Source organism: Zobellia sp. OII3, assembly GCF_002211465.1.
Lineage (GTDB): Bacteria > Bacteroidota > Bacteroidia > Flavobacteriales > Flavobacteriaceae > Zobellia > Zobellia galactanivorans.
The window spans coordinates 1-115343 of record NZ_MWRZ01000001.1 but is presented as its reverse complement, the minus strand read 5'-3'; the positions used below and the strand labels follow the sequence as shown (position 1 = coordinate 115343).

Annotated in this window: 81 protein-coding genes, 1 tRNA gene and 1 pseudogene (1 of these 83 running past the window's edge); 45 read left to right on the top strand and 38 right to left on the bottom strand. The window is 42.5% G+C overall.

Annotated features, from left to right (window positions below):
• The 17 genes from B4Q04_RS00400 to B4Q04_RS00315 all read left to right on the top strand — a co-directional run.
• Window positions 1-2323, top strand: the 3' portion of a protein-coding gene (locus tag B4Q04_RS00400; protein WP_236630946.1) for a SusC/RagA family TonB-linked outer membrane protein. Its footprint begins 662 nt before the window's first position; the window shows 2323 of its 2985 coding nt (coding positions 663-2985); its start codon lies off the left edge, out of view; its stop codon occupies window positions 2321-2323.
• 24 nt (window positions 2324-2347) lie between these two features.
• A complete protein-coding gene (locus B4Q04_RS00395) occupies window positions 2348-4066 on the top strand; it encodes a RagB/SusD family nutrient uptake outer membrane protein (protein WP_088695675.1) in 1719 nt (572 codons plus the stop codon).
• Between the two features lie 375 nt (window positions 4067-4441).
• The gene (locus B4Q04_RS00390; RefSeq protein WP_088695674.1) at window positions 4442-6088 is read left to right on the top strand and encodes a sulfatase; all 1647 of its coding nucleotides are present in this window, start codon (window positions 4442-4444) and stop codon (window positions 6086-6088) included.
• 1005 nt (window positions 6089-7093) lie between these two features.
• Complete coding sequence (locus tag B4Q04_RS00380) at window positions 7094-10294, top strand: DUF1553 domain-containing protein (RefSeq protein WP_088695672.1); 3201 nt, start codon at window positions 7094-7096, stop codon at window positions 10292-10294.
• 12 nt (window positions 10295-10306) lie between these two features.
• Window positions 10307-11809 carry a DUF1501 domain-containing protein gene (locus B4Q04_RS00375; protein WP_088695671.1) on the top strand — a complete coding sequence of 501 codons (1503 nt, stop codon included), beginning with the start codon at window positions 10307-10309 and terminating at the stop codon, window positions 11807-11809.
• Window positions 11810-11956: 147 nt separating this feature from the next.
• A complete protein-coding gene (locus tag B4Q04_RS00370; RefSeq protein WP_088695670.1) occupies window positions 11957-13321 on the top strand; it encodes a c-type cytochrome domain-containing protein in 1365 nt (454 codons plus the stop codon).
• Window positions 13322-13960: 639 nt separating this feature from the next.
• On the top strand, window positions 13961-18121 hold the full coding sequence (locus B4Q04_RS00365; RefSeq protein WP_161496031.1) for a hybrid sensor histidine kinase/response regulator transcription factor: 4161 nt from the start codon (window positions 13961-13963) through the stop codon (window positions 18119-18121).
• A gap of 395 nt (window positions 18122-18516) precedes the next feature.
• A complete protein-coding gene (locus B4Q04_RS00360; protein ID WP_013992399.1) occupies window positions 18517-21774 on the top strand; it encodes a SusC/RagA family TonB-linked outer membrane protein in 3258 nt (1085 codons plus the stop codon).
• 20 nt (window positions 21775-21794) lie between these two features.
• Window positions 21795-23366, top strand: a complete 1572-nt coding sequence (locus B4Q04_RS00355; protein ID WP_013992398.1) for a SusD/RagB family nutrient-binding outer membrane lipoprotein — start codon at window positions 21795-21797, stop codon at window positions 23364-23366.
• 156 nt (window positions 23367-23522) lie between these two features.
• The gene (locus tag B4Q04_RS00350) at window positions 23523-25766 is read left to right on the top strand and encodes an alpha-N-acetylglucosaminidase (protein ID WP_088695668.1); all 2244 of its coding nucleotides are present in this window, start codon (window positions 23523-23525) and stop codon (window positions 25764-25766) included.
• 5 nt (window positions 25767-25771) lie between these two features.
• Window positions 25772-28075, top strand: a complete 2304-nt coding sequence (locus B4Q04_RS00345) for a beta-N-acetylhexosaminidase (protein ID WP_088695667.1) — start codon at window positions 25772-25774, stop codon at window positions 28073-28075.
• A gap of 1 nt (window position 28076) precedes the next feature.
• Window positions 28077-29468 carry an arylsulfatase gene (locus tag B4Q04_RS00340; RefSeq protein ID WP_201723369.1) on the top strand — a complete coding sequence of 464 codons (1392 nt, stop codon included), beginning with the start codon at window positions 28077-28079 and terminating at the stop codon, window positions 29466-29468.
• Between the two features lie 39 nt (window positions 29469-29507).
• A complete protein-coding gene (locus tag B4Q04_RS00335; protein ID WP_088695665.1) occupies window positions 29508-30878 on the top strand; it encodes an MGH1-like glycoside hydrolase domain-containing protein in 1371 nt (456 codons plus the stop codon).
• A 25-nt stretch (window positions 30879-30903) separates the two neighbouring features.
• Window positions 30904-32925, top strand: coding sequence for a six-hairpin glycosidase-like protein (locus B4Q04_RS00330; RefSeq protein WP_088695664.1), 2022 nt, complete (start codon window positions 30904-30906; stop codon window positions 32923-32925).
• Window positions 32926-32940: 15 nt separating this feature from the next.
• The gene (locus tag B4Q04_RS00325) at window positions 32941-33672 is read left to right on the top strand and encodes a phytanoyl-CoA dioxygenase family protein (protein ID WP_236630945.1); all 732 of its coding nucleotides are present in this window, start codon (window positions 32941-32943) and stop codon (window positions 33670-33672) included.
• 213 nt (window positions 33673-33885) lie between these two features.
• A complete protein-coding gene (locus B4Q04_RS00320) occupies window positions 33886-35499 on the top strand; it encodes a carbohydrate-binding protein (protein ID WP_013992390.1) in 1614 nt (537 codons plus the stop codon).
• Between the two features lie 622 nt (window positions 35500-36121).
• Window positions 36122-37012, top strand: a complete 891-nt coding sequence (locus B4Q04_RS00315; RefSeq protein WP_013992388.1) for a metalloprotease — start codon at window positions 36122-36124, stop codon at window positions 37010-37012.
• Window positions 37013-37065: 53 nt separating this feature from the next.
• Here the strand turns inward: B4Q04_RS00315 and B4Q04_RS22900 are convergent, their stop codons facing one another.
• Entirely contained in the window at window positions 37066-37269 is a 204-nt protein-coding gene (locus B4Q04_RS22900; RefSeq protein WP_046287351.1) for a hypothetical protein, read from the bottom strand.
• A 129-nt stretch (window positions 37270-37398) separates the two neighbouring features.
• Entirely contained in the window at window positions 37399-38280 is an 882-nt protein-coding gene (locus B4Q04_RS00305; protein ID WP_088695662.1) for a family 16 glycosylhydrolase, read from the bottom strand.
• Window positions 38281-39300: 1020 nt separating this feature from the next.
• Here B4Q04_RS00305 and B4Q04_RS00300 point away from each other — a divergent pair.
• From B4Q04_RS00300 to B4Q04_RS00280, 6 genes are all read left to right on the top strand, one after another.
• Entirely contained in the window at window positions 39301-40896 is a 1596-nt protein-coding gene (locus B4Q04_RS00300; protein WP_088695661.1) for a carbohydrate-binding protein, read from the top strand.
• Between the two features lie 407 nt (window positions 40897-41303).
• Window positions 41304-44138: an AbfB domain-containing protein gene (locus B4Q04_RS00295; RefSeq protein WP_088695660.1), complete on the top strand. Its 2835-nt coding sequence runs from the start codon at window positions 41304-41306 to the stop codon at window positions 44136-44138.
• Between the two features lie 335 nt (window positions 44139-44473).
• Window positions 44474-44659: a hypothetical protein gene (locus tag B4Q04_RS22415; RefSeq protein WP_123772310.1), complete on the top strand. Its 186-nt coding sequence runs from the start codon at window positions 44474-44476 to the stop codon at window positions 44657-44659.
• Window positions 44660-44824: 165 nt separating this feature from the next.
• Window positions 44825-47596, top strand: coding sequence for a triple tyrosine motif-containing protein (locus B4Q04_RS00290; protein ID WP_236630944.1), 2772 nt, complete (start codon window positions 44825-44827; stop codon window positions 47594-47596).
• 318 nt (window positions 47597-47914) lie between these two features.
• Complete coding sequence (locus B4Q04_RS00285; protein ID WP_088695658.1) at window positions 47915-49792, top strand: beta-1,3-glucanase family protein; 1878 nt, start codon at window positions 47915-47917, stop codon at window positions 49790-49792.
• A 136-nt stretch (window positions 49793-49928) separates the two neighbouring features.
• A complete protein-coding gene (locus B4Q04_RS00280; protein ID WP_088695657.1) occupies window positions 49929-51377 on the top strand; it encodes a carbohydrate-binding protein in 1449 nt (482 codons plus the stop codon).
• A 224-nt stretch (window positions 51378-51601) separates the two neighbouring features.
• Here B4Q04_RS00280 and B4Q04_RS00275 read toward each other — a convergent pair.
• Window positions 51602-51674, bottom strand: a tRNA-Met gene (locus tag B4Q04_RS00275).
• Between the two features lie 187 nt (window positions 51675-51861).
• Between B4Q04_RS00275 and B4Q04_RS00270 the strand changes: the two genes are divergently transcribed.
• From B4Q04_RS00270 to B4Q04_RS00250, 5 genes are all read left to right on the top strand, one after another.
• Window positions 51862-53226, top strand: a complete 1365-nt coding sequence (locus B4Q04_RS00270; RefSeq protein WP_046287750.1) for an alanine/glycine:cation symporter family protein — start codon at window positions 51862-51864, stop codon at window positions 53224-53226.
• Entirely contained in the window at window positions 53213-54097 is an 885-nt protein-coding gene (gene era / locus B4Q04_RS00265; protein WP_013992357.1) for a GTPase Era, read from the top strand. Before B4Q04_RS00270 ends, era begins: the two co-directional genes overlap by 14 nt.
• Window positions 54098-54204: 107 nt before the next feature.
• On the top strand, window positions 54205-55740 hold the full coding sequence (locus B4Q04_RS00260; protein WP_088695656.1) for a choice-of-anchor I family protein: 1536 nt from the start codon (window positions 54205-54207) through the stop codon (window positions 55738-55740).
• Between the two features lie 145 nt (window positions 55741-55885).
• A complete protein-coding gene (der, locus tag B4Q04_RS00255) occupies window positions 55886-57190 on the top strand; it encodes a ribosome biogenesis GTPase Der (RefSeq protein WP_013992355.1) in 1305 nt (434 codons plus the stop codon).
• Window positions 57191-57344: 154 nt separating this feature from the next.
• Entirely contained in the window at window positions 57345-60119 is a 2775-nt protein-coding gene (locus B4Q04_RS00250) for an outer membrane beta-barrel protein (protein WP_088695655.1), read from the top strand.
• Here the strand turns inward: B4Q04_RS00250 and B4Q04_RS00245 are convergent.
• The 6 genes from B4Q04_RS00245 to B4Q04_RS00220 all read right to left on the bottom strand — a co-directional run bounded on the left by B4Q04_RS00245 (window position 60116) and on the right by B4Q04_RS00220 (window position 64301).
• Window positions 60116-60961 (bottom strand): hypothetical protein, encoded by an 846-nt coding sequence (locus B4Q04_RS00245; protein WP_088695654.1) that lies wholly within the window; start codon window positions 60959-60961, stop codon window positions 60116-60118. The two genes, B4Q04_RS00250 and B4Q04_RS00245, sit on opposite strands and share 4 nt — an antisense overlap.
• 118 nt (window positions 60962-61079) lie before the next feature.
• Entirely contained in the window at window positions 61080-61883 is an 804-nt protein-coding gene (locus B4Q04_RS00240) for a TPM domain-containing protein (RefSeq protein ID WP_088695653.1), read from the bottom strand.
• The gene (locus B4Q04_RS00235) at window positions 61864-62301 is read right to left on the bottom strand and encodes a TPM domain-containing protein (RefSeq protein ID WP_046287344.1); all 438 of its coding nucleotides are present in this window, start codon (window positions 62299-62301) and stop codon (window positions 61864-61866) included. The genes B4Q04_RS00240 and B4Q04_RS00235 overlap by 20 nt, the downstream gene beginning before the upstream one ends.
• A gap of 9 nt (window positions 62302-62310) precedes the next feature.
• Window positions 62311-62910, bottom strand: a complete 600-nt coding sequence (locus tag B4Q04_RS00230; protein WP_013992350.1) for a LemA family protein — start codon at window positions 62908-62910, stop codon at window positions 62311-62313.
• An 84-nt stretch (window positions 62911-62994) separates the two neighbouring features.
• Window positions 62995-63324 (bottom strand): MerR family transcriptional regulator, encoded by a 330-nt coding sequence (locus tag B4Q04_RS00225; protein ID WP_013992349.1) that lies wholly within the window; start codon window positions 63322-63324, stop codon window positions 62995-62997.
• On the bottom strand, window positions 63324-64301 hold the full coding sequence (locus B4Q04_RS00220) for a M23 family metallopeptidase (RefSeq protein WP_013992348.1): 978 nt from the start codon (window positions 64299-64301) through the stop codon (window positions 63324-63326). The genes B4Q04_RS00225 and B4Q04_RS00220 overlap by 1 nt, the downstream gene beginning before the upstream one ends.
• A 101-nt stretch (window positions 64302-64402) precedes the next feature.
• Between B4Q04_RS00220 and alaS the strand changes: the two genes are divergently transcribed.
• From alaS to B4Q04_RS00190, 6 genes are all read left to right on the top strand, one after another.
• Window positions 64403-67018: an alanine--tRNA ligase gene (gene alaS / locus B4Q04_RS00215; RefSeq protein WP_088695652.1), complete on the top strand. Its 2616-nt coding sequence runs from the start codon at window positions 64403-64405 to the stop codon at window positions 67016-67018.
• A gap of 185 nt (window positions 67019-67203) precedes the next feature.
• Window positions 67204-67932: a DUF5995 family protein gene (locus B4Q04_RS00210; RefSeq protein ID WP_262508218.1), complete on the top strand. Its 729-nt coding sequence runs from the start codon at window positions 67204-67206 to the stop codon at window positions 67930-67932.
• Between the two features lie 98 nt (window positions 67933-68030).
• On the top strand, window positions 68031-68585 hold the full coding sequence (locus B4Q04_RS00205) for a Crp/Fnr family transcriptional regulator (RefSeq protein WP_088695650.1): 555 nt from the start codon (window positions 68031-68033) through the stop codon (window positions 68583-68585).
• Between the two features lie 90 nt (window positions 68586-68675).
• Window positions 68676-69104 (top strand): DUF3995 domain-containing protein, encoded by a 429-nt coding sequence (locus B4Q04_RS00200; protein WP_088695649.1) that lies wholly within the window; start codon window positions 68676-68678, stop codon window positions 69102-69104.
• Window positions 69105-69172: 68 nt separating this feature from the next.
• A complete protein-coding gene (locus B4Q04_RS00195) occupies window positions 69173-70135 on the top strand; it encodes a GSCFA domain-containing protein (protein ID WP_088695648.1) in 963 nt (320 codons plus the stop codon).
• Between the two features lie 49 nt (window positions 70136-70184).
• The gene (locus tag B4Q04_RS00190; protein WP_088695647.1) at window positions 70185-70799 is read left to right on the top strand and encodes a DUF4230 domain-containing protein; all 615 of its coding nucleotides are present in this window, start codon (window positions 70185-70187) and stop codon (window positions 70797-70799) included.
• Between the two features lie 11 nt (window positions 70800-70810).
• On the opposite strand, the gene B4Q04_RS00185 is transcribed toward B4Q04_RS00190, so the two are convergent.
• The 4 genes from B4Q04_RS00185 to B4Q04_RS22620 form a co-directional block, all read right to left on the bottom strand.
• Window positions 70811-72067, bottom strand: a complete 1257-nt coding sequence (locus B4Q04_RS00185; RefSeq protein WP_236630943.1) for an acetylxylan esterase — start codon at window positions 72065-72067, stop codon at window positions 70811-70813.
• A gap of 40 nt (window positions 72068-72107) precedes the next feature.
• Complete coding sequence (locus B4Q04_RS00180; RefSeq protein ID WP_088695646.1) at window positions 72108-73871, bottom strand: aromatic amino acid hydroxylase; 1764 nt, start codon at window positions 73869-73871, stop codon at window positions 72108-72110.
• 120 nt (window positions 73872-73991) lie between these two features.
• Window positions 73992-74549 carry a DUF4136 domain-containing protein gene (locus tag B4Q04_RS00175; RefSeq protein ID WP_013992338.1) on the bottom strand — a complete coding sequence of 186 codons (558 nt, stop codon included), beginning with the start codon at window positions 74547-74549 and terminating at the stop codon, window positions 73992-73994.
• A gap of 78 nt (window positions 74550-74627) precedes the next feature.
• Complete coding sequence (locus B4Q04_RS22620; RefSeq protein WP_158499715.1) at window positions 74628-74786, bottom strand: DUF5522 domain-containing protein; 159 nt, start codon at window positions 74784-74786, stop codon at window positions 74628-74630.
• A 205-nt stretch (window positions 74787-74991) separates the two neighbouring features.
• Between B4Q04_RS22620 and B4Q04_RS00170 the strand changes: the two genes are divergently transcribed.
• The 4 genes from B4Q04_RS00170 (at window position 74992) to hemL (ending at window position 78434) form a co-directional block, all read left to right on the top strand.
• Window positions 74992-75321: a hypothetical protein gene (locus B4Q04_RS00170; protein ID WP_013992336.1), complete on the top strand. Its 330-nt coding sequence runs from the start codon at window positions 74992-74994 to the stop codon at window positions 75319-75321.
• Window positions 75322-75387: 66 nt separating this feature from the next.
• Entirely contained in the window at window positions 75388-76299 is a 912-nt protein-coding gene (locus tag B4Q04_RS00165; RefSeq protein ID WP_088695645.1) for a 1-aminocyclopropane-1-carboxylate deaminase/D-cysteine desulfhydrase, read from the top strand.
• 26 nt (window positions 76300-76325) lie between these two features.
• The gene (locus B4Q04_RS00160; protein ID WP_394331322.1) at window positions 76326-77153 is read left to right on the top strand and encodes a glucosaminidase domain-containing protein; all 828 of its coding nucleotides are present in this window, start codon (window positions 76326-76328) and stop codon (window positions 77151-77153) included.
• Window positions 77154-78434, top strand: a complete 1281-nt coding sequence (hemL, locus tag B4Q04_RS00155) for a glutamate-1-semialdehyde 2,1-aminomutase (RefSeq protein ID WP_088695644.1) — start codon at window positions 77154-77156, stop codon at window positions 78432-78434. It begins immediately after the preceding gene.
• A 145-nt stretch (window positions 78435-78579) separates the two neighbouring features.
• On the opposite strand, the gene B4Q04_RS00150 is transcribed toward hemL, so the two are convergent.
• The 4 genes from B4Q04_RS00150 to B4Q04_RS00140 all read right to left on the bottom strand — a co-directional run bounded on the left by B4Q04_RS00150 (window position 78580) and on the right by B4Q04_RS00140 (window position 82863).
• Window positions 78580-79074, bottom strand: a complete 495-nt coding sequence (locus B4Q04_RS00150; RefSeq protein WP_013992332.1) for a MepB family protein — start codon at window positions 79072-79074, stop codon at window positions 78580-78582.
• Window positions 79075-79211: 137 nt separating this feature from the next.
• Window positions 79212-79655, bottom strand: coding sequence for a Spy/CpxP family protein refolding chaperone (locus tag B4Q04_RS00145; protein WP_013992331.1), 444 nt, complete (start codon window positions 79653-79655; stop codon window positions 79212-79214).
• Between the two features lie 176 nt (window positions 79656-79831).
• Entirely contained in the window at window positions 79832-79987 is a 156-nt protein-coding gene (locus B4Q04_RS22615) for a hypothetical protein (protein ID WP_158499714.1), read from the bottom strand.
• 380 nt (window positions 79988-80367) lie between these two features.
• Entirely contained in the window at window positions 80368-82863 is a 2496-nt protein-coding gene (locus tag B4Q04_RS00140; RefSeq protein WP_088695643.1) for a zinc-dependent metalloprotease, read from the bottom strand.
• A 491-nt stretch (window positions 82864-83354) separates the two neighbouring features.
• Here B4Q04_RS00140 and B4Q04_RS00135 point away from each other — a divergent pair, with 491 nt between their 5' ends.
• Entirely contained in the window at window positions 83355-83762 is a 408-nt protein-coding gene (locus B4Q04_RS00135) for a hypothetical protein (protein WP_013992329.1), read from the top strand.
• A gap of 84 nt (window positions 83763-83846) precedes the next feature.
• Here B4Q04_RS00135 and B4Q04_RS00130 read toward each other — a convergent pair whose 3' ends face one another.
• From B4Q04_RS00130 to lysS, 6 genes are all read right to left on the bottom strand, one after another.
• Window positions 83847-85277, bottom strand: coding sequence for an SLC13 family permease (locus tag B4Q04_RS00130; RefSeq protein ID WP_088695642.1), 1431 nt, complete (start codon window positions 85275-85277; stop codon window positions 83847-83849).
• A gap of 50 nt (window positions 85278-85327) precedes the next feature.
• Window positions 85328-86719 carry a c-type cytochrome domain-containing protein gene (locus tag B4Q04_RS00125; protein ID WP_088695641.1) on the bottom strand — a complete coding sequence of 464 codons (1392 nt, stop codon included), beginning with the start codon at window positions 86717-86719 and terminating at the stop codon, window positions 85328-85330.
• A 9-nt stretch (window positions 86720-86728) separates the two neighbouring features.
• Window positions 86729-87601, bottom strand: coding sequence for a sugar phosphate isomerase/epimerase family protein (locus B4Q04_RS00120; RefSeq protein ID WP_013992326.1), 873 nt, complete (start codon window positions 87599-87601; stop codon window positions 86729-86731).
• A gap of 30 nt (window positions 87602-87631) precedes the next feature.
• Entirely contained in the window at window positions 87632-89143 is a 1512-nt protein-coding gene (locus tag B4Q04_RS00115; protein ID WP_013992325.1) for a DUF1501 domain-containing protein, read from the bottom strand.
• A gap of 3 nt (window positions 89144-89146) precedes the next feature.
• Window positions 89147-91885, bottom strand: a complete 2739-nt coding sequence (locus tag B4Q04_RS00110; protein WP_088695640.1) for a PSD1 and planctomycete cytochrome C domain-containing protein — start codon at window positions 91883-91885, stop codon at window positions 89147-89149.
• A gap of 406 nt (window positions 91886-92291) precedes the next feature.
• Complete coding sequence (gene lysS / locus B4Q04_RS00105; protein ID WP_088695639.1) at window positions 92292-93980, bottom strand: lysine--tRNA ligase; 1689 nt, start codon at window positions 93978-93980, stop codon at window positions 92292-92294.
• 218 nt (window positions 93981-94198) lie between these two features.
• Here lysS and B4Q04_RS00100 point away from each other — a divergent pair, with 218 nt between their 5' ends.
• Genes B4Q04_RS00100 through lipB form a run of 3 tightly spaced genes read left to right on the top strand, consistent with a single transcriptional unit; the run spans window position 94199 to window position 95850 of the window.
• Window positions 94199-94354 carry a YqaE/Pmp3 family membrane protein gene (locus B4Q04_RS00100; RefSeq protein WP_076457143.1) on the top strand — a complete coding sequence of 52 codons (156 nt, stop codon included), beginning with the start codon at window positions 94199-94201 and terminating at the stop codon, window positions 94352-94354.
• 12 nt (window positions 94355-94366) lie between these two features.
• Complete coding sequence (locus tag B4Q04_RS00095) at window positions 94367-95104, top strand: hypothetical protein (RefSeq protein WP_088695638.1); 738 nt, start codon at window positions 94367-94369, stop codon at window positions 95102-95104.
• Between the two features lie 26 nt (window positions 95105-95130).
• Complete coding sequence (gene lipB, locus B4Q04_RS00090; protein WP_013992320.1) at window positions 95131-95850, top strand: lipoyl(octanoyl) transferase LipB; 720 nt, start codon at window positions 95131-95133, stop codon at window positions 95848-95850.
• A gap of 36 nt (window positions 95851-95886) precedes the next feature.
• On the opposite strand, the gene B4Q04_RS00085 is transcribed toward lipB, so the two are convergent.
• The 10 genes and pseudogenes from B4Q04_RS00085 to B4Q04_RS00050 all read right to left on the bottom strand — a co-directional run bounded on the left by B4Q04_RS00085 (window position 95887) and on the right by B4Q04_RS00050 (window position 103633).
• Window positions 95887-96489 (bottom strand): collagen-like protein, encoded by a 603-nt coding sequence (locus tag B4Q04_RS00085; RefSeq protein WP_123772309.1) that lies wholly within the window; start codon window positions 96487-96489, stop codon window positions 95887-95889.
• A gap of 56 nt (window positions 96490-96545) precedes the next feature.
• The gene (locus B4Q04_RS22610) at window positions 96546-96722 is read right to left on the bottom strand and encodes a hypothetical protein (RefSeq protein WP_013992318.1); all 177 of its coding nucleotides are present in this window, start codon (window positions 96720-96722) and stop codon (window positions 96546-96548) included.
• Window positions 96723-96835: 113 nt separating this feature from the next.
• Window positions 96836-97483 (bottom strand): collagen-like protein, encoded by a 648-nt coding sequence (locus B4Q04_RS22605; protein ID WP_088695636.1) that lies wholly within the window; start codon window positions 97481-97483, stop codon window positions 96836-96838.
• Between the two features lie 115 nt (window positions 97484-97598).
• A complete protein-coding gene (locus B4Q04_RS00075; RefSeq protein WP_013992316.1) occupies window positions 97599-98210 on the bottom strand; it encodes a collagen-like protein in 612 nt (203 codons plus the stop codon).
• A gap of 102 nt (window positions 98211-98312) precedes the next feature.
• The gene (locus tag B4Q04_RS00070) at window positions 98313-98867 is read right to left on the bottom strand and encodes a hypothetical protein (protein WP_123772308.1); all 555 of its coding nucleotides are present in this window, start codon (window positions 98865-98867) and stop codon (window positions 98313-98315) included.
• 368 nt (window positions 98868-99235) lie between these two features.
• Window positions 99236-100258 (bottom strand): hypothetical protein, encoded by a 1023-nt coding sequence (locus B4Q04_RS00065; protein ID WP_088695634.1) that lies wholly within the window; start codon window positions 100256-100258, stop codon window positions 99236-99238.
• Between the two features lie 81 nt (window positions 100259-100339).
• Window positions 100340-101395: a YncE family protein gene (locus tag B4Q04_RS00060; RefSeq protein WP_123772307.1), complete on the bottom strand. Its 1056-nt coding sequence runs from the start codon at window positions 101393-101395 to the stop codon at window positions 100340-100342.
• 721 nt (window positions 101396-102116) lie between these two features.
• Window positions 102117-102836 carry a collagen-like protein gene (locus B4Q04_RS23040; RefSeq protein ID WP_262508217.1) on the bottom strand — a complete coding sequence of 240 codons (720 nt, stop codon included), beginning with the start codon at window positions 102834-102836 and terminating at the stop codon, window positions 102117-102119.
• A gap of 206 nt (window positions 102837-103042) precedes the next feature.
• A pseudogene (locus tag B4Q04_RS23140) lies at window positions 103043-103105 on the bottom strand (hypothetical protein); the annotation flags it as partial.
• Between the two features lie 180 nt (window positions 103106-103285).
• A complete protein-coding gene (locus B4Q04_RS00050) occupies window positions 103286-103633 on the bottom strand; it encodes a hypothetical protein (protein WP_123772306.1) in 348 nt (115 codons plus the stop codon).
• Window positions 103634-104101: 468 nt separating this feature from the next.
• On the opposite strand from B4Q04_RS00050, the gene B4Q04_RS00045 reads away from it, so the two are divergent.
• Both B4Q04_RS00045 and B4Q04_RS00040 read left to right on the top strand, forming a co-directional pair.
• A complete protein-coding gene (locus B4Q04_RS00045; RefSeq protein ID WP_013992307.1) occupies window positions 104102-104671 on the top strand; it encodes an RNA polymerase sigma factor in 570 nt (189 codons plus the stop codon).
• A gap of 2 nt (window positions 104672-104673) precedes the next feature.
• Window positions 104674-105411, top strand: coding sequence for a tetratricopeptide repeat protein (locus B4Q04_RS00040; RefSeq protein WP_088695631.1), 738 nt, complete (start codon window positions 104674-104676; stop codon window positions 105409-105411).
• 2 nt (window positions 105412-105413) lie between these two features.
• Here the strand turns inward: B4Q04_RS00040 and B4Q04_RS00035 are convergent, their stop codons facing one another.
• The 5 genes from B4Q04_RS00035 to B4Q04_RS00015 form a co-directional block, all read right to left on the bottom strand.
• A complete protein-coding gene (locus B4Q04_RS00035; RefSeq protein ID WP_123772305.1) occupies window positions 105414-108233 on the bottom strand; it encodes a CHAT domain-containing protein in 2820 nt (939 codons plus the stop codon).
• A 125-nt stretch (window positions 108234-108358) separates the two neighbouring features.
• Window positions 108359-109723: a S8 family serine peptidase gene (locus tag B4Q04_RS00030; protein WP_088695629.1), complete on the bottom strand. Its 1365-nt coding sequence runs from the start codon at window positions 109721-109723 to the stop codon at window positions 108359-108361.
• Between the two features lie 34 nt (window positions 109724-109757).
• Complete coding sequence (locus B4Q04_RS00025) at window positions 109758-110456, bottom strand: hypothetical protein (RefSeq protein ID WP_013992303.1); 699 nt, start codon at window positions 110454-110456, stop codon at window positions 109758-109760.
• 12 nt (window positions 110457-110468) lie between these two features.
• On the bottom strand, window positions 110469-111812 hold the full coding sequence (locus B4Q04_RS00020) for an OmpA family protein (protein ID WP_088695628.1): 1344 nt from the start codon (window positions 111810-111812) through the stop codon (window positions 110469-110471).
• Window positions 111813-112040: 228 nt separating this feature from the next.
• Window positions 112041-112646, bottom strand: coding sequence for a ribonuclease HII (locus tag B4Q04_RS00015; RefSeq protein WP_088696355.1), 606 nt, complete (start codon window positions 112644-112646; stop codon window positions 112041-112043).
• Between the two features lie 249 nt (window positions 112647-112895).
• Here B4Q04_RS00015 and B4Q04_RS00010 point away from each other — a divergent pair, with 249 nt between their 5' ends.
• Window positions 112896-114896 (top strand): putative porin, encoded by a 2001-nt coding sequence (locus B4Q04_RS00010; protein ID WP_088695627.1) that lies wholly within the window; start codon window positions 112896-112898, stop codon window positions 114894-114896.
• The last annotated feature ends 447 nt before the right edge of the window (window positions 114897-115343 follow it).

Genomic DNA, 115343 nt, shown 5'->3' with positions numbered 1-115343 from the left:
TATAGAATCTAAAAGAGGAGGCAAAATAAAATCTAAACCCATTTTTAGTTATTCCGGTTCTTATACAACCCAAGAGCCTTCGAACCAACTTACCCTCTTAGACAGGGACGGTTATATTGAAAAGTCAATTTTATTTGATTTTGAACAGACTTACCAAGCTCCCGATTATACGGAGTTGAAACCAGGTGTTAGTTATTTGGATGTGGTCGCTAATCCTGAACTAAGAAAAGGCTTTGAAAATGGCACCGATTATAATTGGTGGGATAACGCGACGAATTCAGGTTTTATTTCAACCCATAATTTGAGCGTTCAGGGTAATACCGGTAAAACTTCCTATATGCTCTCGGGCGGATATACCGGACAACAAGGATTCATTATTAATGATAAATTTAATAGAAAAACAGCCCGAATAAACATAGAAACAACTGTGTTCAATTGGCTCAAAATTGGAGCAAGAACCTTTGCTTCTTTTTCCGATCAATCTGGAAACTCACCAACGCTTCATACTTTAAGGACAAAGTCTCCTTTGGTTGCTCCTACAGATAATATTGGTAATTTTATTCCTAACCCAGATGGCACTAATAGTATTAATCCTTTTTTGACAGTTCAGGGGGATGATTTAGACAAAAGAAATACAATAATCGGAAATTTTTATGCCGATATTGATCTAGTCTCTATACCTGGATTAAATTATACCATAAATTTCGGAAATACTTATAATTGGAACCAACATTATCAAAGCAATGAATACCAAAATGCCGGTTCAGGTTCAGCCTATAAAAGGAATAACAGTTTTTATGATTGGACACTAGATAACATATTAACTTATAAAAAAACATTTTCCGAAAAACATGATTTAAATGTCACCTTATTGTACGGAAGAAGAGAAGTGAATTTTGAAGAGACTAATGCCCAAGGGTCTAACTTTAGTAGTCTTCGACTGGGGTATAATGATCTAAGTCAAGCAGGTATTCAAGAAATTTTTTCCAATTCTTATGAAGAAAGCTATTTATATCAAATGGGGCGCATCAACTACGATTACGATGACAAATATCTAATTACTGCCACTTTGCGTAGAGATGGTTTTTCTGGATTTTCAAAGAATAAGAAAACTGCTATTTTCCCTTCTGTCGCCTTAGGATGGAACCTTAGTAAGGAGACTTTTTTTCAAATGGAACAGGTAAATAATCTTAAGTTTCGCTTTTCATATGGTTCAAACGGTAATTTAGTCGATAAATATGCCTCGTTGGCCAAGGTAAATGTTTTTCCCGCAGTAGTTTTTGGTGATGGGGGTTCTACAAGGTTCGGACAAACAGTGGAGGGCTTAGCTAATCCAAATCTTAGTTGGGAAAGAACCGCGGGGTATAACTATGGTATTGATTTTTCATTATTTGATTTCCGGTTAAATGGCAGTATCGATTATTATACTTCACTTACTTCTGATTTAATCTTTGATGTTTCCATTCCAATAATCACGGGTTTTGATAAAATAATTACAAATGTGGGAGAAGTGAAAAATCGTGGTTTTGAACTTAATTTGGATGTCAGGCCAATTAGAACCGATAATTTGAAATGGAATGTTAATCTAAACCTTTCATCCAATGCGAACGAGATAGTCTCACTGGTGAACCTTGATTCAGATGACAATGGTCAGGAAGATGATTTAGTTGCTAACAATTTGTTCATAGGTCAGTCAATTAATTCCATTTACACCTATGAATCGGATGGAATTATTCAGTTGGGAGAAGCTGATATTCCTCAGGGTTTCATTGTAGGCACACATAGAATTGTAGACCAGAACGGAGATGGTGGAATAACCCCAGAAGATCGAGTAATTATAGGAAGGGAAGAGCCTGCCTATAGGTTTGGTATATTGAACGAAATAAAATATAAAAACATATCCCTACGATTTTTTATCAATTCTATCCAAGGAGGAAGTGACGGATATAGGGGGGTAAATAATCCCGAGACTGGAGATGGAGACAATTCAAGACGTAATAATCTCTGGAGCGGAATCGACTATTGGACGCCCTTAAATCCCGACGCCAAATACCGTAGAATTGATCAAGCGCCCGCAACTGATTTTATTCATTATGACGATAGAAGTTTTATAAGGCTTCAGGATATTACCTTAGCTTATCGCTTTAATTCAGATGTTTTGATGAAAAATGGCCTAAAAAGCTTAAAGGTGTATTTAAGTGGTAAAAATTTATGGACTTTTACCGATTGGAATGGTTGGGATCCAGAGACCGGTGATGGGTTGCAAGTCAATGCGCGTCCTGTACTCCGTGGAATCTCTTTAGGGCTTGACATTAGTTTTTAATACCAAAATTAAAACCAAAAAATCATGAAATCTAAATCTAAAACTATTCTAGTATTTATTCTATCGTCTTGTATTCTTTTTGCTATTAATGGCTGTAATGAAGATGAGATACTTGAAGAAATACCATTGGATTTTTCTTCACCTAAAACCTCCTTCGTCACATTTGACGATTTCAACGCATCCGTTTATGCATTATACGATGGAGCGCAGACTATCCTCTCTGGAGGGCAATTTCGACCATTGGATTATTTATATGGGACGGATATTGGCTATAATGGGGCAACACAGCTAAATCAAAGATTCGGAAGCTATTTGGCAAGTTTGACCCCCCAAAACACAGATATCAGTTATCATTGGGAGCAATACTATAATATAATTTCATCTTCGAATATAATATTGGCCTCTTTGGAAGCATCCGAACTTACCACCGATCAGCGGTTGTTCATTGAAGCGAACGCTAAATTGTTCAGGGGATTGGCATATCGGAACCTAGCTTATTTATATGGGGGTGTACCCATTGAATTGGAGAAGGTTACTTCCCCTAAAACAGACTATGTTCGGGCTTCTAGGAAAGAGGTATATCTTCAGGTAATAAATGACCTAGAATTTGCGGCCGCAAATCTTCCCGGAATATCCAACGTAAAAGATGGGGAGGTTTCGAATTTGGCGGCCGATCATTTACTGGCCGAAGTATATATTGCAATGGAGCGTTGGCAAGACGCCATTAACGCAACCACCAAGGTTATAGATAACTCGAATACAAAGTTAATGACGGAACGGTTCGGCTCAAGAATAGATGAGCCTGGTGACGTTTATTGGGATTTGTTTAGGCGAAACAATCAAAACAGATCTTCTGGTAATACAGAGGGTATTTGGGTTTGGCAGCAAGAAATTGATGTTCCTGGGGGCAGATTGTCATCCAGCAGCCTAAATCAGAAAAGTGCGCAGTTAGAGAGGGATGTTGCCCCCCGTCCTTGGAGCTTTCCATATACCGACCCCGAGGGAATTAATCCTTTTTTGTCTTTAGCTGTTTCGGACTATACAGGGGGAAGGGGAATTGGTAGGTTCAGGGGAACGGATTATCTTAACTATACCATTTGGAATGGAATGAATGGTAACGATATGAGAAATTCAGAATTCAACATTGTACGTGACGTAGCTTTCAACAACCCGAAATCAGTATGGTTCGGGCAAAACATATCTGACCATATTGAAGTGTTCCGTCAAGCCGCGATAGATACAATTCGATATTTTTACCCCTACCCTTCAAAAGTTACCACCCCTGGTAATCATCCTCCTGAACTAATCGTGGACCCTGTACTTAAAACTTTAAATGCAGGTGCAGCGGGAAGTACATACACCGATCAATATTTTATTAGATTGGCGGAGACCTACCTACTGCGGGCCGAAGCGCATTTAGGTGCAGGAAACGTTGCAGCGGCGACAAATGACATTAATGTTGTAAGAGAAAGAGCAAATGCTGTGCCGGTAACACCAGGTGAGGTAGATATAGACTACATATTAGATGAGCGTGCGAGGGAGTTAGGCGTAGAGGAAAAGCGCAGGTTGACCCTCCAGCGATTAGGACTATTATATGATCGGGTAAACCGCTTGAACAGCGGAAATCCCCTAAACGATAATTTTGGGTTGGACATTCAACCATACCACGAATTATGGCCTATCCCGTTCAGTGAAATCGAAAGTAACACTGGGGCGGTGCTCAAGCAAAACCCAGGTTACTGATAATACTCTAATCTAAAACTCCAAATAACTCTAAATATAGCGTTCGGAATTTTACCGCTGGAGCACTTTACTACTTGGGAAGAGTAGAGCATTACGGATTATTTTGACTGGATTAATAGAATCCTAAAATCTCATGGAATGGTACAGGCCTTGAACAAATAAGTAAGGATGCCCATCCCGAGCTACCAAGTATTAAAAAGCTTTTACCAGATGATAAAAAACAGAGATTACCAAGTACGGTCGGTACGATATTTAAGTATCTAATTTTTAGAAATTAATGAAAAAAATTGATAACAATTGAGTGCATAGGAAATAAATAGGTTCGAAATTTAACTTATTCCTCAACGAATTATTAAACTAATAACACATTAAAAAATGAAGAAAACAATCCCTATAGCAATATCCCTAACTATTTTCATTTGCACCTTTGTAAATGGGCAAACCGATACCAAAAAAAAGGATAGGCGCCCCAATATCCTGTTAGCCATAAGTGACGACCAGTCCTTTTTTCATACCAGTTTTGCTGGAAGCTCCTTTGTAAATACCCCTGGTTTTGACCGGATAGCTAGGGAAGGGATATATTTCACTCATTGCTATGCCGGCTCTCCCGGCTGTGGGCCCTCTAGAAGTGCCTTGATTACCGGCCGGCACCATTGGCAAAACGAACAATCTGGCCAACATGGCTCGCCCTGGGTGAAAAAATACGTACCGTTCATAGATGAACTGGAGGCCAACGGATATAGCATTGGAAGAACGGGAAAAGGGGTCGAGCCCTTTCGCTATGCCAAGGATAAAAAGGAATCGTTGTGGCGCAAGACCAATGCGGCGGGCATAGAGCATTCAGAAATCAGGTTTTCTGAAACCTCGGGTCTGCCTTCGACTGACGGGATCTCCGACTTGGATTATTTCGCCAATTTTGAATATTTTCTTAAAAATGTACGTAAAGACGAGCCGTTCTTTTTTTGGTACGGAGGCCACGAGCCCCATCGCAAATTCGAAAAGGGTTCTTGGAAAAGAATGGGCAAAAAACTCTCGGACGTTAAAGTACCGGAATTTTTGCCCGATACCGAAGAGATACGCGGTGACCTGTTGGACTATGCCGTGGAAATCGAATGGTTCGACCAACAATTGGTCAAGATGTTAAATTATCTAGAAAGCATTGGGGAACTGGAAAATACGATAGTCATCGTGACCTCCGACAATGGCATGGATTTCCCCAAGGCCAAGGCCAATAGTTACGAATTCGGGGCACATGTACCCTTAGCAGTACGCTATCCGGAAAAATTTGGAACGGGCAAAAAAATGAATGATTTGGTCGGATTTATCGATTTTGCACCGACCATTTTGGAGGTCACTAAAACGATTCCCAAAAAAATGCTACCTATTTCGGGAAAAAGCCTTTTGGGCATTCTGCAGTCGAAGAAAAACGGTCTAGTAGATGCTTCCCGAAAATATAGTTTCACGGGAAGAGAAAGGCATACATCAGCACGATACAAAAATTGGGGATATCCGCAGCGAGCCATTTTTTCCAAGGACTATGCCCTTATCTGGAATATGAAGCCGGATCGTTGGCCTGCAGGAGCACCCCAAAGATATGATCCTAAAGATAGCACATCTCTATTACCCTTATTTGGTCTGAACAAAAATGGTCGGTATATTAGCTATGGCGCCTTTACGGATGCCGTCGAGGGCCCCACCAAAACCTATATCATCGAGAACTATAATAACGAATCGATTGCCTCCTATTTCGCACTCGCCTTCGCAAAAAGGCCTGAATTCGAGCTGTACCATATCTCCGAAGATGCGTCATGTACGAAGAATCTATACGGCGGTCCCGAACATGAACGCGTTCAAAAACGTCTAATGGCCCGTCTAAATGAGGAACTAGAGGTATCAAAGGATCCCAGGGTTGTAGGGCCGGACAAAGAGATATTCGATTCGTACAAACGGTATATGATCATGCGCCAATTTCCAAAACCGGAAAGGAGTTCCGAAGAACTTCAAAAAGGAATTAAGAATTAAAAAAAAAAGGCTACCTCAGTTATAATGCTAGGTACATGCTCAATTGCCCATTAGAACATTGACATTAAGAATTACATATTGTTATAGTTATGGGGAAATATTTATTGGATAGGAGGATTCATAAAACAAATCAAATTATGGAGAATACTGAAAATCAATTAAACCGAAGAAAGATATTAAAAGCATTCGACCTTGGCTTCGCATCAGGGGTTTTAGGGCTATTTGGAAATGCTAATGCTATCGTGCAAATAAAAAAGTGTCCACCCTTTCCTATGAAAATGGGATGCAAGTTAAAATTACCAAAGTGCGTGCAATTTTAACGGCACCCTATTGGTTCTTCTTGAAAACAACTAGTTTTTCCGAATAGCACACTAACCTTTGGTTAGCCTAGTAATAACTTTTTTAAATATGATTTCGAAGGAATACGAGATCTCGCAAAAGAAGGATAGGGATTATAGAACGGGTAAAAATGCATAATCCGACAGGAGGATTAAATATTCAGGATTTTCATATGCTAAGGCCAATACCTTTGACGCAGATAGACCGTACGTCAAATGAATTCCCTCAAAATCCCGGTTATTAAATGAATATTGTTTTGGGTTTGTTTAGTATGGGTAGGAAGCGACGGCAAGTAAAATTCAAATTTTGTACTGTATTACAAAGAGTGTTGTAATTCAGTTAATAAATATTAAGGTGGGCAAGGATGACTTTGTAAATCATAGAAAAGACATTTTTACAATCTATAGGCAATTTATTTGTGGACGAGTATAGGCTAGGTGTTAACAATTCACTCTTGAATAAGTTATTTACATAGGAATTTGGATAACATCTCTCTCTGGTTGTAAAATAACAGACATAAACTTGAGCTTTTTAAAAACATCATTTTCTAGATTATCAACAAGTGATTATGATGCTATTTTATACAAAGAATCATCAATATTCAATTTAACTAAGCATATCGAAAAATATATATCGGACCATTTATTTTCTATAAAAAATAATAAAATGAGAGATGAACGTAAAAATTATTTAATTCAGCGCTTTTCTTGCTTTACAAGTATCGGGGCATTTTTTTCTTTTACTATAGCTTTTTTAGTGTTCGGTTGTACAGAGCATGGTTATGAAAAATACGAGGCTTCCCTACCCGAGAAAGTAGATTTCAACTACCACATAAAACCAATCTTGTCCGACCGATGCTTTGTCTGTCATGGCCCAGATAAAAATGCGATTAAGGCCAACTTGAGATTAGACATTCCTGAAGGGGCTTTGAAAAAAGTCCTAGAATCGGGAGGACACGCTTTTGTCCCGGGAAAAATCGGCAAAAGCGAAGCCTATCAAAGAATGGTTTCTGACTCCCCGGATTTAAAAATGCCTCCTCCAGAAGCGAACCTAGCTATGACTGAATATGAAATCGCTATGATCGCCAAATGGATAGACCAAGGAGCCGAATATAGGCCGCATTGGTCCTATATGGCCCTTGAAATGCCCTCCGTGCCCCAAGTGAAGAATAAAAAATGGGTACGAAACCCGATTGATAACTTTGTTCTGAAAAAACTGGAGGATAACCAACTGAATCCGAACAATGAAGCGGATAAGGAAACATTGCTCAGAAGAATCACATTAGATTTGACAGGGTTGCCGCCCTCTATAGACGATATCGATGATTTTGTTTCTGATAAAAGCGAGAAAGCTTATGAAAAGGCGGTTGATCGTTTATTGGCCTCATCACATTATGGGGAGCGTATGGCGGTCGAGTGGCTCGATATTGCGAGGTATGCCGATTCGCATGGATATTCTACAGACGGTTACAGATCTATGTGGCCGTGGAGGGATTGGGTCATTGATGCCTTTAATAATAATATGCCCTATGACCAATTTATTACCTGGCAAGTAGCCGGGGATAAGTTTCCCGATGCATCTAAAGATCAAAAGCTAGCAACGGCATTCTTAAGAAATCAAAAGTTGAACGCCGAAGGGGGCATTGTGCAAGAGGAATATTTAATGGAATATGCGGCAGACCGGACGGAAACTGTGGCGATTGCTTTTTTGGGCCTGACCATGCAGTGCGCAAAGTGTCATGATCATAAGTATGACCAGATAACACAGAAGGAATATTTTGAATTTTTTAGTTTTTTCAATAGCGTAAACGAAGGGGGTATGACCCCCAACGACGGTAATTCTGGGCCGCAAGTATTGCTTACGACCAAAGAAATAGATGGGGTGATTGACTATATAGATACGCGAATCGATAGCTTACAGGAAAGGCTTGATCCATTAAAAGAATCGCTAAGGCCTTCAGAATATAATCGTGCAAAAGTAAATCTGAAAAAAGATTTGTTAGTGGACCTTTCTTTTGAAAAGAGCAATGCTACGAGTGTATCGGATGATACTGACCCTAGAAAATTGTATGGCATAAGTGGTGATTTTAAACCAGAAAAAGGTAGGAAGGGAAAAGGGTTCAAATTCAGTGGGTTCGATGTGCTTAACATAAAAAATCCAGAGTTGGACTTTGACCGGTCAGATTCATTTTCCTTTAGTTTTTGGATTAACTCCAATCATAAGAATAATTACATGCCTTTATTGATTAACCTCGGAGGCAAGAATATTGGCTGGAGAGGATATGAGGTTACGGTTTTAGATGGTTATCCCACAATTAGGTTTGTACATAACATGCCTGCGGAAATGATTTCCGTGCGTGCAGTTGAACCTTTGGAAAAAGACGAATGGGTGCATCTTGCCTTCACTTACAATGGATCGGGAAGTGCTGATGGTATAGAGATATATAAGAACGGTGAAAAAATAAAGAATCAGGTACTCTTTGATCAGCTCACCAAGACTTTTTCTAGAAATTCAGGGGCAATAAATTTAGGCGGTAAGCAGGATTATCAAGTGGATGTTGAGGGCTCGGGGATTATGGATGACCTAAAAATCTATAAAAGAATTCTGAGCGAGATTGAAGTAAAGACCTTGTTCGAGGGGGCGAAAATAGAATTTGAGAACTTTTCACAAGAGGAGTTGAAAAACCACTATTTGCTAACGGCAAGTGATGAGCGAAAGCAGTTGGCAAAGGAAATCCGCTCCTTACGGAAGGAAAAGAACAAAATATTGGATACCGTACCCACGGTGATGGTTATGCAAGACCTTCCAAAGCCACGACCTACTTATATTCTTGATAGGGGAGCTTATGATATTCCCTTAGACGAGGTATTCCCTGGTACACCTGCTGATATTTTTCCATTTCCTGATGATTTGCAACGAGATCGTATGGGCTTGGCTAAGTGGCTGGTGGATAGAAAAAATCCGCTTACTGCAAGGGTGACGGTAAACCGCTATTGGCAATTGCTTTTTGGAATAGGTATTGTGAAAACTGTTGAAGATTTTGGAAACCAAGGCGCATTGCCCCATCATCCGGAACTTTTAGATTATCTGGCAGTAAACTTTATCGAATCAGGGTGGGATGTAAAGAAATTGATTAAAGATATAGTCATGTCCTCTACTTATCGGCAGTCATCTAGGGTTTCAGAAGAATCCCGAAAGGCGGATCCTGAAAACTCCTTGTTGGCCCGTGGTCCAAATCATAGGTTGCAAGCAGAATTTATACGAGATCTGGCTCTAAAGGGAAGTGGCTTGTTAACAGAATCTATTGGAGGAGAAAGTGTAAAACCCTATCAACCGGAGGGTTTGTGGGAAGAGATTAATGGTAATTCCAGAATACTCGATACTTATCGAGAGGATAAGGGAGACAATTTGTACCGTAGATCGCTCTACACTTTTTGGAGAAGGGCTTCCCCTCCACCCACCATGACTGTTTTTGACGCACCCTCCCGAGATTATTGTATTGTAAAAAGATCCGAGACCAATACCCCTTTGCAAGCACTTTCACTATTGAACGACCCCACGTTTGTGGAAGCTGCCCGAGTGCTTGCAGAAAGAGTGGTGCAAGATAAAAATGAAATTAGTGAGCAAATTATTCAAGCATACCGTTTGCTAACGGGTATAACGCCAGAATCAAAAGTGGTTAAGCTATTGGAGAAACATTATGGAGAGCAGAAAATTTATTTTTCTACGCGTTCGGAACAAGTAAAAAAATTATTGGCAATAGGTAATGCTCCAGACAGATCCGGTATGTTATCAGTAGAGGTGGCCGCAATGACAGTGGTATGCAATACCATTATGAGTTTTGACGAAACTATTACGAAAAGATAAAAAAACGGCATTATGAAGTTTTCAGATTTAAAAAAAATACATAACCATCCCGATGTTAACCAGAGGCTTGAGATTAACAGACGGCACTTTCTTTCCAAGGCGGGCTTAGGTATTGGGGGAATGGCATTGACTGCACTTACCAACCCCTTATCTGCATTTGGAAATGCTGGTAAGGTCAATTCTTCCGAATCAATTTCCGCAATCCCTGGGCTCACACATTTTGCACCTAAGGCGAAAAGAATAATCTTTCTCTTTCAAAGTGGCGGACCCTCCCAGCACGACCTATGGGACTACAAACCGTTGCTCGAAAAAATGAATGGGGAAGAATTGCCGGATTCGATTCGGCAAGGACAACGTATAACGGGTATGACGGCAGGTCAACAGTCGTTTCCCCTGGCGGGAGCACAGTTTAATTTCAAACAATATGGGGACAGTAGGGCTTGGGTAAGTGATCTTATGCCTCATACTTCCAAAATAGTCGATGAACTTTGCTTCATTAAAAGTATGCATACCGATGCAATAAACCATGATCCGGCAATTACCTTTTTTCAGACTGGTTCGCAGCAACCAGGTAGACCTTGTATTGGTTCGTGGATGAGTTATGGCCTTGCCAGTTCAAATAAGAACCTACCTGAATTTTGTGTCCTGCTTTCAGATGGTAGTGGCCTTCTTTCGCCTCAACCGTTGAATTCCCGCCTTTGGGGCAGTGGCTTTTTGCCTTCGTTGCACCAAGGTGTGCAATTTAGGTCGGGTAAAGATGCTGTACTCTATTTGAATAATCCTGATGGTATATCGGACCATTCCCGTAGATCATCCCTAGATTATTATAAGGAAATTCAAAATATGCGTTTTGAGACCGAACAAGATCCTGAAATACAAAGTCGAATTGCACAGTACGAAATGGCGTATCGAATGCAAACCTCGGTACCTGGGGTGATGGATGTGGACAAAGAGCCGGAACATATATATGAGATGTATGGTCCGGAATCGAAAATTCCAGGCACCTACGCGGCCAACTGTTTGCTAGCTAGGCGGTTGATAGAGAATGATGTGAATTTTGTGCAATTGTATCATCGGGGCTGGGACCAACACGGAAATTTACCGAAACAGATAAGGGGCCAATGTAAAGATACGGACCAGCCCTCAGCTGCTCTTGTGCAAGACTTGAAACAACGAGGCTTGCTGGAAGATACGCTTATAGTGTGGGGAGGTGAATTTGGTAGAACAAACTATTCACAGGGTAAGCTGACAAAGACCAATTACGGTAGGGATCACCACCCTAGGTGTTTCACCATGTGGATGGCCGGTGCAGGAGTGAAAAAGGGGTTCACTTATGGAGAGACCGATGAGTTTGGTTATAATATTATAAGCAACCCAGTGCATGTACACGATTTTCAGGCGACTCTTTTACATTTGTTAGGGTATGATCATGAACGGCTAACCTTTAAACATCAAGGGAGGCGTTTTCGCCTGACAGATGTTCACGGACATGTAGTGAAAGACATTTTGACTTAACATTTTAATTTATGGAAAATTACAAAAACAATAAAATTGCCAAGACCAATTTAAAAGGCAAGCTTGAATTTTCCAAACAGGTATCCGTCAAAAACCTATCATTTGGAATGACTGGTGCTATGGTATGATTTTTTAACTGATATTCAGATGATTGTATTGGAATTTTCTACTTTTTTTGGCCGGTTTCATCCGCTATTCGTTCATATGCCCATCGGCATTCTTTTTCTTGCCGTTGCGTTGGAGTGGTACGAAATTTTTAAGAAGAGCAAAACTAGAAGTGAGTTAATTCCAATTGCATGGTTCCTGGGTGGCTTGAGTGCAGCAGCAGCTGCCTTTTCGGGTTGGAAACTTGGTGCGACAGGGCTTTATGAAGAAAATTTGCTTTTCTCGCATAGATGGTTAGGCATTGCCCTGGTTTTTGTTGCTTTCGTAGGTTGGTGGGTTAAAAGTAAATTCGAACAATATGCCAACTGGGTACAACACGGCATCAATTTTATTTTGTTGGGCATGTTGTTCGTCGAAGGTCATAAGGGTGGAAATTTGACTCATGGCGAAACCTTTTTAACGGAACATGCCCCCGAGTCCATAAAGAACCTTTTTTTGGGGGACAACAGTACAGACTCCATCGCTCAATTTACCAATCCGGATTCCGTTAGGGTGTACGCTGATTTAATACAACCTATTTTTAAATCGAAATGTATCGCCTGCCACAACCATGTAATAAAGCGCGGTGGATTGAATATGAGTCACCCGGATTCTTTGCGACTCGGCGGGGACAGTGAAGACCTGTTGGTGGCAGGGAATAGTGAAAAAAGTGAGCTTTTTAGACGGATAAGCCTTCCGCAAAATAATATAAAATTTATGCCACCTACCAGTGATGTACTCACCTATGACGAAATTAAAATGGTGGAGTGGTGGATCGGGCAAGGCCCATCTTTTGACGGTACGGTCACATCAATGAAAATTACAGATGATATCAAGCCGGTCTTATTAAGACACTACGGACTCGATACAGACCCAAAGCCTTGGTACGAGACCGTTCAGTTGAAACCTTTGGATAGCCTTCAAGTCACGGGCCTCCAAAAAAAAGGATTTACAGTTACTACGCTCGGTGCAGAAAATCCACTATTGGACGTTAAATATTCGGGCAATGACCTTAACAAAGACCAAATTGCCGAATTAGAAAAGATAAAAGATCACATCACTTGGTTGTCTTTGGCAGGGACTAACGTACACGACGAATGGTTGACCATTGTCGGAAATTTGCCGAACCTAACCCGACTTCAATTGGAAAAAACTAGTATTTCAGATAAAGGGGTAGCTCGACTTTTAGATCTTGAGCATCTAGAGACCTTAAATCTTTACGGAACGAATGTTACCGACGCATGTCTTATCGATATCCAAAAAATAGAAAGCCTGAAACGGGTTTATCTTTGGGGCACGAAGGTAAATAATGAAATCGCAAATAATTTGGAAGAGAAGAATATGGGACTCCACATCATTATCGATTAGAAAAGAGAAAGAGCCATCGAATAAAATGGAACCTGATTTTTATGGCAATCAATAACGGGTGGTAGACGGGAATATTCTAAAAAACTCATGCTCAATATTGTAATCACCCATTTTTCGGCATGAGAATTTGTTGACTTGTAGCCTTCCTAGAATGCATGATCACCCTAGACAGTAGACTTACGATAAAAAAAATGGGCAATTGGATTGACCTCTGCCCGAAACCAGGGAGGCCTTCAAAATAGCGGTTTTAATTGATGCCTACCTCCCGTTTTTTGGCTCAACATAGGTTTTGCCCACATAGGCAGGGCGATTCTATATTCTATCCATTTGCCAGATTGTTTGCGCCCAATATTTTTTATGCTTGTTCGTAATGTTATCTTTAACACCGAAATGAATTGCAATCCCTTTTGCGATGGCCTTACTGAACATTAAATCATATCTGACTTTAATATTTGGTACATCTTCTATTTCTTATTAGTTTTTTTGTTGTGTTCGACTTAACTTTCGATTAATTATCTTGGTCAGGTATATAAGGGCTTTGGGTCTTTTGTAATGATATTGAAAAATGTAGTTGAAAAAGTCATGGTCGGATTTACACTTTCTTTTTTTTCTTTAAAAAGCTATAGAATAGGCTTGACTATGTCCGTTCTATTGTTAAGCTTTTTTGGTAATGCCCAGGGGTATGATTACGAGGTAGGCACTTTTAATGATAAGAACTTGGTAACCGATAATGTCGTGTCATCCATCTCTAAAGATAGTTTGGGCTTTGTTTGGGTCGGAAAAATGGACGGCCTATACCGATATACGGGGTATGACGCCGATGTTTATTCCGCTTCTTCAAACGATAATAGTGGTTTGAGTAATCCTTGGGTGACCGATGTCATAGCCAATGGTCATATGTTGATCATTGGTACTAAAAGGGGGGTCAATTTTCTTGATACTAAAACAGGAGTGTTTCAGTATCTATTTCCTTCCGATATCAATGCCGAACTTAGTAATGATATAACATCACTTCTCAACTTAGGTGGGGGCACTTTACTGGTAGGTACGGTCAATGGTCTTGTTCTAGTCCGGTCCAATACGGTTACCAAGGTAGAAGAGGTGTCTTTTTTTGATAGGGAAACCCCAATAGGTCAAGTAGCGATAAAAGGTATGCTAGAATCTCCACACGGGGTGTTGGTCAATACGGATCGAGGTCTTTTTATATTATCTGGGCATGGTACAAAGGCGAATCGATTGGAACTGACCTTTGATACTGAAAAATTGGACGATTTATATGCCGTGTATATTACGTCAGATCAAAATGTTCTGATTTCTTCTGATATCGGTTTTTTTTATGTCAACGTAAACATGTGTCGATTAAGCAAAGAAAAGATTGGTCTAAGGCCCATTGGAGAGCTGTATGGGAATTGGCCGACCTTTAAGGCGGCAAACGTTATTCTTGAAGACTCTAATGGGGTAATATGGTTGGGAACCGAAGGTGAGGGCCTGTTTTCATATTACAGGGAAACCGAAGGATGGCAAAATTTCAGGTATGAGATCAACCAAAAAAATGTTCTAAAAAACGACTTTATAAGGGCCCTTTTCGAAGATGAATCAGGTATGATCGTGGTCGGAAGTGATGCCGGTATAAACACTCTGGTGGCCAAAGATGGTAAATTCGACCTAATAGACAATTTAATGTGCGAGGCCGGTAAGGAAGATGTGTCTAACGTTCATTCTATTCTAAAGGACCATAAGGGCAGACTCTGGATCGGAACAAAGGGGAACGGACTTTTTATAAAAGGGGAAGAGCTTTCCGTAAATATTCACCCTAAAGAGAACAGTAGTTTCGGACATATACGCTCTATTATACAAGATAAGGAGGCCCACATTTGGGTGGGAACACAGAAGGGGGTGTTTATTGTGGAAAATGGCAATATGATGATCCAAAACATTGGCCACGATTTAAAAACCGGGCGGGCATCATTGCTTCCCGGAGAAGAAGTATACCATATTCTAGAAGATAATGTTGGCAATAAATGGATCAGCACTTCAAGTGGTCTATACATTTACACACCTAAGAACGAGCTGAAAAAAATAACCAATACCAATGTTCGCACCATTTTAGATAAAAAAGTGGTTTATTCCATGTTCTTAGACAGCAATGAAAGAATATGGATGGGCACGTTGAACGGAGCCATAGCTTTTTTAGACTTAAATGACTATGACAATCCGTATTTGTTTTCGGAATACATCGGTAAATCTCTTGATTTTCATAGGGTTACCGTCGCTCCTGATTATGAGGAATATTTTGAGAACTATGGGGTGTATTCGCTCACAGAAATTGATGACGGTACTATTCTGGCCGGAACTAATTTTGGGATATGTAAAATTGACATTGAAAAAAAGGAAATTGCGCCACTTTTTTCAATCAATAAAGCGAAGTCCCCATCTAATCTGGCCAATAGTTATGTTTATGGTCTTCTATACAATAAAGCCCAAAACCAACTGTGGGCAAGCTCAAACAACGGACTGTTCTCCTATGATTTCAATACCGTTGAAATTGAGAATTTTGGCATTAAGGACGGTCTGCAATCGCTAGAGTTTAATGGCAATGCTATTTATAAGGATAATCAGGGTAAACTTTATTTTGGAGGAGCTAACGGTCTTAATATTTGTGACCCTAGTTTAAAGTTTGAGAAGAGCAGTTTTAAACCCAATATTGTTTTGACCAAGGTTTTTATCAATGGAAAATTACTGAAGAACGGTGTAGGGGATAAAGTCTTGGACAACGAAATTGTTTACGCCCGATCACTGACCTTATCATCAAAACAAAATACGGTGGGCTTTGAGTTCGCCTCCCTACATCTACCGCACCCTTTAAGCAATTCCTTTAAATGTAAATTGGTGGGGATAGACGATAACTGGATCGAACTTAAGAACAAGCGCTCCATTAATTACGGTAATTTGCCTAAAGGGAATTATAGCTTTCAACTCATGGCAACGAACAACGACGGGGTGTGGAATGAAAGTCCGCTCACGGTAAGCCTTAAAATACTTCCCGCATGGTATAATACTTGGTACATGATGTTATTATGGCTTGTGCTCGCCATGGCTATTGTAATTTCATTCGTTCGTATTTTGGTAAAGAACCACAACAAGAACAATGCATTGAAAATAAAGGAGATAGAGCAAAAAAATCTTCAGGATCTATATGAGGCGAAGTTGGTGTTTTTTACCAATCTGTCACATGAGCTTAGAACCCCTTTGTCATTAATTGTCGACCCCATAAAAACTTTAATGTCGCATAGGGAAATTTATGGTAGAAAACCTGAACTGTTCAATGTGTTGAACAATAATGCGGATCGCTTGCGAAGATTGATTGATCAAATTATGGATTTCAGAAAGTATGAATATGGAAAACTGGAATTAAAGGTCGCCCGTGCAGATATGGTACAAACCATAAAATCTATTACGGCTTCATTTGACTTTCATTCGGCTCAAAAGCAAATAAAATTTAAGACAAGGCTGCCTTCCCAGGTGTTGCCCATGTACTATGACGAAGATAAAATAGAAAAGATAGTTTACAACGTTCTCTCCAACGCTTTTAAGGCCACACCCATAGGGGGTATGGTGAGAATCTCATTAAGAAACTTTGATTCTCGGAAAATAAAGAAAATGAGTAAATATAAGCTCATATGTGGTAACGATAAATTACAAGAATTAAAAGATCATATATATATTAAAGTAGTTGACAGCGGTACGGGTATACGTGAGAACAATCTTGAAGAAATATTCACTCGGTTTTATCAAGACAACACCATAAATTCGGGTACGGGCATCGGACTTTATATGGTAAAACAATTGACCGAACTACATTCGGGTACCATTTTAATAAAAAGTAAGCGTAATAAGGGAACCTCATTTGTAATCGTTCTGCCCAAGAATGAAGATATCTATGCTCCTACAATAGTTGATAGCCCAGAAATAATGAGTGAAGGCAAGGTGGGAGCAAATCTAAACGCGTTAATTCTGCAAAACATAGATACAAAAAAAGCAGAGAACAAAACACATAGTGTAGCGGTAGTCGAGGATAACGACGAACTTCGTATGTACCTGAAGAGTATTTTGGAGCAAGAATACATAGTATTTACGGCTACCAATGGGGTTGAAGGGCTAGAGCTGATCAAAGATGAAATACCCGATTTGGTCTTAAGCGATGTTGTTATGCCGGAAATGGACGGCCTAGAGCTTTGCAGGCGGGTAAAGAACAACTTTGATACCAGTCATATTCCGATTATATTGCTCACTGCCAAAACTTTTGATTCGCAAAAATTGAGCGGCTTAAAATCAGGAGCGGACGTATACCTAACCAAGCCATTTAATAGAGAAATAGTTCTGGCCAATATTGCCAACCTTATTAAAGGTAGGGAAAAGCTTAGGTTGATTTTTCAAAATGACAAGATATTGGAACCGTCAAAAATAACGGTTAGTTCAGTAGATGAGACCCTAATGCTGAAATTAAAGAAATACATAGAAGAGCACATACAAGACCAAAATCTTACCTTAGAGCGTATGGCAACTGAAATAGGCGTGAGTCGGGCCCAGCTTTTTAGAAAAATGAAAGCGCTGACAGGATTGACCCCCAATAACTTTATTAAATCGGTACGCTTGAAATTTGCCGTACAGCTCTTGGAAGAGAATAAGTTGCAGATTTCTGAAGTGGCACTCCTCTGCGGATTTAAAGAACCTAGTTATTTTTCCAGATGTTTTAGGGAAACTTACGGGTGCACTCCCAAAGAATATATGAAGTCCTAGTCAAGCTCGGCATTGTTTGCCGATAGGGTTTAAAATACCGTTCCGACACAAATTTGAGTGCGGATTTTGCGTTCATATGGTATATCCATCTATAGTTCAGGTGACCATCTTTCCTTTTTAAAATTGTTTTTCCCTTCCAGCTAAAAGCACCAAAGCTACAACTACACCTTAGGTGATTACTTTTTTTGTAAGGTTTTAACAGCAATTATGCCCAAATAGCTTCTAAATCATCGATTTGATACGATTTTATTAGTAATTGATACTTGTTTATCACTGCCCAAAGTCTCTTCATACTAATTTCAAACCATCTAACAAATTCTAAAAACAATTTGCATATGGCTAACACTTATTAAAGGAAGAAACAAAGACTAACAGATAACTAAATAACGCCAAGTATGAAAAACAAACAGAATAAGAAACAATTTTTGCTGGCCCTGATATTTTGCCAGCTCATTTTCGCTCAGCATATATTTGCACAAGAAGCAACCTCAACTAAAATAGAGGTTACAGGTGTGGTAACCGATGAGTTCGATATGCCCATGCCCTATGTAAACGTATATGTTAAAAATACGCGATCGGGTACTTTAACAGATTTTGACGGAAATTATAACATACGGGTCACACCGGGCCAAGTTTTGGTCTTCTCTTATGTAGGTTACAGTAATCTTGAAAAAACTGTTTCCGAAAGTACCGAGCTTTCCGTTTCATTAGTGCCCGATACCAGCGAGCTATCGGAAGTAGTGGTAACCGCACTAGGGATAAAAAAGGAAAAGAAAGCGATAGGTTATGCGGTAGACGCAATATCGGCAGATGAGATAAATTCAACAGGAGAGCCCAATGTCTTATTGAACCTATCGGCCAAAGCACCCGGAGTTCAAGTATCCGGTTCGGCCAATGGTGTAGACGGATCTCCTAGAGTATTAATTAGGGGGGTGACTTCCTTATCATCGGATAATCAACCACTATATGTTCTTGATGGTCTGCCTTTGCTTAGCAATAGATCACTTTCCGAAAGTTTATTTACATCATCCTCGGGACAATCGGATTTGGGGAACCCATTATCGGACATCAATCCCAATGATATTGAAAATATTAGTATTCTTAAAGGAGCGAGTGCTACGGCTTTATATGGGGCCAGAGGCGCAAACGGGGTTATTATGATAACCACTAAAAAAGGAAAATCCGGCCAGAAAGGTTGGGGGGTGAATCTTAGCACTTCCACCACCTTTCAATCGGCTTTGATTTTACCTGAACCTCAATTGAATTATGGTCAAGGGAATAATGGTGAGTTTTCATATGTAGATGGGAACGGTGCAGGTACCAATGAGTCTGATACAAGATTATGGGGTCCTCGATATAATGGCCAACCAATATCCCAGTGGGATCCGGAAACAGGAGGCTCAATAGTAAAACCATGGTTGCCCTACGGATCTAAAAACTTGGACAATTTTTTTGAAACCGGCCACACATATCAACAAAACATATCGCTTACCCATGTTACGGAGACATCCAACGCCCGTCTGTCCCTTGGGCATCAAGATATAAAAGGAATTACCCCTAACACCGGCTTGGAGCGTATCACAGGAAGCTTTAATTCAACTTTTAGGCTAGGGGAAAAATTAAGTCTGAATTTTGTAGCAACAGGTTCTACAATGGACAGTGATAACAGAACCAGTTATGGTTTTGGTAATGGTGGTATGTGGCAGGCGCTTTTCATTCCTACGAACATTGATATTAGGGACTTAAGGGATTATAAAGATGAATTCGGCAATAAAAAAAGCTTTTATCAAAACGGACCGAACCCTTATTGGGATCTATATGAGAACGTCAACCCTGTTACCCGAACACGCTTCAGTTTTAATGTAGGACTTGATTATGCGCTTACCGATTGGATGTCTTTACAGGCAAACGTATTTCAAGATACCAATACTACCGAATACGAGAGGATTGTAGCGAAACACTTGTTTAACACAGGTAGCTATCAAGAAGGTATTGATTTAAACAAGGAAATTAATGCAGACGTACGATTGAATATAAACCAGGATATTTATAAAGATCTGAACGTGAATTTCATGATGGGCGCCGCAAACAGAAATGAAAAGACCAACAGCAAATTTGCCAGTACCGATGGTGGGCTTTTGGTTTCAGGGGTTTATAACCTTGGTAATTCCGCTAAACCGGCCACTGTAAACAATAGAAAGACAGAGAAGGAAGTCAGCAGTGTGTTCAGCTCGGTAGAGTTTAATTTCAAAGATTACTGGTATGCTACTTTTACGGGAAGAAATGATTGGTCTTCTACGCTGCCAAAGGATAACTGGTCTTTCTTTTACCCATCGGCTTCAACGAGTTTTATTTTTACCGATGCGTTGAATATCAAGAGCAAATTATTGACCTATGGAAAACTACGGGGTAGTTGGGCCAAAGTGGGTAACGATACCCAACCTTATGCTTTAGATCGCTTTATTACGAGAAGCTCTACTGCTTTTAACGGGCAACCTGTTGCTGGGATAGATAATGTTATTCCTGCAACAACTTTGGTGCCTGAGGAATCGACTTCGTTTGAAGTTGGTGGGGAACTTTACCTGTTTGATTCAAAGGTGAAATTAGATATAGCTTACTATAAAAATGAATCTAGTAATCAATTGATCCAGGTGGAGAACGCATGGGAAAGAGGAGCTCGTTTCGCTTTTATCAATGCAGGAACAATTACCAATAAAGGAATTGAGGTAAAGCTTGATATTACGCCTTTTGAAACCAAGAATTTTCGTTGGGATATAAATATGAACTGGTCTCGAAATAGGGGAACCGTTTCGGGCTTTCCTGAAGACCTAGTAAACTTTAAGCATATTGCAGCTTGGTTCGGACCGGAAATCAGGGCGACTAATGGGGAGCCTTATGGCCACATTGTAGGCTTTGAATATTTTAGGGACACCCAAGATGCCTTGGCCAACGTTCCCAATATGGCAGATGACTTCAATAATTTTGGTTATACCGCAGAAAACAATATCTATGGAACGGGACAAATACTTACCAAAGATGGCTTTCCTATGCATAACCAATGGAGAGGAACGAGAGACTTGGGAGTTTCCGCTCCATTGGATTGGACCGCAGGTATCAGCAATAGTTTTAGGTATAAAGACTTTAATCTGAATTTTCTCTTCGATCTTAGATATGGAGGTAAAATAATATCTACCACATATCAATATATGTCGCTCAACGGTCTTAATCCGGAAAGTGCCGGGGACAACATAAACGGGGTCGCCGTAAGGGAAAGTACAGAGAATGGAGGCGGTTTTATTTTTGAAGGTATTGATGTGGAAACCGGAGAACCGAACACTACAGCTATAAGTACCCAAGATTTGTACGCCAATTTCAATTATCCGACTTCTGCACTGATGAGGGACGCTACAAATATTAAACTCAAAGAGCTTTCGATAGGATATAGATTAGATAGAAAAGTAACCAAAAAACTAGGGTTGTCCGATGTGAACATATCCTTAGTGGGTAGAAACCTTTGGTTGATAAAGAACAACCTGGATGGTATCGATACCGAAACGGCAAATATGGGTAGTTTGAACAATGGATCTGGATTTGAAACCGGATCGCTTCCCAATACCAAAAGTTTTGGAATGAATTTCTCCGTTAGTTTCTAATCGAATAAAAAGATATCAATATGAAATATTCAAATTATATAATGATCATTAGTTTTCTCATTTTCTCGCTACAGGCCTGTACCGATGATTTTGAGGAAATAAACACAAACCCTAATGCGCAAGTTGTAGGTAGCAATGAAAGTTTATTGTTAGGTGCGGAAATAAGGGCATCGCGGGAGTTATTGGATAATATCAACAGCTACAATAAGGGAACGGCAAAATGGGTGCAATATTACACGAATACCACGGCTCCTACTGACTTTGTGGCATCCAATCCACGTGAAGATTTCAATGATTTTTGGGTGTATCAAAATCTAGTAACCCAAACAATTCCGTTGATAGAAAGAATTTTGGACAATACGGAAGAAACCCCCCAACCGAATTACCAAGCGGTAGCCCTAGTGTTAAAAGGATGGATATATAGTAATATGGCAGAACTCTGGGGGCCCATTCCATTTTCCGATGCGCAATTCGGGGAAGTCTCGGAAGAAGAACAGTACAATAAACCAAAGTTTGATTCGCAAGAAGAAATTCTCAAAGCGGTTCTTGATTTGTTGGAAGAGGCCAATGGCACTTTTGATCTGTCTGGAGAGCCTAGTATAGCATTGAACGCCGAAAGTGACGCTTATGCCGGTGGAGACCTGTTAAAATGGAAAAAATTCGCCAATTCCTTACAAGTACGTATTTTAATGCGTATTTCCGATGCAGATGCCGGGTTTGCCAAGGCTAGACTTGAGTCTATTTTCGCAAACCCTAGTAAATATCCATTATTGGAAAGTAATGAGGATAATTTTGGTATGACATGGGAGGCTACTATAGGTTCTTATTCCGACCCTTTTGCCCAATATGTCGAGAACAATACCAATTCTCCTATCGCTATTACCGGTTTTGTAAATACCCTTGGGGGCTTGGAAGACCCCAGAATGAAGGTCCTTTTGAATCCGGCTCCAGGTTATACGGATAGTGATACGTACACCGGGGTTCCACCGGCTTTCGATGAAGAGAATCCAAGTGGATATACCAGGGTGGCTTTGGATTCGGTAAGTCAACTATCCGATTCGTATACCTCGGCCCAAAAGAGATTTATTATGACCTATTCAGAGTTGTTGTTTATAAGGGCGGAAGCGGAGAGCAAAGGCATTGAAACAGGGATTTCGGTCGACCAGGCATACCAAGAGGGCATTAAGGCCAATATGGAGCAGTTAGCAGTAGATCAAACGGCAATTGATGCTTATTTGGCCTCTCCAGGGGTGACCTTTGATTCGGCGAATGCATTGGAGCAGATTATTACGCAACGTTATATAGCACAGTTCGGTCAAAGTATAAATACCTTTTCAATGATCCGAAGAACGGGATTGCCGACCCTGGACTTTTTCGATATAGGGATAAACAAGGAAAAAGGTTATCCGGTACGGGTTGGTTACCCACGCGAGACCATGCAGAATTTCAACCAGACCAATTTTGAAGCGGCCATTCAAGGGGTGAATATTGTAGATAACGTGTTTGGAGATCCACTTTGGTTTGCTCGGAACGCCCCGACGGTAAAAATGGTCCCGACCATTCAAGAAGGGCCCGTTCTGTTCAGTTATTAATTTTTTGAGTTGGTTAAAAAGGCTTATTGTAAGGTGATATTCCCCCAAAGTAATCGCTTTGCCTTGATCAATAAGCCTTTTGTTTTTATATGGTCTGTAGGGACGGCCCAAAAGTGGGCCTAACACGACCTTTCGGTTTTAATCTATATTGAATTCATGAGAAAAGTAGTCAGTTTAATAGTACTGTTGTTTACTATAGCCACTTATAGCCAAGCACGGCAATCCGGTGCGGAGAAATCTGCTTATGGTATTTTGAATCGCATTTTACCTGAACGTGCTTCCTCCTTCGTTTTTAAGGAAATTACAGCTTCAAAGGATAAAGATGTTTTTGAGGTATCTAATGGACATGCAGGAAAGATCGTCATATCTGGAAATAGCGCGGTGGCGATGGCATCTGGTCTTGACTGGTATTTGAAAAATTACTGTAACGCCCACATATCGTTAAATTATAATCAACTTGACCTTCCTAAGACGCTTCCTAGACTGACCTCTAAAATCAGAAAAGAGACACCTTTCGATTATCGCTATTTATTTAACTATTGCACTTACGGCTACACCATGCCTTGGTGGAACTGGGATAGGTGGGAGGAGATGATTGATTACATGGCATTGAAAGGAGTAAATATGCCTTTGGCTATTATCGGTCAAGAAGCTGTATGGCAAGAGGTTTTGAGTGATTTTGGAATGTCTCGGCAGCAGATTGATGATTTTTTTGTAGGTCCTGCACACTTGCCCTGGGGATGGATGGGGAATATAGATGGAATGGGCGGTCCTCTACCCCAAAATTGGATAACACAGAGGAAAGAACTACAAGTAAAAATTTTGAACCGTATGCGGTCCCTTGGTATGAAGCCGGTATTACAAGCGTTTACGGGCCATGTTCCCCAAGTCTTAAAAAAACTCTACCCAGAGGCCAATATTTTTCAAATAGAAGATTGGGCAGGAGTAGAGGGCACTTATTTTCTTGATCCTACCGATGAGCTATTTCAAAAAATTGGTACGGCCTTTATTAAAAAACAGACCGAACTTTACGGAACGGATCATTTATATGATGCGGACTGTTTTATTGAGGTAGACCCGCCTTCTAAGGATCCTGCTTTTTTAAAACAGGTAAGTGAAAGTGTATACAAGTCTATGGAATTGGCAGATTCAAAAGCCACATGGGTACTTCAAGGGTGGTTTTTCTTTTTCAAAAAAGATTTTTGGACAAAGGAAAGGGGTCGGGCCTTTTTAGATGGGATACCAAAGAATAGAGCAATTGTGCTCGATCTTTATGGAGAAAAGAATCCTACTTGGGATAAAACAGATGCATTTTATGGACAGCCTTGGATATGGAACGTAATCTGTAATGAAGATCAGAAAGTGAACATGAGCGGAGATCTCGAAGAAATGCAAAGACAGTTCCAAGAGGCTTATACATCGGAAATAGGTAATAACCTTAAGGGTATAGGGGTGATTCCGGAAGGTTTGGGGTATAATCCCATTGTGCAGGATTTTATTTTTGAAAAAGCTTGGGACCCCCAAAAAGTTAACGTACAAGAATGGATTGAAGATTATGCCACGATCCGTTACGGAACAAAAAGCCCGTCCGTAAAAAAGGCTTGGCAACTTTTAGGGGAATCGGTATATGGTAGAACCCGAACAATGTGGTCCCCCCTGATTACCACCCCGCGATTAATGATTTTTGAAGAAGGTAGTAAAGAAGATATTAGACACGTAAGAAAGGATTTTAAAATAACCGAGACGGACCCCTTTGCATGGGATTTTGATGTCTATAAGCTGGCCAAGGCGGCTGGGTTGCTACTGGGGGAGGCCAATGAACTACAAGACGTTGAAACATATAATTTCGACCTTACGAACGTATACCGTGAGTTGCTGTTTAGCTTAACCCATAAATCTATAAACGATGTAAGCGTGGCCTATCAAGAAAAAGATCGGCAAGCGCTTGACCGAAGCGCTAAATCCTTGTTCAAGCTCATGGATGACCTTGAGGCCATTACAGGTACAAATGAGAATTTTTTATTGGGAAAATGGTTGGAAGATGCCAAAAGTTGGGGAAGCACACCGGAAGAGAAAGAATACTATGAATGGAATGCCAGAACAATTGTTACGATTTGGCAGCCCTACCCAGAAGGGGGGCTTCGAGATTATGCGGGTAAACAATGGAACGGTCTCTTCAGTGGGTATTATAAACCTAGATGGCAACTATTCGTTGATCACTTACGGAGGTCATTGACCGAGGGTGTCGATTTTGACCCCAAAGCCTATGATGCTGAGGTGCGGGAGATGGATTATAAATGGACTCGCTCCCATCAAATATACCCTAGTGCGCCAACCGAAAAAACCATAGATGTAGCCCGTAGGATACAAACGGAGTACGCTCATTTGTTCAAAAAATAAAAAACATGATATTGAAAAAAAACATTTGTTTAAGTCTATTTTTATTGCTCCTAGGAGCTTTATCGGGAGGTGCCCAAATATCTAAGGTTGATCACGGAAATTGGGACGTGCTGCCCAGTCCGACACAGATGGTCAAGGAAAAGGGATATTTTAAACTAAACGGCCCCACTTTGGTTGGTGTAGCCCAACCCGAATTAAAACCATTGGCAGAAATTTTGGTCGCCTATGTCAACCGCATTGCCGGAGCGGATTTAAAATTGGCCCAAGATTCAGAAAATAGTCCCAAGATATTACTGGGCATAAATGAAGACCTGAACGAAAACTCCCATACCATTAAAGTGGGTAGAAAAATTGAAATCGAAGGGCAGACCTATGAAGCGGTATCCAATGCGGTAGCGAGCTTGGTTCAATTGGTAGAGATCTCCAAAAAGGGGGGCGCAATACCACGGGTTGTTATTTCCGATAGCCCAAAATCTAATTTTAGGTCTGTAATGCTAGACCTTGCCCGATTTTGGCATCCTACGGAAACTATTAAGGAAACCATAGACTTGTTGTGGTTGTACAAGATAAAGTATTTAAGCCTTCATTTAACGGATAATAAGCGTTTTACCTTTCCATTGGAGAAATTCCCGAAAGTAAATAAAACCCATTCGGATGGCAGTCGCGAATTCTATACCAAGGAAGAGTTGAGAGATTTGGTGGAGTACGCAAAAAATAGGGGGGTTACCATCATTCCTGAAATTGAGGTTCCCGGTCACTCGGGTATTTTGTGGAGTACCTATCCTGAGGTTTTTGGCAGTGTCGATGAGCAAACGAAGGAGGCAAAGCCCTTGTATGTGGTCAATATGGCCAAAGAGTCTACCTATTCGGCCTTGAATACAATTATTAAAGAGGTCGCCGAGGTATTTTACACCAGTCCGTACATACATGTTGGCGGAGATGAGGTGTATTTGGAAAACTTGAAAAAAATACCGGAATACAAAGCGTATACCCTTGAACATAATTTACAGGAAGCGGCCAATGGCGATGCGAATGAACTCTTTTGCCACTTTATCAACCGAATGAACGGCATGGTAAAGGCTACGGGAAAAAAGACCCTAATTTGGGAGGGCTTTCACGGTACGGGATCTAAATATGTTACCGTGGACAAAGACATCACGATAATCGTTTGGAACACTACCTATAACCATCCCCAAAACCTATTGGATAATGGGTATAAAATTGTTAACTCCACCTGGGTGCCTTGGTATATGGTGGGAGCCATGAATTTTGCCCCGGAAATAAAAAAAGCATATGATTGGAGTCCGACCAAATGGTCACATTGGCAAGACGCTATTGAAGATATTGAGGTGACCGGCGATGAAGCAATTCTAGGGGGGCAAATTTCTTTTTGGGAGCAAAACCACTTTAAGGTTATTCCTGTCCTAAGAAAGAGGGTGCCCGTTTTGGCGGCCCATCTTTGGAGTGGATCTATAAATACAGGTTACGATAACTTTTTAAAGACACTTGAAAAGACGGACCAATTGTATTCCCGTCTTTTTAATCCGGTAAAAATAGAAGTAAGCGGCTTGGTGCATGAGGAAGATCAACGTTTTACCGACAAAATAACCATAGCATTTCAGTCTAAGGAGGAAGTAGAGTTCAAATGGAATTTCTCGACCTCCTGGAGCTTGCCCAATATGGGGAAGGCAAAACCATACGAGGGTCCAATTGACATTGCAAACGGGGGAATTCTTACCGTGCAGGCCTTTACTGCATCGGGAAACCCATTAGGGCATCCTCAGCAAGAGTATTATCAGAAAATAGTACCGGCTTATTCTTATAAAGTTTATGGCCCCATATCAAAAGAAGTTGGGGGAAGTGTGCCCGATTTCTCGGAATTGAAGTTGGTAAGGGAAGGTGTTACCGGCTTTATGACCAGTGATCGACTAGATAAAATAAACGGCGAACTTTTTGCCAAGGTTGCTAGGGATGGACATATCGATACAAGGTTTTACGGACTTTATAACCCATATGCGGTTGAGCTTAACGGACAAATTTATATTCCAGGAAACGAAGACTATACATTTAGGCTTACAACCGATGACGGATTTGCCAATATCTATATCGACGATAAACTTGTAGCCAAAGGAAGTGAGACCAACAAAACTCCTCAAGATTTTAATGTAGCTCTTTCCGAAGGCAAGCATACCTTGAGGATAGAATATTATTATCGAAAGATTCAGAACCAATTGAACATAAAATATAAAACCGACCCAATGCACGGTTTTCTGCCTTTTGAGAAATTAGTTACCCCTTTAAAAAATTGATTTGAAAAAAAGAACTCTTTTATACGTTGCCTTAATGGCCTTGTTTTGTTCCTGCGAAAATACGGACTCCGCATACGGGAAGGTAAAGGGCTCAAAGCCCAATATTATATTCATTCTAGCAGATGACCTAGGTTATGGGGATTTAGGGTGTTATGGGCAAGAAACCATATCGACACCACATATTGACCGTATGGCCTCGGAAGGTTTGCGATTTACCCAACACTATGCGGGGGCTACGGTATGTGCCCCGTCTAGAAATAGCCTTATGACCGGACAGCACATGGGCAATACCACCATTAAGTCCATGGAAAAACCCATAAAAGATAGCGATCTTACCGTGGCAGAAGTGCTTAAGGATGCCGGATACCGAACAGGGGTAATAGGGAAATGGGGCTTGGGAAATGTAGGTACATCAGGATACGCCAATGCCCAAGGATTCGATTATTCCTTTGGTTATTACGATCAGATTAGGGCACATAATTACTATCCGGACTATCTTATGGAAAATGGCGAAAAATTTCCTTTGGAAAATGAAGTAGTCTATGTTTCCGATAGTACCAATTATGCAGTAGGTATCGGAAATGCCGCTATAAAAAAGAAAGAATACTCTAATGATCTGTTCACGGAAAAGGCTTTGGATTTTATAAAAACTGATGCGAAGGAACCCTTTTTTCTATATCTGGCCTATACGATACCGCACGCCAATAATGAGAGCTTTTTAATTAATGAGCACGGTATGGAAGTACCGGATTATGGAATTTACGATAAAGAACCGTGGCCGTCGGAAAAAAAAGCCGGTGCGGCAATGATAACCAGATTGGATAGCTATGTAGGGCAAATATTGGATTTGCTCAAGGAAAATAATCTTGATGGGAATACGCTCGTGATTTTTACTTCGGATAACGGACCACACCAAGAAGGAGGTTGGCAAGTGGATTATTTTGACAGCAATGGACCTTTGAGGGGAATGAAAAGAGATTTATATGAAGGAGGTATTCGAGTGCCGTTTATAGCAAAATGGCCAGGGAAAATAGAGAAAGGGGAAACTGATCAAGTTGCAACTTTTTGGGATTTTTTACCTACGGTATGTGAGTTGTCAGGTCAGGATAAACCTATTTCAACCGATGGAATTTCATATTTGCCCACCCTTTTAGGCGACAATGAACAGCAAAAACAACATTCTTTTTTGTATTGGGAGTTCAAGACGAGCATTTCAAGACATGCGGTACGGTCGGGAGATTATAAATTGGTGACAATCAAGGATTCTAAAATCGATTCAACAAGTATTGAATTGTACAACCTTGCCGATGACATCTCCGAAAAAAGAAATATTGCCGATCAAAACCCCACAAGGGTAAGCGATTTGGAGGCTATTATAAATAGATTTCGATAGTAATTCGCAAATTGTCGAGGCCAAAACACCATAAATAATATGAAGATACGCTATAGAAAGAAAGGTTTGATCAAACGGAACCTAAACAACTCCCATTTGTTCTTTATATTTTTTATTGCGATTGGCATATTGCAGAACAGTTGTAAAGAAGAGTCGTCAAAGCAAATATCAGAAATGGAAACCGAGGTCGTATCTACTTTAAATCGGCAAGAACTATACGATATCTATACCGATTTAACCGAAAATTTTAAGCACTTAAGCACAAAGGTGATTCAACCGGCTGAGGGCTATCTGGAATATCCATACCTCATACCGGCCGGTTTTTACAAGCAAATGTGGGATTGGGACGGGTTTTTTATGGGGAACTATTTTGTGAGTAAAGGCAAGCCCGAATATCTAAAGTATTGGGCGCTGAACTTGATTAAGGGGATAGATGAAGAGGGGTATGTGTCCGGCTGTGCTACCATTAATGGGCCTCGCCCCATATTCGGCAAGTTTGCAATGAAACCTTTTTTGTCCCAAGGTGTGTATTTGGCTTCTGAAAAATTGAACGACTTTGAATGGGTAAAGCCTCATTACAATCAAATTAAAAAGGTATTGGAGTATAGGGAGAAAACCCAAAGAGATAGTATTACCGGTCTGTTTTTTTGGGATATAGCGATGCAGAGCGGGGCAGACAATAACCCGGCCCTCAATTATTTTATAGAAGATAAGCGCTCTTTTTTAGCTCCCGACGCTAGTACATGGCAATACAAAGAATATATAGCTCAGTCTGCACTCGCAAAAAAAATGGGAAATGAGGTAGATGCCCTTTTGTACGAGCGGAAAGCAAAGGAATTAAAAACGGCAATTAACAAAATTCTATGGTCGGAAGAAGATTCTATTTTTTATACCGTAGATAGGGAAACGGGAGATTTCTATAAAAGGGTTACTTTTTCCTCCTTTTTACCATTGGCGGCCCATATCGTTCCAAAACCCAATGCAAAGAAAATGATAGAAACCTATTTGCTGAGTGACGAACATATGAAGGCAAAATATGGTTTTAGAACACTTTCTGCACAAGATCCCGATTACAATAATAAAAACATTATTGTGCCTTTTTCAAACTGGCAAGGCCCCGTATGGCCCATAGCCAACTATATCTATTCCATAGGGTTAAAAAATTATGGGTACGATCAAGAGGTAGCTTGGTTGGGGCAAACCGTAGGCAATTTATTGTTGGACGATATTGCAAAGTACAAAACCACCCATGAAAATTATCATGCGGATACGGGCCAACCATTGGCTCCAAGCGATGACCATGTTGATGAAGATGGTAATATCGTGGGTTTTATCAGTTGGAACCTATGTATGGAAAATGTGCTTGACGGAGTGGTAAATGACAACTGGATGTTACTTGAAATAAAGTAATTTAATAGTGATAAAGATGATTATAATGTATAAAAGAATTAGTACAATAATTTTTCTGTTTGTTGCCCAATTCCAGTTTGCTCAATTCTCCCAACATTGGACGATAGAAAATACCAATGAGATTAAATTGAGTCTTTCGGAGAAAAAGAACGTGCCTTATAGCGATAACATAGAGATGTCTGGCAAACGGGTTTCGGCCATAGTTTCCTATGATATAGACAAGCAAAAACAGCTCTCGGTTTCGAGACAGATTTTTTTTCCTCAATTAAGAACGTATATAAAAACCAATGACCCGGATTGGAAGCACTATAGGGCTTACTTAGCCCGTACGTATTCTGATGATATCTTGCCAACACTAATAGTAAACGAAAAAATATATTCGCCTGGAGCGGTTAAGGATGTTAGGATAAATGGCACCTTGGTAATAGAGCATGAACCTGAAGAAGGGGTGGCCTTGATTCGCACTTTTTTTCCATCTACGAACCAACGTCTCTTTATTGAACAATGGGAATTGATCAACACCACCGATTCAACAATTCGTCTTCTTGGAAAAACAACACAGACCAAAAGGCATGTGAAAGGTGTTAAGGGAGAATACGTCATTAATACCGGCAGCAATATCAAGGAGAATATCAATTTGGCCGGAGGGGAGTCTTGCCAATTTTCGGTTCATGTTTCCGCTACGCTGAACGAAGAACCGCAATTGATAGTTCATGAGGATGAATATTATAGGGGTCGTATTGATTTTTTGAATAAAATGAAGAGCTCGTTACAGCTTGTAACGCCAGATTCAACCCTCAATACCTTGTTTGAGTTTTCTAAAATCAGGGCATCGGAAAGCATATTCGAGTCAAAGTTGGGGTTGGTGCATTCCCCTGGGGGTGGACGCTATTACGTGGGGTTTTGGGCAAATGATCAAGCCGAATACGTAAATCCCTTCTTTCCATATTTGGGATATGAGTTGGGAAACAGTGCTGCACTGAATATGTACGATCTGTATACAAAGGAAATTACCCCCGATTACCGAAATATTAGGTACTCTTTTGAAATGGAGGGTGACGCCCCAATTAGTCCTTTAGACCGTGGTGATGCTGCAATGATAGCATACGGGGCTGCACAATTTGCTATGGCTTCCGGAGATAAAGAGGTGGCGGAAAAGATATGGCCCCTAATTAAATGGTGCTTGGAATATAACAAGCGAAACTTGAACAAGAGTGGCGTGGTGATTTCGGAATCGGATGAAATGGAAGGGAGGATAGAAACGGGTAATGCGAATCTATCAACTTCAAGTTTATATTACGGAGCCTTAAACTTAGCCGCTGACCTTGGTGTTTCATTAGGGAGGCCCAAAAAAGAAGTTTCTGGCTACCGAAAGGCCGCAGTTCGATTGAAAAAGAACATTGAAGCCTATTTTGGGAAAACAATTGATGGGCTTGAGACCTATAAATATTACAAGGAACATGAGAATCTAAGGCATTGGATTTGCCTTCCTTTGGTGGTGCAAATCTTTGATAGAAAAGAGGGAACTATTGATGCCCTTTTTGATAGATTATGGACGGATAACGGCGTTCACGTTGAAAAAAATGATGAAAACTTAGAAATATCCAAAGTTTTTTGGGATCGCGGAACCCTATATGCCCTAAGGGGCACTTTTCTTGCGGGTGCCACGGAACGATCACTGAATAAATTAAAAGAGTTTTCCAAAAAACGCTTATTGGGTGATCGGGTCCCCTATGTTGTAGAGGCTTATCCTGAAGGGAATATGGCCCACCTCTCCGCAGAAAGTGGCTTGTACTGCCGGGTATTTACAGAAGGCATGTTTGGTATGGTACCAACGGGCCTAAGTAGTTTTCGTTGTACGCCTAGACTTCCTGAGGAATGGAACAAGATGGAATTAAACCACATTAAGGCTTTTAATAAGGATTTCCATATTAAGGTTTTAAGGGAAGGAGATAAGATTCGTTGTAAAGTGGTCGAAAGTAATGGCCGTGTATTCGTGAATTCTTTGATTAAAGATGGAGACTCGGTAGAAGTATTTCTTAAATAAAAACCTATGCTTGCTATGTTGAAAAATGATTTTGTAAACAATGGATTTGGGCATTTAGATCAACTATTATCTTTTGATGAAGTGGTTGAACTTAGAAAGTTATACGATGTCCTTTTGGAAGACAAGAAGCTTACTGCCGGCTTGAGAAGTGATTTATCGGGTAATAGCTCAAATTCTGAGGCTGTTGAGAAAATTACGCAGATCATGCTTCCCAGTAGTATTGAACCCCAACTTTTAGAGAAGCAAGTTTATACAAAAGCATTGGCTTGGGCCCGGGATTTGCTGGGCGATGACATGGCACTGGATTTTGATATGCTGATCAATAAGGCTCCTTTTACCGATACGGAAACGCCATGGCACCAAGATGCTGCTTATTGGATCGACTTACCGGACAAAAGGTCGGTAAGTTGTTGGATTGCACTTGATGATGTTTATGAAGAAAATGGATGTATGTGGTTTGCAAGGAGATATGACCAAAAGCTATTGGAACATTCCCATAAAATAGCAGGTGGAGCATTGTCCGTTCAAGCATTTCCTGAAAATGGAAAACCATTGCCGTTAAAGGCCGGAGGGTGTTCTTTTCATGACGGATTTACTTTACATTATAGTAAAGGTAACAGTACTAATGGGCAGCGAAGGGCTCTTATCTTGAACTTCAGACCCCAAGAAATGATAAAATTGGAACGTGAGCGAGGTATGGATCATACGGGCAAACGGAAATTTAGGAAGTCGGATGATGCCCTTTAGGCTTTACCGCCCATTGTCCCCGTTCGTCAAAGGGTTAGAATTACAACTTAAGTTTCTGTCCTAAATTTTGGTGGTATTATAGATTAAAAAAAAATTGTTTACGGTATTTAACATCTAGAATTTGGTATATTTGACCGAATCCTAAAAAAATAGAATTTTACAAAAGACCGTCTTGATAATTTAATTAATAACTAAAATTAATATCGAGAACTTATGGAAAAATTCCAATTATTCAGAAACCTAATTATCCTGACGATCATTTGCAACTTGCACTGGGGCCAAGCACAAGATGTAATCATGTTCGACGATTTCAACTACGATGGTATCAATGATGACGACCTGTCGAATTTTAATAAATGGGTAGTTGTCGATGGCCTTAATGGCCCACCGGCAAACGCTATTTACAACAAAGGTAACGTTAAGTTTGTTCAAGACCCCGACCTTTCAGGAAATGCCTTGGTAACGCTAGAAACTGTAGTGAACAAGCAAGGCAGTGGAACCGATATAACGCATTCCAGGATACAGACCAATGGGTATGATTATTTTGAGGGTACCTACTCTGCAAGGGTCAATTTTAGCGATGTGCCCTTTGCTTACAAAGATGGAAATGTGCAAACTTTCTATACGATCGTAAGTCACTTACTGGCCACTGATGGTTCGCGGTATAGTGAAATTGATTTTGAATATTTCGCTGCGGACAAATGGGGTACTTCTACAGACAATCAAGTGCTGTATACCACGGCCTACAATCGTTATGAAGGCGATAATTTTTTCAATGATAGCGATTCCTCTACACGATCCTACTCCGGATGGCACACCTATACTTTCTCATTTACCGATGGTGTAAATGTAAAGTTTTGGGTAGATGATGAGTACTTGGGCGTTTTGAAATATTCACCAAAGGATGGTTCCCCCCTTTACCCCAGAAGTCCCATGCAGATTGCCTTTGCCAATTGGATATTCGGTCACATCACCGGTGCCAGTACGGAGAACAGAAACTCGACCATGAAGGTAGATTGGGTTCTTTTTTATGAAAACGAAGAAGTCGCCCCTTCGGAAATCGAAAACTTGGTATCGGAATTTCGCTCTAACGGAATCCAACGGCGCAATCTGGCCGGGGAAGTTTTTCCAGAAGGAGGGGGAGAACCGATATTCGAAATGGTAATGGAAGCGGAAGATTATACGAATATGGGGGGTGTAGAGGTCGAAAATACCACTGATACGAATGGTGGCCAAAATGTGGGCTATATCGACGCCGAAGATTGGATGAGCTATGCAGATGTAACCTTTCCTATATCCGGCGATTATACTGTTTCCTATAGAGTAGCAAGTAGGGATGGAGGGGGAAGCCTCTCTTTGGATTTAAATGCCGGTTCAATTGTTCTAGGAGAAAGAAGCATCCCGAAAACAGATGGATGGCAAAACTGGACAACAGTTTCCCACACTGTTCATGTTGATGCAGGAACATACAACCTTGGCATTTATGCAATAACTGGAGGGTGGAACATTAACTGGTTGAAGATTTCCATGGCAAATACGAATAATTTGAACGCTTCGGCATCGATTTTCCCCGAATCATCGCTAGAAATCGATTCGTTGGATGCAACCGTTTCACCCAATTCATTTCGGGATAACCTTAGTGTCGATTTGGGAAGTTCCGAAAGTGCAAGCGCAATCGTTCTAGATGTAACGGGACAACAAGTGGCGTCTTTTGAAAAAGTCATGAACCACGAATTCATAGACTTATCGGAACTTGAACCAGGCCTCTATTTTCTAAGGTTGAAAACCGATACCTACGATGTGGTGAAGTCTATTCTCAAGGAATGATTTAAATATATTCCCATGACCAAAAACATGGGCCGAAAAAAGGGCCTGTCCAAAAGGCTTGGACAGGCCCTTTTTATTATAACAATTACTAGGGCGTTTTCGTATCGATAATGGGATAATAGGTGAATATTTGGAAATCTTAAAATAGTGCCCCCCCCCCCAGTAGATTGCCAAGGTACCTTACGGTTTTCCGATACGCTAAAATATCAACGAAAACAGTACCATACATCCGTTAAACTACTTTTTGAAGGAGTGTCGATATACATATAGAGTATTTAAGGCACTTGACATAACTGAGAACTATCAATAGTATCACTACAACTTGCTACTGATTTTCTTTTTTGTGAGTTGATTGATGCGAATTGTAATTGCTAACTCCCTAGGTCTACAGTAAGTTATGTCTAAATTCCTACGTCGTCTTTATTTATTTTACGGGATGCATACATTTTGGGGTGCTGCCTCATTTCGCTCTTTTTTAATTCATGGATATAAATTTATTCACTAAAAACCTAGTAATCCGATAGTTCTAATGTACTGTTAAAAAAATGATAATATTTCATTATTTGTAAGAATTTATTTATTAATATTGTGATGCATACAACTAATTTAAATTTATAAAGAAATGAAAAACTTAAATCGCAAAGTAGCCTATGTATTAGGGCTTACGTTTTTTTCAGTGTTACAATCTTGTACTAACGACGCAGACGTTGCAGATGTAGAGAGTGCAGAAGAATCTGTTTTAGCAATTTCAGATGCTTTCCCAGAGGAACTGCATAATTGTGGGTATGTAGATGGTAACTGGAGTAGTACGGCTTTTTTATCTAACTCTATTGGTACTGCATCGGAAACTAACTTTATGCAAACACAGAATTCTAAGATAGCATCTGTTTGGGGAAGACCAGCTGTGCCTTTATCTTTTGTAAAAGACAACGTTAATCCAAATTCTACGTACAATGCCATATCTTATGGTAGTGGTAAAATTTATTATGGTGAGGCTATTTATAATGCAGCAAAGGCACAAGGGCAAATTGCTAATGTTATGATTTTAGCACATGAGTTTGCACACCAATTACAATTTACCTATGGTTACCCTTCTAAAAATGAAACCACGGCAAGAGCTGGGGAGTTAGAAGCAGATGGTATGGCTGGATATTACCTAAGAAGACCAAATGGGTACAATAAAACCAGTTTTTCCGAGATTGCTGCAGCTTATGAGTTTGCAGAATCTATAGGTGATAATAATACATCTAGCCCAGGACACCATGGTCGTAGCTACCAGAGACGTTCTGCAGTAAGATTAGGATTTCTTTTAGGGGCATATGACCTTGATGCCGCTAGTTTTGACTACAACTTTTTCTACTACTATAATGGGGTATTAAATGGTACTTACAAGCAAGAGAAATCAGAATTTTTTAATCCGGAATTGGATAAATACATTCGTTCTTATACTAAGGAGTTAGAAAGAATTAAGAATGGCGAAATGACCGATGAAGAGTATTTTGAGTTAGATTAAAAAGACTCTATCCCAATAAGTGCGTAAGTTAAAAAAAAGGGGGTTGACTATATTTAAAGTCTGCCCCTTTTTTCATAGATCGTGAGGAACTGATTTCGTATTATGCCCCAGTTCCTGATGGGAATGGATATCTCGGACTCCCCTTCGAGCATCTTTGCGATGCCGCGTTTCTGGAGCTCCTTCAAAAAACCGTTCAGTTCGTCGCCCGATTTGAACGGTTTTAAAAATTCATTATTGGATAATTCTTCTTTCTTCATAAGGTGTAAATATTTTTTGTTTACACATTTTATGAGATAGTCCTTATTAAATATGGAGAACAAATCATAGTGTCTTTACTACTTTGTATATAGGTAAAGACACTTACTTTAGATATCCTTTACCAACAATTAATTCTTTGAATCAACCAATTGCCATGACCTTACCCAATTGTACGTTGTAGTTCTATCTTCTTTTGAACCTGTCATGCCGCCGTCTTTAGGTACCGGATTCCAATCATAGGTCTCAACGACCATTCGTAAATACATTTCAATATCAAAATCTGCCGGGGGCGTTACTTTAGATTGCATCTTGCCGTCCAAGAAAAATATAATTTCATCCTTAGATTTCCACCAAACACCATAAACATGGAAATCTTCGTATGCTTTTCCTCCTAACTCCGCTTTGCCTTTGCTCGATCCTTTTTCGTATTCACATCCCTCCGGAATATTTCTACTGTGGGTATTGGAGTTCATGGTTTGGTCAAAGTATTTCATCCAGTCGGCATCATTCGTTATTTGTCCAACAGATTCCTGAATGTCCAATTCCGTTGTTCTTTTGTCGCATCCTAATCGGTCTTTCCCTTCATTAATTAACCAAAATGTAGAGGACATGAAGGTTTTGTTGGCTTTCATTTCGCACTCATAATAGCCATAGGTCATACCATTTCTTGAGCCAACGTAACCACCTCCGTGCGTATAGGTTTTATTGTTTTTGACTATAGGTTCTGGCAGCATAGTTGTAGTTATTTGTAAACTTCCGTTATTTAAGGAAATATTTTCTGCAAGAAACAATCCCGGAGCGCGACCTATCCATCCTTGGCCCGAAATCTGCCATTTTTTTTCATCTATCTTTTTCCCTTCAAATTCATCGGACATGTTTTCAATTAATTTCCATTCCTGATGAGGTTGCCTTGGGTCTTCTCCAGGCTTAAAATGTGGAGCTTCTTGAGCGAATGTAATACTTGTGATTAGTAGGGTAATTGTTGTTAGGAATTGGTTGGAAAGCTTCATTTTCGTAGATGTAAATTTTTTTTGTTAAAATTTTGGCTTGTATTGGTTTGATAAAGTTTTTATGGAATATTCAAATAAAGGGTAAGAAGACGTATCATTTGATTTAATTGCATTTTGCACGATTTTAGAATCGACATTAAAGGTGTGTAATAACAATCGGCGAATCAATCAATAACATCTTAACTACCTTTTTGGATACGAATTGCAATTTATGATTATCTGGATTCTTTCGCTGTGTATAACTCGTAGAACTGTAAGTGATACTGTAACTTTAACGGTTAAAATTTAAAAATTACTGTTGTTATAGAGGAAGTTACCCAAACACAAAAAAGCAATCGAGAAATCGATAGCTTTTTTTTAGTAGCACGGACTGGACTCGGACCTGACCTCCCCCTATTTAAACAAACAGATTAAAGTTGGAAAGATCGGAGCGAATAAATGTTCAAGTTTAAACCACTATTTGTTTTTTTAGCGCTAAAGAATCCCATAATCTTAAAAGGGTACTCTTGTAGATTGCCAATGTGATTTCTTGTTTTTCTATACCCTAAAATTTTAATGAAAACGACACCATACAATCCGTGAAAATACTTTTTGAAGGAGTTTCGGTATATACATTCTGAGAATAGAACCACAAAAACATCGAAAACACCTGCACAACACCTGCACAAAATCAATCGGAGCGCTATTTTTTCGGAAAAAACCTTACTGTTTTTAGAATATTGAAAATCTATCTAATCGTATAGTATATGGGGTGTTTTATTGTCGATTTATCAGTAAAAAGGTGTTTTTTTGCTTTGTATGTTTTTTGTTGATATTCTTTCCTCTCTTCAAAGGAAGCAACGATAATATATTAGCGGCTCATTAAAATTTCAATTATGGAGCCATCTTATTTGACAAACTCTCCTGTACTTAAAAAAGTACAATGCCCTCCTTAGTTTAGGTGTCGCATATATTTTATTCCTCAATTCTTTACATGTTTAACTCAGGGACTTTTATAAGAGTCTCTCAAACTTATTTATTATGTATTCACTAAAAAAGATTATTGGGTCTCTTTTCTTGATTCCCTTTTTGTTTTCGTCCTGTTCCAAGGAAATCGCTTCCGAGGAACAAAGTTTGGATCAGGCACCGATAACGCCGGTTGCGGCACAGGCCTCATCTGTAGATAAGCCTATTGTTTTGGGGTATTTCCCGTCTTGGTCCGAAACTTGGGCGGCTTCCGGGCAACCTTCGAAGTTAAGAGATCTTCCGGGGCATATTACTCATGTTTTTCTAGCCTTTGCCAAACCAAATTTGAGGTACCAAAAGGGTTCTATGTCACTCTCCGGTACAGGTATACAGACGCCTTATGACGGTGAGGCCCTCAAAGAGACCGTTTCTATCCTAAAGGCTAGGGGTACCAATGTCATCCTTTCCATCGGTGGGGAAACATATTGGGGGTCTCAAGCAGCCTACGACATCGATTATCAACAGATTAAGGATTTTGTCGATGACATGGGCTTTCAAGGTATCGATTGGGACTATGAACCCAGCGGGAGTTTCGCGACTATCGGTGAGCCGGAAAACGTACAGCACTTTATTGATTTTTTCAATAAGTCAAGGGCTATCATGCCTAAAGGCGAATACCTTTTAGCCTGTGCTCCTGCAGGTGTAGGGGCCTTGGGAGGTCTAAACAATGACGATCCTGCTTCTCCCTATGCCTATAGTAAGCGAAATTCCGTAACCGGGGAATCGGACGACAAACTCTACAAGGCCACGGAGCCTAACGAGGCCATCAGTCTTTTCGGCTTTGGTGCTACGGGACATTTTATTCCTGTTATGAAAGCGGTGGGCGACAAAATCGACCTTGTGGCCTATCAGGGATACAACACTGGGGCGGCTAGTAATCGTAAGATCATGTATGACGCATACAAACACTATGCAGATCAGTACGGCTTCAACATAGCTGCGGGCACCCATTATCCCAATGAGCCTTGGGGACCACATTACACTTATGATTATCAAACAATTGCCGACCTTTCAGAACATATCGCCGCCAAAAGCCAGAATGACGGTCTAATGATCTGGCAACTGCTGTTGGGTGATGGCAATACCTCGGCCTATGGCTATTTGCATGTCGGCAGCCAAATACTGAACGGTGTTTCTAGGTCGACCGCTATAGCGAATGCAGAAAATTATCCTGATGGTGGTAATGGAATCCCAAATCCAAATCCAAATCCAGATCCAGATCCGAACGATGGCACGGATTGCGATTCGGCCGCGGCATGGAGCGCTACTGCAACCTACACCGTAGGTATGTACAGTACGTACGAAAATTCACTTTATAGAGCCAAATGGTGGACACTTGGCGACCTGCCTACTAGTGGGGGCGTATGGGAATTTATCGGAAGTTGCTCTGGTGATGACGGTGGTAGTGGTGACGATGATGGCGGTAGCGGTGACGATGATGGCGATTGCTCTTCTATTGCCCAATGGAGTGCGTCCTCGGCCTATCTCGGTAACGTGGAAGTAGTTTACAACGGAACCGTATATCGGGCGAAGTGGTGGACCAGTGGAGACGTACCTTCTGAAAGCACTGGTGATGGTCAACCTTGGGAGGTGGTACGGTCTTGTAACTAAATCCATATCTCCTATGTTGTTTATGACAGGCCCATGTCAATTATTCAACATGCTTCAAACTTATACAGTATAGTTTTAACCTACTAGAAAGCGATTGATTAGGGACGATAGTGATATCGTCCCTTTTTTTTCAAAAAATCATGTAAACATCAACCATACAACATCAATATATTGTTGGTTTAATTTGATAAAACACCAATTATGAATTTTTTCTACAAAATATAGTGGGTGTCCGTTAAATCGGGTAATCCGACATAGGGAATTCTTAAAATAAGAAACACATATTGGGCTTGTATGTTTTTTGTTGATGTCATTCTTAATCATTTATAAAAATTAAAAAATACTTTGGCAGTTAGATTAAATCGCGGAAGGTGGAAAATTTTTAAAGGGAACTAAAAATTAATAAAATGAAAAATAGTTACACGAATAAGGAATTTAACAAGGGGCAAAATGGAATGGGAACACCGATGTATTTAAAGTCAATCTTATTGGTATTTATTTGGTCCATTTTGGTTCTGTCAAGTGTTCAAGCACAGGTAGGCCAGGTTTTATGGGAAGATAATTTTGATACGTTTGACGAAAGTTTGTGGACTCCCGACATAGGTGATGGCTGCGCACAGGGTATCTGTGGTTGGGGAAATCAAGAACTTCAGTCGTACGAGTCCGACAATGTGTATATAGAAGACGTACCTGGGGAACCTGGGAACAAGGCCCTGGTACTCGAGGCTAAAAGGGAGAATTCTGGAAGCAAGTCGTTTACTTCCGGAAAAGTTACCACCAATAAAAAGGTAGCTATACATTATGGTCTTATCGAGGTCAGGGTGCGGGTACCAGACCTACAGACCGGTCTATGGCCCGCTGTATGGCTCTTGGGAACTTCTAATCTGGTATGGCCTGCCAAAGGGGAAATCGATATGATGGAAATGGGCTTTAACCAAGAAGAGCGAACCCGGCAACTGGAACCAAATTCTACGGTCAATACCTACACAGGTGCCAATGCCTTTTTTCCAATACCCGATAACGGAGGGGTGGGTAACATCGCTTATGAAGTCGATTATAATACTCCCTATGTGGCCGATCGGCCGCTAAACGATCGATTTGTTACCTACAAGCTCTATTGGGAGCCTACATCCCTGCGCTTTGTGGTTGAAGACGATGGAACGGAGTACGATTTGTATGCCGGACCGCTACCCCTCGATCCCGAAGGCGATACGGCGGCTTTTACACGTCCTTTTTATATGTTGCTGAACTTGGCGGTAGGCGGCAGCCTAACGGGTGTTTTGGATCCTAACGGTATCAACGCACCCTTGCCCGGTAAAATGATGGTGGACTATGTGCGTGTTTCCGAATACAACGGACATGGTAGCGTAGAATTTGGTGATGGCAGTGACGATTTAGTGGCCGAATCGGGCAACTTTGGCGTTTTCACTGAAAACACCCCGGTGGCAAATGGGCTGAATTTTGGCAGTGATGCCGATATCTTCGTTTTTTCTGACACCTTTGCCGAAGGTTCTGAAGCGCCTTACGAGGGCGAGGAGGTCATCAGTTGGGAAACTTCCTCATCCAATACTTGGTTCGGTGCCGGAATCACCAGTCTTTTCGGAAAAAATATGTCCAATTATGTCGAGGAGGGTACCATGAAGTTTAAGATCAAGATTCCTGCCGATGTATCCTTCCGTATCGGTATTACCGATAATTTCACCAATGAAAAATATATCACTTTTCCTGCGGGCGAAACCAAATACGGTTTGGTAAGGAACGGTGAATGGGGGCAAGTCGAGATTCCCCTTTCAGATTTTGAGGGCTTACTGGCTTTTCAAAACTTATCCTATTTGTTTATTTTCTCCAGTGATCCCGAGAATCTTCCATCTTCGCCCTTCGCGGTGGCCATCGATGATATTGTCTGGGAAGATGGTAGTGGTCTGATAGGTTGTCAACCTTCAGATATAATCGCCTCTGCCAACGTAAATGGTGATGCGACCTCTCAAACAAATTTGACCGTTGGAAGGGGTGATAGTGTGAGTTTAAATCCAGGACCCGCGGAAGGTACTTGGAGCTGGTCCGGGCCGAACAACTTTTCATCGAACCAAAGACAGGTCGATTTCCTTGTTATCGGCGAGGGTGATGGCGGTAGTTATACAGGAACCTACACCAACGATTGTGGCGCCGAGACTACCATTACCTATCGTATTACCATAGACTCCATTACGTCACCGGAACCACCGGTCGGAGTTGTCAAATCTTGGGCCAGTATTAACAACACGGGTAATGTCATTAGACATCTTGACGGTCGAGTTGGAATTGCTTCCGATGTGGTACCCGTCGAAGCGGGACAATGGAATATGGTAGCGGGACTTGCCGGTAGCGGTGTATCCTTTCAATCTGTTGATTTTCCGAACAAATACCTAAGGCATCGGGGAGGAGAGGTTTGGTTAGATGATGTTGAGGATAGTGCTTTGTACAGGGGGGATGCTACCTTTTTTGAACGGGAAGGATTGGCCGACGCCTCGGCGACCTCGTTCGAATCCTTCAACTATCCCGGATATTATCTACAACACAGAAATTCCCTACTGTATATCGATACCGTGGATACTGATTCGGCAAGAAATGATGCGACCTTTACGGAGAACGGCCAAGAACAGGATAATGATGATAACGGCAGCTGTTCTCAGCTTGCGGCCAACAACGATTACACCGTTGAGATAACCGAAAACGAAGAGGGCTCCTTCTTAACTTTCGTACCTGAAAACCCAGGGATCGGAAATAGCGTGACTATTCTGTACTATGGTACGGTCGAAAACGGAATATTCCCTGGTTATAGCGTGACGCCCAACGAGCCGAAGGCCATCAATGCCGAGCTTGGGCAGACCGTTTACTTCTTCTACACCTACAACGTTCCTGAGGGTGGGGAGCGCAATACTTCGGCGAACCGGCATAGTTTCGAGGTCGGTAGTTGTGCCACTGCCGGTGCCATGCAATTGAAAGCTTCGGTCATTGGTTCTGAAGCTCCTGATTTCTTTGTCTATCCGAACCCTGTTCAAGATAGGTTACAGGTGAATATAGACCGAACGACCGATTACCACACGGCCATTCTAGTAAACGGATTGGGACAGGAATTGGACAGGAAGGACATCAAAAACGGGGAAAGTCCCGTTTTTGAAATGGCCAGTCTGCCTAGAGGTGTTTACTTTATTCGGATGATAGCGGCCGATAGAACGGAAACCGCTAAAGTGATTAAATAAAATGATTGAATAGGAATGTTTACGGGAAACTCCCCGGTTTCCCGTAAACCCTAATTTTCACCTTTTTTTGCTATTTTTTAATTGAACATTAACCTAAACATGCTAGTATGAAAAATTTCACACTACAGCTTTTCAACTTGGCCGGTACTCCAGTGTTCGAATATTTAAAAACACGTTCGAGGGAAGGGTAGGGTTCCTTAGATGTCGAGTTGGACAATCTAAGCTAGAGACTATTTTTTATACGGTTTCAATCAGTGGCGAAATGACAAATGGAGCGTTGTTAGTGGACTGATATAAAACAGAAAAGCAAGCTGCTTTTCGAAAGTAGTGAGGACATGTCGATACGCATACGCTGTCCATCACCAACGCACCCCATCGGAAAATCGCAGCTGATGTCGAGTGCTACTGGTATCTTCAACGGAATACCTTTGTTCGTAGAAACCCTAAACCTAGCTACCATGACGGTCAGAACTACCAAGGGGCACAGTATTCATCGCGTCAAAAAATTGGGTGCGTTTTGAATAGGTAGGGGTATATACATCTGTATACATAAAAGTCTCTTTTTTCTTATATTTTTTCTAAAAATAAACCATACAGTGGTATATAAACGTATACAAATTATGTAGGGTGCCAATTTGTAAAATCGACGTAATCATTTGAAAATACTATATTTTACTACACTTTTTTTGACAGCCCTATTATTACGGGCACAGGAACTTCCACCTATACAGAACTTTGAGACCTTTGATTATGGGGCAGAGACCCAAAATTGGGCCATCTCGCAATCCAAGGAGGGATACCTTTATTTTGGTAACAATAGTGGGTTGCTTCAATACGACGGAGAGGATTGGAAAATCTATTATACCACTAATCGATCCGTTATCCGCTCCGTAAAGGCCAAGGGCGACCTGATTTACACCGGGTGTTACATGGAATTTGGTTATTGGGAAATCAATGCCCTTGGAGATCGAGTGTACCGTAGTCTACTCGATAAATTGGAAACCCCTTTGGTGGAGGACGAGGAATTCTGGAACATTCTTATATTGGATCAGTACATTTTCTTTCAGTCCCTCAACCGTATCTATATTTATGATACCGATGCCGAGACCTTCAATATAATCGATGCGCCTTCAACTCGTGCACGTATCTTTGAAGTGGGCGGTACAGTGTTCTTCCAGCGTTCCGAAGAGGGACTCTTTAAGATTGAAGAAGGTGGGGCTACCGAAGTTTCGACCCACCCCTTACTTAAGTCCACTACGATTATCGGATTGTTCGAAATACAAGATAAACCATTGCTTTTACTGGAGAATGGAACCTTCTATTTTTTGGAGGATGGTCGTCTATCTCCATGGAAAATACCAGCTTCCGACCAACTGGAATCCCTTACAAGCTATAGCGGACTGCAACTTATGGACGGTAGTCTTATTGTGGGTACCATTGCCGATGGGATCTACCATTTAGATACCGAAGGGAACATTCTGCATCATATCAATCAAGGAACTGGCCTAGGTAACAACACGGTATTGGCCATCTATGAAGATAGGGAACAAAACCTCTGGCTGGGTCTCGACAATGGTATCAGCGTAGTCAACCTGAACTCTTTTTTCGAGGAATATGTTGACAAAATGGGCACTTTAGGTGTAGTGTACGCCGCCACGATTTTCGACGGCTATCTATATCTAGGCACTAATCAGGGTTTATTCTTCAAACCTGCGGATACGACTGGCGATTTTGAGTTTATTGAAAATACGAATGGCCAAGTCTGGTCCCTGAACGTAGTCGATAATACGCTGTTCTGCGGCCATAACGAGGGTACTTTTACGGTCAAGGGTGGAAAGGCCAAGCTGATTTCCGATTTTCCGGGATCATGGGGGGTCAAAAAGATTGCCGACCGGCCTGACCTCTTGCTGCAGGGCAATTATGGGGGACTCAGTATTTTACAAAAGGATGATGATGGATGGGCGTTTCGAAATACCGTCGAAGGTTTCGATATTTCGAGCCGTTTCTTTGAGTTCACTCAAAGTGGGGAGATATTGATCAACCATGAGTACAAGGGCATTTTTACCCTAGAGCTCGATCCCGACTTCCAAAGGGTCGTCGAAATTGATGAAAAACCGCCTAACGGTATGGGAGCCAGCTTGGTCAAGTTCCAAGATGACATTCTGTTTATGAGCCACTTGGGCGTTTTTAATTATGAAACTGACTCGAAATCCTTTGTAAAGGACAGTGTTTTTACGGCTAACCTATTTTCCGAGGAAGAAAGACCTATCGGTATTCTGATGGCCGATACTTCGGCCGACAGACTTTGGTGTTTTACCAACGTAAATATTCAGTATTTGAGTCCCGGTAACTTTAACGAAAGACAACAGCGGGTTCAAATCCCGATTCCGGAGGCCTTCCGACGAAATTTGGGTCCCTTGGGTTTTGAGTGTCTTATTCCCCTCTCTGATGATAAATATCTGATAGGCATATCCAACGGGTTTATTACTTTAGATCTGAAAAAACTAGAGGAAAAGGTCTATAATATAAGGCTCAACTCCGTAGCTCTTAAAACCGACGATCCCGAGGTCGCCGTAAGCCTTCCAATAGCTGAGAAGGGCGAATTCGAGGCGGGTCAAAATAGCATTGAATTCACCTATAGCATACCCGAATACGCAAAGTATCTGGAATCCAATTACCAATATCAGCTCGAAGGCCTGCATAGCAATTGGCAAACTTGGACGCTGGGTTCGAAAGCGGTGTTTGAAAAGCTATCCAGCGGCGATTATGTATTCAAGGTACGGGCCAAGACCGGTAATCATCTAAGTGAGAATATTGCGTCTTATGCCTTTACCATTGCGAGACCCTGGTACTTTTCGAAGATAATGATAGCGGTCTATGCGATTTGTTGCTGTCTCCTTTTCTATTTGGTTCACCGCGTTTCCCGAAATTATTACAAAAAACAGCAGGCCCGATTGGAAAAAGAGAGCGCGCGTGAGCTTGAGCACAAGCGCGCGGAGGCCGAAAGGGAGATTATGCAGGTCATGAACGAAAAACTGGAACAGGAAATTAAGGGCAAAAGCCGTGAATTGGCCATATCGACGATGAGCCTGATCAAAAAGAACAAATTTTTGAATGCCATTAAGGAAGAGCTGAAGGGGGTTGAGGATCCCAAGATAAAGTCCGTGATACGTACCATCGACCGCAACATTAACCATGCCGACGATTGGAAGTTTTTCGAGGATGCCTTCAACAATGCCGATTCTGAATTCTTGAAAAAAATCAAGAAAAAGCACCCTGAGCTAACGTCAAATGACTTACGCCTTTGCGCCTATCTTAGATTGAACCTGTCCTCAAAAGAAATTGCCCCCTTATTGAATATTACCGTGCGTAGTGTCGATGTCAAACGGTACCGCCTGCGAAAAAAAATAGGCCTGTCCCACGATGATGGGCTGACGGACTATATATTGAGTATTTAAGGCCAGCGGGGAAACCTATATCCTATCACAACATTATCACTACAACCTGCTGTTTGTCTTCTTTTTTGAGCAGATTGTTGGTGTGAATTATAATCGCGAAAGCCTAATGACTACAGTGTGTTGTGTATTAATTCCTACGCTGTCTTGATTTATTTTATGGGATGTATACATTTTGTATTGCCACGTTATTTAAATCTTTTTGTGTGAACTGATAAATTAGCGGTGTCAAAAAATAATAGTGGGCGTTGTGCTGACTTAGCTCGACTCGCCTATTTCATGCCCCATTTTTTACTGTAAAAATTAATTAAACGAAATGCTATGAAAACATTCTACTTTACACTGTTATATCTAATTCTTGGAGGGGCCCTTTTGAGTGCTCAGACCCTGCCTTATCAGATTGCGAACAATTCGGAGTTTCCCGATGATGAAGTTTACGTGGCCGTAGTCGGCGAAATTGGAGGCTTCGTTTGGGTAGACCCCGTAAACGGGCAGGTCAATAGGATGTCCCGCTCCGATAATACCGTACCCGGCCCTGTCATCAATGGCAATCTCGGTCCCGGACTTGACGGTCGCTACGCGAACTGCTTCAGGAAGTTGAGCGACATCCCTAATAAAACGGTAAACATCCCAAAAATTGCGGGATGTCGTATCTTGATTTCCTTTGGAAGTCCGCTCTATCTCTATTTTTTTGGATATGATGGTGACCCAAGGGGATATGCGGCCCCCAACCTAGAGAATCCTACAGACCCCAACCAGGGAATTACATTTGAATCCATCGAGCTTACCTATAACGAATTCGGAATCTTTAACAATACTTCGAGGGTAGATGCCTTTCAACACCCTATCGGACTTGAAGTAGAAGGAGTCGATTTCTTTAAAAAGGTCGGGGAGTTGAAATCCTCACAGGAAATTCAGGATGAATGGGCAAGAACGGCTCCGCCCGAATTTCAGGGACTTTTGAAAAGAGATCAGGGAATCATAAAATTCCCCACCAAAGACGATAGCTTTCCGGCGGATTATATGGACGGCTACATCGATGCGATCTGGTCGAAATACCGTAATGCCGAACTCTATTTCAACGCTGGGGATGCCGGCCGATGGCGAGGTAGGGTACAGGGTGATAATTTTGTGTTTGAACGGGAAAGTGATGGCCAAGTGGCCACCATCCCCGGAAAACCTACCACCCTTATGGCGATGGAAGGCAGTGGTGTTATGGCCTCCGGGCAACGTTGGGACCTAGTGGTACAGGCACAGATGGTCGCTGCGATTACACGACATGCTATCGACTTGAACGCACCTTCGGGAGCCTTTCAGGACTTCGGGGACGCTTCAAGGTATTATCAGGTAGAACCTTATAATTGGTACTCGAAATTCTTTCACAGAGCGGATATCAGTTTCGAGGGCCAGACCTATACCTTTGCCTATGACGACGTATTCGACCAATCTTCAACCATTAGTACCGGACAGCCTCTGCGTGCAAAGATTACCCTTGGCCCGATCGAGGGTGACGGCGATGGAGGTGGTTCCAGCCCCGACCCGCTACCTTCACACGTAATCGAGGCGGAAAGCTTTTTCGATTCCAATGACGTTCAAAAGGAACCCTGCTCCGAAGGCGGCGAGAACGTGGGTTATATCAATAACGGCAGTTGGATGGCCTATTCCGATATCGACTTTCCGTCTTCAGGAAATTATTTGATCGAGTATCGCGTGGCCAGTGCCATTAGTGGTGGTCGCTTTTCTTCCGATCTGGAGGCGGGCGAAACAGTACTTGGTGAGCTTACGGTTCCCAACACGGGAGGTTGGCAAAATTGGACTACCGTTTCACAAACGGTCAATGTAAATGCAGGTACGTACCAGTTCGGTCTCTATTCGATTTCAGGAGGATGGAACATCAACTGGATTCGCATTTCCCCACAAGGAAACTCCACGGCCTTACGGGCCGATCTAAATCAGGAAGGCATAAGTGAAACGACCACCATCATGTATCCGAACCCGTTTTACGATACGGTGACCTTCGGAAGGGGGGAAGGCGAAATGGATGTAATGATCCTAAACATGGAAGGTCATGAAGTATTGGCTCCGCAGACATTGAAAGTCGGTAGTTCCTTAGATTTATCGACTCTAGACAAGGGAATGTATATCGTAAAGATGAAAACAGGGGCTGGGGAGAAAACCCAGCGTCTTCTTAAAAATTAATAAGATGGTATAATCCATCTTCCAACTCTTTTGCAATGGCTGCCGGAAAGGTTTAATTGACGGTCTCCTATTCCGGTGGTCATTTTGTTATTACGGTTATTTAAAATTTAATGGACAAGCACAAAATTAGAACAAGATGAAAAAAATTATTACGTATTTGCTGATGGTCTTATGCTTTGGCATGACCCCCATACTTTCGGCCCAAGATTACAACTTGGTCTGGCAAGATGAATTCGACGACGGTATTGGCCCTGATTGGGTCTTTGAGACCGGCATGGGCTACAACGGATGGGGCAACAATGAATTGCAGTATTACAGACGGGAAAACGCCGCAGTCGAGAATGGCAATCTGGTAATTACCGCAAAACACGAGAATTTTGGCGGTGCCCAATATACCTCGGCGAGAATGAAAACCCAAGGTCGGAAGAGTTTCAAGTACGGGAAAATAGAGGCCAGAATCGCATTGCCTTCAGGTCAAGGTCTATGGCCGGCATTTTGGATGCTCGGGAACAATATTACCAGTGTGAGCTGGCCTGCCTGCGGGGAAATAGATATCATGGAGCGCATCAATAACGCTCTACAGACTCACGGTACTATCCACTGGTCCGATCAAAATGGTGATCATGCCTCCTACGGTGACGACGTGGGGGTAAGCGATCCAGGGCAGTACCATATTTATTCTGTTGAGTGGGATGCAAATTCCATCAAATGGTTCGTAGACGGGCAGCAGTTTAACGAAGTGGATATTAGCAACGGTGTCAACGGTACCGGGGAATTCCAGAACGAGTTTTTTATTCTGTTGAACATGGCGGTAGGAGGCGATTGGCCAGGATTCGATGTGGATCAAAGTAAGCTTCCGGCCCAAATGTTGGTAGATTACGTAAGGGTCTACCAAAAGGGGGACGACAACGATAGTGCTAACACCCTTAAAATCGAGGCGGAAAGCTATTTATACTCCAACGATGTACAAAAGGAACCCTGCTCCGAAGGCGGCGAGAACGTGGGTTATATCAATAACGGCAGTTGGATGTCCTATCCAGGGATCAACTTCCCGTCATCAGGAAATTATTTGATCGAGTATCGCGTGGCCAGTGCCGTCGACGGCGGTCGGTTTTCTTCCGATCTGGAGGCGGGCGAAACGGTGCTTGGTGAGCTTTCGGTGCCCAACACAGGAGGATGGCAGAATTGGACTACCGTTTCACAAACGGTCAATGTAAGTGCAGGTACGTATCAGTTCGGTCTCTATTCGATTTCGGGAGGATGGAATATCAACTGGATCAGGATTACAAAGCAGGGCACGGCTTCGGCAGCCACGGCCTTGAATTCCTCTCTGGTAGCTTCTGACAATGGTATTTCACAAGAAATCAGGGTATATCCCAACCCCTTTACGGAATACGTGTCCGTTAATTTTGACGGGGAGGCGGCAAACCTGACCCTACAGGATATGCTAGGTACGGTTATATTTTCTAAATCGGGCGTTTCCGCTGATGAATCCGTCAATTTATCGGGACTAAAAAGTGGTGTGTATTTCTTGACCATTGAACAAGATGGAAAGTCTACTGTTCGGCAGTTGATCAAAGAGTAGTATCCTACACCCTATATAAAAACTGACAAAGCAATTAATGATTGATAGAATACCGTACATAGCTTAGGAAAATACCTGAATTTTTTAATTTTTAGACTGTGTGGGTCGGTGCTGCTTCTAATTTTGGCGGCACCGACCTTGGTCTTTATCCTGAAAACCGAAAAAATGTCGGGAAGAAAAAAAGCCATTTATCTGATTGTTCAGATAAATGGCTTCTTAATTAGTAGCGGGGACTGGACTCGAACCAGCGACCTTCGGGTTATGAGCCCGACGAGCTACCTACTGCTCTACCCCGCGATATGGGTTTCACCTTTCTTGTTTTGCAACTTCGGCTCATGACGCCGACAAGATGAGCGCTACTATTCGTAACGGGCGACAAATATACGACTGTTTTTTACTTAATTCCAAACTTAAGCCAGAATCTTTTTTGGTATACTTGAAAAAATATCCAAATTCCATACCTTCGGGACTTGCAAGCCTTTTTATGGATACAATAAACGATTTTATTTCAGCTGCACTTCCCTATACGGAGTGGCCCATGTTTCTCCTGCTTATTGGAGGGGGACTTTTCTTGGTGTTTTACTCTAAATTTTTACCTTATCGTTTCTTTGGTCATGCCATTGCCATTACGGCAGGGAAGTATGATAATAAGACCGCCGAAGGTGATGTAAGTTCTTTTCAGGCCTTGTCCGCTGCCGTTGCGGCAACCGTTGGGCTAGGAAATATTTCCGGGGTGGCCATAGCCATTCACGATGGTGGACCCGGTGTGGTTTTTTGGATATGGGTGACCGCGCTTATCGGCATGTGTATCAAATTCTATTCATGTAGCCTTTCCATTATGTTTCGCAGTACGGATTCCGAAGGCAAACTGCAGGGTGGCCCCATGTACTATATAACCAAAGGACTAGGGCCAAAAGCCAAGCCTTTGGCCGTGTTTTTTGCCGTTTGTGGACTGTTCGGTTTTTTGGGGGTTTTTACCGCCAATCAGTTCACCGAAACCTTTATGAGTGTTGTTGAACCGTCGGAGACCCTGTTTCAAATGAGCGAGCAGAATTGGAAGTTGGGCATAGGTGTGCTTCTTGCCGTGGTTACCTCCTTTGTGATTTTTGGAGGGTTGACCAAAATTGCGAAAGTGGCCTCGGCCATCGTTCCTTTTATGGTATTGGTGTATTTGGTGGCCGTTGTAATCGTAATGGTGTTGAATGCTTCGCAAATTATTCCTTCCTTAAAATTGATCATTACCGAAGCATGGAACTTTAAGACCGTCGTCACCGGAGGTTTCTGGGGGCTGGTCATCATAGGTATCCGCCGGGCTATGTTCTCTAACGAGGCCGGTCTGGGTAGTGCACCGATGTACCATGGGCAATCAAAAACCGATAATCCTATAAAGGAAGGTCTTGTGGCAATGTTAGGTCCATTTATAGATACCATTTTGGTATGTACCTTTACAGCGGTCGTAATCATTTTAAGCGGAGCTTATTTGGAGGATGGTAGCGGAATTGTCATGACCCTTTCGGCATTCGAGACCACCCTCTTCGGCTATGGCGATGTGCTACTGATGATCATCGTTACGGCATTTGCCATGTCTACCCTGTTTACCTACTCGTATTATGGGGTAAAGTGTCTTTCTTTTTTGACCAATGCAAAAATTGGGAAGTTTTACAACTGGTATTTCGTAATCATGATTATTTTTGCAGCAGTAGCTTCGCTCGACTTGGTTAAAAACCTGATTGACTTATCGTACGCACTCATGGTCATACCGAACATGATAGCCGTTTTATTACTGGCACCGAAAGTAAATGCAGCGGCGACCGACTACTTTAAAAAATTGAAAGATGCAAAAGCATAAAGCAGGATTCGTAAATATTATCGGCAATCCCAATGTGGGCAAGTCTACTTTGATGAACGCTTTTGTGGGCGAAAAACTGTCCATCATTACTTCTAAGGCCCAGACAACAAGGCACCGTATTTTAGGTATTGTCAACGGCGATGACTTTCAGGTCATCCTCTCCGATACTCCCGGAATCATTAAGCCCGCCTATGAGCTGCAGTCGTCCATGATGAATTTTGTAAAATCGGCCTTTGAAGATGCAGATGTGCTTTTGTACATGGTCGAGATCGGCGAAAAGGCTTTGAAGGACGAAGCGTTTTTTGACAAGATCAAAAACAGCAAAATACCGGTGTTGCTATTGCTTAACAAAGTAGATACGGCAACCCAAGAGCTTTTGGAGGAACAGGTGCAATACTGGCAAGAAATGCTTCCTACCGTAGAACTGCACCCCATTTCGGCCTTGTCCAACTTTAATATCAAGAATATTTTCGAGCGTATTATCGAACTGCTTCCCGAAGCACCCGCCTATTACCCTAAAGATCAGCTGACCGATAAACCCGAACGGTTTTTTGTAAACGAGACCATTCGAGAGAAAATCTTGATGCACTACAAAAAAGAAATTCCCTATTCCGTAGAAATCGAGACCGAAGAGTTTTTTGAAGATGAAGATATCATCAGGATGCGCTCGGTTATTATGGTGGAGCGAGATTCCCAAAAGGGTATTATTATTGGCCACAAGGGCAGTGCCTTAAAAAGGGTAGGCGTAGAATCGCGTAAAGACCTAGAGAAATTCTTCGGTAAGCAGGTGCATTTGGAATTGTATGTAAAGGTCAATAAAAACTGGCGTAACGATGCCCGCCAGTTGAAACGCTTTGGATACAATAACTAAACCTTCTTAACCCTTTCATTGCGTTCTTTTAAACATTGCTTGTTCTTAAGCTAACTTTTAAGTGACCTTGAAACTTCATCTTTGGTGATTAATAACCAAACTTGAAGATGAAAAAAATTAAAAGTATTCCGTTTATTCTTATCGCATTGGGTAGTTTTTCCTGTGAAAAACTGGAAGATTTTGTCGGCCATCCCCACGAAGGCCCTGCCGTAGTGAACACCTCTGAGCTTACCTATACCAAGATAGGAGGTTTTGTTAATGGTTCCGGCGAAGAGGGCTTTGCCGAAATTAGTGCTTACGATGCTGTTACCGGAAATTTATTTGTTGTTAATCCGGTACAGGGCGAAGTTTCCGTTTGGGATATTTCCGAACCTTCCGTGCCATCAAAACAAGCTTCCATTGCCTTGACGGGAACCCCTAATAGCGTTGCGGTTCATCATGGTCTTTTGGCCATAGCCCTAGAGAACGACAATAAACAGGTAAACGGTACGATAGAGGTATATGATACCGCTACCATGAGCTTGGTCGACTCTTATCCCGCAGGTGCTTTGCCGGATATGGTCGCGTTCAGCCCGAACGGAAAATATATTGTTGCCGCTAATGAAGGGGAGCCTAATGACGATTATACGGTAGATCCCGAAGGCTCGATATCGGTAATCGATGTTGAAAAAAAAGAGGTTCATACTTTGTTCTTTACAGCGTATAACGGACAGACCATCGGGAACGATTTTCGTGTTTTTGGTCCTGAGGCTTGTCTGGCGCAAGATGTTGAGCCGGAATATGTGGCGGTTTCCGAAGATAGTAAGTACGCCTATGTCAGTTTACAGGAAAACAATGGTATGGCCGTTGTTGATCTGTCTACAATGACATTGACCGATGTTTTCGGTTTGGGGGTGAAGGATCATTCCCTTACTGAAAACGCCATGGATGCCAGTAATAAAGACGGTATGCTGGGCAACTTTCAAACATGGCCGGTACTAGGTTTTTATATGCCCGACGCTATTGCCTATGCCAAAATAGGGGGAGCTGCTTACCTTATTTCCGCCAATGAAGGCGATTCCCGTGATTACGACGGTTATTCGGAAGAGGAAAGGGTAAAGGACCTTGTACTCGATGCTACGGCCTTTCCTAATGCCGAAGAACTACAGGCCGATGAAAACCTCGGACGGTTAAAAATCACTACGGCCAATGGCGATATCGATGGCGATGGTGATTATGATAAAATCTACTCCTATGGCGCACGCTCATTTACCATCTGGACTCCCCAGGGTGAAATCGTTTACGATAGTGGTGATGAAATTGGAAGAAAAACGATGGAAATCGCCCCTACTTTGTTTAATAACGATGAAGGTGAAGCCGATGGAAGGAGTGATGATAAGGGGGCGGAACCCGAATCGGTAACCACACTTAAAATTGGAGAGTCAACCTTATTGTTCGTCGGCCTTGAACGAACCGGAGGTGCCATGGTTTATGACATTACCAACCCCTCGGCCCCTGAATTTTTAAAATGGATCTTTAGTACGCAAGATGTTGCACCTGAAGGACTCTTGGTCATACCCGCGGAAGAATCGCCAAACGGTGAAAATTTATTGGTCATCACCAATGAGGTATCCAATACCGTTTCGATCTATGAAATAAAATAAAGTCTTTAACTGGCTAAAACATAGTAGAATCCCCGAATTTCATTTTGAGATTTGGGGATTCTGTTTTTAATTTACTTACGATTAGTTGATTAGAATTACGATTCCATCGGGATTAATACTATTTTTGCAGCAAATTTAAGGAAGTATGAGTGCTATTGTAGCCATTGTAGGGAGACCGAATGTAGGGAAGTCTACGTTTTTTAATCGTTTGATCCAACGGAGGGAAGCTATTGTTGATGCCGTAAGCGGGGTTACCCGTGACCGCCACTATGGAAAAAGTGATTGGAACGGTAAAGAGTTTTCTATTATAGATACCGGTGGTTATGTTCAGGGTAGTGACGATGTTTTTGAACAAGAAATAGATAAGCAGGTAGAATTGGCCATTGATGAAGCCGATGCCATTATTTTTATGGTAGATGTGGAAAGTGGTATAACGGGCATGGATGAAGACGTTGCCAACTTGCTCCGTAGGGTGAAAAAACCGGTTTTTTTGGCGGTCAATAAAGTAGACAATGCCAAACGTGCCGAAGATGCGGTAGAGTTTTATGCCTTGGGACTGGGAGAGTATTTTACCCTTTCCAGCGTCAACGGTAGCGGTACGGGAGATTTGCTCGATGCCTTGGTAGAAGTGCTTCCTGAAAAGGAAAAGGAGGAAGCTGACCTTCCGAGGTTTGCCGTGGTAGGAAGGCCCAATGCAGGGAAATCTTCCTTCATAAATGCCTTGATCGGTGAAGACCGTTATATCGTTACCAATATTGCCGGTACTACTAGGGATAGTATCGATACCAGATACAACCGTTTCGGGTTTGAGTTCAATCTTGTCGATACGGCGGGTATACGAAGAAAATCGAAGGTAAAGGAAGATTTGGAATTCTATTCCGTGATGCGTTCGGTAAGGGCCATTGAGCACTGTGATGTTTGTTTGGTAATGTTCGATGCCACTCGCGGATTTGATGGCCAGGTCGAAAATATCTTCTGGTTGGCCCAACGGAACAATAAGGGTATCGTGATTTTGGTAAATAAGTGGGATCTGATCGAGGAGAAGGAGACCAATACCATGAAGCAATATACGGAGCGGATCAAAAAAGCGATGGAGCCTTTTGTAGATGTGCCTATTCTCTTTATATCGGCACTGACCAAGCAACGTATTTACAAGGCTATAGAGACGGCCGTAGAGGTGTATAAGAACCGATCTAAGAAGATAAAGACCAGAAAGCTTAACGATGTCATGTTGCCGATCATAGAGCGCACTCCGCCACCGGCCTACAAAGACAAATATGTGAAGATCAAGTATATCACCCAGTTGCCGACAAACTATCCCCAATTTGCCTTTTTCTGTAATCTTCCACAATACGTGAGGGAACCTTATAAGCGGTTTTTGGAAAACAAACTAAGGGAGAACTTTGATTTTAACGGGGTACCCGTCACTATCTATATGAGGAAAAAGTAAGGGCTAAGGGGCGTGCTGTAGGGACTTGCGTTGTTTTTTTTACGTAAAATCCTATAAAACCCGGGCATAAACTTTTGTTAAATTGCAACTAATGTTTTAGTTCAATGATTAGGTTTGGGTCAAGCCATTTGCCAATCCAATGACTGATCCGTTTATGCAGAAAGTGTTACCAGCTTTTCTTGTGTTCACATTTTTCTGTGTGAACACCTATTCCCAAGAATTCAAAATCACCGGTAAAGTAGTGGACGCTGTTTCTGAACAGCCCTTGGAAGCTACCACCATCTATGCCGAATCGCCAAAGGATAGTGCCTTGGTCGCATATACCATTTCTGACGAAATCGGAAGTTTTACGCTTGAGGATCGCTCGGGGGTAAAGGAAGTGAATCTGTTCTTTTCCTATAATGGGTACAAGACCAAGGTCATGAGGGTTCAACTGAAAGACCATGTAAAGCTTGGTACCTTATTGTTGGAGGAACAGGCCCAAGAGCTCAAAGGGGTATCCGTTGTGGGCGATAGGGTGCCCATCACGATCAAAAAGGATACCTTGGAGTTTAACGCCGATTCGTTTAAGACGCGGCCCGATGCCACCGTAGAGGAACTATTGAAAAAGCTGCCAGGCGTAGAAGTCGATAGTGACGGAAAGATTATGGTAAACGGAAAAGAGGTGAGCCAAGTACTGGTAAACGGTCAGGTCTTCTTTAGCAACGACCCCAAAATGGCCACCAAGAGCCTGCCCAAGGATATTATTAGCAAAATACAGATAACCGATACCAAAACGAAAGCCCAAGAATTTACCGGCGAAAGTGGAGACGGGTCTTCAAAGACCATAAACCTAACGATCAAAGAGGATATGAACAAGGGAATCTTGAGCCGGTTAACGGCAGGTTATGGTACTGATGAAAGATATCAAGCCAATGCCTTATTCAATTATTTTAACGGTGATGAACGCTTTAGTTTGGTGGCGGCTTCCAACAATATAAATTCGTCGGGCTTCTCCTTTGATGAAATCTATGATATGATCGGTCGTGCACGGAGTGGAGGTTTTAGTGTAAATAGAGATGGCGGATTTTCTATAGCTGGATTAAATTTTGGGTTCGGACAAGGTATCACGACCTCCAATACTCTGGGCGCCAGTTATGCCAATTCTAAAAAAGGAGAGTACGAGATTACTGGAAACTACTTCTTTTCATCGTCGGATAGTTACAATGATGAGCGTATGTCACGTGAAAATATTCTGCCTAGTGGAAGTTTTTTTACGGATCGTGAGTCGAGTTTTGAGGGGAATACGATGTCGAATAGAGGGGCGGCGGATCTTATTTTCGATATCGATGAAACGCTTCGGATTACCCTGGCCCCGTCTATGAGTGTAAATCAGACGAATTCCATCGATGCATCAAGTACCCGCTCATCTACCGAAAATGATGGACTCTTGAACGAAAATGAAAACTTGACCAGTGAGGATGGTGTGAGCAGGAATTTTTCGAATCGTTTTGATATTACCAAAAAGTTGGATACCCTAGGTACTTATGTACGCCTGTTCTTCAATAATGGCAATGAGCAAAACAACAACGTGTCTAGATTGAATACGGTCAGTCGTATTTTTGGGGATAATGCCAGAACCGATGAGCTCAACCAGAATACGGAATTTGAGGCTGAAAATGATAGCTACACATTTGGGGTAAACTACAGGCAGGCCCTAGCCGAGAAATTGTTTCTTGATTTGACCTATAGGCAACAAGAAGACAAGAATAGCAATGTGCGTTCGGTATTCGATTTAGATGAGCTTACCGGTACTTATTCACGGTTTAATTCGGCACTTAGCTCCGATTTTCTTTTCAAGACCTCTCGCAAGACGCCATCCATAGGCATAAAAAAGGATGCCGAAAAGTTAAGATTGGGCCTTGATATGAAGTACCAGTTTTCTGATTTGGACAATTCTGAGTTTCTACGTTCGACCTCTTTTTCGAAATCGTATAAGAATGTTTTGCTCAATGCCTATGCGAACTATAATCTTGATAAGAGCAAAAGAATAGGGGTTTACTTTGATTCTTATGTAGACCTGCCGCGTATCAATCAATTGCAGCCCGTTGCCGATGTAAGCAATCCTTTGAATGTGGTAACCGGTAATCCTGATTTGGAACCTTCGGTTTCAAGAAATGTGTATTTCAATTACAATGATTTTAATTGGAAGGAACGCACAGGTATGTTTGTTTACTTTGGACTTAACTTTCATGATAAACTTATTTCGTCGGTAACGGAAACCGATGAGGATTTACTTCGTCGTACGACCTATATCAATGTAGATGGAAACTACAATCACTACGGTGGGGTGGGCTATTCAAAGGAAATCAAAAAAGACAGCACCTTAAAGGTCAAGTTTAATTTTAGGCCTTATTTTAACCTTCAAAAGAACGTGGGTTTTGTAAATGGCCAGCGCCTCGAGGCGAAAAGAAATTCTTTTACTCCGCGCATCACCACTACCCTTAATTTTAAGGAGTTCTTAGAGGTAGAACCAGGTTATTCCGTTACGGTAAATTCAACCCAATACAACTTGGAAAGTTATGATGATATCAACTTTACATCTCATAACGCCGAGCTGAAAACTACCCTGTATTGGCCCAAGAACGTAATTTGGGCGAATGACATCCGTTACAATTACAATGGTAGTGTGGGCAATAATTTTGATAAGGATGCCGTCTTTTGGAATATGAGCTTAGGTGTGCAAATGTTTAAAAAGAGTGCGACCTTAAAGTTGTTGGCCTATGACCTTTTAAATCAAAATATAAATACGAAACGGATTACAGGACAAGACTTTATTCAAGATGAGCAGGGTACGGTCTTGACCCGTTATTTCATGATGAGCCTAACCTATAAATTTGACCAGTTTGGGGGTAAAAAATCAAAAGAGGGCAATAGGTTTATGTTTTAAGGCCTCCACTCGTCAAAACTACCACCGCCGCCAAAACGACCACCGCCAAAACCACCCGTAAATCTAGGACGTTTGCCCATTTTGTCGTATTCACGTTCTAACTCCTCATTGACGTCCTCTAGCTTCGATTTTAATTCGTTTCTTTCCTTTTTGCAGATTTCATACTGTGCCAGAGTGGCCTTGTGTATGGCATTCGTAGCTATATTGACATATTTGGAAGATAGGTTGGCGGCAAGAACGACTACATCTTTTCCGGTAGTTACAGCGTTTGTTACATCGCTTTTCTTGAAATTAATTGCCCAAGCCTTTTCTTCTTCGTCGTAATAAACAATAAAATTTTTGACGTAATTTTTGACGGCACGTTCTAATTTCTCTTTATTGTTGACCAACTCCAATTGTTGTTCTTCTGAAAGTGTTTTGAATTTTTGAATAACATTTAAGACCAATCCCTTTATGGCTTCGTTACGGGTTAGATCCTTGGCCAAATTGGTTCGTCTGTTCAAATTTCTTAATTCTTCCTCTTTCGTTTTTAACTGAAACTCAAGGGCTGATTTCTTTTGTTTCAGTCTTTCGATTTCAGGGTTTGTGGGGTGCAACTGGCCAATGGACATTTGGTTCGAGTCAATTGCAAATTCCGTATCGAAATTTACGGTTTGCGATATTTTATTGCCGTCTTCAAATTTTTTGATGGTGCTCTTGATAGCGACTTTAAGCTTTGACTCGAGTTGGTCGAAATTTTCGTTTCTTAGCGAAGCCTTGAAACATTTGGAAATATCGGCAACTACTTTCTTTTTAAAGGCACTTTCCTTTTGAAGCGTTCGGAACTTTAAACTTTTGTTCATAGATGAATATTTTAGTTGCCATCGATTTAAAGTACGCTTTAAGGAATAGCTGTCTATGGAATTTCCTACTAATATAATATATTCGGGCCACTCGTGAAGGCTAAAAAGAAATAGATTGTCACCAACCGCCCGAGGCGCCGCCACCGCCACCCATGCCGCCACCGAAGCCACCGCTGAAACCACCGCCACCGCCAAAGCCTCCTCCAAAACCACCTCCGAAGCCTCCTGAGCCTCCGCTGCGGCCCATATTGCTTAAGATGATAATGTCCCAAAGGTCTAGGCCCTTATTGCGTTTACCGCCGTTACCTCCGTTGTTGCCGCCACCTTTGTTGCGACGGGAGAGTATGATAAGAATGATGAAAAAGATAATGAAGGGAAAAAACGGGGCTAGGGGAGATGCCACACCATCGTTAAATGAGCGCTCTTCGTTAAACTCCCCTTGAAGTACCTGAAAAATGGCATCGCAGCCACTGTTCAGGCCTTCGTAATAATTGTTTTGCTTAAAATGGGGTATAATAACGGTCTCAATAATACGTCTTGACATCGCATCGGTCAAGGTGGCCTCGACGCCATAGCCGGTATTAATGCTGATTTTACGGTCATTTTTGGCTAAGACAATTAATACTCCATTGTCTTTTCCCTTTTGGCCAATGCCCCATTCGGTGAGCCAATGCGCTCCAAGGTAGTTGATTTGTTCCCCTTTCGTAGAATTGATGATGGCGACTACGATTTGGGTGGAAGTGCTATCGGAATAGCGAATGAGCTTTTCTTCCAGGTTTTTTTTCTGGCTTGTGCTTAAAAGGTCAATGTAGTCATAGACGCTGGTTTCCTTTTCTGGTTTTTCGGGAATTTCGAGCTGGGCAAAAGAACCTAGGCCCCAGAAAAGAAAGAGTACAAGTAAACTAGTTTTTAGATATTTCATTGCTCAGCTCATTTACATCGCCATGTTGCCATGGGAAATGACTTTCCAACTCCTTTCCGGCTTTCAATATGCCTTCGATAAGGCCTTGTTTGAACCTTCCGTTTTTAAAATGCGATGCAATGGTGTCCCTAGTGGAATCCCAGAAATTTTTGGGGACCACCTTGTCGATGCCGCGATCACCATAAATAGCAAATTTCCTGTCGTTTACGGCCACATAGATCAGTACTCCATTTTCTTCTTTGGTATTGTCCATTTTTAGTAAATGAAATACTTCTTTAGCACGGTCGAGTAGGTCGATTTTTGTATGTGCCTCTAAATGTACCCGTATTTCACCGGACGTATTTTTTTCGGCATTGACAATTGCCTGAACAATTTCTTGCTCTTCTTCGGCCGTTAAAAAGTTTTCTACTCGAGACATCATCCGCGGCTATTTGAAATCAAAACTTGTGTCAGGTGCCTTTTCCGCCCCGGCCTCAGATTGAAAATAAGAAAGCTCTTTAAAATTGAACAAGCCTGCCAAGATATAATTTGGAAAAGTCTTTATGTGCAGGTTGTAGGGCTCGACCGAAGCATTAAAGCGATCGCGCGCTACATTGATGCGGTTTTCGGTACCTTCCAATTGGGACTGTAGTTCCAGAAAGTTTTTGTTGGCTTTTAGATCTGGATACCGTTCTACGGTAACCAATAGGCTTTTTAAAGCCCCGCTTAGGCCTCCTTGCACTTTGTTGAACTCGGCCAATTGTTCTGGGCTGATATTACTGGGGTCTATAGAAATTGAAGTGGCTTTTGACCGGGCTTCGATCACGTCTTTTAATGTGCCCCTCTCAAAATCGGCCGCGCCTTGTACCGTTTTTACCAAGTTGCCGATAAGGTCATTTCTGCGTTGATAGGCACTTTCGACATTCGCCCAGGTTTTGGTCGACGCTTCCTTGAGTTCTATGGCTGTATTGTTGAAACTTACGCCCCATCCATAGAGCGCGACTGCGATAACGCCCAATACAATAAGTGCTATTAATCCTTTTTTCATTTTTAAAATATTAGGTTATAGTTAATGTGCTGTAAAAAGAGAAACAGTTCATTTAAGATGTTAGACCCCTAATTTGTAAAAAAGTTACAATTGATCTTTGATCTTGGTCAATTCGGCCTTGATACGCTCGAGTTTATCGATGATATCAAAGTTGTTGAGCGTTTTTTGGCGATTTTCCTTAAGGTGGGTTTTGGCGCCTTCAAGGGTAAAGCCGCGCTCTTTTACCAAGTGGTAAATGAGTTTGAGATTGTTGATGTCCTGTGGGGTAAACTTACGGTTGCCCTTCGCGTTCTTTTTAGGTTTGAGGGCGTCGAATTCCTTTTCCCAAAAACGGATAAGGGAAGTGTTCACGCCAAAGGCCTTGGCGACTTCACCAATGCCATAGTACCTTTTTTCGGGGAGATCTACTTGCATTAGTCCAAAGATTGGTTTTCTTGTGCTGCGTATTTTAGCATATTCTCGAATTCTTCTGCGGTCAAACTACCGTAATAGAAGTTGATGGGGTTGATGCGTTCTTCATCTTTCCAGACTTCATAGTGCAAATGCGGGGCTTCCGAGCGGCCTGTATTTCCTACAAAACCAATGAGGTCGCCGCGTTTTACTTTTTGACCTTTTTTAACGTTGTATTCGCTAAGGTGCCCGTAAAGGGTTTTGTATCCGTAGCCATGGTCTATGCGAATGTGTTTGCCGTAACCTGACGAACCGTTATCGGCGCGGATGACCTTACCGTCGCCCGGAGCGTAAACAGGGGTGCCCTTGGGGGCCGAAAAATCCATGCCCCTATGTAATTTGCGGGCCTTGGTAAACGGGTCGGATCGCCATCCGAAACCTGAGGCCATACGTTTGAGGCTCTCGTTGGTAACGGGTTGAATGGCCGGTATGGCCATCAGGAATTTTTCTTTTTCTTCGGCCAATTTGGTTATCTCATCCAAAGATTTTGATTGTATGGCCATTTGCTTTTTGATAATATCAAGACGTTTGGTCGTGGCAATGACCATTTCCGAATTGTTGAAACCTTCAAGCGATTTGTAACGGTTGACACCACCGAAACCGGCCCTTCGCTGTTCTTCGGGTATGGGGTTGGCCTCAAAATAGAGACGGTAGATATTGTTGTCGCGTTCTTCTATATTGGCCAAAACCTCTTCGATTTGACCCATCTTTCGATTTAAGAGCTCGAACTGGAGTTCGTAATTCTTTACCTCCCGCTGTAGTGAAAGCTCGCGCGGGGTGTTGATCAAATTGGTGTTCATCAAGAAAACCAAGCACATCAGGCCGAAAAGAAAAGAGCCAATAAAGAACAGTGCGATATTACGATAACGCCTAGACTTTTTGGGCTCTATCTTGCGATATGAAAGCGTATCGGGATCGTAATAATACTTTACCTTAGACATGTACCTATTTTATCCTATTTTTGTGACGTTTTAGCGGGATAAACAAATATAGAAATACTTTCCTTTAAAACGTCAAATTTTGTAAAACCTTATAATTTTCTATGACTTCCAAGGAAATCCGATCGCAATTCTTAAACTTTTTTAAAGAAAAAGGACATAAAATAGTTCCGTCTGCCCCTATGGTCATCAAAGACGACCCTACACTCATGTTCACCAATGCGGGCATGAACCAGTTCAAAGAGTTCTTTTTGGGGAATAGCGTGGCCAAAAATCCAAGGGCGGTCGATTCCCAAAAGTGCTTGCGTGTAAGTGGAAAACACAATGACCTTGAGGAAGTAGGAAAGGATACCTATCACCATACCATGTTCGAAATGTTGGGCAACTGGAGCTTTGGCGACTATTTCAAGAAGGAAGCCATCGAATGGGCATGGGAGTTGCTTACCGAGGTATTGAAAATAGATAAAGATTGCCTTTATGTTTCGGTCTTTGAGGGAAGCAAGGATGCCGATAAACTCGATTTGGATACCGAAGCATTCGATTTGTGGAAGGCCATTGTACCCGAAGACCGCATTATTCTAGGCAATAAAAAAGATAACTTCTGGGAAATGGGGGATCAAGGGCCATGTGGACCTTGTTCCGAAATTCACGTAGATATCCGCTCGGCCGAAGAAAAGGCCAAAGTTCCCGGGGCTTCATTGGTAAACGCCGATCATCCGCAAGTCGTGGAAATATGGAATTTGGTGTTCATGCAGTACAACCGCAAGGCCGATGGTTCATTAGAGCCCTTGCCGGCAAGACATGTCGATACCGGAATGGGATTCGAACGCTTGTGTATGGTCATGCAAGGTGTTCAGTCGAACTACGATACCGATGTCTTTAAACCGATCATTCGTGAGATTGAAACCATTACCCATAGCAAATATGGCAAAGACGAGGAAATCGATATAGCCATCCGGGTTATTGCGGATCATATTCGTGCTGTGTCCTTCTCCATCGCTGACGGACAGTTGCCAAGCAATACCGGTGCCGGTTACGTGATAAGGCGTATTTTGAGAAGGGCCGTTCGCTACGGATTTACCTTTTTGAACACCAAGGAGCCTTTTATGTACCGTTTGGTCAATGTATTGACGGAAGATATGGGGGGAGCTTTCCCAGAGTTGAAAGAACAACGCCAACTGATAGAAAACGTAATAAAGGAAGAAGAGTATTCTTTCTTAAAGACCCTAGAACAAGGGCTTGTGCTTTTGGATCAGGTAATTTTGAATGTCAAGGGCAAGGAAGTTGACGGAAGAAAGGCTTTTGAACTCTATGATACCTATGGTTTTCCAATCGATTTGACCGCCCTGATCCTTTCGGAAAAAGGTTTGACCTTAGATGAAAAAGGTTTTGAGCTCGCTATGCAAGAGCAGAAAAACCGTTCAAAATCCGCCTCGGAAATCTCCAAGGATGATTGGGAAGTGCTCTCCAGTGATTTAGAGCAGGAATTTGTGGGTTACGATATGCTTGAAACCAACGTAAAGCTGGTGAAGTACAGAAAGGTGACCTCTAAAAAAGCGGGCGAGCAATATCAATTGGTATTTAACCTAACCCCCTTCTACCCTGAAGGCGGCGGACAAGTTGGCGATAAAGGCTACTTGGAGATGCCGAATGGGGATGTGGTCTACATCCTAGATACCAAAAAAGAGAACAACGAGATTATCCATTTTACCAAAAACCTTCCTGCCGACCTAAACGGGACCTTTAGGGCCGTTGTCGATAAGAAACAGCGCGAGCGTACGCAGGCCAACCATACGGCTACACATTTATTGCACCAGGCCTTGCGTGAGGTACTCGGTAAACATGTCGAGCAAAAAGGGTCTGCGGTACATTCCAAATACCTTCGTTTTGATTTTTCGCATTTTTCAAAAGTAACACCTGAGGAACTGCGGGAAGTAGAGAATTTTGTAAACGCCCGTATTGCCGGACAATTGCCTTTTGAGGAGCAACGTAATATTCCGGTGGAGAAAGCGCTTGAAGAAGGGGCTATGGCCCTTTTTGGGGAAAAGTACGGCGATACCGTTCGCACGGTCCGCTTTGGTCGCTCAATTGAACTTTGTGGGGGGACCCATGTAAAGAATACCGGCGATATCTGGCATTTTAAAATAAAGTCAGAGGGCGCCGTGGCTTCGGGAATCAGGAGAATTGAGGCCATTACCTCCGATGCCGTAAAAGATTTCTATGCCGAGAACGATAGGGTTCTTTTAGATATCAAAGGCTTATTGAACAATGCCCAAGATCCTGTTAAGGCGGTGTCAACCTTGCAGGAAGAAAATGCAAAGCTGAAAAAAGAAGTGGAGGCACTTTTAAAAGATAAGGCGAAAAACCTAAAAGTAGAGCTGAAAAATGAACTCCAAGAAGTGAACGGGGTTCAGTTTTTAGCCAAGAAAATAGATTTGGATGCCGCGGGAATCAAAGACCTTTCTTTTGAAATGGGGCAGAACCAAGATAACCTCTTCCTTCTTTTTGCAACGGAACAAAATGGAAAAGCATTATTGTCTTGTTACATTTCTAAAGAGCTGGTAGGGGCAAAAGATTTGAACGCCGGAACCATTGTGAGGGAATTGGGGAAATTCATCCAAGGTGGCGGCGGTGGCCAACCCTTCTTTGCTACCGCAGGGGGTAAAAAGCCCGAAGGAATCGATGAGGCCTTGGCCAAGGCTAAAGATTATATAAAGTAAATTATAACAACGCTTCGCTCATTTAGGCGAGGCGTTTTTCTTTTTATTTGGTGTTGGAAGGGAAACCTAAGCGTATCGAATAGGTCGGTAGCATATGGCGAAAATGAAGTAACTTACAGGAGATTTTAAGTTTAAACAGTCATAAATAAACAGATAAGATTAGCCGCCCGACTACCATAACAGAAGTGCTCCGTCAATTGGATGTTATAATTGATACCGCCATTGCAACCAATAGCCGCATGGGCTTGTTCGCCTATGTGTACAGAAGGACTACGGCCCAAATACTAAAAGAAGTAGAGCTCGGAAATTTCGAGGATAATGACCGAATGGTAAAATTCGATGTTGAATTCGCCAATTTCTATCTCGACGCCTACCACGCTTATTCAAATGGCCTCGAGGTAAGCAGGTCGTGGGATTTTGTTTTCAAAAACGCCAAAGAGCCCTTGACCATTCTACAGCACGTTATGCTCGGAATCAATACGCATATCAATCTGGATCTGGCCATGGCGGTAAGTGCCGTTATGAGGGAAAAGGAGTTAGCGGAAATAGAAACCGACTATAACACGGTAAACCGTATTCTTTCCGATATTGTCAATGAAATGCAAGACCGGCTTGGCCGTGTGTCCCCTTTACTTTTTATGTTGGATTGGGCAGGGAAAAATTCAGACGAGAAGATTATCGATTTTAGTATGGCCAAGGCCAGGGAGGTGTCATGGGGCAATGCGAACTTACTTTGGGGTTTGGGTATGGAACATCAAGAGGAAGCGATTAAAAATATTGATGGGGTAGTGCTGAAATTGAGTGAACTCATTAAGACGCCCCAATCCAAGATTATCGGTTTTTTGCTCAGCCTCATAGGCCGGTTCGAGGAAAGGAATGTCGGTAAGGTCATCGCAACATTACGGGAAGACTAGATCGATACGTTGCTTATTTAATTAAAAAAGACAGGTAAAAGACAAATAATACCATATCCCTTATCCCGAACATAGCCATCGAATCCTTACAACACATATTGAACCAGGTATTACCTTTTGAAGAGCACGATTGGAAGGCGATAGAGCCCTATCTGTCGATAGTTGGCTTTGACGAAGGGGAGCAGTTGCTCCGGCCTCCGCAAATATGTGGTTTTATTGCTTTTATTAAGTCGGGTTCCATACGGTCTTACCACACCAATGACCAATTGATGGAAACCAATCTCTTGCTAAGGTCCGAAAACGAATTCATTACGGATTATGAGAGTTTTATACGTGAAGAACCGGCCACCTTGTCTATTCAGGGTATTGAAAAAGGGGAGGCCATTTTTTTAGATAGGACAGGGCTCAATGCGCTTTACGAAACTTCTTTTTATTGGAATAAATTTGGGAGGATCATAAGTGAGCAAATATTCGTCAACAGTAAACGTAGAACCGAACAGCTGTTATTTTTGAATCCAAGGGAGCGATACTTGCTTTTGATGAAAGAACATCCTGATTATTTTCAAAAGTATTCCCTAAAGCATATCGCGAGTTATTTGGGCATTACCCCACAGTCATTAAGTAGGATCAGAAATCAGCTTTCAAGGCATTAATTACCCAAAGTTAAGTCTTGCTTCCATTGTTTTATAGGAAATTTGCCCGATCAATAAAATAAAGAAACGAGTATTTAAAAGCGTAAACGTATGATTATTATGGTTTTGTCCTTAATTCTGTTCTTGGTTTTTATCGTACTTGGAGGTTTGCATTTCTATTGGCTTTTTGGAGGCGATTGGGCGGTAGGGAAAGTGATCCCCACAAAAGGCAATGGGGAATGCCTGCCTAAGATTCCCCCAATAGCGACCCTGGTGGTGGGAGTTGTCTTGGTTTTATTTGCTTTGGTTTACCTGATGAAATCAGGACTCCTAACTATTCAAGGTCTGAATGGGGTGATAAATTATGGATATTGGTTTATTCCTTTTATTTTTATTTTACGGGCCATAGGCGATTTTAATTATTTGGGCTTTTTTAAGAAAGTAAAACATACCGCATTCGCGAAGGCGGACTCAAAGGTTTTTGTTCCATTATGTCTGGCCATTGGTATAATGGGAATACTGATTCAATTAATGGATTGAAAACAATAGGGAAGCGTAGAAATGAGGTAGGCTGCTATTTTTAAATGCTAGCCAGAAAATAAACGATAATGAAACTCCAAACACAAATACCTTTACAAAAGGCCTCAAACCAAATCGATTATGAAAGTCGCTTGGTTTTTCTGGGTTCTTGTTTTTCTGAAAATATCGGGGGAAAGTCCACCTACTTTAAGTTTCGGTCACTCCGGAATCCTTTCGGTATTTTGTTTCATCCCTTGGCCATTGAAAATTTGGTATCTCGGGCCCTTCGGAAGAAGCGGTATACCCAAGATGATATATTTTACCATAACGAACGCTGGCAGTGTTATGAGGCCCATTCCGATCTAAGTGCCCTTTCCCAAGAAACCCTATTGGGAGCACTCAATGATGGATTGGAAAAAACCGCGGAACATCTGGCGACCGCTACCCATATCGGCATCACCTTGGGAACGGCATGGGTGTATCGCCACTTAGAAACCGACGCGGTAGTGGCCAACTGTCATAAAGTCCAGCAGAAACAATTCTCAAAGGAACTGTTGGGCATTGCGGAAATGAAGGCGGCCCTGAATACCATTATGGACTCCGTTCGTTCGGTAAACCCGAAGGTGCAGTTTATTTTAACCGTATCGCCCGTACGTCATCTAAAGGACGGTTTTGTGGAGAATCAAAGAAGTAAGGCGCATTTGATTTCGGCGGTCCATGGGGTTCTGCAAGAGGGGGTGTCATATTTTCCTTCGTACGAAATCCAGATGGATGAGCTTAGGGATTACCGCTTCTACAAAGAGGATATGGTACACCCCAATCAATTGGCGGTTGATTATATCTGGGAGAGGTTTAAATCGGTATGGATTACGGAGGGAGCCCAAGAATCAATGCAGCAGGTCGATGCCATTCAAAAAGGATTACGTCACAGGCCCTTTCATCCGGAATCGGAACAGCATAAAACGTTCTTAAAATCTTTGGGGCTTAAGATCAACAACGTTCAAAAGCAGTTTCCCTTCATGGATTTTTCCGGTCAAATTTCTGGGGGGTAGAATCCTTTTTCCGTTTCGTTAATTTCAATTTGTATTGTAACTTCAACTTATGAAAAAAGTATTTGTAGGGGTTATTGTCACCTTGGCGATAGTTTTGGTGTTCCGTTCATGTGCCGATGAAAGGGAGGAGAAAAGCATCCTTCAAGAAAACAGTATGCTTATCCAAACACAGATAGACAACGTCAGTAAATTGATCGTTACCGAAGGACATTTTGCCGAAGTTTACAATTACAAAGATTCCAAAATGCTTTTCGGTCCCTTTATCTCCGCGGAAAAGAAAGCCTTGGTAGTGGTCAATGCCGATGTTACCATAGCTTATGACCTGAATCAAATAGACTTTGAAGTCGATGAGGTCAATAAGATATTGCGAATCAAAAGTATACCTGAGCCCGAGGTAAAGATCAATCCCGACTTTGAGTATTATGATGTGAGCTCAGACTACTTGAATATGTTCGAGGCTAGCGATTATAATAAGATCAAGAAAAACGTCAAGGCCTCGTTGATGAAAAAAGTGGAAGCCTCATCGTTAAAAACGAATGCCCGGAACCGTCTGATAAGCGAACTTCAGAAGTTTTACATCTTAACAAATTCCATGGGGTGGCAGTTGGTCTACAAAGACGAGGTCGTAGACCAAGACCTAAGCGATTTTTTTCTTAAGGATTGACACCTCTTCGGTTATTTTACAAAATTTTGCGCCCAACTGATGTATTGGTCCCAATCGTAATCGGTAACATCGTGTTTTCCCGATCGTATATGGTAGGCTAGGGTTTCTTGAATAGGCCTGTCGACAACGGGGCTATCGCTTTTAGAGATTCCTTTTTTGCCATATAGGGCGTATACCGGTGTGGCGTACTGTGCCGAAAGAAATTCGCCCTTGGGGTCGGCCCATTCGTCTTCGGCGGCACTTGCCACATATAAAGGCCTTGGGGCGATCAATGCCAATAGTTGGTGCTGGTCTACGGGCAATATTTCTTCTTTGTTGCTGTATTTCTTGAAGCTTTCCGAAAACCAATGCGGAAAGGAATTGTTGATGTGGCCTATGGTTTCCCCATATTTGCGTTTAGATAAGGCCGCGCCACCGCATCCGGAATTGTTGCTGATCACTCCGTCAAAGCGAGGGTCGGAGGCCCCGGCCCAAAGTGCGGCCTTGCCCAGTCTTGAATGGCCAAAAACAATAACCTTGGAAATGTTGGTGTCGTTTTCGAGGTAATCCATGGCACGGCTAAGGCCAAAGGCCCATGCGGCAATGCTTCCCCATTCGTTTGTTTTGGGTCTTGTTTGTCCTTCCCTATAGAAGAGGCTGTGCAATCCATCGGAAAAATCGTTTTTATCAGGGTCGATTTCACCGTAGTAGACCGTCGCTAGTCCAAATCCGTTGTCGAGTATTTTGTCAATGGCCCAGCGGTTTTTTCTAGAGCCCCTAGAGGCTTCGGTGGTCTTGTTATTCTGGATGTTCAAGGTGATGTCGTTCGCGTTCCAGGCGTCGGTTACGATGACCTTGGGGTCGTCGGTCACCGTGTGGTTGCCGTGAAAATTATAGCCTAGGAATACGGGAGCGTTTTCGTTTCCCTTGGGGAGATAGAGGAGGATGTTGAAATTGAGCGAACGGTTGTTCTTTTTTAGGCCAACGGCGATTTGTTTGCGCTGAGCCTTGCCACCCAGAGCGTTGTTGTCTTCCTCTATGACTTCGAACGAATACTCGTCGAGCATGGCGGGCACCTTGCCGTAAATCTGTTTTTCGAAAAATTGATAGATTTCCAATTTTCGTTTTTCTTCCCATTGGTCGCTATCGGTAATGGCTTCGCCGCTAAAGGTCAATAATGGGTCCGGTACGGTAAACTTGGGAACCTTGGTTTCGTCATAATTTGCTTCGGGTTGTGCCACAAATATCGATGGAATTAATGCAAAAATTAGAATGATGAATGGTTTCACAGTGGTTTGGTTTGGGGTCGATCGGCAAATGCGCCAATCGTTATTTTAATTTTTCGGTTTCAAATTTATGATTTACCAAATTAAGTCCATCATCTATCAGATGGCCTAGCTTCGGATGGTTCAATTTAACTGTTTCTAGGTGTGCGGCTATTTCTTGGGCAAAATCATTGTCGCCGTTCTCTTTGGCGAGTTCATATAGCTCCACGGGTAGCAGCCAATCGTTAGGGTAATCGTCCCTGATGGCTTCAAAAACCTTATGTCTTGAGATGGTAATGTTCTTGCCTTCCCTAAAATGGCGTATCTGTTCGTAATACTGCTCCAATTGGCTTTGGGCGGAATCGGCCTTGACTTTTATCGTGCTCGATGATACTTTGTGGGTAACCAGGTCAAAACTGTTGAGGTCGGCCGGACCGTTAAAGGCGGAAACAATTTCCCGACCTACGGCCATATTGTACAGTTCGTCATTACTTTCGAACAATACTTTGTCCTTATGGCTTACTCGGCAGTTTTTAAAGGTAACCAGAATAATTTCGCCCTGTAGGTTTCGGGTACCCGTAATGATTTGTCCCGATACCTTAATGTGTCCTTCGAACTCTAGGGAAACCTGCTGGCCTTCAAAAATGTTATAGGCCTTCAAGTCTAGGGGGCTCATGTCTTCAATGGCCAGGTTGATGCCTTTGAGTTTGCCTATGGGCGATCCAAAACCGGTGGCGTGCTGTTTGGTGCTGTGTCCGACCAACTCTTTTTCCCGGAAGGAAAGGGCGGTAGGTCCAACGGTCTGAAAGAATGCCGGCTTGCCTTCGTGTTCTATTACGCTATCGAAATTTCCCGATATCTGCAATCCGGTGCTGAGTTCAATAGTGCCCAGTTCTTTCGATTCAATAAGTTTTTGTATTCCCTTTAACCCTCCACGCCTTAGGGCCATGGTGTTGGCGAACTCTTCCAATACCTGGCTCAGGTATGCAAAATCGGGTGTAACGAAAAGCTGTGGTTGAGGTTGGGTGATGTCGAAGGAAGTATATGCCGCATCTATGGAATACGGAATTTTCTTTACTTTATCGGTCATGCACCAAGCACTCTCCCCAATCGAGGAAAGAAGTCCGGCACCATATATTTTTGGATTTTCGGGTGTTCCAATGAGGCCGTACTCCACAGTCCACCAGTGCAGATTGCGAATAAGGGCAATCTCACTGGGTTCGCCCATGTTGTTTTGTAGGTCTTCAATATGTTTTTCGGCCTTGTCGATCTCTTCTTGGGGTGTGCCGGGTGCTTCCTTAATGATGGAAAGGTGGCGTACCGCTTCGTAGAGTTCGTAATCTTTCGCATTGGAAATCGCCTTGCAACCAATTTCTCCGAAACGGCGAAGGTATTCGGCATACTCGGGGTTGGCGATAATGGGAGCGTGGCCTGCACCCTCGTGAATAATGTCGGGGGCGGGAGTGTACTCTATGTGGTCTAGTTGGCGTATGTCGGAGGCAATGACCAAAACGTTATAGGCCTGAAACTCCATAAAGGCCGAAGGGGGAATAAATCCGTCAACGGCTACGGCCGCCCAACCGATTTCCTTTAAGATGCGGTTCATACCGTACATGTTCGGAATGTGGTCTATGGAAATCCCGGTTTTTTTCAGTCCCTCAAGATAGGAAGCATGGGCCATCTTACTGAGGTAATCTACGTTTTTACGCATTACGTACCTCCAAACGGCTTGGTCTATAGCCGAATATCCATTGTAATCCTGTGGTTTGATGTACTGCTGCAAATGGGCAGGTAGCTTGTCGAGAACAGGGTTGCTGATATACTTCATACTAGACGGTTTTCTGTTATAAAGATACAAAAAAGGGAGGCTTTCGATTGCATGGGGTGGGCCACCGTATAAAAAAAGCCCTTTTAAAAATAAAAGAGCTTTTGCTTGGTTAAAATATGTTTATTTTGCGGCCACGGCGTTCGGTGGGTATTGCATCAATATTTCCGAAACAAATTCGCGAATGCGCTCTTCCTTCTTTTCTATATTGCTTACGTTCACAAGATTGCCGACCCCTTTGCCCTGCCATACCAGTTCCTTGCTTTTGGCATCGATGAGGTCAATGTACAATGAGCCTTCGGTACGGGTGCTTACATTGCTGCCTCCCCATCCTGGGCCCCAGTAATACGGGTTCCATCCCCAGCCATAATAGCCGCCCCAGTAATTGTTGTAGATGTCTACCTGTTCTTTTTCTTTGGTGAATATGCTCACTAAAATATCTGGATTCTCAGATTTTGAAAAGCCTCGTTTGCCCATTTCGGCCTCAATGGCGCGAAGGATACGTTTTTTGTCCAAATCCGAAATTTGGGCCTTGTCTATGCCTGTTTTGTAAAAAGCATAGGTTTTGTAGCTGTCAAAATTCGCCTCTTTGTCGTAATCCGAAAGTACGCGCACCGAAGTACATGAGCTTAAGAACAGCAACACAAGCATGGGAATCGCAAGGATTTTAATTTTTTTCATAACAAATAATTGTATTTGGTGTTAATACATCTTTTTTCTGATTAAGATAGCCTCAAAAATCATGCCGAACAACCATGTTCATTGGCGGTTCGTTTTGGGGTCAAAACCATAGGGGCAGTGCCTGCAACCACTTTCACAACAGTACCCTCTCTTTAAATGATATTGCTGGGTAAACACCCGATATCCTTCTTTTGATAGGTAAAAATCGCCCTCCTCGGGCGGGATTATTTTTTTCATCACCTCCTTCTGCCTTGCTTTTGATAGGTATAAAATTACTTCATTTTGTTGATAAACAACAAAAAACGATTTGAAAACCGTACATTTTAGGGGTGTTTAGCAGTATTTTAACGAATGGTTGTAATTGTTGGCAAGAAAGTTCAGTTATCGAATATAAGGGCTGAATAACAATTAACTTTATGAAGCTCCGTTTAAACTTTTGATTATGATCTTAGTCTTTAAACATTTTTTTTATAAGAACTATGTTGGTCTATCACTTTGGCCCTTCATCATTTTAAAGCATGATGGACTCAAAGAAGATATCGTTTTGATCAACCATGAGAAAATACATCTGAAGCAGCAGCAAGAATTGTTGATTGTTTTTTTCTACATTCTGTACATATCGGAATGGCTTATCAGAACTGCGGTATATCTCGATAGTTACAAGGCATATCAGAATATCAGTTTTGAACGTGAGGCCTATTCGAACGAGAAGAACCTTAACTACACGAGTGAGCGCAAGCCTTTTAGTTTTATAAAATACCTTTCCCAATAGGGGAGTGTAGAGCTTAATCTACACTTCACTTTACTTGTTCTCTTTTTCGCCCTACTTTTGCTGCATATGGGTGAAGTGACCAAAAATCAAGAAATAAACCTGGCGATATTGGCCGAGAAAGGGGTTTCCCTTGTTCTTAAAAGGGAGGATCGGATACATCCTTTGATTTCCGGAAACAAATACAGAAAACTCAAATACAACCTAGAAGAGGCCCGAACCAAGGGTTTCGGTACCCTATTGACGTTTGGGGGAGCCTTCTCGAACCATATTGCGGCCACGGCCTATGCGGGACAACTCCATGGTTTTAAGACCGTCGGGGTGATACGGGGGGAAGAAATTGCTGAAAAATGGCGGGGGAACGGTACGCTGAAATTGGCACATTCCCATGGCATGGAATTCAACTTTATATCTAGGGAAGCCTATCGTAACAAAGACAGTAAGGCGCTTTTGGCCGGTCTGGAACAACGCTTCGGTAAATTTTATCTCTTGCCCGAAGGAGGAACGAATGCCTTGGCCATAAAGGGATGTGAGGAAATTTTGACTCCCGATGATGCTGTTTTCGATGTGGTCTGTTGTGCCGTGGGAACAGGGGGTACTATTGCCGGAATCAGTAATGCGGCCCATGATTCTCAAAAAGTTTTGGGGTTTCCGGCGCTTAAAGGAGATTTTTTACAAGAAGATATTTGTAAATTTGCTCCAAGGGGAAATTGGAAGTTGATAACCGACTATCATTTTGGGGGTTACGCAAAGCTCACCGAAGCATTGGTGCAGTTTATAAACGATTTTAATTTAAAGACCCAAATACCGCTCGACCCTGTTTATACAGGTAAGATGGTCTACGGTATTTTAGATTTGGTCAAGAATGGATATTTCCCCCAAAAAACCAAAATATTGGCCATCCACACAGGGGGGCTACAAGGTATAGCGGGAATGAACCTGAGTTTGAAAAAGAAAAATCTACCATTGATAAACATATGATACGCAGACTTTTCATATTGTCTCTTTTGAGCATATTTTTTATAGGATGTAAAGCCAAACGGACCGTCGCTTCGAGAAGCGAATCGCCAAAGCAAAAGAAGGAAGTTGTGGTCGTAAAAAAGGAAAGCAAGAAGTCTGACGACGGACTGTATCCTATGCCCGAAGACACCGGGAAATTCGTCCGTTTTAATATAGATTCGCCCGAAGAGTACGTTGAGACTTTCGCCGAAATCGCCCAAATGGAAATGAAGGCTTTTGGTATTCCCGCAAGTATTACCTTGGCCCAAGGCCTTTTGGAAAGCGGATTGGGAAAAGGGGCCTTGGCCCTAAAGACCAATAATCATTTTGGGATCAAATGCCATACCGGCTGGGAAGGCGATTACGACTTTCACGATGATGATGAAAAAGGGGAGTGTTTTAGAAAATACAACCACCCTATGTACTCGTACCGCGATCATAGCCTTTTCTTGAAACACCGTTCCCGCTACGCCTTTCTCTTCGACTACAGAAGTGACGATTACAAACGATGGGCCAAAGGCTTGCGACAGGCCGGTTACGCTACCGATAGGCACTATCCGCAAAAACTGATATCGCTTATAGAACGATACGAATTGCACAAGTACGATACTGAAATTGCCAAGCAGGGCTTTCATCGGCCCAAAACGGAAGAGCCGGTCATAGCGTCTCGTGCACAAAGTCGGGTGCATGTGGTTCAAAAGGGAGATACCCTATACTCGATCTCGAGGGCGTATTCCGTTTCCGTTGATGATCTAAAGCGATGGAACTACATGTACGACAATAACTTGGCCATCGGGCAAAAACTTACCGTTAAGACTCAAAATTTCAATAAATAGATGTTATACCAAAGAAGCAGTGCCTTGTTTGCAGAGGCACAAAAATATATTCCAGGAGGTGTCAACTCACCGGTCCGTGCCTTTAAGGCCGTAGGCGGTGATCCCATTTTTGTAAAGAAGGCAAAAGGGGCCTATCTGTATGATGAAGATGATAATCGATTGATCGATTATATCGCCTCTTGGGGCCCGTTAATTTTGGGCCACGCCCATGAACCCGTTATCAATGCCGTTATCGAAAAGGCCAAACAGGGTACCTCCTTTGGTATGCCTACGGAAATTGAAACGCAGCTTGCCCAATTGGCGGTATCTATGGTGCCGAATATCGATAAGATCCGTTTCGTGAACAGTGGTACGGAAGCTTGTATGAGTGCCGTGCGCCTGGCTCGGGGCTATACCGGAAAAGATAAGATCATCAAATTTGCCGGTTGCTACCATGGACATTCCGATTCGTTTTTGATACAAGCCGGAAGCGGGGCTGTAACCTTTGGTAGTCCTAATAGTCCGGGGGTCACCCAAGGTACGGCTAAAGATACCTTGTTGGCCCAATACAACGACCTGGAAAGTGTTCGGGCACTGGTAGAGGCGAACAAAGGGGAGATAGCTACCATAATTATTGAGCCCATAGCGGGTAATATGGGATGTATTGTCCCTTCTGACGAATTTATAAAGGGACTTAGGGAACTATGTACCCATGAAGGTATTTTGTTGTTGTTCGATGAGGTAATGACGGGTTTCCGTTTAGGAAAAGGGGGGGCTCAAGAAGCACTTGGCATCGATGCCGATATCGTATGTTTTGGAAAGGTTATCGGAGGAGGCTTGCCTGTAGGCGCCTTTGCCGCAAAAGCTGAAATTATGGCACATTTGGCACCTGAAGGCCCGGTATACCAAGCAGGAACCTTAAGTGGTAATCCATTGGCCATGGCTGCAGGTTTGGCTATGCTTACCGAATTGGACAAGCATCCTGAAGTGTTTGAAAGTCTTGCCAAAAAGACGGCCTATCTTCATGAGGGCTTGGATGCCGTTTTAAAAGATAAAGGTGTGCCTTACCAAATCAACCGTTTTGGTAGTATGATTTCGGTACATTTTACCGAAGAGCCCGTTGTCGACTTCGATAGCTCGGCAAAAGGGAACAATGAAACTTTCAAAAAGTACTTCCATGGTATGCTTCAAAATGGGGTGTATTTGCCTCCAAGTGCGTTTGAAAGCTACTTTTTGAACGATGCTTTGAGCTATGCCGATATCGATGAAACCGTAGAGGCCCTGAAGAAAGTGGAGCTGTAAAGGCTTGTTTTCATATTTGGCTTACACATGGTATAAGGCAGGGGGGGGGTTGTTTTAAACCCATCTAGTACCTCGCCCATGGTCTTTAAATGGGCGGGGTCTCTTTTTTTTGGAACAGTCCCGTACCCATCCTTTGAATTATGCTTCAGACCGCACCGAAGAGCGATTGTACTTTGTTGTAATTTGTCTCATCGTGTATTTCAAAAAAGTGGCGAAGTTGCCAGTTTTGGGTGTTCTGGGCTTGTTTACTCGTTGCTACGTCCCAAATGGGATATACGCGAAAACCTCGTTTCCCCTCCTTTTTTGGGGTATTGACTATTCCTTTTGTAACCAATACTTCTTTCGGAAAGACAAATTGCCCGAGCAAATGGCCTTTGCTTACGTTGATGACGAAGCAGTCGAAATCATCACTTTCTTCAAATGGACAAATAGGGCCGTTGTCGGCCCGTTTCCAAAAAGTAACGAACTGCCCGACTTTCTTAGGGGTGATTTTGGCATTTCTAAAGATGACCTTGTGGGAGTCCAATAGAAATCTACAGGCCCCGTACTCTTGACTTTCTGGCTCCAATTTAAAATCGCCTAGGGTAAGTCCACACGGGGAATACACATTCGATACGAGATATTGGAGGTCTTTGGTCATGTGTTCTTTTTATTTTGGAACATGAAATTTGGTAATCTTAAGTACCGAATATCCTATAAAATTAGTGAAATAAGTAGAGGCTATAAACAAAAAAAGGACCGCAATATCTGCAGCCCTTTTTTGTAATAGCTAAGGTTTTACCTTCTTGCTTTGTGTCCTTCTTTTCGTCCTTTAGAACCCTTCTTTTTTCTATGCTGTTGCATTTTTTCCCATTTCTCATATTGCTCTGCAGAAAGAATATCTTTCATTTCGGCTTTGAGGGCGATCATTTTGTCCAATTTGGCATTTTCCATAGCGAATCGCTCTTCTGAAGTCGGTCTTTTGCGTTCGCCTTCCTCTTTTTTGGCCTTGCGTTCTTCATGCTTGGCTTTGCGTGCTTTGGCTTCCTCTAAGTGAATGGCCTTAATTTTTTCTTGCTGGGCCGATGTTAGGTCTAAGGCCAAGGTCATTTTCTTTGTGTGGAGCGTTGCTATTTGCTCTGCGGTCAAATCTTTCATTTGATCTCTATTGTTTCCTTTTTCCCTTTGGGCCATTGCGGTAAGTCCGATCATACATACTAATGCTACAATTATCTTTTTCATCTTTCTAAATTTTAATGATTATACATCTTAGAGCGGAATGAAGGAACAAGGTTTAATGGGCTTCTGTAATTTATGGATTAATTAACAGGTTAAGAGGCTTGGTTTTAGGGCGTAAAAAAGGGCGGAGAATGGTTTCCTCGCCCTCACATAGTAGGTTTGTCGAATGTCAATATATTTTAGTCCACTGCCTCCGGAGCAACCACTTGTTCGATATCTGCCGAAGCCATCTCGACCGTCTGGGGAGACTGATCGGCATTGGTTTGATTGTAATAGATAACTGATGCAATCACGAATCCGGCTAGGTATAACGAACTTTTAAGTTTTTGAGACATGGCGTATGTTTTTTTGATTCTGATACTAAGTTAGTTAAAAGAAGAAGCCGATAATGAAGCTTGTTGCAAAGTGGTACTAAGCTGTGGTCAGTGAAGCTAAAATTGTGGTTTAAATGTATGGTTTATCGGTGTTTTATGTATTTCGTCGATGGGTCTGTGGGTTAAAGGGGGGTGAAGAATAGAAAAGGTATGAAACTCTAGCCGTCAATGTTGCCTCAAGGGCGCTTTGTACAACTAGGTTTCATACCTAATATATCAAGATCGAATTTTGGCCTTTTAGACCATTGCTAGTCTTGAAACCTGTCAACGGAAACTGGCCTATTTCTAATTTCGGTCAGTTTTTTCGGGAGTCATGGTGTATTGGCCATAAGGTCCGTTGCTTATTTAGGATCAAGAATCTGCTCTATTCGTTCGTTTACGTCTTGTAAATGATACTTGCTCATGCTATCGGAAGTCCGTATAATCGCTTTTTCAATGCTTCTTTGCAGTATTTGCAGTTCGGCACGGGCCACGGAACGGATATCGGATTGGCTGGCATGAACCACGGTCGACTTTTGATAGCCGCCAAATTCCGGCAGCTTCTTTTGGTCTTTTGCGGTCATTAAATAATTCAATCGCTCTACATGTGCCTTTTGAAGGTTTCTTCTATAGGTATCAATGCTTTTTCCGCTCTTGAGTTCTGACCAGATACCGTCGCGGAGTTCGTTCATCATATCGGTCAATCGATAAGCTTCCGCTCCGTTGGCGGTTTCATTTTCGATCAAACGTTGAAGTTTTCCTAAACTCAATATGTTGTTTAAAGTTCGGGTCTGCATCGCTCTAATTTCTTCCACAAAACCCGAATATTGGATCTTGTTAAAGATGTTTTGGTCAATAAGCCATTGTGGGGTATCAAAAAGTTCTTCCTGTAGAAAGGCCATACAGTTTTGTTGATGCGATTTCGCTACGGGTATGTAGACGGCACCTTCTTGTTCATAGGTCTTTTGATATTCGTAAACCCCACCGATATTATTCGAAACATGGCCCATATAGCGATTGAATTGGGCTATGACCTGACCGTAGAGTTTTTTAAGGTCTTCGTAGGTTTTTCCATCCTCCTTGGTCCAAGTTATAAGGTTGGGAACAATGCGCTTCAAATTCTTAATACCATATAGACTGGCCTTAACGGCATCGTCGCCCAAATCTTCGGTCTGTGCGCTTGGGTCTACTATATCGCCAACTTGTTGGTGGCCGAAACGGTACAAGGGATCACCGGCATGTTCGAGTATCCAGCTGTCCAGAATTTTATTTTCTTCTTCGGGAGACACCCCTAAAATAGGTTTGTAGCCCCATTTTATGGCGTATTTATCGTAGATGCCTATGTTCGGCATGAGGGCAACATCACCATCTTCGGGTTGGGCAATATAGTTGAAACGGGCGTAATCCATTATCGATGGGGCCGTTCCATATTTTTTGGTGAAGGATACCGAGCGCAAAGAATCGACCGGATAGGCGACACTGCTTCCCATATTGTGGGGCAAGCCCAGGGTATGGCCCACTTCATGGGCCGAAACAAAACGGATCAGGCGTCCCATGATTTCATCTTTGAACTGTGTTCCCCGGGCATCGGGGTTTATGGCCGCGGTCTGTACAAAGTACCAATTGCGCAATAGGGTCATTACATTGTGGTACCAGTTAATATCCGATTCCAGAATTTCACCGCTTCGGGGGTCACTTACGTGGGGTCCGTTCGCATTTGGAATAGGAGAGGCCAAATATCGTACCACCGAGTAACGAACATCTTCGGGAGACCAATCGGGGTCTTCGAGAACGGAAGGGGGTTCTTTGGCGATAATGGCATTTTTGAACCCTGCTTCTTCAAAAGCTACCTGCCAATCTTCTATTCCTTGTTTTATATAAGGGATCCATTTTTTGGGAGTGGCCCTATCTACATAATATACGATCTGTTTTTTGGGTTCTACCAATTCGCCCCTCTTAAATTTTTCCAAATCCTCTTCTTTGACCTCTAGACGCCATCGGTCTAAAAACTTTACGGTCTTACTTTCTTGCACATCCAATCCGTAATCGGTCTGGGAGCTGGCGAACCACCCGACACGTTCGTCAAAATAGCGACGTTTCATAGGTTCGGCGGGCAAAAGTATCATGGAGTTGTTGATTTCAATGGATATGGAGCCGAGACTGCCATTGCTGGGCGGTTTTTTGGCCAAATAGGTCTTAACATGGCGTGCTTCAACATTTAGGGGAAAGCTTTTAATGGATTCGATGTAACTCCTGCTTTCGTCCAAACGTGACACCTTGTACTTTTCCCTGTACGAATCGGGCATACCCAAAGCCTGGACATCTTTTTCAAAGAAGTCGTTCACTTGTATGACGGTCGTGGGGTTGGCCGAATCTTTTTTGACGGCCTTAATGTCAAAGGCGTACAAAACGGGTTCAAAGTTGGAATTTACCACGGCTTCATGTACGGGCAATGAATCGGCGGCCACGATACCGTGGGAAACGACGCGAAGTAGGACTTTCGTCGGCTTTTTTTCCCAGCGGAGTACCTTTGTATTGATTTTGCCACCCCCGAAACCGATACCTGTGGCGGTTTTGGAAATACGGCTTACCATCAACATCTCTTTGTTGAACAAAGAATCGGGTATTTCATAGTAGTGGTTTTCATCGACAATATGTGTGGTAAACAACCCTTCGTCAGACTTGGCCGCTTTGGTAATGACCTTGTTGTAGGGTTTTATCTTTTCCTTTTTACCATCGCCCTTGCTGTCGGGGCTTTCGGTATGGTCTTTCTTTTTCTTGAAAATTTGGGCTTCCGTAGTTGCAGTACTTAGTACCATTAAAGCAAAAACGAACCTAACAATTGTTGTTTTGTTCATGTAAAATGTTGATTTGAAAATTTGTTGGAGTGAATTGCGGTAAAATATCGGTGTATTCGATTCGACTTTTATAATGTATGTAGAAAAAAAACCTCTTACCGCTCATTGGGTAAATATAACAATTTTGAGTGTTTAAGTCTTTGCATAGTAGGACGGAAAGAATCCCTTTCTAAGAGATTTTCTTCCTTTAACTTCTTAAGCCTATGTTCTTTGTTCGGATGAACGACCAATAAAACCGATGATTTTCGCCAGCCTTTATGGATGCTTCCGGAAACGGAAAAAAATATTCAAAATTCCCGCCATAAAAATTCCTGACAAATACTGTCGGGAAATCAAAAGTGCAAACGCTAAAATAGCAAGTTGACTCATTTTTGAGCCATAAATTGCGAATATGGTGATTTCAAGATAATTAAGAAATGTCCCACAAAAATAGAAAAGCAATAAAGGCACAATTAGGCGTTATATAAGCTCGTAAATAAACGTACAACGTTATGAACAAGAAGAGTTTAAAAATAAGTATACTATTGGGTCTTATATTCGCAAACGGAGTTTTTGCCGCTGACCCCGTTACAGAAAAAGATGAATCGATCATTCAATCTATAGACTATATCGATGAGGATGTAGATTTTGAATTGGGCTTTGATACTTCGGATTATCTTCCCGAAGATTTTAATGCGAACGATATCTATGTTGATTTAGATGCCATTGCCTATATAGAGGAAGATGCAAACGATACAGGTGACCTGACCAAGTATCTTCCGGTAGATTTTAACGCCTATGCGTACCCTACGCATGTGGAAGACTTCAACTATATTGATGTTAATGATGAAATATCTTTAAATTTCAACACAAAAGAACATCTGCCCGAAGGATTTAATCCGTATATAAAATACAATTGACCATTTAAAATTTTAATGGATTAGCTAAATAAAACCCTCGCTTTTAAGCAGGGTTTTGTTTTATACGGAATTTTCATTTTTCCACTAGAACAAGATGGGTACTACAAATTGGAACATTAAGACCAATAGCATTACCGCAATGATGTTCAATATAATACCGACCCTGGCCATTTCGTTCACCTTTACATAGCCGCTGGCAAAAACAATGGCATTGGGAGGTGTAGCCATAGGAAGCATAAAGGCACAGCTACTGGCTATGGTAACGGGAATCAATAGATATAGTATAGGAATATCCAAGCCGATGGCAATACCGGCTACTACGGGGGCCAGTACGGCGATCAAGGCCACGTTGCTCATCAGTTCGGTCATAAAGAGCATAAGGGTAATCAAAAGAATGGCCGTAAACAAAACACTGATGTGGCTATTGCCTATTGCTCCCGATACTACGTCAACGATACCGCTTATCGACATACCTTTGGCCAAGGCCAATCCGCCACCAAAAAGGATCAAGATGCCCCAAGCTAATTTTTGGGTGTCTTTCCATACAATGATAAAGTCGCCCTTTTTTATGTCGTAGGGGATGGCGAACATTGCAATTGCCGCCATGATACTGATCATGGTATCGTTCAATTTCAGTGCGGGGAATATACCGTTGATGACCGTCCTGAAAATCCATAGGAAAACGGTAACCCCAAAAATAGCGAGCACCATTTTTTCTTTCCCTCCCATGGGGCCCAGTTTTTTGAGTTCATCGTTGATCACATTCTTAGAAGCGGAAAAGACGAGGTCGCGATTCGGGTACATCCATTTCACCAAAACCATATAACTGATCCAGATCATCAAGGCGGAAAAGGGTACGCCTATGACCATCCATTTTAAAAAGGAGATCTCAATATTGTATTCGTTTTCCAAAAGGCCTATCATTACCGAATTGGGCGGTGTTCCGATGACCGTGGCCACCCCACCGGCATTGGCCGAAAAAGCAATGCCCAACATGACGGAAAGGGCAAAATTCCTGTCGCTTTTGGTAAAGCCGTCGGCATCGTTGACCAAAAGACCAATGACCGACATGGCAATAGGAAGCATTACAACGGTAGTGGCCGTATTGCTGATCCACATACTCAATGACGCCGTAGCGATCATAAAACCAAGTACTACCTTGTTGGGGGTGGTACCGGTAATTTTAATGATGTTCAGGGCTATGCGTTTGTGAAGGTTCACTTTTTCGAGGGCCAAGGCCAGAACGAACCCGCCAAAGAACAAGAAGATTATTGGACTGCCATAATTCGCGCCCACCTCACCGATGTCCATTATTTTTAGAAAGGGAAAAAGAAGTAGGGGGAGTAGGGCGGTTACCGAGATCGATACGGCTTCGGTAATCCACCAAACGACCATCCAGATGGCAACGGCAATTACGGCATCTCCTTTTTCGGAGACCAGGTCAAACGGTAAAAAGCGAATAATAAAAAAAAGAATGGGCCCTAAAAAGAGTCCCGCTTTTTTACTGGGTTCCATAGTTTTGAATTGGTGGTCCTAAGCTATGTTTTTTCTTTTGTTTATGAAAATTAATATACAATGGTGTCCGAGGGTATCGGAGGAAGCTGGTAGTTGCCGTAATCGATACTGATTTTCGGGTTGTTCAGTTTTACGCTCTCGGGCGTGGCTTCGGTGCCGAACAAATAGAGCCGTTGTAAATTTTTGAATCCGTTTAAAGTCTCTAAATGTTCCGGTTTTAAGGCAGTGCCTGTTAAGTTGATCGATTTTAAATGTTCGAGTGTGGCCAAAAGGTGCAAGTCCTTTCCGGTAATAGCGGTATGGTCCAATAACAATATGGTCAGGTTAGGTAGCTCGGCCAATTTAGAAAAAGCGGCATCGGTAATTTTGGTATGGCCCAGGTCGAGTCTTGAAATCTGTTCCTTGATAGGAAGTAGGGCTTCAAAGTCGGCATCGGAAAAAGCAGCTTGGTTGATGCACGATACACTAAGGAAGTTAGACGACTTGCTGATGGGGTCGATATGAACCCCGGTCTTTTCTATAGCCTTGATGTGTTCTTCCGATGCAGCGGGTATCTCTATATCCGGATGGTCAAAATCTGCCTTTTTGGGAAAGAAGGAAAGAAAAAGCGCTTTATCAAGACCTGATTCGGCAATGGTTTTTTCAAAGGGGCTTCCGGCATCGATCCATGCGCGTACCAATTGTATTTCTTCCTTTGATGGTTGGGACTTTCCTTCGGGAGGCATATGGTCGTCATTGTCCATAGGGAGTACGAGCCTTGTAAACAGCTCGCTTTCCGAAGCTTTTGAGGCTTCGATTACGGCTCCGCTCTCGCCTCCTTTCAAAATACCTTCCTCTGAGTTCAACAGGAGTTCGCCCTTGGCTTTTTTCGGATTGTGGCAACTCACGCATTTGTTGTTCAATATGGGTTTGATGACATCCTCATAGATAAGGGCCTCTTGCCAATTGGTTTCGTTGAGACTGATTTCTTTCTCTTCAAATGTTTCAAAACCTAAGGCCGATTTTATGGAATTCGGTAGGGGTTCGATCAAATAATCTTCTCCATGGGTAATGTTCCCCCCTTGGTGGCCGGTAAAGGAAACCAAAACAAAGAAGAGAACGGACCATCCCACCATAGGGAGCTTCGATAAAAAATCAACCGCTTGGCTCCCTTTTAATTGGGCATACATCAAAAACGAAAACAAGGCCGTAGCAATGCCCGACCACAAATGCCATTTTACCGTTTCAAAGGCATAGCCTTCACCCAGGTATTGTAAGTAACCGGTAAGGCAGGCAAGGCTGGCGCTAATACCGGCCCACAGATAGATGAGGGCTAATACCGCGTTGTATTCTTTCTTTTTACGGTCGTAGGCTTGCAAAAGGAGCCCCAGAATAATAAAGCCTATCGGTAGATGGACCACAAGGGGGTGTAACCTTCCAAGAAGTTGTTTCAGAACATCCATATTGATTGTTTAATCGATATTGAATCGTTCTTTTAGCAGCTTCATCATATAGACATTGGCTTTCCATTGGTCGGCCACGGGTAATTGGGTGTAGGGTAAAGTGGGCATATAGTCTGCGGGACCGAATTCGGTAGTAATCGTAAAAACGTCTTTGCCTTCCCATTGTTTACGGATCACTTTTTCCCAAATGTCCATATGACGCTCTACGGCTTTCTTCCATTCAGGGGCTTCGGGGTCGTTTACTTGAGGGCCTTCGGCATGACCTACACGGGCATGGATGTGATGTGAGCGGTTTACGATTTCTTCGAGCTCTTTATCTTGATTCTGTAAAAGCGACTCATGAACGACCATCCAATGGCTGATGTCTAAGTTCAGTTTTAATTCAGGAATGGCCGAAAGGTATTTTTTGGTGTCGGGAAGGTTGAAGCTAAATCGTCCGCGGTGGGTTTCATGATAAATAGGAATGTTGCTTTCTTTGGCTATTTTGTTGGCAGCGTCAATAAAGGCCTTGTTCTGTTCGAAAGTAAAAAAATCACTTCCCGTATGGCAATTGATGTACACAGGGTTCCAAGAGACTAGGGTTTTAAAATGGGCGGTGTATTGCTTTAAACTTTCCTTAAAAGGAATGGATTTATTGGTGCCGTTCAAGAAACCGACTTTTAAATCGTATTTCTCAAGGGCCGTTTTTAGTTCGTTCTGGCTTTTTTTGTCCCTAGGAAACCACGTCTCTATGCCGTCGTAACCGGCCGCCTTTGTTTTTTCGCAAAAGGCATCCCAAGAAATCTGTCGGCCCCAATCGGTCTGAAAGAACTGTAATTGTTTTTTTTGGGAAAGTCCTATAAAGGAAAAAAGGAGTACAACAAGGGTCAGTGGCATTCTCATAAATGGTAGGGTTGCTATTATAATTGTTATTTAAGATAAAATTTCTTTGATGATATTGCCTTCTACATCGGTCAATCGAAACGGTCTGCCCTGAAATTCATAGGTGAATTCTTCGTGGTCAAAACCGAGTAAGTGTAAAATAGTGGCATGTACATCGTGAACCGATACGCGGCCTTCGATTCCGGAAAAACCAATATCGTCGGTCTGACCGTGTGAAGCACCTTTTTTGATGCCTCCGCCGGCCATCCACATGGTAAAGGCATCACCGTGGTGATCTCTTCCTTTAAAGGGCATTTCTTTATTCCCCCTATTTTCTTGCATGGGCGTTCGGCCGAATTCCCCTCCCCATACGATTAGGGTATCGTCTAGGAGTCCGCGTTGTTTCAAATCCATGATCAAGGCGGTTATGGGCCGGTCTATTTGGGTACATTTATTTCGGAGGCCCTTATCGATAGATCCCGAACGTATCACGCCATGGCTGTCCCAGCCCCAATCGAACAATTGAACGAAGCGTACCCCGTCTTCCACCAGTTTTCTGGCAAGCAGACAATTGTTGGCAAACGATTCTTTGCCGGGTTCTACCCCGTACATCTCCTTAATGTGCTCGGGCTCATTATTGATATTCATAACCTCGGGAACCGCTATTTGCATACGGTAGGCCATTTCGTATTGGTTGATCCGCGCCAGAATTTCAGGATCGGCATATTTGGCGTATTCCTCCTTGTTAATTTGGGTAATGGCGTCTATGGTGCTTTTCTTTAAATCCCTGGAAATACCATCTGGGTCTTCAAGATAAAGTACGGGGTCGCCCTTAGATCGGCATTGCACCCCTTGGTAGACGGAGGGTAAAAATCCGCTTCCCCAGACACTTTTTCCGGCATCGGGCGTGTTTCCGCCAGAGGTCAAAACAACAAAGCCGGGTAGGTTCTGGTTTTCAGAGCCCAGGCCGTATGTGGCCCACGCGCCAATACTGGGGCGACCTAAACGGGCACTACCCGTATGCATAAAAAGTTGTGCCGGGCCGTGGTTGAACTGATCGGTATGCACTGCCTTTAAAAAGGCGACATCGTCTACTACCTTTTTAAAATGGGGCATAAAGTTCGAGACCCAATTGCCTGAATCGCCTTCTTGTTTGAATTCGGCCTGAGGGCCCATTAACTTTGGGGTGCCTTTTATAAAGGCGAATTTTTTTCCGGCCAATAAAGATTGCGGACAATCTTGGCCATCTAGGCTGTGAAGTTTGGGTTTGTAATCGAACATTTCGAGTTGCGATGGGGCCCCGGCCATGTGCAGGTAAATGACCGATTTGACCTTTGGACCATAATGTGGGGGCAAAGTGGCCAATGGATTAAGGTCGCGTTCCGAAAATGTGGTCGCTGATTTTTTGTTCGGTTTCGTGAGCGGGTCGCATCCCATGAAAATGGAACTCAAGGCCAGTCCGCCAAGTCCTTGTGCGCAACTTTTTATAAAGTGCCTTCGGGTCTTTTCCTGTGCTTCTCGGGCCAGTTTCTCTTGAATGAGTCTTTCGATTTGGTCTTTCACGGCTTATACTTTCGTTAAAAATTCATCTAAGTTCATAATGGCATTGGCCACAAGGGTAAGGGCACTGAGTTCGGCCGTAGGCTTCTCTTCAAATGGAAGTAATAGTTTTGAAGCTTCACTGTTTTTGTTGAATTCCGCCAAGGAAGTCTGGTATAAGGCTTTTAGGGCTTTTAGTCTATTGGGACTTATCTCCTTAAAAGTTGCTTTTTTATAACTCAGGGCAATACTTTTTTCAATGTCGTCAGGCCTGTAGTTGTTTTTTGCCAAATGGTAGGCGGTTTCCAAGTAAACGGGATCGTTTAAGGTAACCAAGGCCTGTAAGGGGGTATTGGTTACGGTTCTTCTAATCGTGGCGACTTCGCGGCTTCCCGCATCGAATGTCAGGAACGAAGGGTAGGGGCTCGTTCGCTTTAAAAAAGTATATATACCCCGGCGGTATCGGTCTTCCCCTTTGCTTTCGACCCATTGGGCATTGCTATATACCGTTTGCCAAACACCATCGGGCTGGGGTGGCATAACGCCCGGTCCGTACATCTTAGGGCTTAAAAGTCCGGATACGGCCAAGGCTTGGTCCCTGATCTGTTCTGCACCCAAACGCATTCTCGGTCCACGGGCGTAAAGTTCGTTTTCGGGGTCTATTTCATACATTTCGGGAGTACTTTCGGAACTCTGTCGGTATGTGCCCGACATCACGATTTCCCTCACCAATTTCTTTATACTCCAGTTGTGCTCGTTCATAAACCGTAGGGAAAGCCAATCGAGCATGGCCGGATGCGAAGGGGCATCCGATTGCGAGCCGATATCCTCTACGGTAGAGACCAGGCCTCTGCCATAGATTTGGTGCCATACCCGATTTACCAAGGTGCGGGCGGTCAAGGGGTTTTTTTTATCTACGATCCATTGGGCCAGTCCGAGTCGGTTGGCGGGCCAATCGGGGTTCCATGCGTTTAAGCTCTCTGGGGTGCCCGGTTCTACGGTATCGGTTTTCGACATCCAGCTGCCGCGATCGAACAGTTGGGAAGTACGCTTCATGTAATCCGGATTTTCAACCATTATTGGTACGGTCGGGGTTTTCATGTTAAGGGCCTCCATGAGGTTAGCACCCATTTCACTATATCCGGCCTGGCCTTCGCCGGGTAAATCAGGAATAAAGGTCACCCAATAGAGATTCATCAGGTTGGCTTCCTTTTTGGCATTGGCATTATGGGTTTCGATATAAATATCGCCCTGACGGTCCAATTTCTTTATAGGAAAGCGGGCCGTAATATTCTGTTTTTGTTTGTTGATGGTGAACTCGCCTATAATCGGGCCCTCGGCATCCTTTTCACGGATAATGATTTTTGTGCCGTTATAGTGCGAACGATAGTTGAGGTACACATAACTGGCATTGTTGGTGTATCCGTTTTCTATGATGCAATTTCCCTTGTCCCATAAAACCACGGAGGCGTGGTCATCGTAGGAGCCATTGTTGATTTCCTTGAAAAAATGCGATTTATAGACGGGTTCTGTAAACTGTAAAAAGTCCTTGTAGGTTTTGGCGGAGGCCTCGTCCCCATACTTAGTAGTCCATTCGATGACCTTATCTACCTTTTCCTGTTGTTCGGGCGTATAGAATTTAAGAACGGGCGACTCACCGGGTGTATCTTCGTCACGTGAGTTGTTAAAGAAGGCCATCAGCTTGTAAAATTCTTCGTATTTAAAAGGGTCGTACGGATGGCTGTGGCACTGAACACAACCGATCGTAGTGCTCTGCCATACCTCAAAAGTAGTGTTTACACGATCGATGACGGTAGCCACGCGATATTCCTCGTCATCGGTGCCGCCTTCATCGTTGTTCATGGTATTTCTATGAAAGGCCGTGGCGATCAATTGGTCGGGAGAGGGCTCTGGTAACAGGTCGCCCGCTAATTGCTCAATTGTAAACTGGTCATAGGGAAGGTCGCGATTGAAGGCATCGATGACCCAATCGCGATAGCGCCAAATGCTGCGGGCCATATCTTTTTCGTATCCTTTGGAGTCGGCATATCGGGCCAGGTCTAACCACCACGTGGCCCATTTTTCGCCATAGGTCTTTTGGTTCAATAAAGTGTCTACCAAATCTTCATAAGACAGCTCTTCGGATTCAAAACGGTCGAGGAGTTCTTGGCTGGGCGGTAGGCCAATGATATCTAAGGATAACCTTCTGGCGATTATATTTTTTTCTGCGGAAGGATTGGGCTGTAGGTTTTTCTCGTCGAGCCGGGCAAGAATAAAATGGTCAATATCGTTTTGTACAAAGTCTGAAGTACTGGTAGGGGCCAGACTGGCCTCGATATTAATTTGAGGGACCTCTACTTTTTCAGGAAGCGAATAGGCCCAGTGTTGGCCCCAGTTCGCACCTTCATCTATCCAACGGGTCAATAGGTCTATCTCTTCGTCGGTGAGCTTGGGTTTTTCGTAAGGCATACGAAGCTCGGGGTCTTCTTCGTGCAGTCTTTTGATCATTTCACTGCCGGCGGCATTTCCGGGAATGATGGCCGCTACTCCCGATTCTGTTTTAGCGAAAGCTTCATCTTCGAACAAGAGACTGAAGCCACCACTTTTTTTTACGCCCCCATGGCAGGTAATACATTTGTTGTTAAGAATAGGTTTTATCTGCGTGCTAAAGTCAACAGGGGGAGTAGATTGGCAGCTACCTAATAACATTAGCCCTACCGAATTTAAAAGATACCAAAAACCATTATGTATTGTCCTCTTTTTCATACTTAGGTCTTATTTTTTCTTATAAATCACCCTTCAATATAGAAAACTTGAAAAGTTAAGAACTCAAAAAATTACGCAACTTGTACAACAGCGGTTGTTAGTTATAGGCTATTTTGAAGAAAAACCCCTAAAGACAAGGTTGTTAAAATTTGTGACGCTTTCGTACTAAAGATAGTGATTGTCGTTTGAAAGCGATTGATAACCCGAATTTTATAGAGCTGAGGGGTGCGGTGTAGCGGTTGGGATGGCAATTTCCTTTTGTGGCCAATGGGGTGATGGTCCTAGAGTTTGATGGGGAATTTGCTGTATAGGGTATGGCTTCGGGCAGGCATTCCTTTTAAAGTAAAAGAGCCAATTCATTTTGTTGTGAATTGGCTCTTTGTATTTAAAGGTTGTTTTGTCTTTTTTATTTCAGGACTACGGTTTTGTTGTCGCCCTCGACATTTACGCTGATCAATCCGTGTTTGTTCAGTGCCTTCATCGACTTGTCCCATTTTTTACCGCTCAGTCCGGCTTTTGATTTTAAGTCGGACAGTTCCATTTCCCCTTCCGGTTTCAACAATTCTACAATGGCCTTTTCTTCATCGGTCAGTGCTATCGCTTTTTTCTCCGGTCTCATTTGAGGGAAGAACAATACTTCTTGAATCGATGAATTGTTGGTCAAGAGCATTACCAGACGGTCAATGCCGATACCGATACCCGATGTTGGGGGCATGCCGTATTCAAGGGCACGCAAGAAATCTTGGTCAATGAACATGGCCTCGTCGTCCCCTTTTTCGGAAAGCTTCAATTGCTCTTCAAAACGTTCGCGCTGATCTATGGGGTCGTTCAACTCAGAATAGGCATTGGCCAGCTCCTTACCGTTGACCATTAGTTCAAAGCGTTCGGTCAGGGCAGGGTTGTCTCGATGCTCTTTCGTTAACGGACTCATCTCTTTTGGATAGTCGGTAATAAACGTAGGCTGTATATAATGGTGCTCACATTTTTCGCCAAAAATTTCATCTATCAGTTTGCCGACACCCATGGTCTCATCAACTTCAATACCTAATTCTTTTGCGGTTTCACGTAGTTCTTCTTCGCCCATACCGGCCACATCTTTACCCGTGTGGATTTTTATGGCCTCTAGAATAGGTACGCGCGCATAGGGGGCCTTAAACTCAATTTCGTTTTCACCTACCGTAACTTTTGACGATCCGTTGGCATCGATGGCCACTTTTTCCAATAGTTTTTCGGTGGTGTCCATCATCCAATTGTAATCCTTATAGGCTACATAGAGTTCCATTACGGTAAACTCGGGATTGTGGGTACGGTCCATTCCCTCATTACGGAAATCTTTGGAAAACTCATAGACTCCGTCAAAACCTCCAACGATCAATCTTTTAAGGTATAGCTCGTTGGCGATACGAAGGTACAAGGGAATGTTCAAGGCATTGTGATGCGTTAAAAATGGCCTTGCGGCGGCACCACCGGGTATGGGTTGAAGAATAGGGGTTTCAACTTCCAAGTATCCCGCTTTATTGTAAAACTCCCTGATACTGTTGGTGATCTTGGTCCTTTTGACAAAGGTTTCCTTGACCTTTGGGTTGACCACCAAATCAACATAGCGTTGACGGTATCTCATTTCGGGATCGTTGAATTCGTCAAAAACATTGCCTTCGGCATCTTTTTTGGGCAAGGGCAACGGACGTAAAGACTTGCTCAAGAGCGAAAAGTTCTTTACCATTACGGTTTTTTCGCCCACCTGGGTGGTAAAAAGCTCCCCTTCAATACCAATGATATCGCCTATGTCCAATAGTTTTTTATAAACGTCGTTGTAAAGGCTTTTATCCTCGCCGGTACAAATTTCGTCACGGTTGAAATAGACCTGGATCCGGCCTTCACTGTCTTGCAACTCGGCAAAAGAAGCCTTGCCCTGAATTCTACGCGACATCAATCGCCCTGAAATGACTACCTTTTTACCCTCTTCAAACTCCGATTTAATGCGCTTTGAAGTAGCATCTACAGGGTATAGGGCGGCGGGGTAGGGGTTGATGCCCAGTTCGCGCAATTTGGTCAGTTTTTCTCGTCTAATGATTTCTTGTTCCGAAAGTTGCATTTTTTAATATTTAAGGCTGCAAATATACGCTATCGACAGTATACTCTATGCATCATGTAATACGAAATTATAATGAAGCGGTCTGGTTTGCGTTAATGTATAAAGCAGGATTGCTTGAAATGCCCAAAAAATGACCTTGTTTTTTCCTTTTATGGATGTAACAAAAATGACGTTTTTACGTCTTATGGGTACATCATCAATCAAAAAATTTGTTTAAAATGAGCTTTTTACGTGTTTTGTTGGCTATTATCTTTCCTCCTTTGTCGGTTATCGGAAAAGGTTGTGGGTCTTTTTTTATTGTCCTACTTTTGACTTTCTGTGGCTGGGTTCCGGGAGTTATTGCCGCATTGATCATATTGAACAATCCTAACTAGAATCGATTTTAGATGAAATTATTAAAAGTAGTGGTAACGGTTTGTATTGCCGTTTTTTTTGTAGCCTGTAATTTTACGGAAGAAATTTATTTCAACGAAGATGGAACAGGTAAGATGAACATCGGTTTTGATGGGAGTGAAATGATGCAAATGATGCCTTCTTCCGACTCTACCAAATTGGGGGAGGTTATTGACTCGACCCTAGTGTTCAAGGATTTACTACGTGAGAAAAAAGATAGTATAGCGCAATTGTCGCCCGAACAACAGGCCGAACTGAAAAGATTGGAGCCTTTTAGCCTGCACATGAAGGTAGATGCCGACAATGGGATTATGAACTTTAATATGTTTACCGATTTTAAGGATGTATCGGAAGTGAATGATGCCTTTAATGCTTTTCAAAGTGCAAGTTCGGTCGGGCCTGCGGCAGGTAGCAAGCCTATGCCCCAAAATCCGGCTAATGGGGCTACGAAAGTAAATTATACCTTTAATAAGAATAAGTTCAAACGTGAAGCGGCCATTGTAGACCAAGAATTGTTCCAGCAAAGCGTCGATAGCCTGGTAAGTGCGGAAATGTTTCTTTCTTCTTCTACGTACACCTTTAAATATCACTTTCCAAAAAGGATAAAATCTACGAATATCGAAGCGGCCACTTTTTCTATGGATGGAAAGACCATGATCTATGAGGTCAACTTTTTGGATATCTTGAAAGATCCAGAATCTGTTCTCATTGAGGTAGAGTTAGAGAAATAGGCCGTCTGTTTTCGTATCTTTGTTCCATGAACAAAAAGGTGCTTTTTCAAGATCTCGGACAGAAAGACTACAAGGAAACTTGGGACTATCAAGAATTACTGTTTAAGCAAACGGTAGACTTAAAGATCAAGAACCGAAGGGAAGAGGCCGATGAGCCGACCCCCAATCACTTTTTATTTGTAGAACACCCCCATGTGTATACTTTGGGCAAGAGTGGTGATTTGGCCAACCTTTTGGTGGGCGAAGAAGAGCTTGCCGCCAAAAAAGCCAAATTCTATAAAATAAATAGGGGAGGTGATATCACTTACCATGGCCCCGGGCAGATAGTAGGATATCCAATTTTAGATCTTGACAATTTTTTTACCGATATCCATAAGTACCTTAGGTTTTTAGAGGAAATGGTAATTTTGACCTTGGCCGAATATGGGGTGAAGGCCGAGCGCTCGGAAGGAGAGACCGGGGTTTGGCTCGATGTAGGAACGCCATTTGCCCGAAAAATATGTGCCATGGGCGTGCGGGCCAGCCGTTGGGTCACCATGCACGGTTTTGCCTTGAACGTCAATGCCGACTTAGGGTATTTCGATTTGATGATCCCGTGCGGTATAAAGGATAAGGCCGTTACTTCTTTAAATGTAGAATTAGGGAAAAAAGAAGTTGACCTGAACGAAGTAAAAGGAAAGTTGCTGAAACATTTTGAAGCCCTTTTCGAAGCGGAAATAATAGAACAAGAAAAAACCTCGGCGTGAGCCGAGGTTTTTTTTATTATGTTTAAAATTTAAGATTTAGTAGTCCATTCCAAGGTAATCCATGACCTCATAATAATTGGAAAGATCTACGCCATTTTCCTGCATACCTTTTATACTATGGCCATTTCCTCCTTTACCTGAAAGTGCTGCGGGTGCTATCAATATATAACGCACAAAACCATCTATGGGGTCAATAGTGCCTACGGTATCCAGATTGCCGAATTCGGTAATAGTATATTCTCCGACAGCCATTTTCTGTTCCATGGTAAAAGATCTTAATAAAGGTTCGGTAAATGGTATGGCATAAATATCAGTATAAGAATCATCAAAGGAAAAATAACCTAAAATGGTATAGGTACTCAATACTTCTTGTGTAATATTGGGATCGTTTATGGTTACCGAAGCTCTGGAGAAAGACCATGTGTCCGCGAAATCCGCTACAACCCATTCAGAGGCCATGACATTGGCATTGCCATCAGCTCCATCAGCACCATTAGCACCATTAGCACCATCAGCACCGTCTGTGCCATCAGTTCCATCGATGCCATTGGTACCTGCGGGGCCCATGGCTCCATCCATGCCATCTTCACCATCTTTTGCACAAGATGTAAACATTAGGGCCAATAGTACTAAGCCCATACCTAATAATTTCATTGTAAATTTCATAATTTTTTCTTTGCTTAGAAAGCACATTACTATTCCAAGCCAAAATACTGCATAATTTCTTCGTAAGTCATTTTTTTAATGTTTTCCCTTTCTGTTTTTCCGGCTAGATTGCCTTTAACAAGAATGAATCTAAAGTCCAGCGTTTGGCCAGAATCGGATATTACTTCTACAACGAGGGACCCAACATTGATTTCATCAATATCCATTATAACCTCTTTGGAAATAACTATGGGAAGGCTTTTTCATAGGTCATGGTTAACATCGGCGCATAAAAAAACCGAGGTGTAGGCCTCGGTTTTTCATTTTGTAAATGATTTTATCAATAATCAAGTCCAAAATGGTCCATAACTTCACGGTAGGTCATTTTGTTAAAATCCGGTGTATTCCCTTTTGAAGAGATGAGTATGTTCGGGGGAATGATAAGGTAACGGAACCTATTCCCTCGTTCAGGGCTTATGGCGTACTCGCTCAGCGGACTGGTGCTTGTTGATCTTGCATATATGTTGATATCCTCTGAAGCGGCACTGCCAGAACCATAGCCAAAGGTAAATTGGGCTCCTCTAAAATTGAGAACAGGTAGTTGGTAAACGTTGCCGTCGCCGTAACCGGTGAAATAGACCAAAACAATATGGGTGTTTTTAATTCTAAAGGCGGATTCCATAGAAGCAGGAAAATCGATTCCCATATATTGTATAGTTTCCGAGGTGCCCGTAAAATTGGCAGGAATCCAATCGCTGTAATATACTTCGGCGTTGCCGTCCTTCCCATCTTCCCCGTTTTCACCGGCTGGTCCTTGTGGGCCCTGTTCACCTTGGAGTCCTTGTTCACCTTGCTCTCCTTGGGGGCCAATTGGGCCTTCCTCCCCTTGTGGCCCTATTGGACCGACATCCCCATCTTTTGAACAGGAAGTAATCAGTGCAGTAATGCTCAAAAAAGTCATGAATAGAATTTTCAATGTAGTTTTCATAATACTTGTTATTTATACGTTTGGCTTTTTATGGAATAGGCTATAGCAAGGTTAACATCGGCGCATAAAAAAACCGAGGTGTAGGCCTCGGTTTTTCATTTTGTAAATGATTTTATCAATAATCAAGTCCAAAATGGTCCATAACTTCACGGTAGGTCATTTTGCTAAAGTTGGGATTTTGGGATTTTTCCGTAACCGAGTTTGTTGGGATGATAATATACCTATACATATGATATGGGCTTACACCACCATGGATATCATAGTTTTCGGTAACGTTGAATTGTATGTTTCCTTCAGAAATAAACGCTTTATAAATGTCGATTTGGGTATTTCCCAAGGCATTGTACATGAGCGTAATCGGAAATTGGGCTACTTTGTCGGTCGGCCAAACGTTTTCGGTATAACCGTTTAGTTTGCCGTAAACGATTACTGTTCCTTCTTCAACGATTTCAGAAGTAATTTCCGGAACTGCTTTGTTGCCATTAAAATGCGGCAGTTCGTTTACCATGGTTTTTTCAAAAGTTAAGGGAAACCATTCGGAAGCGATTACATTGGCGTTGCCATCTTCCCCTGCTGGTCCTTCTGGGCCCTGCACACCTTGTTCGCCTGCCGGTCCTTGCTCTCCTTGGGGGCCTATTGGGCCAGTATCCCCATCCTTTGAACAGGAAGTCGTTAGTGCTGCGATACTGAAAAAACTCAAGAATAAAATTTTAAATGTGGTTTTCATAATGCTTGTTATTTATGCGTTTGGTGTTTTATGCATAACGTAAGTTAAGGTTAACATCATATAATAAAAAGAAATACAGGGGATAGGGTGCGCCGAATCTATTTAGAAAAACACGATTTCCGTTTCGTGGTCGTCAATAAAGATATTTAGTGCAGCACTGGAACTGTTCGAACTTCCAGAGTCACCGCCATAGTCTAATAGGTAGAGGGAGATTTCCAAGGAAACATTGTCGCCCTTGGTGGTGAACGAACCGTCTAACACTGTTCCGGTAAGGGGAGAAGAGCGATCGCCGTTCCAAGAAATCAAATCTGTCAGGAATGTTAGGGTGGTCACTTGCCAAGGTCCGTATAGGTTGGCGTTCATATCAATGTAATCAGGGGTAAAATACATTTCCAAACGTTTTAACCCGCCTTGGTCGGCTCCGGTCAATATAAAATCATAGGTGGTCTCTCTTTTAAGATTCAATTGAAAGCTGTCGAAATCGGTGTCTTGGTCAAAGGTTTCGCTAAATCCGTCTCCCGTAATTTGAATACTAAAGTTTGGTGGGTCGCTGTCTTCCAAAGGTATTTCGGTTTCGCAGCTTCCCATAAGAAAAGGTAAGAAAGCTATAGTGGCAAATTTTCTTAAAGTTGAATTGAGGTGTTTTGTCGTGTACATAATTGAAGCTTTTAAGTTGTTAATGGGCAAGCGTTGCGAAGTATAGGGTCGAGTCGGAATTTAGGCCACAAGTGTGATCAGGATCGATATCGTTACCATAAAGGCAAGGATGAGTATCCTTTTAAGGAATTCTAATTTTTCATAAGTGTCCATGTTCTTTCATTATAGGGTTCTCTATTCTATGTAAGGAAAGCACATAGGTTAACATCGGAATAAAAAAAACCGAGTCTAACTCGGTTTTTTGTTTATATGAAAGTATTTCTTTCGGATTTCGGTCCTTCGTTTACAAAACCACTTTGAAATTGATTGCCTCTTCCAAGAATTAATAAAGAGGCTTATCGATATGGAAGTGTCTTTATAGAGACTAATTAAATGGCTTTGAGCGTAACGATTTCACCAATGGGTTCGCGGTTGTCGTAACCGCCAAAGATCCAAATGGCCCCATTGTAGGTAAGCGTGCCGAAATTGCTCAGCGGAGTAGGTGATGGGCCTAAATCGGTATATTGGGTCCATTCTTCCATATCTTCCGAATAATAGAGGTCGGCATAAGGCCCTGTAAGAATACCTGTTCCGCCAAGTACCCAGACCTTATTGTCGTATACCGTGACTCCGTGGCCGAACCTTCCGGAAAACACATCGCCGGACAGGGTGAGGTTGGTCCAGGTAGCACCGTCATCGCTGCTCCATATATCATTATAGGCGTGACCTGCGGTTTGCCCCCCTATAACATACATTTTATCATTAAAGACTACGGTCTGATGCGATTCCCTTTTCGGAAAAGGGGAAGAGGCCTCTAAGTTCCATGAAATGCCATCGGCGGTCGACCAGACCACCATTTCATCAGAAGACGATGTGCCTATAATGAACATCTTGTCGTGAAAGACGGTTAAACTAGGGTAGAACATATGCCCGAATGGGGCGTGTTCCAATTCTTGTGTCCATGCTTCCCCATCGGTTGAAGACCATATATCGTCGTATTCCACCCAAGGAGAAGCATCTGTATTTATGCCACTTATGACCCAAATCTTGTCCTTAAAAACCGCGGTCGCATGTCCCCTTCTCGCTCCAAAGTGGTTTGAAGTTACACTACGCCAATTGATACCATTATCGCTGCTCCAGATATCACTGTTGCAATTTGGTAAGCTATAGCTGTTATATCCGGCCACAGACCATATTTTACCTTGAAATTCTACTATTCCATTGTCGTAAAAACTGCCCATTTGGTCTTCATGGGTCACGGTCGTGATTTCAAGCCTCAGACTGTCGTCTTCGGGAAGTCCTTTCGTCGGTCCTTCTTCAAGGTCCTTGGCTTCGCCGACCAAGTCTTTATCACAAGAAGAAAGGAAGCTTAGAAAGAGGGTACATACCGTTATATATTTTATAATTTTCATGATTTTTGCTTTTCGGGTTTATTATATTTTTTTAATAGACGACAGTATGGGCTATAAAAGTTAGATGCGCGGTTCAATTCTTTAGATGCTTAGGTCTAACTGAACGAGTTTGCCTTCACTGTTCTTTTCCGCATATACCCAAAAGTAACTGCCATCATAAGCTATGCCCGTTATTGAATAGTCGGGTAGGGTATACGACTCTATAACCTCAAAGCCATCGGAAACATTACACTTATAGAGTTGACCACTGGCACAGATATAAAGATAGCCGGCTTGATAATCTAGGCCGTTTGGACTTTTTTCTTCAAGGTCGATGGTTTGTAAAATGGTTTTCGAATCATAGTCATAGAGGTAAATCGAATCTTCATTGTTACTGGAAGCCCATATGGTCTGGTGATCTATAGATGCCAAGCCGTGTATCCAACTTCCTAATGGGAGGGACTCATCCTCATGTGTGTTATCCGCTAAATCGTACATATGAAATTTGTTGTTCCCGTTGTCACTTTGAAAAATGTATTTTTCCTCGTCATCATAGTTCTCGATTTCGACGGCAAATGCGCTTCTAGTGGTAGCAATGGTACCTTCTAGGGCAAATGTTTCAGGGTTTACGAGTCCGATAGCTTCGGCCTCGTATCCGTTTCCTATAACGAGTTGGCTGCCGTTCCATGCGATATCGATGCTTTCGGTCCAAGGGGCATCGCCTTCGTTAATGATTTTTAGCTTTTTGATCCAGTTGTCGGGGTCTAGGGCAGTTGTTTCCTTTGTTAAGGAAATGCTACCATCGGGGAAATTGAGAACAAGGTCATCACTACTGACGGTATAATTGGCCAATAAAGAGGCGTATCCAAAATTTATGGTCAGTTGAAGTTCTTCTTCGTTATTGGTATAGTTGGCATTTTGGGCACCCTTGAAACCAAGGTTGTCTTCGTAAAGAATGTGTAAGGTATTATCTTCATTGATTATGAAATATTTTGAATCGTCAAAGTAGTTATTGGTTACGACCTTCCAAGTACCTTCAATCGTTGGGGTTTCTTGAACCGGTGGATTCCCGCCATTATCATCGTCACCTTTGCTGCAATTGATAAACAATAATGATGTTAAGGCTAAAACTGCTGTATAAACTTTAGTAATTTTCATAATGTTTGTTATTTATTTGTTTGTCATTTTATGAAACACGTATGCCAAGGTTAACATTCGGGCATAAAAAAAACACGGTTTGTGCCGTGGTTTTTTGTTATTTGACCTTTAGTATTTCAACCTATATAATCTATCAACTCATAATAATCCAACTTAGAAAAATATACGCTGTTGTTTTTTTTGGCCATGTTAGAAGGTCTAATTCCATGTCCAAATTCAGTATCCGAAGGAAACGAATTAAACTCAACAATAGGGCTTATACGATATTGTATATTTAAGTTTTCGTTACTAAAAAATAGGTGAATGCTTATTCAGAACTTTCCGTTTCGATAGTTATGGGGGGTAAAGAGGCGTGGCCTTATGGCCAAATACGTTCGTGAAAACCATTTAGTTTCATATAAACCAATACGACACTACTTTCTATGATTGACGGGGCAATTTCCGATAGAGGGATATTCATTTCTGCAATGGGGCCAAAATAATCTCTTATTGCTTCAATACAGTTAGATATAATTACATTCGCATTACCTTCCTCGCCATCTTGCCCAGGTTCTCCTTGAAGCCCTTGCTCACCTTGGATACCTTGTAATCCTTCTGGGCCAATAGGGCCGATATCGCCTTATTTTGAGCATGAGGCCAAACCAAGGGTCAAGGCCATGACCGTTATCGTAAAAAATTTCATTCGTGCTTTTATAATTTCTAATTTTTAAAGTTGATTAGATTAATCAATACCATAATATCGCGCCACTTCATCATAATTACTAATGTTAACTCCCGCCGACTTTAGTTCTGCCCGAACGTTTTGTTCAGCAGTTTTTCCAGTTGTGCTTTCTGTCGATTTGATGATGACGACCCGTAGGGTTTTTAAGTCCCCGGCACGAATATCGGAATCCATAAGACTGGTCAGCTCCCCTGGTTTTTTTAGCGATAATGTAATTTCACCTACCCAAAGTGATGCCGAAATGTCCGCGGCAAGGCTTCGCCCTCCGCCAAGACCGACATTTATCGTGGCAGGTAGTTGATATGTCAACAAAAGCGGTCTTGAAAATTGTAAATAGGTCAGAATAACGTCATTTTCCATTACCTCGGTGGTCAATTGCGGCATTTCGATGGTATGGTGCGATGAGGCTACACTTGTAAGGCTAAATTTAAACGATCGAACATTGGCATTTCCATCTTCCCCATCGGCTCCATTTGCTCCTGCGGCTCCGATTTCTCCTTGTGGCCCCTGTTCGCCTTGAGGACCTCTCTCTCCTTTTTCTCCTTGTGGCCCTTGTTCGCCCTGTGGCCCTTGTTCCCCGGTATCGCCCTTTTCGCCGTCTCGTCCGTTTTCGCCCGCCGTGCCTGCGACGCCCTGCTCTCCATGAACGGTTTCTGTGAGTACCGCGTCTTCAAGGTTGTCTTTTTGGCACGAGGTCAAGGCTGCAATGGTAAGTGCCATAATGAAGCAAATTAAAAATTTTACTGAAGTTTTACTCACGTGTTCGCTATTGCAATTAAAGTGTTCGTGATTTTTCTTTGAAAAGTTCATAATTATAAAGTTTTAAGGAATATCGATTGTTTTTCATTTTATGAACGTGACGCAAAAAGGTTAACATTGGGGCATAAAAAAAACTCAGGGTTTAACTGAGGTTTTTTGTTGCGGATTTAATTAAAAGCCCAGACGTCATTTTTTCTGTTTCCATCTAGCCCCCCAATGACCCATAATTTATTTGTTCAAAACAGCTGTGGTATGAATTAATCTTCCCGAGAAAGGGGCAACAGCCGTAACGGGGGTATGGTTAAAATTAAGGCCTCTAGTGCTAAACTGGTTTATGCTACTACCTACCTCTGCGTTGTTGGGATCTTTGGCCACTACTTTCCAGTAATAGGTTCATAGGTATGCAAACCTTATGTAAGCTCATAAGAAGTGTCGGTAAGGTCTGCCGCGTACAGTTGGGTTGGGTCTTCTTCTCTACCTAAATATAAGTTGTAGGTAATGGTATCGCCATCTGGATCGGTAGCTTCTTCCCAGCTAAAGGTAGGGTAGACATCCACGTCTGTGACGCCATCGATTACCCCGATCAAATTAAAGCTGTCCGGAGGGTTGTTGGCCGGTTCTTCTTCTATTTCTTCTTTAATTGTTTCTTCCTTGGCCACGGGCTCGGGTGCGCTGGGTCCGTCATCTTTGGAGCAGGAAGTATTCAACAGGAACATACCTAACAGTAAGACAATAAAAAATGTTGTTGGTGTTTTCATGATATTTTCTTTTGTGGTGATACTTTTAGTTTTCCTTTAATGGTAGCGGAAGGTGAAGGTTAAGATAAGGGGGGAAAACCACGGGGTTGGCCTCGGCTTGCTCGTTTGGGACAGGCGTGATACGATTTCCCTCGACCTATGCATGACAGGGAAATTAGGTCAGGAAATCATTTTGGGCCTATAGTTGATAGTATATTCAGAGGGTTACTATCAAAGCGACCATCAAAATTCTTTTTGTTATCTCCAATTTCCTATAAGTTTCCATGGTTAAAAATTTTGTGTTCTTGTTTTAGGGGGGCAAAGGTTAATACCAAGCATAATCCGGAAGTTTTTTAGTAAACGTTTGTAGTTTAAATACTACAATCGGCCAATTATTGAGGGATATGCCGGCAATAATCAAAAAGCGCATACAAAAAACGTTAAATTAGCGGCCGTTGATGTTAACCTTTTCAATTCCTGTTTATTAAAGTGCAAGAGACAGATAAAAATATTACACTGGAAGAGCTTCAAGCAGGTTCTGAAGAAACACTCCGGAAGGTCTATGAAGATAACCGGTCTAAGTTTTTGAATTTTGCGAGGCGCTATAAGCTTACGGAAGAAGAGAACATCGATATCTATCAAGATGCCTATATCGTTTTTTATGAAAACATAATGAACGGGAAATTAGAAAGCTTGACCAGCAGTGTTTCTACCTATCTATTCTCTATTGGCAAGTATTTAATTTTTGATAGGATGAGGAAGAACAAAAAAACAGTCTCAGGAAGCTACGACCTCACTCGGGTAGGCGACACTGATGAACAGATAAGTACGCTTGACCTGGAGCGGTCCGACCTGACAAGGGAACAGAAACTACTCCAGAAGCATTTTAAAGACCTCGGGGCTAAATGCCAAGAATTACTGACCTTCTTTTATTATCGTGGTTACACCATTCAAGAAATAATGAAAGCGGGGAATTACAATAGTGAAAATGTGGTCAAGGCGGCCAAATCGAGGTGTATGAAAACATTAAAGGAACGCATCCAAGAAAATACCTACTAGTCATGGATAAGGAGCAATTACTCTACGATTACTTTTCAAACCGGCTAACGCCCGAGCAAGAAAGACTATTCGCCCAACTTTTGGAGACCGATGGTGAATTCAAGCAGCAATTCGATTTTGAAAATAACCTCAAGAGGGTTATTCGTGAAAAGGAGGCCAAACAACTTAAGGCCAAACTTATAGGCTTTGAAGAAGGTATTCAAAAAGAAGAAACGGCAAGAGCACCGTTTACCGTTTATCGAAAATGGGCCATGGCGGCCTCGATAGCTTTATTGGTCGGCTTGGGCTGGTTGGGCTACAACAATTTTTCAGGATCGGGTTATATGGATATGTATGAGGAGCACTTTCAAGAGTATCCGAATACGGTATATGCCATTACCCGTGGAGAGGAAGCCGATACTTCGTTGGAGCGACAAGCCTTTGTGGCCTATGAGACCAACGATAATGTTCAGGCGATAGCCCTTTTTACCCAGTTGAAAGAAACAAAGAACACCGAAGCGGTCAATTTCTACTTGGCACAATCCTATCTTAAAAATGGGCAGGCCGAGAAGGCTATTGCCCTTTTTGATGAAACAATAAACGAAAAGGGAGAGTTTAGGCCACAGGCCCTTTGGTATGTGGCACTGGCCTATTTGAAGATAAATGAAAAGGAAAATGCCATCCGTATGTTGAACGATTTGGTAGCCGATGGCCGATATAAAAAAGAGGAAGCCTCTAAACTTTTAAAGGACTTGGAATAAATTCAGGAAAGGTGTTCCCTTCTTTTGACAAGAAGATAAAGCACTAAGGCCAATAGAGTCCCTAGAACTATATATAAGATATAAGACCATTGGTTATGGGCAGGCCTGATTGGTATGTTGTCCCCGATAATGATCAAAGCGCTCCAATAGGCCGGAGAAATACTGCTGCCCCGATACTTGTTGATATAATCGATTTTGGCCTTCCGTAGGGCGGCCGATTTGGTGAGTCCCTCATCAAGACCTTGGTAAAAAGCTACCATAAGTTCCTTACTGCTCTTGTCATTGGTAGACCATAGGGAAGATACCACGCTTTTCGCCCCGGAATGAAAGAAGCCTCGGGCCAAACTCATGGCCCCTTCGCCTTTTTTAAGTTCGCCTATCGAAGTATTACAGGCACTTAACACAACGATGTCAGCTTGATTTTTGGTAGCATACACCTCGTTCAGAAACATTTTTTCGTCACTGAAGGCGATCCAAGGGTCGTTCTCCTCGCCAATATCGGCATGGGTAGAAAGATGTATAATGTTATAGTCGTTTACCTGTTCTAAGAACCTTGCTTTTGTAGCTTCTTGGTTCATCAGCCTTTTTCCGGGAAAGATTCTTTCCGCTTCTTCCACTTCAGATTTACTAAACACAAGTTCTGGAAGTTCCAGAGTGTTAAATGTTATAGGGGCTATGGCCAAAAAATCGTTTTTGGCCTTACTGGAGACCTGTTTTTTTGCATTTAGGTACGACATCGAGTAGGCGTACCGGATCTCGGTGTTCTCTATTAGGTAAGTGAGATTCTCGAGGTCGGTCACAAAGGCTTCAAAAGGAATCTGTTGTAGGATGTAATCGGTAATGAGGGTCAGTTTTTTTCCTTTAATTGTCTCGTGTACGGTTTCGGGTACCAATTGGTTAAAAATTTGGTGAGATAAGGTATTGAAACGCGTCAGCTCGTCTCGGCTGGTGGTCAGGTCGGTCAATTGGCCGTAGAGCACTATCAGTTGATCATTTAATTTTTTTACGTCGTCAAGTTTAAAGAAAGTACTTTGTTCGCTTGATGTCAGCAGACCGTATCCTTGTTCTTCGTTAAGGATATATTGGAGTACGGCTTCATCGTCCGAAATGTAATCGGATATAAAATCGGTATGGGAGAGCAAACGGACTTGTTTTTTGATGTTGGCATAGTCGGGAAAGGCCGCAGCCAGTGAATCTGAGAAAGCGTTATAGATCCGCTTGCTTTCATAGACCCGTTGCCTGACCGAATCGAGGGAGCTTTCGGAAGTAGGTTCAAGATTCCTCAATTCGTTTTCGGATAAATAAATATTTTGTTTGAGCCTGAACTCGCGTTCTATTGTTTTTTGGGGCAATTGTGCCAATTCCTTTGCCTGTTCCACGGACACATCCTCCAAAAGCAATAAGGCCTTGTTGCGTTCCATATAATAATAGGCTTCTTTGGGCTTGTCGAGCAAGTAACATGCCTGTACGGCCTTCGCGTACAACGAAGCCCCTTTTTCGCGCCAAAAGAGCTTTGATTGGTATTCCGTACTTTCCGATCGTATGATATCGACCAGTTGATCCGCCAGTGCAAAGGTTTTTAAAGCATGGTCGAGGTGGTCTTTGTTTTTGTCGTATTCGTAAAACTTTAACCAGCCGTTGGCCTTGGCGATTACATGGCCAAGCAAAACAATTTTTTCGCTTGCAAGTTCAAGGTCCTCAACGGACGGAAGCTCATCGAAACGTATTCCCTTTCTGCCGTCGGTTGACAGTACAATGGCTTTTTGGTAATGGTACAGGGCTTTTTCGTAATTATTTTGGTCAAGGTAAAAATCGCCTAGGTTTTCGTAAGGAAGGGAAAAATCTTCAACCAAGGAATTTGCCTTTTTTAAATGGATGAGGGCCTGGTCGTAGTTTTTTAATTTCAAATGGGAGTAGCCGATGCTGCTGTGTATGTTCGCTATATCCCTAGGCCCCAGGTCCATGGAGTCTTTTAGTACTTGCTTGTGTTTGGCGATGGCCTGTTCGTAGCTGCCGTTTTCGATAAGTCGGTTGCCCTCCAAATGGTCGATACGCCTTCGGTATTGTTTGTCGGCTTCCTTGTAACGACCGATGAGGGAGTCTGCTTTTTTAAGGTTCAAACGTATCTCGTTTGAAAATTCCTTCAGGTCCATTTCGGCGTAGGTCTCCGCCACTAAGATTTGGGCGTCGATATCGATGATGTATGGCGATGTGCTTGGGGAGGTTGGCACCCCGGCATGCAATAAGGTGACCTCTGAAAATTGATTTAGGGCCTTGTAAAAATCGCCTGTGGTCAAATAATTGTAGCCTAGTTCAAGTCGGGCCTTTTGTATCCATTCCACGTCACTTCCCTTGTTCGAAATATGCAAGAAAGTATTTCGGGCCTTATAAATTTCCCCTTTAAGACTGTAAAATACACCGAGGTTGAAACGGGTGTTGTCCAAGGATCCCTTTTCCAGGTCTTTTAACCCTGACTTGATTTCCAAAGCCTTTTGGGTGTAATAAATGGCCTTTTCGATATCGCTTTCCTCCCCTGTGTCCCACCACTGTTCGTGATACCATTTATTGCCCACATCGTGGTAGCAATCGGCCAATTCCCTTGGGGACATATCTTTTGTGTGGGAGGCAAAGAAAGCGTCGATTTTTTGTTCGATCACTTCCTTCTGCGCATCCGTATGGATAATCTCGGTCAAGATTTCTTGTTGTGCCATGCACAAATGGCCCAAAAGAAAAAAAAGGATACAGTTGAATCGCAGGTGCACCATAGAGGGTATTCGGGTTAAGGGCATATCGATCAGCGGGTTTGGGAATTTGTTGGTCAAATACGGGGTCTTAAATATAGCAAGAAATTTGATGGTATATCGCAGTTTCTTAAAGTGCCTGCGGCCGTAAAAAAAAACCGCCCATGGATGGCCATGGGCGGTTTCCCCTCTAGGGTGGTTTCCCCTTATTCTTCTCGGATAAGGGCCCTTCCATCGACTATTTTGCCGTCGAGCTGGGGCGCGTGTTCCGTCAAGTTGAAGATATGGGTTTTCAGATCTTCGATAGAAAGATTGCCTAGGCTGTCGATTAGGGTGCCGGCCTTTCCCGACAAGGCGCCCGCGGCATACGAAGTGCCATGTAAGGTTACCCTTTGTTTTCGGAGTGAATCGCTGGTATCGTAGATGATCTCATAGTTGTTGAAGGCCAATGCGATATCGACGCTTCCGTCGCTTCCATAATTTGAGAGGCGGTGAAGTGTGATGGGCCGTGCAGCAGGATTGATCGTATCGTACTCGTAACCGCCAACCGAGATTATGTTGGGAGACCGAAAAGAGGACAGGAAATCCCCTTCGACGCCGGTATCGTTGTCTTCACCTTTGTTTCCGGCCGAGGTAATGACCAATGTGCCTTGATCATTAAGGGCTTCCAGCATCTCGGTAAAGATGTTTTCGGTTTCCCCGGCTTCCGGCTCGTCAAAAAATTCACGTGGCAGCCCGCCGCCAAAACTGGCATTTACGATATCGATTACCTTACGAAAATGGTTGATGTCCTTTACATAGGCCAAGGAGCAAAGCACGTCCCAATACGATCCCCTTCCACTTGCGTCGAAAACCTTTAAAGGTAGAATTTGATAGTCGACGCCTTTCTTGTCGAGTTCGTCGGTCATGATTTTGGTTACGTAGGTGCCATGCCCGTTATCATCTACAAAGTTGGGGTCTCCTTCACCTGTAAAATTCCAACCGGTACCCGTATCGTAGCAGTAGCTATAGTAGCCGCTGGGAAACAAAAATTTCTCCGGGCTTTCGGTGTTCAGGTATCTTTTAAAATCGAGTCCGGTATCGATGACCGCAATGTTAACTGAAAGACTGGAAGCAGGGCCGACTAGGCCTACTGTATCGGCTAATACATCCTGTCCGGGCTGGGGAAATGGTCCGACGGGTGTAAGTTGAATGTCGAAGGAGCGTTCGCCCCGTGTCCCGCTGCGTCTTGAAAGCCTCTGGACAACACCTTCAATTTCAAGTTCATCGATGCCGGGGTCAAAAACCCACAATTCAATATTGGTATCCCCGCAGTCGCATTTTTTATAATTGAGCAAGGGGAAGTCTTGCCTTACCGAGTCTTGTGAAACCCCTGGGTCGTATTTGACGATTACTTCATTGGGCGAAATAAAAATCTTGGGGTTTCCGCTATCCGCCCCTTCGTCTACCACTATGATGTTTTCGTTGTCAATTATATCGTCAGGATCGATTACAAGGCCTTCGGTGACATCTTCGTCACAAGAGCTTACAATAAACAGGAGTGACAGAAGAAGGAGTATTTTGGTTTTCATCGGTTATAAATTTAGTAAGCGTTTTTTGCTTGTATTATTTAGTAAATCGGGTAAGCTCGGTTCGGCTCATTAAGGTGCCATTCTTTTTGTACGCTTCTTGTCTTACCATGCCTATGCCTTCCGCCAGCCACAGCTTTGTTGAGGTTTCAATGGTCGCGCCCATGGTCTTGGTCATGTGGTTTTCCGTAATCAAATAACAGTCAAAAGTACCGGCAGGCGTAGTCACGTTTTCCCTTTTTTCTACTTTTCTATTCGTCTGGTCGACCGAAACGTTCATGTTTATGCCGCTCATACTCATGGCCACCGTAACATTGGCATCGGCCAATTGTTGGCCTACACTCAGGTCGTTGGGGAGTTCGATATCGGTTCCCGAGATGTCCATCTCCAACCCCATTTCCGTGTATTGCTGCATCATTTGCGAGGGGAAAAGTGATTTGTAGTCAATGGTGACCAGGCCGTTCTCACAGCTGAAGGAGTAATTTGATTCAAATAGGTCCTTTCCTTTTTTATCCTTGTACTTCATATCAAAAGTGGCTACGGAAGCAGCGCCTTCGGAGCGGACCTCGGTAATGGTGTAGTGCACTGAGCCCTCTACCTTTTCTTTTTTGTCATAATTTGTATATTCAAACGAACTCCCTTCTTCCAGAGGGTAAAATTTGCTACAGCTGTCTTGGGCAAAAGTGACGGTGGTCACTATAAGGCAGAATACGGTTGTTAATAAAGCGGTCTTCATAAGGTGTGTTATTTATAGTTTAATGAATTCTACACGTCGGTTCATAGATTTGCCGTCGGGGCTTGAGTTGTCTCCAACAGGTTCAGATTCTCCTTTGCCGTCGGTAGATAGTCTACTGGAAGATACATCATATATAGATACGAGTGCATTTTTTACGGCTTCGGCCCTTTGCTTTGAGAGTTGAAGGTTTTTCTTGTCATCTCCATCGGCGTCCGTATGGCCTACGATTTTGAGGTTGATGGAAGAGTCTTGTTGCAGTACCTGATATATCTGCCGTATAATGCCCATCGACTGGGGTTGTATCTCGGCCGAGCCGCTGTTGAACAGAATGCCGTTGGTCGATATTTTTCCGTCGGCCAATAGTTTCCTTCGTAAGTCAACACCTCCTTTGGCTACCTTCATATTACTTATTAGTATAGATTCTTTATTGGTATCCGTTCCGCGAAGCATAAATTTTATTCCCTGCATCTGTACATTCGAGGGGAGTAGCCGAGGTACGTCAATATATTTGTTCTCGTTTATCCAAAATCGAAAACGCTCTTTGTTGATGGCTACCGATATGTGGTGTTTGTTGTTCACAACCTGGCGTATATCGGCTTTTACGATGTTTCGAATGACCCTTTTTGAAGCGACCTTGTTTTCTACGGTTATCCCTGGGTCTATAAATTGGCAAAGGGAATATTCCACCATGCCCATGTTCGCTCCTTTTTTAAAGGTATTGTTGTCTTCTATAACAATGCCGAAGTACGCCTGTGACGAGGTTTTTTTGTCGAGTCCTAGTGCAATGACGTCAAATTCTAGGGTGAATTCGTCGGGTAACGGGCTTATATCGGGAATGTACGCAGTGGTGAAACCTGGCAGAAGTTTTAGCCATTTGCTGTTTTCACCTTCTACGGTAACCAGTTCTCCACTTCCGTTCGTATTCCATCGTGAGGGAAAATCGCCCACAAAGTCATTTGAAAAATCATCGAAAAAGAGGGGAGTGTCTCCGGGAACAAAATCGAACTTGCTATATATGGCCATGGTCGGCGAAGCGTTTTTCGGAACGGTGGAAGCGGAGTTTCCGTTAGTACCGCTGGTTTCGGTAGGCGCCTTATTGGTTGAGGTGTTGTCTTTTTTTGAACTGGACTTTTTCTTCGTCTTCTTTTTGCTTTCCCCTGGTTCAAAAATACTATCAAGGGCTTGATCGGTTTTTTCAGAGGTTTCTTTTTCTACACGTCTTTCAACGGTTCTTTCCGCGGCCCGCTCAGCGGCCTTCCCAAGTTTTCTTAGAATTTGCGCGCTACTTGTATGGCTTACAAAAAAAAGCCCCAGAAAAACCATTGCCAGTTTTGCCAGATGTGTTCGTTTTTTCATGTCAATCGGTATTTGATAATAGTATTATCCGTTAAGGCATGAATCATTTGCCTTTGTGTTTCTCTTTCATTTATGGGAAACACCTAAAAAGGTTAACACCAAAACTAAAGGAAATCACATTTTGACAATAGAAGCTTGTATTTCTGGGGCAGAAATAGTGTATAGATGGTAGCAAATAGTATATGAATGGTCAAAAATGTGTTATTCCTACATGTAAGAAAAACAGAACTAGAGCTTTAGCCCTAGCTCTAACTGGTCGGGAAGTAATCTGAAGCTTTTACGGTGGTATTTGGTAATGCCGTATTTGCGAATGGCCTCACGGTGTTCTTTTGTGGGGTAGCCCTTGTTCTTTTTCCAATTGTAAACCGGGTATTCTTTATGGAGTTCTTCCATATAGGCATCTCGGTAGGTTTTTGCCAAGACCGATGCAGCGGCAATGTTCAGGTATTTTCCATCCCCTTTTATAATACACTCATGGGGGATGTCTTGAAAAGGTTTGAACCTGTTGCCGTCGACCACTATGAACCTTGGAACGGTTTTTAATTGGGAAAGGGCCTTGTGCATGGCCAAAATCGAAGCGTTCAAAATATTGATATCGTCTATTTCATCGGGAAACACATGTGACACCGCATAGGCCGCGCAATCCGACTCAATAATAGGTCTAAGCAGATCGCGTTTTGTATGTGAGAGTTGCTTTGAGTCGGTCAAAATCTCGTTTTTGAACCCCTTTGGCAAGATTACGGCCGCTGCGGTTACGGGTCCGGCCAAGCATCCCCTTCCGGCTTCGTCGGTTCCCGCTTCCTTGATTGGGGTGTGGTGGTAAGGCTTTAACATGGTTTGCTTCTTGTTGTAGATCAACTTATTTTCGAAATATCGTCAAATACTTTGAAATGGCAAAAAGGGGGGCGGACATTTAATGGGGGCGTTTCCTAGTTGTGGAAAATCGGTCCAAGGGCATGGTGGTCTTATAAAGGGAAGGTGGCGATCGTTTTTGCGGGAAAGACCCGGCTATTATGGCATATTTAAATTTTCACATTTAATTACGAACTAAAAAAATTAACTTTACCGCTGTAATTAACTTCAATGAAATATTTTTTCCTCATTTTCTTAATTCAGTTGTCATGTGTACAGGTCTTCGCCCAAGAAGATTCCATCCCTCCCCGAAAAGAGGTAGATACTACGGCCATGCGCCGTATGCCGAGAAGGCTCGGGCCTAAGGAAAAAGAGAAAGAACCCGAACCCGAAGAGGTCACCATAAGGGATTATAAGATTATTTCTTATGCCAGGGACACCACGTTTTTAGATACCACGCTTACCATACAAAAGGAGTACAAGTACAATTATTTAAGAAAGGACGATTTTGAGTTGATGCCTTTTTCAAATGTCGGGAAGCCTTACAACAAACTAGGGGTCGATTTCAAGTCGAATAACCTATATCCTGAAATGGGGGCCATTGCGCTTCATAGTAACTATTTCGAAAAGGAAGATATAAAGTACTACAATGTGGCAACGCCCATGTCGGACTTGTTCTTTAAGACCACTTTTGAGCAAGGTCAATTGCTAGATGCCAGTTTGGCGTTCAATACGTCAAGACGGCTGAATTTTTCAATTGCCTATAAAGGTTTCCGGTCTTTGGGCAAGTACCAGTACAACCAATCGGAATCGGGTAATTTTAGGACGACGACCAATTATGTTACCGAAAATGGCCGATACAGCCTTCGGGCCCATATAGCGGCCCAAGATATAGAGAATATAGAAAACGGGGGGCTGGTAGATGAAGAAGGCCAGTTTGAATCGGGCGATTCGGAATTTAGCAACCGTGTCAAAATTGATGTCCGTTTTAGTGATGCCAATAGTAAGATACTGGGCAAACGCTACTATTTAGACCATCTATATAAACTGATTCGAAAGGAAAAGGATTTGAGTAGCCAAGAGAAGACCTCCTTGGGCATTGGCCATCAGTTCAATTATGAAACCAAGTATTACGCCTTTAACCAAACCTCGGCGAATGCGTACTACGGAAACAACTTTATCTCATCCATAGAAGACAGGGCCAGTTTAAAGACCATGTACAACCAGGTCAATGCCGAGTTTTACAATGCCACCCTTGGTAGGCTTCAAGGGAATGTATCACTATATAATTACAATTATTTTTTCAATAGCATTTTAATCGATGGCAACGGAGTTGAGATACCGAGCCGTTTAAAGGGTGAAGAGATTGCTATTGGGGCCGAGTATGAAAAACGTATCAAGGGTTTTCAGCTCAAGGCCATGGCAAAATACAATCTAACGGGTGACTTGGGCGGTAATCAAATGAATGCATCTGCATCGTATAAGCTTAACGACAAGCATAAGCTGGCGGTATCTGCATATGGCTCGTCGAAGATGCCCAACTTTAATTTCTTGCTCTATCAAAGCGATTACGAAAATTACAACTGGTCGAACCTCTCTAATTTTGAGAAGGAACAGGTCTACGGTCTGCGTTTTGATTTTGAATCCCAAATATGGGGCCATCTTTCCATGAGCTATGAAACGGTAGACAACTATACCTATTTTGGGCAAGACCCTTTGCAAGCCATAGAGGAGGGCATGGAGAATGCCACGATCCGTCCGTTACAGGAAAACAACGTACTCAACCATACCAAGATCAAATACGCCAAGGAATTCAAGTTAGGGGGCTTTGCCTTGAACAATACGGTCATGTACCAAAACGTATCGCAGGCCAATCAAGTGTTGAACGTTCCAGAGCTCGTTACAAGAAACACCCTGTATTTTTCCTCAGAGGTCTTTAAGAAGGCCATGTTTATGCAGACGGGGATTACCCTTAAGTATTTTTCGGAATATAACATGGACGCCTATAATTCGCTCCTAGGGGAGTTCTATCTTCAGAATGACCAGAAGTTGGGAAGCTTCCCTATGTTGGACTTCTTCATCAACGCCAAGATACAGCAGACCCGGATCTATTTAAAGGCGGAACACTTCAATACCTTGTTCAGTAGTGAACCGAATTATTACTCCGCACCCAACTACCCATATCGCGATTTTGTGATCCGTTTTGGTTTGGTTTGGAATTTCTTTTCATAAAAATGTAGTTTCTTAGGAGGGGTATTTATGGGGAAGGATTCCCATACTCCATCAAAATTCTATTTAAAGGAATAAAGATTTAGCCCGACTGTATATTTTTTTTACCCTATCGACATGCTTTTTTATGTAGGGTGGAGATAAATTTCCGGTTGGATAGACGAAATTGAGCTCTAGGTCGACCAAGGTTAAGAAAGGGTTAATAGTGAAAATTGCAGGCTTGGCCTGGGTAAGGTTTAAAAAAAGCAAAAATGATTCAGATGCTTTTGGCTTCATTATCAAGCAGGTGCAAAATGAGGGCAAAAAAAAATGAAATTTTTTCCAAAAAACTCTTTGAGAATTAAAAAAGGGTCTTACATTTGCAGCCCGCAAAACAGGTATGAAGATGTTTGTTAAGCGAGGGTAAACAAAGAGTAAACGTTCCTTTTGAAATATTGTTTTTTACGGCCG

What these genes read in the sequence shown, in the direction of transcription:
- B4Q04_RS00395 (WP_088695675.1), top strand. Translation starts at nt 2,348, where the DNA reads ATGAAATCTAAATCTAAAACTATTCTAGTATTTATTCTATCGTCTTGT.
- B4Q04_RS00390 (WP_088695674.1), top strand. Translation starts at nt 4,442, where the DNA reads ATGAAGAAAACAATCCCTATAGCAATATCCCTAACTATTTTCATTTGC.
- B4Q04_RS00380 (WP_088695672.1), top strand. Translation starts at nt 7,094, where the DNA reads ATGAGAGATGAACGTAAAAATTATTTAATTCAGCGCTTTTCTTGCTTT.
- B4Q04_RS00375 (WP_088695671.1), top strand. Translation starts at nt 10,307, where the DNA reads ATGAAGTTTTCAGATTTAAAAAAAATACATAACCATCCCGATGTTAAC.
- B4Q04_RS00370 (WP_088695670.1), top strand. Translation starts at nt 11,957, where the DNA reads ATGATTGTATTGGAATTTTCTACTTTTTTTGGCCGGTTTCATCCGCTA.
- B4Q04_RS00365 (WP_161496031.1), top strand. Translation starts at nt 13,961, where the DNA reads ATGTCCGTTCTATTGTTAAGCTTTTTTGGTAATGCCCAGGGGTATGAT.
- B4Q04_RS00360 (WP_013992399.1), top strand. Translation starts at nt 18,517, where the DNA reads ATGAAAAACAAACAGAATAAGAAACAATTTTTGCTGGCCCTGATATTT.
- B4Q04_RS00355 (WP_013992398.1), top strand. Translation starts at nt 21,795, where the DNA reads ATGAAATATTCAAATTATATAATGATCATTAGTTTTCTCATTTTCTCG.
- B4Q04_RS00350 (WP_088695668.1), top strand. Translation starts at nt 23,523, where the DNA reads ATGAGAAAAGTAGTCAGTTTAATAGTACTGTTGTTTACTATAGCCACT.
- B4Q04_RS00345 (WP_088695667.1), top strand. Translation starts at nt 25,772, where the DNA reads ATGATATTGAAAAAAAACATTTGTTTAAGTCTATTTTTATTGCTCCTA.
- B4Q04_RS00335 (WP_088695665.1), top strand. Translation starts at nt 29,508, where the DNA reads ATGAAGATACGCTATAGAAAGAAAGGTTTGATCAAACGGAACCTAAAC.
- B4Q04_RS00330 (WP_088695664.1), top strand. Translation starts at nt 30,904, where the DNA reads ATGTATAAAAGAATTAGTACAATAATTTTTCTGTTTGTTGCCCAATTC.
- B4Q04_RS00325 (WP_236630945.1), top strand. Translation starts at nt 32,941, where the DNA reads ATGTTGAAAAATGATTTTGTAAACAATGGATTTGGGCATTTAGATCAA.
- B4Q04_RS00320 (WP_013992390.1), top strand. Translation starts at nt 33,886, where the DNA reads ATGGAAAAATTCCAATTATTCAGAAACCTAATTATCCTGACGATCATT.
- B4Q04_RS00315 (WP_013992388.1), top strand. Translation starts at nt 36,122, where the DNA reads ATGAAAAACTTAAATCGCAAAGTAGCCTATGTATTAGGGCTTACGTTT.
- B4Q04_RS22900 (WP_046287351.1), bottom strand. Translation starts at nt 37,269, where the DNA reads ATGAAGAAAGAAGAATTATCCAATAATGAATTTTTAAAACCGTTCAAA.
- B4Q04_RS00305 (WP_088695662.1), bottom strand. Translation starts at nt 38,280, where the DNA reads ATGAAGCTTTCCAACCAATTCCTAACAACAATTACCCTACTAATCACA.
- B4Q04_RS00300 (WP_088695661.1), top strand. Translation starts at nt 39,301, where the DNA reads ATGTATTCACTAAAAAAGATTATTGGGTCTCTTTTCTTGATTCCCTTT.
- B4Q04_RS00295 (WP_088695660.1), top strand. Translation starts at nt 41,304, where the DNA reads ATGAAAAATAGTTACACGAATAAGGAATTTAACAAGGGGCAAAATGGA.
- B4Q04_RS22415 (WP_123772310.1), top strand. Translation starts at nt 44,474, where the DNA reads ATGTCGATACGCATACGCTGTCCATCACCAACGCACCCCATCGGAAAA.
- B4Q04_RS00285 (WP_088695658.1), top strand. Translation starts at nt 47,915, where the DNA reads ATGAAAACATTCTACTTTACACTGTTATATCTAATTCTTGGAGGGGCC.
- B4Q04_RS00280 (WP_088695657.1), top strand. Translation starts at nt 49,929, where the DNA reads ATGAAAAAAATTATTACGTATTTGCTGATGGTCTTATGCTTTGGCATG.
- B4Q04_RS00270 (WP_046287750.1), top strand. Translation starts at nt 51,862, where the DNA reads ATGGATACAATAAACGATTTTATTTCAGCTGCACTTCCCTATACGGAG.
- era (WP_013992357.1), top strand. Translation starts at nt 53,213, where the DNA reads ATGCAAAAGCATAAAGCAGGATTCGTAAATATTATCGGCAATCCCAAT.
- B4Q04_RS00260 (WP_088695656.1), top strand. Translation starts at nt 54,205, where the DNA reads ATGAAAAAAATTAAAAGTATTCCGTTTATTCTTATCGCATTGGGTAGT.
- der (WP_013992355.1), top strand. Translation starts at nt 55,886, where the DNA reads ATGAGTGCTATTGTAGCCATTGTAGGGAGACCGAATGTAGGGAAGTCT.
- B4Q04_RS00250 (WP_088695655.1), top strand. Translation starts at nt 57,345, where the DNA reads ATGCAGAAAGTGTTACCAGCTTTTCTTGTGTTCACATTTTTCTGTGTG.
- B4Q04_RS00245 (WP_088695654.1), bottom strand. Translation starts at nt 60,961, where the DNA reads ATGAACAAAAGTTTAAAGTTCCGAACGCTTCAAAAGGAAAGTGCCTTT.
- B4Q04_RS00240 (WP_088695653.1), bottom strand. Translation starts at nt 61,883, where the DNA reads ATGAAATATCTAAAAACTAGTTTACTTGTACTCTTTCTTTTCTGGGGC.
- B4Q04_RS00235 (WP_046287344.1), bottom strand. Translation starts at nt 62,301, where the DNA reads ATGTCTCGAGTAGAAAACTTTTTAACGGCCGAAGAAGAGCAAGAAATT.
- B4Q04_RS00230 (WP_013992350.1), bottom strand. Translation starts at nt 62,910, where the DNA reads ATGAAAAAAGGATTAATAGCACTTATTGTATTGGGCGTTATCGCAGTC.
- B4Q04_RS00225 (WP_013992349.1), bottom strand. Translation starts at nt 63,324, where the DNA reads ATGCAAGTAGATCTCCCCGAAAAAAGGTACTATGGCATTGGTGAAGTC.
- B4Q04_RS00220 (WP_013992348.1), bottom strand. Translation starts at nt 64,301, where the DNA reads ATGTCTAAGGTAAAGTATTATTACGATCCCGATACGCTTTCATATCGC.
- alaS (WP_088695652.1), top strand. Translation starts at nt 64,403, where the DNA reads ATGACTTCCAAGGAAATCCGATCGCAATTCTTAAACTTTTTTAAAGAA.
- B4Q04_RS00200 (WP_088695649.1), top strand. Translation starts at nt 68,676, where the DNA reads ATGATTATTATGGTTTTGTCCTTAATTCTGTTCTTGGTTTTTATCGTA.
- B4Q04_RS00195 (WP_088695648.1), top strand. Translation starts at nt 69,173, where the DNA reads ATGAAACTCCAAACACAAATACCTTTACAAAAGGCCTCAAACCAAATC.
- B4Q04_RS00190 (WP_088695647.1), top strand. Translation starts at nt 70,185, where the DNA reads ATGAAAAAAGTATTTGTAGGGGTTATTGTCACCTTGGCGATAGTTTTG.
- B4Q04_RS00180 (WP_088695646.1), bottom strand. Translation starts at nt 73,871, where the DNA reads ATGAAGTATATCAGCAACCCTGTTCTCGACAAGCTACCTGCCCATTTG.
- B4Q04_RS00175 (WP_013992338.1), bottom strand. Translation starts at nt 74,549, where the DNA reads ATGAAAAAAATTAAAATCCTTGCGATTCCCATGCTTGTGTTGCTGTTC.
- B4Q04_RS22620 (WP_158499715.1), bottom strand. Translation starts at nt 74,786, where the DNA reads ATGAAAAAAATAATCCCGCCCGAGGAGGGCGATTTTTACCTATCAAAA.
- B4Q04_RS00170 (WP_013992336.1), top strand. Translation starts at nt 74,992, where the DNA reads ATGATCTTAGTCTTTAAACATTTTTTTTATAAGAACTATGTTGGTCTA.
- B4Q04_RS00165 (WP_088695645.1), top strand. Translation starts at nt 75,388, where the DNA reads ATGGGTGAAGTGACCAAAAATCAAGAAATAAACCTGGCGATATTGGCC.
- hemL (WP_088695644.1), top strand. Translation starts at nt 77,154, where the DNA reads ATGTTATACCAAAGAAGCAGTGCCTTGTTTGCAGAGGCACAAAAATAT.
- B4Q04_RS00150 (WP_013992332.1), bottom strand. Translation starts at nt 79,074, where the DNA reads ATGACCAAAGACCTCCAATATCTCGTATCGAATGTGTATTCCCCGTGT.
- B4Q04_RS00145 (WP_013992331.1), bottom strand. Translation starts at nt 79,655, where the DNA reads ATGAAAAAGATAATTGTAGCATTAGTATGTATGATCGGACTTACCGCA.
- B4Q04_RS22615 (WP_158499714.1), bottom strand. Translation starts at nt 79,987, where the DNA reads ATGTCTCAAAAACTTAAAAGTTCGTTATACCTAGCCGGATTCGTGATT.
- B4Q04_RS00140 (WP_088695643.1), bottom strand. Translation starts at nt 82,863, where the DNA reads ATGAACAAAACAACAATTGTTAGGTTCGTTTTTGCTTTAATGGTACTA.
- B4Q04_RS00135 (WP_013992329.1), top strand. Translation starts at nt 83,355, where the DNA reads ATGAACAAGAAGAGTTTAAAAATAAGTATACTATTGGGTCTTATATTC.
- B4Q04_RS00130 (WP_088695642.1), bottom strand. Translation starts at nt 85,277, where the DNA reads ATGGAACCCAGTAAAAAAGCGGGACTCTTTTTAGGGCCCATTCTTTTT.
- B4Q04_RS00125 (WP_088695641.1), bottom strand. Translation starts at nt 86,719, where the DNA reads ATGGATGTTCTGAAACAACTTCTTGGAAGGTTACACCCCCTTGTGGTC.
- B4Q04_RS00120 (WP_013992326.1), bottom strand. Translation starts at nt 87,601, where the DNA reads ATGAGAATGCCACTGACCCTTGTTGTACTCCTTTTTTCCTTTATAGGA.
- B4Q04_RS00110 (WP_088695640.1), bottom strand. Translation starts at nt 91,885, where the DNA reads ATGAAAAAGAGGACAATACATAATGGTTTTTGGTATCTTTTAAATTCG.
- lysS (WP_088695639.1), bottom strand. Translation starts at nt 93,980, where the DNA reads ATGCAACTTTCGGAACAAGAAATCATTAGACGAGAAAAACTGACCAAA.
- B4Q04_RS00100 (WP_076457143.1), top strand. Translation starts at nt 94,199, where the DNA reads ATGAGCTTTTTACGTGTTTTGTTGGCTATTATCTTTCCTCCTTTGTCG.
- B4Q04_RS00095 (WP_088695638.1), top strand. Translation starts at nt 94,367, where the DNA reads ATGAAATTATTAAAAGTAGTGGTAACGGTTTGTATTGCCGTTTTTTTT.
- lipB (WP_013992320.1), top strand. Translation starts at nt 95,131, where the DNA reads ATGAACAAAAAGGTGCTTTTTCAAGATCTCGGACAGAAAGACTACAAG.
- B4Q04_RS00085 (WP_123772309.1), bottom strand. Translation starts at nt 96,489, where the DNA reads ATGGGCTTAGTACTATTGGCCCTAATGTTTACATCTTGTGCAAAAGAT.
- B4Q04_RS22610 (WP_013992318.1), bottom strand. Translation starts at nt 96,722, where the DNA reads ATGGATATTGATGAAATCAATGTTGGGTCCCTCGTTGTAGAAGTAATA.
- B4Q04_RS22605 (WP_088695636.1), bottom strand. Translation starts at nt 97,483, where the DNA reads ATGAAAACTACATTGAAAATTCTATTCATGACTTTTTTGAGCATTACT.
- B4Q04_RS00075 (WP_013992316.1), bottom strand. Translation starts at nt 98,210, where the DNA reads ATGAAAACCACATTTAAAATTTTATTCTTGAGTTTTTTCAGTATCGCA.
- B4Q04_RS00070 (WP_123772308.1), bottom strand. Translation starts at nt 98,867, where the DNA reads ATGTACACGACAAAACACCTCAATTCAACTTTAAGAAAATTTGCCACT.
- B4Q04_RS00065 (WP_088695634.1), bottom strand. Translation starts at nt 100,258, where the DNA reads ATGAAAATTATAAAATATATAACGGTATGTACCCTCTTTCTAAGCTTC.
- B4Q04_RS00060 (WP_123772307.1), bottom strand. Translation starts at nt 101,395, where the DNA reads ATGAAAATTACTAAAGTTTATACAGCAGTTTTAGCCTTAACATCATTA.
- B4Q04_RS23040 (WP_262508217.1), bottom strand. Translation starts at nt 102,836, where the DNA reads ATGGCACTTACCATTGCAGCCTTGACCTCGTGCCAAAAAGACAACCTT.
- B4Q04_RS00050 (WP_123772306.1), bottom strand. Translation starts at nt 103,633, where the DNA reads ATGAAAACACCAACAACATTTTTTATTGTCTTACTGTTAGGTATGTTC.
- B4Q04_RS00040 (WP_088695631.1), top strand. Translation starts at nt 104,674, where the DNA reads ATGGATAAGGAGCAATTACTCTACGATTACTTTTCAAACCGGCTAACG.
- B4Q04_RS00030 (WP_088695629.1), bottom strand. Translation starts at nt 109,723, where the DNA reads ATGAAAACCAAAATACTCCTTCTTCTGTCACTCCTGTTTATTGTAAGC.
- B4Q04_RS00025 (WP_013992303.1), bottom strand. Translation starts at nt 110,456, where the DNA reads ATGAAGACCGCTTTATTAACAACCGTATTCTGCCTTATAGTGACCACC.
- B4Q04_RS00020 (WP_088695628.1), bottom strand. Translation starts at nt 111,812, where the DNA reads ATGAAAAAACGAACACATCTGGCAAAACTGGCAATGGTTTTTCTGGGG.
- B4Q04_RS00015 (WP_088696355.1), bottom strand. Translation starts at nt 112,646, where the DNA reads ATGTTAAAGCCTTACCACCACACCCCAATCAAGGAAGCGGGAACCGAC.
- B4Q04_RS00010 (WP_088695627.1), top strand. Translation starts at nt 112,896, where the DNA reads ATGAAATATTTTTTCCTCATTTTCTTAATTCAGTTGTCATGTGTACAG.